Below are 110,779 nucleotides of genomic sequence, written 5' to 3'. Positions count from 1 at the left end.
CAACGGCGGCACTCGCAGCTCGATTATGTGTCGCCGATCGAGTACGAACTATGCTTCGAGAACCCGTCCATCCCCGCCTGATCTTCACACTGCCGGGGGTAACGAACCTTGGGGCAGGTCAACGAGTCAACCGAAGTGGGGGCAGTCCCATACACCCCTACGAACTCCTCGGCGGCCCTTGAACCCCACACGTGACCTGCCGTCCGCCTAGGTCCACCCACAAGAAGGCCCCACACCCGAAACCTGGGGGTGAGGGCGGTGCGCCGCGTCGATCAGGTTCGCTCGGCGCGATCCCGCCTGAACACCAGTGCCGACACCGCAGCAAGTGACACCAAGCACGATCAACATCAGTGCCGCCCAGTCCACAACCACCTCCGAATACGACGACGATCCACCGGTCATTCCCGTCGTGCACCGCGCCACCGGCAAAAACACCACGCGACGAGCCTCGAAATACGCCCCCGGAACGAACGACGGCTCGCTGCCCCCGCATAACATCCCCGGCGACGACACCGCAAAGGCCAACGCACACAACGCAGCCCCCACCAACACACCAACACCCGCCCGACCCCAACGCACACACCCACACTACGGGCCCCTCCCACACCGGGACGATTCGTCCGCCCAGCTCAAGACAGCAAACAGCCCCCACCCCCGGTCCTGTTGCAGGGACCGATCTGTACCGAGCGAACACGATTCACGACGTACTCGACATATCAACGACGACGTCGGTCGGATCCGGCAGCCAGCACAGAGACTGCCGGCGGAACATTGTTCGCCCGGCGCTTGTTACGGTGACGGTCGGGAGTGGACGAGGGGAACGCATGCAGCAACCGACTTGGCGGGGAATGACTTTCACGGAGATCATCCGAACCTGGATCCGCTAGATCGTCGGATGCGCAAAGCGCTCGCACTGCTCGGCATCGCCGTCTATATCGGTGCGTTCTTCCTCAACACCCCCATCGAATGGCGAGGAGCGGGACGCCGGAGAGTGGATCGGGTGAGCCTGCCAGGTGCCCGGCGGGGCCGTTGCAGTCGCTGCGTGGGCGGCGCGGGCCAGTCACTCATCGGTTCCTATACCTCGGCAGACCGATGCTCTTGTGCCTGCTGGACGGCGGCACGCAGGTGGGCGCGGCGCCGAAGGAAGTAGGCAACTGCCGCGCCCAGGATGACCAGGCCGGGACCAGAGTGCACGGCGAGGACGCCCAGCAGGTGTGGGCCGCCCCAGTCCTGCGCATAGCTCTCAGGATCGGAGTAGTCGATGATGAAGAACTCAGCGATTCCGCGAGCAATCAGGTAAATCGCCAGGAGTCCACCGACAAGCATCGCGGCCGCTCTGAGGACCCAGCGCCGGCACCTCGGCGAGACCACACACACCACTGAGCAGACCACAAGCGCGAGAAGGACGCAGATGACGGCGATGAGCACGAGCTCAGTCCTTCCCAATCGGCTTGCGGTGACGGCGATAGGCGAGGACCAGCAGCCCGGCCCAGGGAGCGAGGGTGGCCGACAGCGCCAGCGCTCGGCGCGGTGTAGTGGGGGCCCACAGGATGTTGTCCGTCAGTCCGGCCTGCCGCGCGAGGTGGGTGACACTGGCGGACATCACGATCGCCACGATGACCAGCACCAGTGTCAAGCGTGCCCGCACCTGCTGGGTGGCGGCGTGGGTGACCACGTCGATCAGGGCGCGCAGGGTGAGGTCGGTGTCGTCGAGGAGTGCGCGGAACTCTTCGCCGTAGCGCTCGCGCCACGGCTTCGGGTGCAGTGCCACGAGCAGATCCCTCATGCCCATCCCAGCCGCCTCCCTCCGGTGCTCACTACGCGCGACCAACTCTCCAGGTGCGCCGCCAGCGCCTCCCGCCCGGCCGGGGTGATCTCGTACGGGCGCCGGCGATCTTCGCTGGGCAGTGCGACGATCAGCCCGCGGTCGACGAGCTTGCTCAACGAGCCGTACAGCGTGCCCGGACCCAGTTGCATCCCGGTCTGCTCCTTCACGTCGGCAGTGATGGCGTAGCCGTGTTTTGGCCCATTGCTGAGTGCGAGCAGCACCAGAGCACCCGGTTCGCCGAACCGCGCCAGACCCTCCCGATTACGTCTTTGCTTCGTCATGCGATGCATCGTATGACGTAATAGAGCACCTGCGAAGGGCGCAACGGAGAATTGGCGGCGCCACCCCAGATCGGTGTTCTCAGAAATGAGTAGTTATGAGAGAAGATGACGGACCGTATCTCTATCTATGCAGTTAGGACATGAGCGTTAGGTTGCGAAAGACCCCGGCGACGCTCGCCGTGCTCGCTGAACTGTAGAGCGCCGTAGGTCCGATATGGGGATTGCAGCTAGTGCGCGGGACGGGACGAACTGCAGGAAGCGCGTATCCGATCCTCGCCCGCCTCGAGGAGGCGGGATGGGTGGAGTCCGAACAATCGCCAACTACCGTGACGACCTCGGAACCGAACTTTCGCCAAAGCAGTTGTCAGTGCGCAGGTCAGAAGCCTCCGAGATGACAACCAGTTTGGCGATTCAGACGTGCAGCCCATGCGGCTCCCCGCCGCCCCCGCCCGACCGGGCGCACTCTGCTTACTCGGCGGGCATTGCGACGTAACTGCCCGGCCCGTTGTCGAGAAGTCGACCACGAGTCTGCACCCTCTCGTCTCAGAGTGTGCATCCGTAGATCCGCACCCCATATGGCGGCGCGTCGGCCGCGGTGAATCCGGCGTAGCCCGCGGCCTGTTCGGCATCCCCATGACAACCCGGCCGGGCGTGACGTCCGGCTTCAGAAGTCCTCGTCGAGAAGGTCGCGTTCCGCTCTGCGCCGGCGCTTGCGCCGCACCGACCAGGCAGCCGCGACCAGACCGCCGGCGGCGCCGACCACGACACCGAACCAGGTGCCGATCTCGGTGGCGAGCAGCAGTTCCGAGACGACCCCGAGCGCGCCGATCAGGTACACGACAGCGGCGAGGAAAACCCTTGGACGCAACCAGTTCTCGGTCGCGCCAGGGTCGACGTAGTGCCGCCGGGCATACGTCATCGTGACAGCGGAACCGAACAGCCACGTGATCAGCAGGCCGAGCGCAATCCAGGCCCCGGTCCGTCCCGCCGCCCACGGCAGAACAGCAGAGGTGAGGAGCGCCACCCAGTAAAAGAACTGGAACCCGACCGCGGACGCCTCGTTCCACACGTCCCGTTGCCGCTCGTCGGCGTAGAAATCGTCGTCGAGATCACCGACGAATCTCAAGGCCTTGACCAACCTGCTCATTCCGACTCCTCGCGTAGGGGAAACAGCACCTCGACACTCGAGTCGAGCGCCCGCGCCAACCGCAGGGCCAGATACACACTGGGGGCGTAATCGCCCCGCTCGATGGACACGACACTCTGCCGACTGACTCCGACGAGGGCGGCCACCTGKGCTTGAGTGAAACCGGCAAGTCGCCTGTGCTCTCGTACCTGGTTCGCGCCAGCATGTCCACGCATGACGGCAAGTAAAGCCGCCTTGACACCACTAGTCAAGTTAACTTGTCTTTTCGGGATCGATGCCACCAGTATCCCCACCAGGATTGGCTTCGCCGACAAACCCGTCCCGAGTGCACATCACGGATGCGGATCGTCGCGGTGCGGGGATGGATGACCGCAGCCGTGCGTCGCGTAATCGGTCGACTCTGCGACACGGACGGTGAGACACTTTGCCGGCACCAGCCCGCCGTTCCTTCCGCGGTTGGCCGTTGACGCCGGTCCGGTGATAGTGGCATCTTCGGTCAGTTCCGCCCGCCCGGTTGGCCGTGACGACGCTGCGACAACTCTCTGATCAGTCTGTCTGCCTCATATCCGGCTGCTCTCCGCGACGAACGCATGGAATGCCGCGCGGCTGCCGCCTAGGCGAGGGTCGGTCGCGAACAGCACGCGCAGTGCGCCGGCCCAGATCAGTGCGGCACCGAGCATGTGCACGACCACGAGGGCCTCGGCAGCAACACCGACGGATTGGAGCACACCCACGAACCCCTGCGCGAGCAACAGTGCAATGAACACGCCGGCGCGGGCGGCGACCGAGTCGGCACCGGAACGGCGCGCGATCAGCAGCGATGAGACCGCGACAGCAAACGTGACCACCGCGGCCACCGCGTGAATGATCACCATGGTCGTCCAGTCGAACGGCATCCGATGTACATCCGATGAATCACCGGCATGGACGCCCGATCCGGTCACCGCTGTACCGATCACCACCAGCACTGCGGTCGCGGCGACCAACCACCGTGCCCGCACTGCCAGCGCCGGATCGGCGGTCGCAGTAGCGGTGGATCTGTCCAGCCGCCCGACCAGCTCGAACGTATACACAGCCGCCGTCAGCAAGAGCATTGCGGCAAGGAGGTGCGCCGCAACAACAAACGGGCTCAATCGGGCGAGCACCGTCACGCCGCCGACGAGCGCGTTGAGCACGATGATCCAGAACTGCAGCCACGCCGCCCGCAGTACCGCGCGATCAGGCTCCCGCTGACAGCGCGCAACGATGATCAACGCACCCACCGCGACGCACAGCACCACCGTCAGCAGCCGATTGCCGAACTCGATGGCACCGTGGATCCCCATCTCGGGCGTGGGCGCCAATCCTTCCCCGGTGCAGGACGGCCATGTCGGACAGCCCAAACCGGAGCCGGTCACGCGGACCACACCACCAGTGACGATGATCAACACACTCGTCACAACCGTCGCGGTCGCGGCGACCCGAAGACTCCCCCACCCGAACGACACGCGACGTGCAAGCCACGACAACGGCGTCACCACAACCCCCTCGTATTGCTGGCGATACCGGACCACCGTACCGAGCAGACCTCAGCCTGCTTCGCGGCCGCCACCACCGATGACATCGCGCGGATAGAGGCAAGCTGTACATCAGCCCGATCAAGAACTGCTCCGCCGGGCGGACATGCGTCGGCATTAGCCTGATCTCATGGGGTCGGGGAAGATGCGGGTAGCGGTGCGGTGCATCCCTTTCGCGATCCTTCTCGCCACCATCGCTGCGCTTGTCTACTTCAGCTGGGAGCCTCCGGCCGCTCCGAAGCCGGCCGAAATCACCTGGCGCTCCCCGCTGCCGAGTTGCGGTGATGCGGCGCCTCGCCCAAGAGCTGAGCCGCAGGAGCCACTCACCCCGTCGGTGATCGGCTGCCTGTCGGACGGTCGAGAACGCGACAGCGGCGAGTTCGCGTTCACCCTCTATACGACAGAGGGCGACCCCATCGTGTACCATCTGCGCACCGTGCCCGGAACGAATGACGTTGAAGTGCTGGTCGACTCGTCGCAGGACCAGTTCGGAGGTGGCCCGGCTGGCGCAGAATCTCCTGCACAATCGCCGAACTCTCGCCTGACCTGCTCCGCGACTGCATGGCGAGCTACTGAGTCCCGGCACTCACTGATCAGTGCTCCTTCGGCTCTTCTGCGGACCGAGGTACTGATACAGGGTGGTGCGTCCGACGCCGAGGATCTCGGCGACCTCAGTCTGGGACATGCCGTTCTCGCACATCCTGCGGGCCTGCTTGATCCGACTGTCGGTCATCTTCCGGGGGCGGCCGCCGACCTTGCCCCGGGCACGGGCCGCAGCGAGGCCGGCGTAGGCGCGTTCACGAATGAGGTCCCGCTCGATTATGTGGACAGATCGTCCTGCGACGTTGTTCTCGCGACGCGCCGCTGGAGCTATTGAAGCTCCGGTCCCTGTCGGCAACCGGAGGCGGACTAAGCTGCTGGGCGATGCCTGTCACTGTGCCGCGCGATCTTCCCGCCAGGGCCACCCTGGAGGCGGAGCGAATCTTTGTCATGTCCGACGAGCGGGCTGGACATCAGGATATTCGCCCTATCCGGATCGCCATCTTGAATCTGATGCCGATGAAGGTCAGCACCGAGACGCAGCTGCTGCGGTTGCTCAGCAATAATCCGCTGCAGATCGAGATCACCCTGCTGCACATGGCCAGCCATGTCTCGCGTACCACCTCTGCAGAGCATCTCGAATCGTTCTACTCAACTTTCGATGACGTGGCCCATATGCACTTCGACGGCCTCATCATCACCGGGGCGCCGATCGAGAAACTCGACTTCGAGGACGTCGACTACTGGCCGGAGATGACCAAGATCCTTGACTGGGCCCGCAGCGCCGTGCAGTCGACTCTGCACGTCTGCTGGGGTGCGCAGGCGGCCCTCTACCACCACTACGGTGTCCGCAAACACGAAGTCCCACAGAAAATCTCCGGTGTATTCTCCCATCGGATCACTGGCGCGCGGTCGCCGATCGTCACCGGGTTCGACGACGAGTTCCTAGCGCCGCACTCACGGCACACCGATGTCTACGCCGCCGACATCGAGGCCACCGGTGAGGTCGACGTGTTGGCGGTGAGCGAGGAGGCCGGGGTCTACTTGGCAGCCACCGCGGACGGCCGCCAGATCTTCGTGACCGGTCACCCGGAATATGATGCGGACACCTTGGCACGTGAATACCGCCGCGACAGCGAGCAAGGACTGCCGGTCCCAGCTCCGGCGCACTACTTCCCCGGCGACGATCCCACCGCCATCCCGCTCAACCGATGGCGCGGCCACGGGCACCTGCTGTACTCCAACTGGCTAAACTACTGCGTCTACCAGGAGACACCGTTCATTCCAGGCGAGGTCTGACCGGCTGAGCCAGTTCCCTCAACAATTCCGATATGCGCGTGGCTATCCGCCGGTGGCGTTCGGCTTCACGGTCCCAGCCTCGCCCTTGGGCGTCGGCGATGAGCTGGTGCTCGATCGCGAACAACCCACTTGCTTCCAGTCGAGGCAGATTGAGGAAGTGTCCAGATAACAACGAACCTGGCGAGCGCTCCGAAGATGGAGAAGATGAGCTTCCCGCCGGCAGTGGTGGTGTCGATCGCTGCGGTCAGCGATCAGAAGCCGACGCCCTTCTCCTCGAGGTTGGTGATCGTCTGCCGCAGGTGCGGCAGGTTCCGGCCCAGTCGGTCGAGTCGCCACACAACGAGAGTGTCGCCGAACCCTCCGAGGGCCCGTACTGCTGGAACTGTCGACCGAAACAGCAGCTGACGTGCTCGATCTGCGGCCGTCTAGGGCCGGCCGAGATCTCACGCCTCACCGGCGAGCCCTGGTGCGCGGCATGGCAGCAACGCTGGGCCCGCTGCGTGTGGATGCGACGAAGACCTGGTGCGCCTCGAACGCTGGATCACCGATACCGTCGACGATGTCGCCGATCCGGAAAACCGGAAGCCGGTGCGCCACTATGCAACCTGGCACCTCATGCGGCGACTACGCGCACGAAACCGCGGCAGCCCGGTGACCTACGGGCAGTTCACCGGCATTCGGCAACGTTTGCGCGGGGCGATCGCCATTCTCGACTGGCTCGCCGACCAACAGCTGAGCCTGGCCACCTGCACCCAAGCCGACATCGACCGATGGCTCACCGACTCGAACGCCCGCTACCGCACCGATGGCAGTGGATTCCTGCGCTGGGCCACCACAAACAAGCTGGTGAACACCTCGCTCGTCGGAGTCGGCCGCGGCTGGCAGGGACCGGCCGAACTCATCGCCGGCGAGGATCGATGGGCCACCGCCCGCCGCCTCCTGCACGACCAGACCCTCAAGCCCGAGGGCAGAGTGGCCGGACTGCTGGTCCTGCTCTACGCGCAACGCGCCTCGACGATCGCCGGACTGACCACCGACCACGTCACCACCGGAACGAACGGGGTCCGACTGCGCCTGGGATCCAGCCCCCGTCGAGCTGCCCGAACCACTGTCCACCCTCGTCAAGTCACTGGTCGACACCCGATCCGGGCACGCGGCCATCGGCGAACGCCGAAACTCACCGTGGCTGTTCACCGGCGGACCGATCAGCACCGCCCAAATGGGCAAACGGCTACGTTCATTCGGAATCCGACCCAACCCCGGCCCGCTCGGCCGCCCTGTTCGCCCTCGCCGCCGAGGTCGGCCGCCGCCCGCGACCGACTCGGTGACGGAACGTCTTAGCCTGGAACCTCTGCTTCGACTTCGATTTCCACTTTCCATCGCGGGTCGAGCAGCCCGGCGACGACGACCATTGTCGCCGCCGGACGCACGGCACCGAACAATTCGCCGTGCACGACACCGACCTGCTCGCTGGCGGCGAGGTCGGTGACGAACATGCGAGTGCGGAGTACATCGCTCAGTCCGACGCCGGCTTCGTTCAGCGCCCGACCGATGATCTCGAAGCAGCGGCGGGCCTGGGCACCGGCATCGTCCGGGCACGATCGGTCGGGCCACACGGGCCCGGTGCCGGACACCAGAACGCGCGACCCAGAGCGGATCGCGCGGGAGAAGCCGATCGTCTCCTCGAATGGTGAACCGGAGCTGATCCGTGTCCGCCGGTCACCCACAGGTTGAGAGTACGTTTCCGACCGCGAGGCGAGTTCGAGGTGTTCGAGGTGTTCGAGGTCGAGGAACGCGTCGATCATCACGGAATACACCCTGGCCACCACCTCAGGGGCAGCTCCTTGTGTGACTGCTTGGGCGTGTAGACGGTTCATCATCTCGGCGCGCCAATCGACTGCCAGTGCCTGCCCGGGACGAATCCTGTAGGGAGCAGCACGTCGGACGTGCCGTTGACGTTGGGCGAGTAGCGCAACGATCTGGTCGTCGAGCGCGTCGATATCGTGACGGATGTCCTCCAAAGACACTGTGGTCCTAACTCTCTCGATAATGACGGGGTGAATGCAGCGTCCTTCGGTCGCCATGTAGGTGAGTCACTGCCGGACTTCGGATGGGGTACGACGGCACACCAACATGTGGTGTCCACCGCTCTGGAACTCGTAGTCGACCTTGACGACTCGGCCTGCAATGCTTCGGGCCCTCAGGTCGGCGAGCAGATCGGCGAGTCGCGGATAGGGTTTCGACGATCCCACGGCCACCAGCGGGAAGATTCGTAGCTCGCCGCGGGTGACTCGCATAAGCTCAGTGATCGCGCTGACGTGGAAGGTGTGATCGAGTCCGTCGGAATAGCTGAACAGCAGGTGGGAGCTGAGCACCAGATCGAAGCTGGCATCTGCGAACGGCAACGAGGGCAGCCGCCCGGCGACGTAGTGGTGCGGGTGTTGGCGAATATGGGCAGCGAATTGCTGGGCGGCTTGTTGCCGGGCGCGCTGGTGTTCGTCGGGGTCAGCGAAGAACGTCCACTCGTACTGCTCCGGATGTGCGCGGACGTATCGGTTGCCGCGATCCGTCTCGGTCGCTGCAATGATGGCGAGGTCGTCGGCTCCGCGCCCGAAATAGGCCACGTCGCAAGCGGTCACATCGCCGCCGAGACCGCTCACCTGGCTGGTGAACCCGGCGGCACCGCCGGGGCAGTCCAGGATCCGCAGCGCAAGGTCGCCGTCGGTGAGGTTGAACATGGCTCGGTATTCGTCGAACGAGCGGGAACTGATCAGCATCTCGCCGATGCCGGTGGTGCGAACAGGATCGTCGTTGAAGGTCACAGGGTGGTCCTCTCGATACGAGGCCACCTCAGCGCATCAACCGGGATGAATGCCCGTCATACAGGCGAGGATCGTCGGCCGCACGAGAGGCGGCCGGAAAACACAGTTCAAGGCCGCTGGGAAAGCGGCCACCAGAGCTGCGCGAAGGTCATCACCGGCCAATTAGAGCACATTGATCACCGGTCATGGGGATGGGTCGGGACAGCAACGTGTCGTGATTACCCACTGCCACGTCGAACGGTTCGCAGCAGCGAGCTGCTAACCCGAGCGAATGTGAGTCGGGCATCGAAGATCGATTGTTCTTCGGCAAAATCGGCCGATAATCATTGCCCCGATGTCTCGACGAACCAGTACCGACCCCTATTCGACCTCACCAGTCCGGAACCCCAAGACCCGCTACCGGCCGCATCAGGCGCCGAGTACGCCGACTACCGAGGTGTGGTGACGTCGCGGCTCCAGGTCGCTGGCGCCTTGACATTGGATGGACCTCCGCCATGCGACAGCACATCGAGCAGATGCCAGCGCCTCGTCGTCAACGCTCACCAGACGGCCACCGCTGATCCGGCAGTGGCCACGCTCGAACATCCCGCCCCGCCGCGAAAAACATCGCGCGCCTGCCCGAGCTGCGGGCACGAGCCCGCTACCCGATTGGAAGCGGCTCACCAGCGCGCCGACCTGGCCGTTTCCTGGCTGTATCTCGACTCGGAGGTCCCCGGCGTGATCATCGCCCGACATCATTGCCGCAGTTGCCAACCCGAAGAACCCGCCGTCGACGTCGCCTGCACCGTCTGCGGCGACGGACCCATCCTCGTGGGAGAACTCGCCATCGGTGCCGCTACCAATAGCGCACCGCTCGAACCGGTCCAGCGTTGGCTGACCGAACAGGGGTGGCAAATGGAACCGACGCTGTTGTGCCCCGACCACGCCTGATCGGGCACATCCCGGCTGCCGGAAACGTCCGAGCAGTGCGCCCAGTCTCACGAGATGACCTAGGGATCTCTCCGCCACGACGGGAAGGTGCAAGGTAGTCAAATGAATCCAGTTGCGGAAATGATCCTGGCGGGGCCGCGGGGTCGACGTTTTTGCCTTGAAATTGCCAAGGATCTGGACTCGGACATTTCAACCGCCGTCTTCCAACTCTCGCACGGCGTCGAAGTAGTGAGCGGTTCATCCGGGGGCCGGTTGATCCCGACCACTGAGGGCGGCACCGATCCCTTCCCTGTTTCGTCACTGGAGCAGCTCTCGGCCGCCGTTGTGTCTGTCGATCTCGCCGACCTCGACACCGGCCGGATTCAGGCGGCCTTGGAGCGGTCGGTGGATTCCGCCAGGTATTGGCAGGAGCCCGACGGTGCAGACGTGGTCGCGGGCCACCCGATCATCGGGGCTGCCCTCTCACGCCTCGCGGAACACCTCGCGTCGTCGTCGATCATGGCGTGGTTCGCGGAGCCTCGCCGGACCGAGCAGTGGGCTATCGTTTGGCGATCGGCCAACGCCTGGGCACCACTGCCGAAGGATCCGCAACGAACCCTCAGGCAGTGGGCGGCCGACGTGCGCACGGAGGAAGAACAGGCCGCGCGTGAACGCCCGCGCGATCCCCATGCCGATTGGACCGGAACCTGGTGGTCAATCCCGCTCGGACTCATCAAGACTGTCGGCCGCTTTCCTGCTGAGCTGAGCCTCGTGGAAGACGGGTTCGGGTGGCAGCAAGCGACAGCGATACCGGTCCGCGGGAGAGGCCGGACTTTCGAGGTCCGCTCGGAAGAGGAATGGATGCTGCTGTGCCGTTCCTTTCCACTCGAGGTCACCGCGTCCCGACGGCATGACTGGTTCCGCGCCACGGGCCGCGACGGCCGGTGGGTTATCCCCGATTGGGAGCGTGTCGCAAGTGAGTGGGACGCCGTGCACCTCACTCCTTTGTGCTATCTCCGCAGTGCGACGCGGGCCCTTCAGGTCGATACCGAGACTGCCTCGGTCATCGCCGGCTGGGACCCCGGCAGCACCATCTGGCTAACCGCTGTCGCATGCGAAGGGGACGGACCGCGGCAGGATTGGCACCTCGACAGCAACAGCGACACTTGGATTTTGACGCCATAGAAGCATCCTGTCGCCATTCGCTGCAGGGGTGGTCGGCCAACCCAATACGGCCCTCGAGCACTCATGCCCCGTCAACAGTGATGGTGGCGTTTCGCGGAGACTCAGATATACCGGTGTTCGGAGGGTTTCAATACCTGACTGTCCCATTTTCGCGCAAGTGCGAGAACAGGCTGTCGAGTTCCGGGCGGCGGCTCGCCCGGAACACCTTCGAGGACATACCGCAACCCTGACTCAAGGTCTTGGCCAACCGCCTTTGATGCCGAGCTCACGCAGCCGCCAAACATCCCGGCGGTACTCGGTGTCCCAACTACTCGCCTGACGCGACGTTCGGCGTCGCTCGCGCACCGTCCTCGGTAGCTGTTCGGGTACCAGCGGGCTTTGTGTGCTCACAGTCGTACCTCTCGGCCGGTGAACCAGCCCGCCTCCTCCAGCGCCTTGCGGGCGTCCTCGGCGCTCAGGTGCCCGTAGACGGCGCCGGTGGTGGTGGTGATGTCGGCGTGGCCGTGCAGCTTGGAGACCATCTCGATCGGCACACCGTCACGCAGCATCCGGGTGGCCGCGGTGTGGCGGCACCAATGCGGATCGAAGTCGATCCCGGTACGTCGGCGCAGCCGTTTGACCAGTTCGCAGACGGCCATGTAGGTCAGCGGGTGGCCATGCGGTCGGCCCACAGGTTCACGAAGACGTAGTCGGAGTCCAGATCGCCGTACTCCGAGTGAAGGTAGTCGGCACAGAGCCAGACCAGCTCCGCGCTGACCGGCACCGTCCGCGGGCTGCGTGGCTTGGAGCGGGCACCGTTGTCGTTGACCCGGCGCTGGACCGTGATCTGGGACTCGGGTGCGGCGACGTCCTCATGCCGCAGGCCCAGCGCCTCCCCGATCCGCATCCTGGTGTCGAACAGCACGGCGAAAAGGAACCGGTCCCGCAGATGGTCACAGGCTTCGAGGATGGTCTGCACCTCGGCGACGGTGAGCACGCGAGGGAGCTTGCGCGCTGCGTGCTCAACGCGATGGCCCGCCGCGGCTGCGAATATCCCTTGCTGATGTGGTGCAAGAACGGCTTCCAGCCCGAGCCCCGGCCTCCGGCCGGCTGCCACGTCCTCAGCAGCTCCCCGAGATCGATGCCGTGGCGCGCGGCCTCCTGGTAGAACGCGCTGAGCGCGGAGAGCTTCCGACTGACCGTCGCCTCGGTGCAGTGGTGCTCCACCGACGGCAGAACGGGACTGTCCCGTCGCGCAGCCGCGGCGGGCGGCGCAGCCAGGCGACGAACTCGACGACGTTCTCAATCGCACCTCACGCCAATCCAGGCCGCGGGCACCGAGGAACACGAACCAGTCCTTCAAATCATGGGCATAGGCCTTGACCGTGTTCGGAGACCGCTCGATCTGGGTCAAGTACGCCAGATACCGCTCGATCGGAGCCACCAAGGCACCGTCATCGCCCAGCGTCCACGACGCCACGCCGTCGACCGGGGAGACCACCCGTTGAACAAACATCACAGGTACCTCGTCACGACCACGTCGGCTTGCAGGAAGGGCGTCTAATACGCAACGGTGAAGTGGCGCAACCCCGAATCAGGATTCTCGATCTCATCCATGGCGGCAATGGCGAGGTCTTCGGCCGATATCCGTGATTCTCCGTTGACGTCGATGAGGATTCGGTTTGTTCCTCGGCGGTAGGCGCCTGTGCGTCTGCCGGGCCCGAAGAGCGCAGGCGGGCTCAGGTAGGCCCAGTCCGCGGGATGGGTGGCGCAGGCGCTGAACTGGTCAACGCTGGCCTGCGCAATGGCTCGCCACTGTCGCGGGACGAAGCGCGCGGTCGTCGATGACGAGTTGGTCGGCGTCGGGGCTTTTCAGTGGGCCGGCACCACCGATCACGACGACGCGACGGCCGAAGTAGGCGAAGCTCGGGGGCCAGATCACCCTCGACGGTATCCGCGCAGCGCAGTGGTACGCCCCGCTGGGCCTCGCGGACAGCCCGGTTGGCATGGCTGGCTACTCGGGTGGAGGCATGGCCACAGCGATGGCCGCGGCGATCGCCCCGACGTATGCGCCGGACCTCGAGCTGACCGGCAGCGCCTACGGCGGTGTCCCGATGAACATCAGCGATATGGCCAAGGGGCTCGGAGAGTCGGCCCATCCGGCATTCGGGTTGGCGATGGCCGCCGCGCTCGGTCTCGAACGCGAGTACCCGAACCGGATGCCGCTCACGAGCCAGCTCAACGAGACCRGGTGGCAGCTGCGCGACCAGATCGCGAACGCCTGCACCAACGAGATCCTGCTGTACGGCGCAGGCCGAAGCCTGGGTGACGTCGCCGATCCCGCCATCGGTAGTGCCCTACTCGACAGCCCGACAGTGCAGGCGGTCCTCGCCGACAACAGCGTCGAGAAGGTTCCCTCAGTGCCGAATGCGCCCGTGTACGAATGGCATTCCCCCACCGACGTACTAATCCCGGTCGATGCGATCACCAACACGATGCGCCGCTACTGCGCCGCCGGAGTGACAGTGCAGTCCGAACTGGTCCCGAGCCCTGACCATCTCTCGGCGGCCGTGATCGGTCTTCCCGGCGCCCTGGGCTTCCTCGAAGCGCGTTTCGCGGGCGCCGAACCCATGTCGAACTGCTGATCCATCCCTTCGGCCAGCGCGGCCCGGCACCGGCACGGTGCCGGGCCGCGAACGGGCAGGGTCGGAGACGTTCACCGATCGCCAACGACTCTGGTGCGCATGGACTGCCCCGTCGCTGGCGAACAGGAAGACCTTCGCCGAGTGCACGGTCAGGTCAGGGGACGATCACGTCTGTCGTGACCGGGATGCTCGGGTGGTCGGTCCGCATGGTGAGCCGAACTCGTCCCGGGCCAGTATCGACATTCACGTACATCGGGTGGGTGCTCGTGTTGGCCGCGGGTACGTAGCGACTGACTGTGCCGCTCTGACCGGTGTCGAGGTTCTGCCAATCGATGATCGCAGTCACGTCGCAAGCCAGGGTCGTCGACGCCCATTCGCCCAGTGGTGAGAAGCCCTGCGAAATACGCAGTTCGACGGAGTGGACAGCACCCGGCGCGGAGGAGTACTCCCACAGTGGGCCGTCGAACGCATTGCCGGATGCACTCAGCATGCCAGCGCAGATGCCGTTTCCAAGTGTCCACACCGGCGCCATTCCGACATCTGTCATCGCGCACGTTCGGGGTCCTACGTTCGACCACCCTAGTTGGCAAGGATCGGCGGCGCTGGCCACGCCTGGCGCCGCAACTACCATGGCGGCGCCCATGAGCCCGGCCGCCGCGGCTGAAGCAATTCGATGTGAAGTTCTCATTGCCGCAGCATCGCACGATATGCCGTACTCATCACGGCGGAGGCGCGCAGGGTGGATGCAGCGGCGCACCTCCAATCGACGGCAAGTCGGCGTCGTGAACACCCCGGTGTCCCATACGGTTTCCGCGGTTGACCTGGACGATTCTCATCGCCACTGGTCGGGACGAACCAGGTTCGTAGCGTGACGGGCCAGCCCGACACCTCAGCAGGAGAACCTCACCATGATCGACCACGCTCCCTCGCCTCGAAGCGAGGTTTGGAACGTTGACCCGCCCGGAATCCGGTTCACCGGGCTCCGCTGGAACGCAACCGATGCCGGCCAAGTAGTCGCTGGTCCAGGTCTCGCGCGCATCGTCAGCGACGAGATGCGCGTGCGGAACGCGGCCACCGCGCGATCGGCAACTGACGCCGTGGCGGGGGTGCTCTGATGGCCGGGCCCGTGAAGAAGAAGTCGAAAGACGGGATCGTGTCCCGGATCGTGTTCTTCGTGGTCGTGATCGATGTCCTCCTCGGTGTGATCCAGTACCTGACCGGTGGGATCAAGTTCGGTGAGGACGGCTGGTTCAGCAACTATCGCGACAAGGTGAGCGGCATCGTCGAAGACGGCAGCGGTCAGGTCGCCGACAAGATCGAATCAGTAACCGACGGGGTCGGCGGGCAGATCGGGGACCAGGTCCCCGACAAGTACCGCCCCACGGAGACGCCCGAGACGGGTGGTGGACGGTGAAGATCATCAAGTACGCCGTCATCGGCATCGTCGTCCTCGGCGTGTTCCGCGGCTACGTGAACTGGGCCGACACCGAAGGCGTCGACTCCTCGAATGTCATCAGGGTGTTCGAGACGTCGGTCAACACCATCGCCGACCTCACCTACCGATGGATCCCCGTGGTCATCAACACGGTTACGGGCGGCGGAAGCACCGACGGCGGACAAACACCCGCGGCCGATGCCGCAGCCCTGTTCGGAGGTGGTTCTGCATGGTGATGGGGCCAACGCACGCGATGTCAGGAGCTGCCGTCGGGTTTGCGGCCGCCGCGATCATGCCAACCGATTGGGGTGGACCGACGTCGCTCGCGGAGACACTCGCATGGGCCGGAGTGTGTGCCGGCGCAGCACTGCTCCCGGATCTCGACCATCCACAGTCGACGGTCGCGCGGTCATTCGGTGTGGCCTCCCAGATCGCATCGGAGGGCATCAATGCTGGCTCGTCGGCGTTCTACGGGTTGACCAGGACAGTGAAGGACGGTGCGCGCGACGGCGGCCATCGAACCCTCACGCACACACTCGGGTTCGCGATCCTTCTCGGCGTCGGTGTCTCCGCGCTGGTGGCCGCGTTCGGGAGGCCCGCGATCATCGGGACGCTGTTCTTCACGCTCGGGCTCGCGATCCGCGGGTTGGCCGGGAGCCACCGGATGGAGGCTCCCCTTCTTGCTAGGCGGCGTACCAGCAGCCGACGGTTGCGAAAGTTGGTTCAACACAACAGCAGAGCGAAAAGGGGAGCCTCGCTCGGGGCTGGTGCTCGGCCGGCCGACTCAGCGATGACCGATTCGACGATCTCCTGCACCGCATCGCCGTCGGGTCGTTCACCGTTCTCGGTCGCTTCGATGACGCGGTTTTCGATCTGGGTGAGCATCGTGACGTCGTCGACGCCGTTCTCGCGGGCTGCGCGCAGTGCCTTCTCGGCGACGTCGAGCTCGGTCGCGTCGACACCGGTCCGGGAGGCGACCTCGTGGTCGTCGATGGTGTTGATGGCGGTCACGGGTTTCCTCCTGGATGGCCGATGGTTGGGCGCACGGTATCCAGGAGGTCCTCCGGTAACGCTGCGACGCGTGCTTAGTGCGTGTACCGCCGCCTGAGTGCGCCGCGGGGAACGTAGGGCTTCGTTTCAGCGAAGCTGGTGATGACCGCGGTCAGCCAGGCGGCCACAGCGTCTGGTCCTGTCTCGACTCCCCAACCCTTGTCTTCGGGGGTCACGACCGCACAGCTGCACACCATCCCTTCCTCGAACTCGTCAGGGACGAATCCGTAGATGGTGCCGAATGGGTCGTATGACGTTTCGGCGTACATGAGGTGACCGGGTGTCGGGACCTGGATGATTCCGTCGGCGATCGCTCGCTCGAAGAGCTCAAACTCGACGGATTCACGCCATGGATCGATGCCGAACTCGTCAGCCCACAACCACTCGGTGTCGCGACTGTACGGAGCATGCGCCAGGTCGCCCGTCATCCAGCCTCGCGCCCAGTCTTCGACGCCGTCAGTCAGCGCGAACGTCCACGTTGGGCGCGAGTGGTACTGCCGCCGCGTGACGTCCCAGCGGTGCCGTCGATGAGCCTCGTACACCGCCGCGTGCGACTCAACGTCGGTTACTACAGCGACTGGTTCTGCGGCGACTGGTTCTGCCGCGCGTTGAGCAGCGCGTCGACGCCAGTATCGCAATCCGATTGCTACCAGCCGAATACACAGCCACAGGATCACCATCAAGACCAACAGCGATGCCATCGGCGCCACTCCCTCCCCTGGACCCGTCCACGTCCTCCACGGGCTGACGGGCCCGCCTGGGAATTGTCTCCCACACGCCATCTCCGCTCGCCCAGCCGCTGGCGTGGGCAGCTTGGGACTACCCCTGGCGCCCGGGCCGGGCTACGACGCCGCACGTTCCTGGCTGTGGACCCGGTACCCCGCCGACTCGAACTCACCTGCGACGGTGGGTCGAGCTCCCGGCGCGGCAGTGGAGTTGATGAGGGCGACCCAGTCGCCGTCATCGTCCAGGACGAGGCTGCCGTCCTCGTGGGCCGCCCACACGTCCACGAGGATCCCGAAGGGCGTGACTATCGCCGCACCGTACTCGTGCGCCTTTCCGTCGTCCCCGACGATCGGCGGATCGAGCCGGTACAGCCCCGTATCCGACGCGGTATCGACGACGACGGCGGTCGAGGTCAGCGTTGCGATACCCATGGTGGCCTCCTGGGGCGTTTCAGATGAGGTGAGTTCCCCGTCGTGAATGCATCCAACACTACGGACCGAATCGCATGAATGTTTCAGTGCTAGAACGTGTTACAACTTGCCTGACGCTGCGGATGGACTGATTCGCGGCGCCGTGGTGCGCTCCCCTTCCTGCCTGCAGGATTGTGGACAGCAGCGACGGCGACGAATGGGCACCCAGCAGCGGCCGCCAGCACCTCCCGAATGGCGTCACCTACGCGGTACTACGCAACGGTGTAGTGGGCCGCGCGGACCGGCTGCGGGTTGTCCCCGTATGCGCGGGAGAGCATCTCGTGCCGCCACGACGTGTCCGCCGGGATGTACACACCATCAGCGCGGGCCTGGTGCGCCGGGATCCCGAGACTGTCGACGAGCCGCTGCCGCTCGACGGGCGGAATGGTGCCGTCCCTGCCTCGCCGCGCCTTCGGCACGGTGATCCGCATGCCGCCGTCGCGATCCCGCAGCACCGAGTAGTGGTTGCGAGTCCGAGCGACCAGCGCCGCTCGGAGCCGGTACTGCACGTCCGCGGTGTCGTTCAGGTCCGTGGTGCGGTCAGAGTTCGCGTCGCCCATCCCCGCCCGCTCGAACGTCGTCGGCCACGCCACCCAGTTGCCCTCAGCATCCCGCGGCGGCTTCACCGATGGGGTGCTGATCGGATCCCCACTCCGCGCCTTCTCGAACAGCCCCTGCACGTGGTCACCCTGCCGCTGATTCCGGAGCTTCTGGATCCGCGAGTAGTTCATCCGCTCGAGCGGCACCTTCGATAGGTCGATCGCCGCGTCGGAGGTTCGCTCGCGACGGCGATCGGACAGCGAGACACCCGGCCGGAGCCCGGTATCGCCGGTGTAGGTGACGCCGTACGCGGTGGCCATCGTCTGGAGCGACGATGCGATGTGATCGCACCGGCCGGTACGTGCGTATGTGCTGCAGGTGCAGCGCATCCCGTTGCCGCCCGCTTCCTTGAGCGGCGACGCGACGTCGATACCGGACTCGTCGCGCCAGATCGTTGCCTGACCGGTCACCGTCGCGTCGGGGTAGCGGAAGCTCAGCGACGGGGACGCGATCTTGCCGCCCTCGATGACGGCGCGGACATCCTGAGCGGGTGGCACATTCGCGATTCCCCGGTGCCCGCGAGTCGGTATTCGCGCTGCGTCATCAGGTTCGAGCGGGCCGTCGCGAACCGGGAGGTTCGAGCCCTGCTGCGCGGGCGGCGCGCGCTTCCGCACGCTACATCGCCTGCGTGGCCAGGTCGTTCATCCCTTCGTCGACCGCTTCCGACCCGGGGACGGGGCACCTGTGCGATGAGGTCATCGACGCCCAGCGGCCGCAGGTTGGGCACTGCTGCTGAACCTGCGCGTCGGAGGCGTCAGCATCGTTCTCCCAGTGGTACTCGTCGTTCGTTTCCCCATGCCCGCGGCGCATGACGGTCCGGGAGATCGCGCCTCCGATTTCGGGGCTGGCGAGGATCTGCTCGGCTTCGGTCTTCGACACGGGGTCATCGCTTCGATGCGGGGTTCGAGCCGCTGTTGGCCACGGACCGGTCCCGTGACCGCGACTGGCACGCCTTCCATCGCGCGTTCGGATTCGCCACGCCGATCTTGTCCGGTCGCAGGCTCATCGAGTCGCTGTGATCGGTCGACGTCCAGATCGCGTATTCGACGACCCGCCCCGAGCAGTTCGCCCGCGCCACGTGGAATGGGCTCGACCGCCACCACCGTCCTCTAGGGCCGATCCAGTTCCGGCAATTCATCAAGGACGGGTCGCGCCCCGCTGATCAGGTGAAGGTTCGGCACTGGCGGGGTTGGCATGACACCTACGACCTCGACCACCGGCTCGTCGCGTGGTTCGACGACAGCCAGGCGGCCAGCAATCTGCTGCGCGCGAATGGTTGTCCGGCGTGGAACCCGAAGGAGCCCCTCAAGCGGGTTCGTGCAGCCGATGGCACCCCGGAGGCCGTCGCATCGGTGCTCGAGGAGGGTTCGATCAATTAGGCGGTCCTCGAGGAACGGGAGCTGACCGCGCGGGGCCCGTGGTTAGAGCAGGAAGACCTCTGGCAGGCGAAACGGAAGGTGTGGTTCCAGGAGCACCAGGCGCGGATGCGTGAACGCAATCGCTGGCACCGCTGAACCGAGCCGCGAGCACGGAAGTGGCCCCAGCCCCAATTTCCTGCAGCTGGGAATTGGGGCCGCCCACCGCGCAGGAGCTACAGCCCCCAGGTGTGTCGACCGAGAACTCGGAATTCGTAGTAGAGGGTGTTGGCGCGGGTGGCGATGTACCCGCACAGGCCGAAGGTCAACCCCACGTCTAACGGGTTGGGGAGGTCGAGCAGCAGGCTCACTGCGCCGAGGGCGACTCCCACGACGAACAGGGTCACGGCCTTGCGCCACATCCCCAGGTGCATCATGTAGAACACGCCGAAGAAGAACGCGAACCCATTGAATGTCAAGATATTTCGCTGCCGGTACGACAACGCCTTGAGCGCCTCTCGATATGCGCGATTCGGCTTGAGCAGCCCCTGCCACCCGTGCTCGTGGAAGAACTGGAACCGCAGCCGCCACTTGTCGTCCAGGTCGGTCAGATCACCGAGCTCCACGACTTCCGGATTGACGCCAGACATCGACATCCCCACCCCTTGATTGATTCTCCCCGACAGCGTTCAACTGCCGGCTCATCGTTCCCCAGCCAGCCACCGATAGCCAATCCAGCACCACGCACGGGTCCCTGGGATCCGCAGTTCGATCGCAGCCGACGACGATGCGGCCAACTGTGCCGTTCCACATCCACGCAACACTGCCGAGCCGTGGTCCGACCGAATCGAGCTGATGACGTCCGCGGCATAGCCTTTCACAGCGTCCTCGAACCGATTGAACGTGACCAGCAAGCCTTCGGATCCGCGCTCGTCGCCGGAACATCACCGCGTAGCCCTGGGCGGTCTTGCGAACACCCCGATAGCCGCGGAAATACCCGCCAGCGCTCCTCAGGGATTCGGTGACCACGTACCCGTCACCGGAGAACACAGCATCGGTCCACTGTTCCCCCAATAATGCAGGCAACACCACACGCAAGTGCTCGACCACCTCGGTGAACTCCGCAACCTCCGCATCGGTCAGCGCTCCTTCACCTAACCAGTTGTTTTCCTCTGCTACGGCATGCGGGCGCCTCATAGTGTCCTCTCCCGTGATGTGTGAAACCCGACCGTACTTCGTGGTGCCGGCAGTCGCGGCTGGTGGACGACGACGTAGGTCATGTCGGCGGTAGATCTGCCTGGGGTCGTGACGGGACCCAGTGGGCTACCGCGACAGTCGGGCGTCGTCGATCAGCGTGGTTCGAACGAACCACACGACGCGTTCGGTCACATCGAAGTCGTAGGTTCCGCCGACCTGCAGTCGGTCGGTGACGGTCCGGTTCGGTGATCGCAGTCCACCGCAGGACGTTTTGACCAGCGTGTCCCGTCGCACCCCTGGGGGTTCGTTGATGGCGTCGATCGTGCACCCGGTGCGGGTCGCAGGCTCCTCGGTCGCGGTGGTGCTGAGGGCAGCACCACCGCCGAGAGCGGTCACGGCGATGACCATCGTGGTGAAGAACTGATGCCGGCCGATCCACTGCGCCACGGTCCTCACTTCGGAAGCACCTCCTGCCACTGCTGTTGCCGGTGTTCGAGGGTCGACTGTGGCGTGGACCGGGTGATGATCCGGGTGGTCGAGCCGTTGACGGTGTTGATGAGCAGGTCGAAGTCGTACACGCCGCCGATGGTCAGACTGTCGATGATCGCGCCCTTCTGCGGGGTCGACAGAGTGCCGCAGGTCGTGCCGATCTTCGCCGATTCCTTACCGCGGACCCAACCGGGTTTCCGGATCGAGAGCACTTCGCAGCCTTCGACGTGCCCGGTGCTGGAGCTCCGGTCGGTGGTGAGCACGAGACCGGCGATCAACAGCGGCGCCGGCACAGCGATCATGGCGGCCGCGCAGATCATCGCGATCCGTGAGCCCCCGGCACTCCACATGCCGTGACTTTCGGGCAACTCCCCCACCTGCACTTCCAGATTCTTGACCCCTGGGCACGTCCTCGACCCCGGAGCGCACTCCCCGAGACCAATCGTAGCCGCCAGAATCCGGCAGACCGGACACCTGTGGTGACCTGCGACCGTGCTCGATTGCTGCCGCTGATGGGCCGTCGCGGAGCTGAATTGCTCAGTATGAGAACCGCTTTCCGCGGTTTCGTGTGCCGCGGCTTCGGATCGGGTTCGGCGAACTGACCGCATGCGACGGCCAGCATCAGGGGCGCGCCGACTTCGCGAGGAACGTCACTCGCGCCAGGTGCAGGGGCAGAGGAAGTCGTCGCACGGGTCGCCGACCTCGCTGCCGTACCGGGCCAGGCCCTGGACAGGAGCGAGCACCTCTGCGGCCGCGTGGCCCTCGAGTAGCGGCGCCTCGTCCGCCATGCGGATCCCCCACCCTGTCGGCTCGTCATCGAAGTCGAATCGGCGCCTATCGGCTATGAACAGTGTCCAGAGCGGATGATCCGGGCAGCAGTTGAACCGGAGATCCCACCACCGCCCGTCGACGAACGGCGCGTAGGGAAAGAAGGTGTGCCCGGTCCTGCGCCACTGGGGACGCGCCCCCAACACTTCTGCCGACATCAGTGGACTCCTCCCCTACCGATCGCCGGTCAGGGCGATTCCGATGCAGGCGTCGAGTGTCTCACTCCGGAGCCGGGAGTTTGGATCGCTCCGGCTGTGTGGGAGCTCACTGTCGGGCGAGTTCGTCGGCTTGCCAACGCAGTAGGCGGCGCCGTACGTGCATTGGGTCGGCGAGACCGCCCCTACATATCGGCGTGGAGAACCCCGGCGTTACTGTGGCGCGGCGGCGCAGCCCGACCTCAGGGCAAGCATCCAATATCGGCCTGTCGCAGCCGGTTCCGAGGTTGATAGCCTCGGTCGGAGGTTGATGCAGACCGTGTGGTCTGACTCGGCCACCGCGCTGCGTGTGCAGGTGGACCCTCCCAGCCATTCGTGATGCACCCGTGTCGGGGCGCGGTGCAGCGCGTGCTGGGCCAACGATGAAAGACGAGGAATGCTCCCCCAATCCACGCCCTCCCGTGCCCGACGAATCGGTGTTGCTGCAGCGGCTGCGGCCGCGGTCGCCCTGACGGTCACCCCGCAGGCGGCTGCAAGCCCGGTCGTCTACCCCGCCGCCCTCGCTGACAGCTTCTACAGCAGCCCCGGTGACCTCGAGTCCCGCCATCCGGGTGACGTGCTCGACTCCCGCGTGGTGCCTGCTCCGGCCGGGTTCATCGACACGACCGCGGTGCAGCTGAAGTTCCGGTCGACGAACTCGCAGGGCGACCCCATCACCGCGGTGACCACCGTGCTGTCGCCGCGCGACTCCGCCCCCGGGCGTCCGTTGTTGTCGTTCCAGCACATCGTGAATGCGCTCGGGCTCGAGTGTGCGCCGTCGCAGGCGCTCTACACCTCGGATCCGAACCTGATGATCCGGGAAGCACCGGGCTTGAATGTGGCGCTGCAGAAGGGGTGGTCGGTGGCGATCCCCGACCATCTGGGTCCGACGAGCGCGTACGGCGCCGCCCGCCTCGGTGGCCAGATCACGCTCGACGGGATCCGCGCCGCCCAGAACCACACCGCGCTCGAGCTGAAGGGAAGCCCGGTCGGGATGGCCGGCTACTCCGGCGGCGGGATGGCGACTGCGATGGCCGCGGCGCTCGCCGGGGCGTACGCGCCCGAGTTGAAGCTCGCGGGCAGCGCCTACGGTGGTGCACCGCTGAACATCGGCAAGATGGCCACTGCGCTCGGCGAGAATCCTCATCCGGCGTTCGGGCTCGCGATGGCCGCCGCGCTCGGCCTCGAGCGCGAGTACCCCAACGCGATGCCGGTCACCAGCCAGCTCAACGAGGCGGGGCTCGAGCTGCGGGACCGGATCGTGAACGCCTGCACGAACGACATCATCGCCTCCGGCGCCGGCAAGAGCGTGCGCGAGTTATCCAGCAGCGCGGAACTGCTCGGATCTGCACCCGTGCAGGCGGTCCTCGACCACAACAGTGTCGAACACACCGCATCGGTGCCGAACGCCCCCGTCTTCGAATGGCACGCCGGACAGGACGCACTGATCCCGGTCGACTCGATCACCACCACCATGCGCCGCTACTGCGACGCCGGGGTGCCGGTCCAATCCAAGACGGTGTGGAGCCCAGACCACCTGTCCGCGGCGGTCCTCGGTCTCCCCGACGCCGTGCAGTTCCTCGAAGACCGCTTCGCGGGCACACCGACCACCACCACCTGCTGACCAGATCCTCGGGAGAAACCATGAGCGTGAAGAACATTCGAACTAGATGGCGACCAGCAGCGCTGACTGTCAGCGCAGCAGCCGTCGCGATGGCTTCCCTGCTGGGCGTCTCCGTTCCCGCCGCAACAGCAGTACCCGTCGCCCACCGGGCACCCGCGGGCGGCTACGAAGAGGTCTTCGTGAACTCGAGCATGGGCCCGATCAAGGTGCAGATCCAGTGGGCCGCACGCGGCGGCAACGCAGCCCTGTACCTGCTCGACGGCCTCCGCGCTCGCAACGACCGCAACGGCTGGTCCTTCGAGACCAACGCGCTCGACCAGTTCCGCAACGACAACCTCACCCTGGTGATGCCGGTCGGCGGCGAGTCGAGCTTCTACTCGGACTGGTACGCGCCCAGCAACTTCAACGGCCAGCAGATCACCTACAAGTGGGAGACGTTCCTGACGCGGGAACTGCCCGACTATCTCGCGACCCGAGGCGTGTCGCGGACCAACAACGGCGTCCTTGGGCTGTCGATGGGCGGCTCGGCCGCGCTCACGCTGGCCGGATGGCACCGCGACCAGTTCAAGTTCGCCGGATCGCTCTCGGGATACCTGCACATCTCCGCGCCTGGCATGCGTTCGGCGATCCGCGTCGCGATGCTCGACGCCGGCCGCTACAACGTCGACTCGATGTGGGGACCTCCGTGGAGCCCGGAGTGGATGCGCAACGACCCGTTCGTGTCCGCGGAGCAACTGCGGGGACTGTCGCTGTACATCTCCGCGGCCAGCGGCCTACCGGGCGTGTACGACCATCCCGACACACCGATCTCATCTTTCAACACGGCGACCGCGATGGGCCTCGAGGCGATCTCGCTGATCAACACCCGCGCCTTCCAGGTCCGGTTGAACACCCTCGGCATCCCGGCCACCTACAACTTCCCCGCCAACGGCACCCACTCCTGGGCGTACTGGTCGGCCGAACTGTGGCAGGCCCGCGGCCAGATCCTGAACACCCTGGGCGCCTGGTGACGGCACTCGTTCCTGTCAGAGGTGCGTACTACCGTCGCACACGACGCTGACCAGGCGAGACATTCCCACGAAGGACGGATACATGGCACTGCCCACCCTCACCCCCGAACAGCGCGCCCTGGCGCTCGAGAAGGCCGTCGCCTCCCGCCGCGCACGAGCCGCGCTGCGCGAGGAACTCAAGACCGGCAAGGCAACCTTCGCTGAGGTCCTCGGCCGCGCTGGCACCGACGAGACCGTAAGCCGCGCCAAGGTCTTCTACATCCTCGAATCGCTGCCGAAGATCGGGAAGGCCACCGCCCTCGAGATCATCACCGACCTCGGCATCTCCGAGACCCGCCGGATGGGTGGCCTGGGTGCGAACCAGCGCGCCGGACTCCTCGAACGGCTCAGCTGACCCGACAGCCTGAAGGGGGCCTGCGAGCAAAATTGCTCGCAGGCCCTTCGTGCATCACGATCGGACCTCTCACGAGACGAGCCCTCCGGAAGGTACTGCACCGCACCGGATTCGGTCCGAACAGCTACAACTCCTCGCTCGTGCCCCTGACGTGCACCCGCCAGTTCGGCCGTCAGCTCTGCAGACGGCAAGGCTGCACTGTTCGACGCCACGCGCCCCGATCCGGAAACGTTGCACGACATCGCAATCCGCCCGTCAGATAAGAACTTCATCGCACCGAGTGCCGGTCTCGCCTCCCGCGCCAGCCAAAAAGATACCCAGTATCCGATTTCGCGGATTCCTGTGACGGTGAGTTACGAGATCGGATAGCGTACGCGATGTCGACCAGAATGTGATCTACGGCACGTGCAGATGTGACCAGTCCTTGCTACACGCCCCACTTCGTGGAGGAAATGCAATGAAAAGCAGGTCATCACGCTCAGTTTTGCGGGCAGGTGCGGCTGTCGCCCTTGCTGCCGCGGTGACATTCGCCAGCGGTGGGATAGCGTCGGCCGGAACAGGTTCCACGGGGACGGGAGGTACTGGGCCGTCATTGACGCCCCTAACCTTCGACGGCTGGTCGTCCTGTCCAACCGCAGATCCCGACGTCGGTACCTGCGCGACGATCGTCACTCGCGGAGGCGAGATGAACATCGGCAGCCTATCCGTCCCGATCCCTGACGGCAGCCTCAAGATCGCGGGCGGCGTCAAGTACGAGCTGCTGCCCAGCGGCGACTTCAAGGATGTGTTCGTCCCACAAGCAGGAACGAACTACGGCGTGCTGTCGACACCCATCACCATCCCTGGTGGTGTCTTCGGAGTCGACACTCCGCTCGGCGCGACACAGGTCAAAGCGCAGGTCGAGGCCGTCGGGCTGCCCTCCGTTGACGTCCTTGACGCCAAGGTCAGCCTGCCTGTCCGCATGAAGCTGTCCAACTCGCTTCTCGGCGACAACTGCTACATCGGCTCGGCCAGCAAGCCGATCACCTTCAATCTCACGACCTCGGGAAATCCGCCGTCTCAGCCGATCGGCTCCGTCCCTGGCGCGGTGTTCCCGAACGTCGCGCATACCGACAACAGCTTCTCAGTTCCGGCGGCCAGCGGCTGCGGTTTCCTGGGCAGCTTGAACTGGGTCGTCAATCTTCGGGCCGACACTCCCTCTGCAGCCGGGAAGAACTCACTGACCACGCTCAGTGACATCTACACGGCCGCGGCCTGGATGGTGGCGTAGCCGGACGGCCGTCCCGGTCTGCACGCCATTGAAGGCAGTTCCACTCACGTGGGCTGCCGGATGAAACACATCAACTGTCTCAGAAACATGAAGGGGAAGACCATGACTTCGTCCCGTTTCATCTCTCGCTCCATGGCAGTCGCTGCGTCCACTGCCGCTTTCGCACTCGCATTCACCGGGCTCGCTTCCGCGGCCACCACCATCACGCCCGCTGGCGGCACCGTCACTGCGACCAACGTCGACACCAGCGTCACCCCCAACGTGAACGTTCCCATGGTCTTCACGACCACCGGCGGGGTCGTGCTGCGATGCACCAGCGTCACGGGTACCGGCACAATCCCCACGTCGCCCGGAAACACGAACACGGGCACCGGCGGCGTCAATGTGAGCATCGCTTCGGTCGGGTTGAGTGGCTGCTCCCTGCAAGGCCGCCCGGCAACGGTCGCGACGTCCGGTGCGTGGACCCTGAACGGGAACAACGATTCCGGCTCGCCGAAGGGCACGATCACGATCCCGAACGGTGGGGTCGTGGTCACCTCGGGCGCGTGTTCGATCACGGTCAACGCGACGACCACGCCGCCGCTCCCGTACTCCAACGGCCCCGCCTACAAGGCGACGGCGACGGGTGCGGGCCCGATCAACTTCACGTCCAATGGCGGTACGACGTTCTGCCCCGCCGCTGGTCCGGGCACGGCGACCATGGACGGTGCCCTGTTCTTCCCCGGGGTCAACATCACGTAGGCATTGGCGCGTGAACGTTCGGCGAGCCTTTCGCGTGGAAGGCCCGCCGAACCTCGGTTCCACCAAAGGTATTCGACGCACACCCCTACAAGAAATCCAGGAATGACATGACCATTCGCAAGATCAGATCCAAGGCCCTCCCCGTCGCGGCAATCGCCGCAACCCTCGCGGTCCTCGGGGGTGGAATCGCCTCCGCGCAAGACGGAGGGTCAGCCGCAAGTTCGGGATCGGAGGGAAGCTCGGGCAGCTCCAGCGGTTCGGAGTCGTCGGGAGGGTCCGGGAACTCGAGCAGTTCGGGGTCATCGGGCAGCCCGGTCTCCGGCTCACTGGGCAGCCTCAGCACCAGCTCACTCGGCTCCTCCGGTAACCCAGCGTCAGAACCCCTCACCTTCGACGGGTGGGGAAAATGCCCGGTCGCCGGTGACGACATCGGCACCTGTGTGACCGTCGTCGTCCGCGGCGGCGAAATGCAGATCGGCGGACTGAAAGTACCGGTCCCCGACGGGGGCCTCAAGATCGCGGGCGGCGTGACCTACGTCGAGGACGGAAACGACTGGAAGGATGTCTTCATCCCGGAGCCCGGCACCAATTTCGGTGTCACATCAACCCCCATCACCGTGCCCGGCGGTGCACTCGGCATCGACACGCCGTTGAACCTCACCCAGATTCAATCGACAGTCGAAGCCGTCGGCATGCCGTCCGTCGACGTACTGGACGCCGCCGTGTCCATGCCGGTGCGGCTCAAGCTCGAGAACCCACTCCTCGGCGACAAGTGCTACCTCGGATCGGAATCCAACCCGATCACCCTCAACCTCAAGACCACCGGGAACCCGCCGTCCGAACCGATCGGCGGCGGCACCCCAGGAGCCGTGTTCCGGGCGGTACCGCACACCGACACCACATTCGCGGTGCCCGCAGCGACCGGCTGCGGCCCCCTGGGATCGCTCAACTGGGCGGTGAACCTGCGCGCCAGCACCCCGTCGGCGAGCGGACACAATTCCCTGGCCACCACCAGCGACGTCTACAACGTAGCTGGATTCGAGGTCACACCCCGCCAATAGAAGCACGATTGCCCTGACGGGATCCTGCAGGGGACCGCGCGAGAACCGTCAAGGCGCCGGACCCCCCGAACGACTCGGCTAGCCTCCGCAGCAGGAAGGGGCCTGCGAGCAAAAATTTGAACTGGTCCCCGATTGTTGGACTGGCTAAGTGAAAGCCTAGGCGGCGAGGGCCTGGGCCCGGTATTGCACCGGGCTCAGGCCCTCGAGTCGTGTGGAGATCCGTTCGGTGTTGTACCAGTGGATGTAGTCGTCCAGGGCGGTGGCCAGGGCGTCGATGTCGAGGTATCGGGTGTGGTGGAAGAGTTCTTCTTTGAGGTGGCCGAAGAAGTTCTCCATCACCGCGTTGTCGTAACAGTTCGCCTTGCGGGACATCGATTGTTTCGCACCGGCATCGGCGAGTAGCTGCCGCCATGACGGGTGCTGATATTGGAATCCCTGATCGGAGTGCGCCAGCAGGTTCTTCCCGTCGTCGACGGTCGCGAGGGCCGATCGCAGGGAGCTGTTGGTCAGCTCCAGACTCGGTGACGGCCCGAGCGAGTAGGCGATGATCTGGCGGTCGAACAGATCCATAATCGGCGACAGATACAGCTTCCGGTCACCGACCCGGAACTCGGTCACATCGGTGACCCACTTGCGGTTCGGGGCGTCGGCGGTGAAGTCGCGGTCGAGCAGGTTCGCCGCGATCACGCCGACCCGACCCTGGTAGGAGGTGTATCGGCGCTTGCGGCGGACCCTGCAGACCAGGCCGAGTGTGCGCATCAACGCGAGCACGGTCTTCTTCGCCACCCGCCAGCCGGCCCCGACCAGCACCTGGTGGATGCGGCGGTGCCCGTAGCGGCCGCGGCAGTGTTCGAACGCGTCGGTGATCGCGGCCTTCAGCTCGGCGTTCGGGTCCGGGGCGTGCCGGCGCGCCTGCTGGTAGAAGAACGTCGACCGGGCCAGCCCGGCAACGTCGAGGAGCACATCGAGACGGTGCTCGGCCTTGAGGGAGACGACGGCATCGACCCTCACCGTCGTTGCTGCGCCCTCAAGGCCCGCAATTTTCCCAGGTAGGCGACCTGCGCCCGCAGCACCTCGTTCTCCCGGCGCAGCTGTTCGAGCTCGCTGACCTCACCCGGCTCGGCATCGGCCGGCTTCGGAGGACGACCCAGCTGTCTCGGACGCAGCCCGTCCTCGCCTTCGTTGCGGTACGTGCGCGCCCACGTCTCGATCAGTTTCGGCGAGGACAGGTCGAACTCCCTCGCCAGGGCGACTTTCGTTTCGCCCGCAAGGAACCGGCGCACTACCTCGAGTTTGAACTCGAACGAGTACGACCGTCTGTCCGGACGCTTGGCCACCAGCGCTCCTCTGCCTCGAACCCGCCACCGGTCATACAAGCGATCGATCGCCGAGTGGCTCGCACCCAACATCCTCGCGACCGCCTGACCGGCCCAACCTGACTCGAACAACGCTACCGCTGTGACCCGCTGGTCCTCGGACAGTGAACTCGTCGGCCTCAAAACTGCTCCCCGGAAGTCGGAACTGAATTTCTCAGTCCAACTTCCGGGGAGCAGTTCAATGCTCGCAGGCCCCTTCTCATTTCGTCGCTGCCGCGCCATGGCTTGCGCTGGCGATCTGCAACAAATCCTCGGAATGTGCCTCGAGTCGTGGCACACTGGACAGCCGGAAGTCAGTCAACGATCAGGAAGGAGCAGTCGGATGTACACCAACATGTACTCGCAGTGCATGCAGCACCGGCTGATTCAGCGCCTGGTCCGGATTTCCGAAAACCCCGGCACTGCAGCTGGATTCCGCGTCCTCTGACGCCCCTCTTCTCGGGGCGTGTTCGCCCCCGAGACGACACTCACCTTCCGGTGACCTGTTGGCCGACCCTGGTCGGCACGGGCCACGCACACCTCGAGAACCCGCCACTCCCCCTGCGAGAGAACGCAGGTTGTCGATTGTCATGGCCCGCACATCCCCCACCGCGATCACCGCGATCACCTGGATGAACACCCGCGTACGCGTGCTCAACGCGACGTACGAAGAGTTCGACGTCGTACCCGCCGCACGCGCGGTGGTGCTGGTCGCCGAAGAACTCGCTGTCACGCTCGTCGAGCACACGCCGCGGTTCGTGGTGCGCTCCCAGCACGTCGCGATCCCGCTCCCCCGCACGATCCAACTGCTCGAGTACGTCCACACCCCGCCCCGGCCGATCGTCGACGACGACACCCGGGCCACGTTCCCCGCGATCCTGGCGCGCGACCACTACCGGTGCGCGTACTGCGGCCGCAAGGGCGCGGACACCGTCGACCACGTGTTCCCCAAAAGTCGAGGCGGAGACGAGTCGTACGGCAATCTCGTCGCCGCCTGCGCCCCCTGCAACCAGGTCAAGGCCGACCGCACACCGGAGGAGGCCGGCATGCCGCTGCTGTGGATCCCCCGGGCACCCCGAGCCGACCTCAAGCGCCAGCGCGCGATCTGGCGCGACCTGACCCCCACCCCGTGAATCGCCTTGAAAGGAGGCACAACCGATGACCACCATGATGACCCTCGCTGACCTGCTGCCAGCCACCGACGACACCACCGACTGGGACGTCGCCACCCCGACCGATGGTTCCCGGACCCGAGCGAGCCCTTCGACTACACCGCCAGGGTCTGCGCACGCTGCCCCATCGCGGCCGAGTGCGGCGACTACGCGGCCGCCACCGCTCAGTCCGGTGTGTGGGGTGGACGGGAGTACCGGCGAGGGCGCATCGCGCGGTAGCTGACGCAACGGCTCGCCAACCGCGGGGTGAACCAGGTGCTCCAGGTTCACCCCGCTAGGCGCGTGCTGGTTGCGTACACGCGTCGGCTACGGTCCAGCCATGGGTATCCCCGACAGAGGATCCGGCACTGCTGACGGCGAACGCACACAGCGCCTGTTTGTGCGGGTGGCCTCTGGGCCCACCCTCTACTGGGTGTCCGGGGTTGCCATGGGCTACTACCCGTCCGAACGGGTCAGCTGGGAGTCGGGCGAGAGTTACTGGGAGAACGCGCTCAAGTGGATCAACCTGCCGTTCTTCGCCGTCCTCACCGTCGTGTGCTTACTCGCCGAAGTCCTGTATCGCACAGGCAGACTCCCCGCGCTCCGCGCGCTCGCTCTGGCCCCCTTCATCCTGATCCAACTCCGGTTCGCGCTGTGGTTGCTCTACTACCCGATCGCCGGGCTCCTATGGATCGGTCTTGGCAGCGCAATTGCACTCACCGTCGCGGCAACCAAATTCGGTCACCCCCGCAGGCTGTAGCCGTCGGTGTCGGCCGATCGCCCGCGCAGCTAACCCTCCGTATCCGCGCTTTGGAGGTCTCAGTGGATCGGGCCATCCCCGCGAGCGTCAGCGGCTATCGGGCATCAGAAGCAGCGCCAGGTGGCTCCTTACTCGAGCCCGGCAGCCTGCACTGAATCGAGCACCTCCGCGGCGGTGAGCCCGAGGACAGGTGTCAGAGCACTCAACTCGCGAATGTCGACGGAGTGCGCGAGGTTCTCGATTGCGGTGTACACCTCTCGGGACACGCCCGAGAGTTCGACCATCTCGTCCACGGTCAACCCGCGCGCGATCGGCTCGCGACCGTGACTTTTGTCGTCGTCCGAGACCGTTCCGGTTTCGCGCAGGTCGTGGTGACCGACCCTGCGATCCGTGACGAAGTCGCGAACCTGCCGGACTGACCTGGCGCCACCCCACACGCCAGGCCGTGTGGAAGATCTCAGCGGCCGCCATGGCCGGATTCCGCAAGCACCTCGACGGGGCAGGCTTCACCGAAGTCACGACCCCCAAGATTGTCGACCAGTCTTCGGAGTCCGGAGCCAACGTCTTCACGGTCGACTACTTCGGCTCGCCCGCTTACCTCGCGCAGTCACCCCAGCTCTACAAGCAGATGCTCGTCGGGGTGTTCGAACGCGTCTACGAGATCGGACCGGTCTTTCGGGCGGAGTCACACGACACAGCCCGGCACCTGGCGGAGTACATCTCTCTTGACGTCGAATTCGGCTTCATCGACGACCACCGCGACGTCCTCGCGTTACTGCGGGACACCCTCGCTGCCGTCATCGACCACATCGACCACATCGGCGACACCGCTGGCGACGACGTGGGTGCTCTGAGCATTGACTTGCCGGTGGTCCCCGAGCAAATGCCGGTCCTGCACTTCACCGACGCGCTCGAACTTGTCGGAGCCCCCCTGGGCGAACCTGACCTGTCGCCGGAGGATGAGCGCACCCTGGGGAAGTGGGCCAAGGCGGAGTTCGACTCGGATTTCCTTGCAGTGGAGGGCTACCCGTCCGCGAAGCGGCCGTTCTACACCCACCCGCAACCCGACGACCCCCGTTGGACCAACTCGTTCGATCTGCTCTTCTGCGGACTCGAACTCGTCACGGGCGGACAGCGTCTGCACAACCATTCCGACTACGTCTCAGCACTCGAAAACAGGGGCGAGGATCCCGCGAACTACTCCTCCTACCTGGAAGCAATGGCACACGGAATGCCCCCACACTGCGGCTTCGCCATCGGCCTCGAGCGACTTGTCTCACGACTACTCGAAGCCGACAACATCCGCTACGCCACCCTGTTCCCCCGGGACATCCACCGCGTCCAACCCTGACAGTACCGGCGGTGCGGGCGGGACTTGCCCGCACCGCCCCAAGCTCGACACGGTGCCAACTACTTGACGCAAGATATCATTCTTCGACATACCCGGCGATACCCACGCAAGACGGAACGGACGACGCCTGATGGCACCACTATTTTCGGGTAAACTCGTGCGAGTCCAATCGATCATTCGAGATGCTGCCCCGACTCCGTGTCCATCCGTGAATGACCCTCCGGTGCGCGAGTTGGTGATATGCCCTCGGTTGGGTGGGCGATCTTGCTGTCTCGGCGTCCACCGGTCCGGGGGAACCTCACTGGTTCGACGGAGCGATAGCCGATCACCGCAGCTGCGGCTGCGACCACGACGGCGCCCACGCTGACCACCCAGGTCCAGCCACTGAGCCGCAGTGTGGCCACACCCTCTCCGAGCACCGCGGTGGGGAAGAGCGTCAGCAGGCTGGCAAGGATCGCGATCACGGCAGCTGCGGCGACCCCCGCAGTAACTTCGACGATCAACCGCGTCGTCCGCTGCGCACGTGTCGTGCCCTGCCTACGCAGTGCGTGCAGCGCGCTCTTGCGGCCATAGACGCCAAGGACGATGGATCCGGACAGCGCAGCGGCGCAGTAGACCACGAGGACCGCAATGACCAGTGCGGAGCTGGGATCAACCTCGACCCGCCCCTGAGCGCTCAAGCCGCCAAGCGATGCCGTGCTTCCGGCGTTGTTGGCACCGGTGACGAGGCGCGCGGCCGAGTACGGCGCATAGCTGGCCGCGGCGACCGTCGTATTCGGCATCAGCATCTGGCCGAAGATCAGGTCCCGGTCGTAGGTGAACCGCATCGTCAACGTCTGTGTCGACCCGTCCGGTAGCGGGACGGGGTACTGCTGGCCCACGTCCCAACCACGTTTGCCTGCCAGAGACGTCGACGCTGCGAACTCATCGGCCTCGAGGCCCATCGCGGCCCCGGTGGTGCAGCCGGGATCGAGCAGACCACTTGCGAGCATGGCGGAGGGCACGCCCACCACCGTCCAATCGGCGTCGTCTGGGGTGTCAGCGCCGGGGATCTGCTCACGAATGAGCGCATCCCCGAAATCGGTGGCGGGCTCTCCCGACGCCTCCACGCCCACGGTGCTTTCGCTCGCCTGATACTCGTATGCCGCGCCGAGGGTCGGCTGCAACCCGAACAAGGTCGAGACAAGGGCTACGGCAACCAGGACCGGTGTACCCACCGAGACGATGAACCCGTCGTAAAACTTGATGTCGTCGGCAACGAGTCTGCCCAGCCGACGATCGACAACCGCCCATCCGGCGCCCATCAGGCTGGCCAGCGGCAGCACGATCCACGGCGCGAGCAACGCTGCGATGGGCGCGAGCAACATCACCATCGAGAACCCGATCATGGCCCCGGACACTCGGTCCAACAGAACCATCGGCAYGATCATCGTCGCGCTGGCCGCGATCAGAATCAGCCCGCCGATGAGTCGTCCCTTCGTCCGCGAGGAGCGTTGCCGGCGAGGAGGCCGCAACGCATCCGACGGCGCACACTTCCAGACCCGACGCATCGAGACGCTGCCGGACAGGACCGCAACCGCGAGCACCGCCAGTCCCGACAACAGCACCCCGGCCAACAGCCCGAATCCGAGACGCCACGTCACGCGCGGGTCGACGACTCCGGTGCGATGCAAGAACGTGAGCAGGCCCCAACTCGCCGGGAAGCCGCACACGAGACCAACGATGGTCGGAATCACGGCGGCACCCAGAAACGTCTGCAGGTGCAGCCGAACCGTCTGCACCCGGCTGGCGCCGACGGCGCGCACCACCGCCAACGCCGGCAGCATGTGCACGGTCACGAGCGCCATCAGAGATGACAACACAACCACAGCGAGGAGTACGACGAACCCCGTGATTGTCAAAACTGCCTCCAATGCCCCTGCGAGATCAGGTGTCTCGACAATCCCCAGGTCGCGCGCCGCCGTGTCGATGTTCGATGCCAACCAACCACAGCCCGCGGCCACACCGGCGGTGTCCGCAGCCGCCGAGCCTGCCCCTGCCACCGCGATCGCAGCCGCGCGGTCGCTCCCGGCGATTCGTTGAAGAACGTCATCGTCGACGACTACGGCCGCGAGAAGGTCGCTGCGAGCAACCTCGGTGTCGGCCGAATACGCCAACCCCTCGACGCGTCGCACGTCCGCCGTGTGTGGCTGTGCTTCGACGGTCATCGTCTCGGTGAGCGAGCGGCCGACCAGCAACGTGGGAACCCCATCGACGGTCGCGCGGCGAATCGTGATCGGTGTCGCGCGAAGCGCGGAGTCCACGTTCTGCAGCCGAGTCTCGACCTCTGCTGCCGAGCACGACGACGAAGGAGTCGACACCAAGGCCGCGGTGTCGGCACGAAAGGCTCCATCGGTGCTCGGCTTCGTGGACGCGAACAGTCCGAGCAACGCCCCGAGGGCCGAACACACGAACGCGGTCGTGAAGACGACGAACGCGACCGCCCGCCAGGCCGCGGAATCGTTGCGCCGCAGTGACTGACCGATGATCGACGCGCCGGTCATAGCTGCGCTCGGGCAGTCAACTCGCCGTCGACCAGTTCCAGCACATCGTCCGCGGCTCGGGCCGCCCGTGGATCGTGGGTCACCACGATCACGGTCGCCTGATGAACGACGCACAAGTCGCGTAGGAGCGCCATCACCTCGGCCGCACTGTGGTCATCCAACGCCGAGGTCGGCTCGTCGGCGAACACCACGGACGGACGCATCACCAGCGCCCGCGCGATCCCGACGCGCTGCTTCTGGCCGCCCGAAAGTTCACCCGGCAGCCGCGAGGAGAGGTCTCCGAGGCCGACGCTCCCCAGTAGATCCTGCGCTCTGGCGGTAATCTCCCGCATCGGCGCACCCGACAGTCGAGCCGGCAGAAGGACGTTCTCGATCACCGGCAGCGACTCGATCAGCGAGTGCTGTTGGAAGACGAACCCGACCTCCGATCTGCGGAGCTTGGCGAGCTTCCGGTCCGGCAGGAGCGTCAGGTCGATGCCGGCGAGCCGCACACTGCCCGAGGACGGTTGAGCCAACCCCGACGCGCACTCGAGAAACGTGGTCTTACCGCTGCCGGACGCACCGAGCACGCAGTACAGCCGGGACACATCGAAATTCGCATTGACACCGTCGAGGACCAACGGGCCCACCGGATCGTACTGCTTGGACACGTTGCAGAGCATCAACCGCTTGATGTTCCCCACCCCCGCTTCATTGATTTCAAGCTCGCTATTGGCAACGAAGCCCGAGACACCCACTAGCCCAACAACATGCGTTCGGATCACGAGGGCGTAAACCGCAACCACCGACCATACCGGCCGTCCGGCTTTTGTGGAAGCTCGTTGGGCTCGCGTAATGACCGCAAACATGAGACAGGAAGACTGCGCCGCGCAGATCGATGACCAGGGCATCACCATCAAGCGCTAGTCGGCGTCCTGCGTACCCGGCCGGCACGTGTGACCGAGTCTGGTGACCTTACTTGCCGGGCTGTTGGTATCACTCGCACGTCGCGAACCGCTGCCGCGTCCGGGCAGCCTGAACAAATTGCCAACTACATTGGCCATAAAGGCGCCGCACGGTCGTCATCTCAGTTGTCACTCCGCAGGTCAGAACTCCGAGAAATGGCAACTACGGTGGCGATTCACCCGGATGTGAATCGCCACGCTGGTCGGCAAATCGCCACCACAGTTGGCAGAGCTGTCACCGCGCTCGGCAAATGGACGGTGCAGTCGGTCCGGCCGAGTGCGCCGGTGCCCGCTCGACTCGAACGTTCGGTGCCTGCGGAGTTCGGATCTCGGCGCCTTCTCCTTCCATCCAGCTGGCAGTGGGTCGACGGCGAGCGCGGTGTCATCGTCAACACCGAATCTGTCGCGGCGTTCGAGGGTCAGATCGGGCAGGCCGCATACTCGGCATCCAAAGGCGGGATAGTCGGTGCCACGCTGCCGATCGCGCGAGATCTGGCGTCGCTTCAGATCCGGGTGAACACGATCGCCCCGGGCCTGTTCAAAACTCCGCTGCTCGGCACTCTCCAGTCGTAGGACACCGCCACGTCGACGGTCTCCGTGTGCAGGATCGAGCTGTACGAGGCCATAACGTCGGTGTGGAGTTGGGTCGCCGGTGGCGGTTCCCCGGGAAGGCAGCTGCAGTGCCAGCCTGCGGTGGACTGACGACCACACCTGCTGCGTCGGCCCCYCGGGCGCTCTCCCCCTCCCCGGGGCTCCCACCCGTCTATTCGTCACAGTGGCGTAATGATCGGTTCCCGCGTACCACGCGAATGACGCTGGTTGTCCGAATCGTTCGAGGTCACGGCCCGGACCGCGCGCTCATGGGACAATGGCGGTGTGTCTCGCCGTGCGAGTCCGGGTGCAGACCCGGGCGCTGGTACTCAACTCGGGCAACACGAGTTGAGCCTCGATGCATGCCGGACACGAGATCAGCTCGAGAAGCTCGTGCACGCGATACTCGATGTCACGACCGGACTGGATCTCGACGACACCTTGGGCCGCGTGGTCGAGTCGGGCATGCGGCTGACCGGTGCTCGATACGGGGCGCTCGGTGTCCGAGAATGTGGACAGACCCGCTTGGCGCAGTTCATCCACCGTGGGATCGACCCGGCGACCGTCACCGCTATCGGTGAACTCCCCCAGGGCCGCGGCGTTCTCGGCCTGGGATTCGAGGAGCAGGCGGTACTGCGCCTCGACGACGTCGAGCGGCATCCGTCCGCGGTGGGGTTCCCGCCCGGTCATCCTCGGATGCGCACCTACCTGGGTGTACCGATCCGGGTGCGCGGAACTGTGTTCGGGAATCTGTACCTGACCGAGAAGCGGGATCGGGCCTGCTTCACCGAGGACGACGAGAACACCGTGCGGGCATTGGCGTCGGCGGCCGGCATCGCGATCGACAACGCGAGGCTTTACGAGCAGTCCGAGTCGAGACGCAGTCGGCTCGAGGCGCTGCGGGACGTCAGCACCGAGTTGCTCGCCGGCGGCGATCCCGCGTATGCGGTGCAGGTGGTGGCCGATCGTGCGCGTGAACTGACCGATGCCGACCAGAGTTTCGTGGCGGTGCCGTCCGATCCGGATCTACCGGCGGACGATGTGGACCACCTTGTGATCACCGTGGCGTCGGGTCCCGAGTCGACGAGGGCCGTCGGCCAACGGATCCCGGTGGGCCGGTCCAGTTCCGGCGCGGCCTTCCGGACCCGGACGCCGAACAGTACCGACCATCTCGAGTACGACGCATTCGGCAGCGCGGTAAGGGATTTCGGTCCCACGTTGATCGTGCCGTTGCGGGCGTCCGACCTTGTCGTCGGCGTTCTGGTGACGCTGCGGCGTCGGGGACGTTCGTCGTTCGATGCGGACCAGTTGGCGCTGATGACGTCGTTCGCGGATCAGGCGGCCCTGGCGATGCGACTGGCCGCCGCACAACGTGAACAGCAGGAGCTGTCGTTGCTGGCCGATCGTGACCGGATTGCACGGGACCTGCACGACCACGTGATCCAGCGCCTTTTCGCGGCGGGGCTGTCTCTGCACGGCACGCTCAGGTTGATCGACTCCCCCGCGGCGCGTTCACGTCTCGACGCGACCATCGACGAACTGCAGGCCACCGTCGGCGACATCCGGACCGCTATCTTCGACCTCCACGGCGGCGATGCGGCGGCCGAGTCGTTGCCTGCCCGGTTGCGCCGGGCGGTGGCCGATCTGACCACGGAGAGTCGCATCGGTACGGAGGTGCACATCGGCGGAGGCCTCGACACGGTCGGCCCGGTGTTGGCCGATCATGCCGAAGCCGTGGTCCGGGAGGCGGTGAGCAACGCGGTCCGGCATTCGGGGGCCGACCGGATCTCCGTCGACGTGCGGGGCGGGGACCGACTGTCGGTGGAGGTCGGGGACGACGGCCGTGGTGTCGCCGATCCCCCGGATCCGAGCGGCCTGGTCAATCTCGCCGCGCGGGCGGACGAGGTGGACGGGGAGTTTCGGTTCGATTCGACTGTGGGCGTCGGCACGCGGGTCCGCTGGTCGGCGCCGTTGCCGCGGTGAGCGGGTGACCGTGGCGGCCGAGGGCCAGTAGTGGAAGAGTCCGCTGCACGGGCAGTTCCTCGGCGACGTGGAGGTCGGCATGGACACGGGCACGGATTCCGACGCGGGTGAGGACACGACGGACGACGCCGGCCGGGGTGCGATCGTGGTCGGCGTCGACGAATCCGAGGCGGCGTTCGACGCGTTGCACTGGGCGGCGGGCGTCGCGCGGCGGCGACGGATGCCACTGCACGTCGCACACGTGCTGCCGACTCCCGGGGTCTACCTGAGTGAGGCCGCGGTGCTCATCCAGGCCCAGTTCACCGAGCAGTTGGACGAGGCGGCCCACCGCGTGTTGGCGCGTGCCCGGCAGGAACTCGGCGCCGTTCATCCCGGCGTCGAGTTCACGACCGGGATCTATCCGGGGCCGCCGTCGGCGGCGCTGCTCGACGTCGCGGACGAGGCCGAGCTTCTCGTGCTGGGAGCCACCGGGGCGGGCACGATCGGTGCGGCGCTGGTCGGTTCGACGGGGCAGCGTGTCGCGAACCATGCACGGTGCCCCGTCGTGGTGTGCCGGGGCGGGCGCACCGGACGCGGGGACGCCCGCCCGGTGGTGGTGGGCGTGGACGGGAGCGAGGCGAGCACCCGCGCGGTCCGCGCCGCGTTCGCGTTCGCTGCCCTGTTCGGGGTTCCGCTCGTGGCGGTGCACGCGTGGGGCCCGGACCGGCCGATAGATCGCTACAGCGCGTTTCGGTTGGTGGACTGGCCGCGGGTGGCGGCCGAGGAACGAGCGGTCCTGTCCGAGTCGCTGGCGGGGTTCGCGACCGACCATCCCGAGGTGGAGGTCGTCAGTCACCTCGAGCGACGCAGTCCGGGGAAGCTGCTGCTCGAACACTCCGAGCAGGCCCAGTTGGTGGTGGTCGGTAGCCGGGGGCGGAGCCGGCTCACCGGTGTCGTGCTCGGGTCGACGAGCCAGAACCTGCTGCATCACGCGAGTTGTCCGATCATGATCTGCCGGGTCTCACCTCGGTAACGCTGCGAGGCACCACCTCGGTGACATAGGACCCTGCCTTCCTCGCACCGAACGGAGTCGAATGGAGTGGCGACCGATTGCGCGGTCTCCACGACAGCGAGGAGTGATCATGTCCAGTGTTCCGGCCCGGCGCCGTTCGGTGTTTCCGGACCTGTCCGAACTGTTCGACGCCTTCCCGGTGACAGGGTTCCGACCGCCGTTCGGCGGCAATCTGATTCGTGTCGAGGATCGGGTCGAGAACGACCGCTACATTCTGCGGGCCGAGCTTCCGGGGTTGGATCCGGAGAATGACATCAAGGTCAGTGTCGCCGACGGTCAACTGACGATCGAAGCGGAACGGTCCGAGGAGAAGTCCGAGGGCGGTCGGTCCGAGTTCAGCTACGGATCCTTCAGTCGCACGGTGGCGTTGCCTGCCGGTGCCGACGAGGAGAAGGTGGACGCGAGTTACTCGAAGGGCATCCTCGAGGTGACGGTGGGGCTGACGGCGAAGACGTCGGGTGCCAAGCAGATCCAGGTCAAGCCGGTCGACTGACCCCGGGCGACCGATCGCCGGGGGCGGAGCGGACGACCAACAGCGGACACGTCACGGTGTGCAGCAGCGCGGTGCTGGTGGATCCGAGTGTCATGCTCTCGAAGCCGCCCCGCCCGCGGTTTCCGACGACGATCAGCCGGGCACCGTTTCCGCGCATCAGGAGATTGCGTACGGGCCGGTCCTGCACGACGATCGGACGGACGGCCACGTCCGGGTACTTTTCCTGCCACCCGGCCAGGCTTTCCGCGAGCACGGCCCGCTCGGCGGCCTCGGTGGTCAGCCACGGGAGACGGCTGGTGCCGGCGGACGGATCGAACGGGGAGCCGATCGACAGGTCGCGGTCTGACCACGCGTGTACCGCCACCAGTTCCGCACCGTGCAGCGAGGCTTCCTCGAACGCGGCGGCGACCGCCGGTTCACTGGCGGCAGTGCCGTCGACCCCGACGAGGACGGGGCCGTCCACCGGGGGCTCACCGGGGTGGGGCCATCCCGGGATCACCGCGACCGGGCAGTGGGCGTGCCGCACGAGCGCCGAGGTGACGGATCCGACGAGCCCGCCGGTGAACTCCCCCAACCCGCGGGTCCCGAGGACGATGGTGCGCGCGGTCCGTGAGTGCTCGAGCAGCGCGTTGACGGGGGTGGACTGCGACAACTCGGTGCGGGTGTCGACGGTGCCGCCGGGGATCTCGGCGGCCGCGAGCGCCACCGCGTCCTCGACGGCCCGCTCACCGGAGATCCGGAGGTCGTCGGTGAACGGCGACGACATACCGATGCCGCCGGGGCTGACACTCGACACGAGGAGCAGGGGCGCACCGTGGGCGTCGGCCTCGTGCGCCGCCCAGCGAACGGCGTCACGCGAGGTGGGCGAGCCGTCGACACCGACGACGATCGGGCCGTTCGGCAGGCCGTTGGTCATGGGGTTCTCCTCGGTGGTGCGGGCCCGGTCTCGCGGTGTGCGAGCGCCCGCACCAGTTCGAGGCGGGTGATCATCCCGATCGGCGTGAACCCGCGGACGACGGGCACCGCGCAGGTGCCGGGTTCGCCGAGGGCGGCTGCGACGTGCTCGATATCGGTGTCGGCGGTCATGGCGAGGACGGGTGTGGCCATTGCATCGGTGACGCTACCTCCGACGGCCTCCCCGATGTCGGACGATTCGAGAAGGTTCCGGATCCGTTCGAGCACATCGGTGGCGGTGACGAGGCCGACGAGGTGCCCGGAGGCGTCGACGACCGGCAGCGAGGTGTCCGGGGTGCCGGCCAGCAGTCGCACCGCCTGCGCGAGCGTGGAGTGCTCGCCGACGACGACGATCCGGCTGGTCATGATGTCGCCGGCGCGCATCGGTCAGGCCTCCCCGCGGGAGGGCCCGCGGGCGTGTTCGAGCAGGACGCGCTGTTCGGCGGACGCGATCACGTGACGGGTGTGTGCCGCCGAGTCGGCGGTGACCGAGACGGAGGTGATGCCGCGCCGCACGAGATGCTCGGCGAGTCGCGGATCGGTGGAGACGGCCTGTCCGCACAGCGACGTGGTCAGGCCGGCGCGGCGGGCGGTGTCGATGATGCGGTCGATGGCGTCGAGGACGGCCGGGTCCATCGTGTCGAACAGGTCCTTGCAGATCTCGGAGTCCCGGTCGACGCCGAGCATCAGCTGGGTCAGGTCGTTGCTGCCGATGGAGACGCCGTGGATCCCGAGCCGGGCGTACGCGGGAATCCAGTACGCGACGGACGGCACCTCGGCCATGATCCAGCGGAGCATGCCGTGGTCGGTGCCGAGCGGATGGGCGTCGAGTTGGGCGAGGCAGCGGGCGAGTTCCCAACGGGTCCGCACGAACGGGATCATCAGGTGCACGTTCGGTAGGTGCCGCCGGACCCGGTGCAGCACGTCGAGGTCGAGTGCGAACAGTTCCGGTTCGCGGACGTACCGGAAGCAGCCGCGGTATCCGATCATCGGGTTGTCCTCGTCGGGTTCGACGTCGCCGCCCTCGAGTTCGGCGAATTCGTTGGAGCGCAGGTCCACCGCCCGGTAGACGACGGGGCGGGGCGCGAAGGCCGCGGCGATGTGTTCGACCCCGGCGGCCATCTCGTCGATGTACTCCTGGCGCCGCCCGTCGGCGATCATCGCCGCGGGGTGGGCGCCGCCGAGCGCCCCGGTGATCATGAACTCGGCGCGCAGCAGCCCCACCCCGTCGACGTCGGTCGCGGCGACGCGCTCGGCGGCGTCGGGTGTGGCGAGGTTGACGTACACGGCAGTGGCCGTCGTTGCCGCGGGGGCCGCGCGCACCGGTTCGGCTGTGCGGCCGGGTTCGGGCTCCGTGGTCGCAGGGCGCGCGCCGGCGTGGACGGTGCCGCGGTCCCCGTCAACGGTGACGAGGGTGCCGTCGGCGATCGTGGTGGTCGCGTCGTGGGTTCCGACGACGACGGGACGGCCGAGTTCGCGGCCGACGATCGCGGCATGACAGGTCACTCCCCCGCCGTCGGTGACGATCGCTGCGGCGCGGCGCAGGACCGGCAACCAGTCGGGGCGGGTCATGGGTGCGACGAGGATGTCGCCGTCGGCGAGGCGGGCCGCGTCGGCGAGTTCGGTGAGGACCCGGGCGGTTCCCGTGGCGGTGCCGGGGCCGGCGCCGAGTCCGTGTGCCAGTGGGGTTGCCCGGTCCGCTGTTCGTGCCGCGGGTGCGGACTGCCCGCTGTCGCCGAGGGTGGTGATCGGGCGGGTCTGCACGAGCCACAGCTGTGGTCCCTCGAACGCGAACTCGAGGTCCTGCGGTTTGCCGTAGTGGGCTTCCACCGACGCGGCCAGCTTCGCGACCTGCACCACCTGGGTGTCGGCGAGCACCTGGCCGGTGGCGTCATCGGTCGAGAGTTCGACGCGGCGGTCGCCGGTGTCGGAGGGTTCGATCGCGAAGGCTTGGGTGCCGAGGTGTCGGTCGAGGACGGTGAAGCCGTCCTTCGCGACCACGTAGGTGTCGGGTTCGACCTGTCCGCCGACGATCACCTCGCCGAGGCCGAGGGCCGACTCGATGACGATCCGGTCCCGCGCGCCGGTGCGGGGGTCTGCGGTGAACGCGACGCCGGAGCGATCGGAGCGGACCATGCGCTGCACCACGACCGCGATCGACGGCTCGTCGTCGTAGTTGCGCAGAATCCGATAGGTCAGTGCCCGTGGGGACCACAGCGACGCCCAGCACTTGCGGAGCGCGTCGATCAGGGCGTCGACGCCGACGACGTCGGTGTAGCTCTCGTGGATTCCGGCGAACGAGGTGTCGGCGGCGTCCTCGGCGGGCGCGGAGGAGCGCACCGCGACCGACACGTCGTCGCCGAGGTCCCGGTACGCCCGCTGGATCTGGTCCTGCATGTTCTCCGGGAGAACGACGTCCCGGACGAGGCGCTGCAGTTCCTCGGCGGCGCGGGTGATCCGGGCGTCGTCGGCGGTGCGGGATGCGACGCCGCGCGCGGCGAGGTCGGCGCGGATACCGGCCGCGTCCATCGCCGCGAGGTACGCGTACTCGGGAACCGCGAAGCCCGGCGGCACCGGGAAGTGGTTGCGGGTGAGTTCGCCGAGGTTGGCGGCCTTGCCGCCGACCAACGGTGCGTCCGCGAGACCGAGTCGGTCGATGGACGCGGTCCAGCGCTGTTGTGTCCGGGCAGGCTGAGCGGTCATGGTCCGAGCTCCTCGGTCGGGACGCGGTGGTCGGTCACCGTCTGCTCTTCAGCAAACACCCGGCCGGGTGCGCTCGACAGGGCCCAAGGTCATCGGACGTGCCTGGCCCCGCGTGGTCGGTGCGTGGTCGGTGCGGAAAGGGCCCTTGGGCCCTTCCCCGGTCCGTGGCGCCGCGACGAGACTCGGTTGATAATGGCAGCCGGTGTGGCACTCCAGTCCATTCGAGAGGCAGTCGAGACGGCCTGCCGGGCGCCGTCGTTGCACAACAGTCAGCCGTGGCGGTGGACCATGTCCGGCGGCCGACTCCAGTTGCACGCCGACGGCTCCCGTTCGGTTCCTGTCGCCGATCCGATCGGCCGGCAGATGGTGATCAGTTGCGGTGCCGTGCTGCACCATTTCGCGGTCGTGATCTCCCGGTACGGGTGGGGCGCGGCGGTCGAGCGACTCCCCGACTCGCGGAACCCGATGCACCTGGCGACGGTGGCGTTCGAGCCCTTGCCCCGGTCGCGGGCCGCGGACACCGAGAACCGGTCGGATGCGTTGCGCACCGCGATCGCCCACCGGCGCACCGATCGCCGTCCGTTCGCCGCCCCGCGCCCCGCGGATCTCGTCGGCGTGGACGAGGATCTGGTCCCCCGGTTCGGGGCGTCCTTGACGATGCTCGGCGAGGACGGCCCGTCTCGGATGGCGGAGGCGGCGCGGAACAGCGCCTCGATCCGCCGCTACGATCCGGCCTACCACGCCGAACTGTATTGGTGGGCGGGCCATCGGCTGCCCGACCAGGGTATTCCCGGCGCGGCGCTGCCGGCCGAGGGCGCCGTCCCGGTCGGTCGCGAATTCCCGGTGGGTACGCTCGCGTCCCCGGAATCGGGCCCGGACCGGGCCGCGCTGGCCGTGATCAGCACCGAGGCCGACACCCGACTGGACTGCTGCGCAGCGGTGAGGCGCTGTCGCACGTCCTGCTCACGGCCACGTCGCGAGGCCTGGCCACGTGCCCCCTGACGCATCTCACCGAGGTGTCGGCGAGCCGGGCGCTGGTCGGTGATGCGGGCGCCGACGCGGGTGAGCGATTCCCGTTCCCTCAGATCGTGGTCCGTATCGGCGCCCGGCCCGGTGGTGATGCGCCGCCGATGACGGGTCGCCGTCCGGTCGACGAGGTGTGGCGGGCGTGAGGATCGAGAGGGTACGCGGCGGTCAGGAGTGGGTCTGTCGATCGATCTCGACTGCGATGTCGTCGGCCCATGCCTCGACTGCGCTCCATTCCCGGTAGTCGCCGTAGTGGCCGCCCATGGCGCGGAAGACCATTCGCCCGGCCCGACCGGTGTCGGCCGCGTCCGTGGCGCAGAAGCGGCCGCTGAAGCGGTGGTGCCCGCGGAGGTGGGTCCGGGCCCGTAGCTGCTGGACCGCGGTCGGCTCGCGGGTGCGCAGCATCCGTCGGAGCAGCGCCGTGACGGGGCGGGCGAGCGCGCTTCCCTCGTCGCCTACCATCCCGACCGAGAACGCCCAGACGGGGAGTTCCTCGGCGCCCGCGGCGAGATGGTCCACGAACCGCGCCGCCGTCGGTAGCCATTCGCTCTCGTGTACCGCACTGCCGATGACCAGGGTGCTCGGTCGCGTGCCGGCAGGTATCTCGGCGCAGTCGCGGACCTCTACGTCCAGGCCGCGGTGGGTCAGCCGCCGGCCGAGGCTGCGGGCGATCCCCGCGGTCGACCCGTGAGCCGACGCGTATGCGATCAGGGTCGGCATTGTCCGCCGTCCTCGTCTGCCGGAAGGCGGTCGAGGTCGGGGTGGGGGTGGGGGTCCGGGCCGCTCGGCCCGCTGACGACGCACGGTCGGCGCCGTTCGAACGCCCGCGCGATCGCATCGCCGACATCCACGGCGGAACCGGCCATCAGGTAGATCTGCGCGTCGAGCCTGCCCACAGCGTTCCCTCCGGTCGGTGGCCGGTCATGTTCGAACGATCATCAGCGGGCATGTCGCCGTGTGCAGGAGCGTCGTGCTGGTGGAACCGAGCAGCATGCCCGCGAAGCCGCCGCGCCCGTGGCTGCCGACCACGAGCAGTTCCATGTCCGCGGACTGCTCACGCAGCTCGTCCGCCGCCTGCCCCCGCACCACCATCGGTGACACGGCGGTCTCGGGGTAGCGCTCCTGCGAGCCGGCGAGGCTCTCGGACAGGACCGCCCGCTCGGCGACCTCCACCTGGTCCCACGGCAGGTCGAGTTGGTCGTCGAATGCCGTGGACAGCGCGAACGGCGACCAGGTGTGGATCGCGACGATGTCGGTGCCGCGCAGCGCCGCCTCCTCGAACGCCACGACCAGGGCCGATCGGCTGTTCTCGGAGCCGTCGATACCCACGACGACGGCGCCGGTTCCCGAAGTCTGACCTGCCTGTCCCCGGATCACGACAACCGGGCAGTGCGCGTGGGTGGCGAGGGCGGTGGTCACCGAACCGGCGAGCACCGCGGTGAGTCGGGTGAGCCCGCGGCTGCCGAGGACCATCATCCGTGCCGACTTCGAGACCTCGATCAGGACCGGCCGCGCCGAGCCCTCGAGAACCTCGGTCGTGACTTCGGTGGCGTCCGGGTCGGTCAGTGCGGTGCGGGCGATCGCGGTGGCCTCCGTGAGGTGCGCGTGTACGGCGCGGTCGCGGTCCGTGAAGTAGCTCGGCGGCAAGCGGATTCCGTCGCCGTACGGGGTGGGCGCACCCAGCGCGGTCACGATGTGCAATCTGCGACGGTGGTACCAGGCCTCCCGCGCCGCCCAGCTCACCGCGGCATACGACGTCGCGGATCCGTCGACTCCCACGACGATCGGCGATTCGGACTGGGCACCGTCCACGGTCGCTCCTCCAAACACGTTCGCGTCCCCCCATCGTTTCGGTGTCCGTCGCACGCGGGTAGGGCCGGAAGTCCCGGTGTCCGCGACCCGGTCCTGGCTGGGCCGAGTCCGCAAGGTCGTAGGAGTCCGCAGGTCGTAGGATCGGATCGAATGCACCTGGAGGTGCTCGGATGTTGACCGTCTTTCTGGTGGACGACCACGAGGTCGTGCGGCGTGGCCTGGCCGAACTCATCGACGCGGACTCCGAGATGGAGGTGATCGGGCAGGCGGAGAACCGCTCGCAGGCGCTGGCGCGGATTCCGGCGCTGCGGCCGGACGTCGTACTCCTCGACGTCCGGTTGCCCGACGGGAGCGGTATCGATGTGTGTCGCCAACTCCGCACGCGTCTGCCGGAGCTCCGCTGCTTGGTGGTCACCTCGTTCCGGGACGAGCGCGCGATGCGGGAGGCCACCGCTGCCGGCGCGAAAGGCTATGTGGTCAAGGATATTCGGGGAATGCAGCTGGTGGAGGCCGTGCGGGAGGTTGGGGCCGGTCGCACCCTCCTCGACAGCCGTGTGGGGCGGCCCACGCCGGCGAAGGTGCGCGGGGATGGTCTGCCGAGCGATCTGACCGAGCAGGAGCGGCGACTGCTGGTGTTGCTCGGTGAAGGACTGACCAACCGGCAGATCGCGGCACGGATGTTCCTTGCGGAGAAAACGGTGAAGAACTACGTGTCGCGGCTGCTGGCGAAGCTCGGGGTGGAGCGCCGTACCCAGGCCGCGGTCCTGGCGACGAAGTTGCAGGTGACCGACGGTATCGACTGACGTGCCGCCTACAGCGTGTCTTCTGATCGATCGCGCCCGGTCAACCCATGGGTTGACGGAGGATAACCGTTCGCACCTCCAACGGCTCGCGACACGGATGCCTTGCGTTCACCGATTCGTCGCCGAGTGATGGCATCGTTCGGCTGCCCATCGAGGACGAGAGAAGGCGACAGAGATGCGCGAATCTATGCGACGCAGGCGTTTTACCTATCCAGGCGCACTCGCGCTGTGCGTGATCGCGGCATTCGCGATCGCGCAGCCGGTGGCCGCGGCACCGCGGCAAGCATCCCCACAAGATCTCTGGACCGTGCCGACCCGACCAGCTACCGACTTCACAATCCTGGTGGCCTACAGTTTCGGCAACCGGATCCCTGCCGGAGTGGATCCGACGCGGACGGTGGGTCAGCCGGGGCCGGTCAACGAGGCGCTGGCGGACGCCGTCGTCGCGACTCGCGGAACTCGGACGGTACCGATCTACGCGCAGACCGAAATCGCATCGGTCCTGCACGGCAAGTATGGATTGACCGACGTCATTGAAATCGGCCCGGATCAGACACCCGACGGCACGCTCGTCTATCTGTCGACCGACGGAGTCGCGAAGAAGGTCGCGTCGTTGCGCGGCCCACGCGCTGGCGATGATGTTGTCGGCGTCATCGCGTTCAGCGACCACCAGTGGCGTTCGGTCTACACGACTGTCGCGGCGGGGTTCCACGCTTACGGCCCAGCCGGTATAGCGATGCCCGCGACCTACGACCCGTTTTCCGGACAAGACTGGACCCGCAGCCGGGAGAGCTATCTGCCCCGCGACATCGCAGGGCGGGTCTCGTTGCTACCGCAGTTGGTCTCCGCCAGCTAGCTAGTGCGTGTCTCGTGGATAGCGGCGGCTGGATCGGCGACACTGCTCGTTGTGTCGCGCGCCGACTACCCTACCGATGACCAGTGGTCGTCGATCGAACCGCCGGTTCCCTTCCCCGACGGATTACGGGGGGTGCCAGGGCGGGGTGCCTGTGGACCAGTGTCGTTCACCGACGGATCGTTCTTCGACGACCGGCTCATGAGCCGCGCCGGACAGGACTTCCGGAGGCATTCCGGGCGTGGTAACGGACCAGAAGAACGACGACATCCGCACGAGGAAGTGGCCATGACGTTCGCCATCATCATCTCCGTCGTCCTCATCGCCGGCAGCATTGGCTACATCGCGTACCTCTTCATCCGTGACCACCGAATTCGATCACAAGGGCGCGACATCCGGGCCCTGGTGGAGGACGTCCGCCATATCAGCACAAACGACAGTGGTGCGGTGACGATCCGATACCGACTCTCCTGGCGCGAGAACGGTGAGACGAAACACCTGGAAGGTGAGGAGACCATCCCCGGGTTCTACTCGCCGAACGTGCAGAAGGGATGTGAGGTCAACATCCGATACCTGGATGACCACCACATCCTGTTCGTCTTCGACCAGTAGGGCGGCCGCCCAACCCCGGCAGCGGGGGCCTCTGACTCGACCGGATGCAGTACTCCAGGAGACACGCCCTAGTCCTGCCGGTGACGGCCGCGCAACCGCTTGTAGGCGTAGTCGGCGGTGAGCAGCGTGGGCATCCCCGCGATCGCCACGACCCATCCGGCGATCGACGGCGGAGACTGCCCGAGGACTTTTGCGATCGGCCCGACCGTCAGGAACAGCAGCAGGATGGCGAACTCGGCCGCGACCGCCCACAACAGCATCCGATTACTCGTCCACCCGAGCCGCCAGACCGGCCGGGTCGCGCTGCGGCAGGCAAACGCATTGGCGATCTGGCCCAACACGACCGCCGTGAACGCCGCGCCGGACGCGGTCACCAGGACGGTACCTGCGGGCGGCTCTCCGCCCAGGTGCCAGCCCGCCAGCGACAGCACGACTATGAACGCGAGCATCTCCACGATCGATTCGACGGGTCCGAGCACCGCGAACACGCGAGTGAGCAACTTGCGGTCCATCAGGTGCCGGCGCTCCGGCGACTGGGTCATCACCCGCTTGCTGGGTGCCTCACTGCCGAGCGCCAGTGCCGGCAGCAGATCGGTACCGATGTCCAGGCACAGGATCTGGAGGACACCGAGCGCGAGCGGCACGTGGCCCCCGGACAGGGCCCAGATCACGAACGGCGTCAGCTCGGCGACATTGGCGGTCAGGTGGTAGGTGAGGAACCTGCGAATGTTGGCATACGTCGCGCGGCCCTGCTCGACGGCGGCGACGATGGTGGAGAAGTCGTCGTCGAGAAGTACCAGGTCGGCAGCCTCGCGTGCGACGTCGGTGCCTCCCGCACCCATCGCCACCCCGATGTCGGCCTCTCGCAGCGCGGGGCCGTCGTTTACACCGTCACCGGTCATCGCGACCACCTGGCCGCGGGCCTGCAATGCCTTCGCGACACGCAGCTTCTGCTCGGGCGAGACGCGGCTGACGACGACGCCGTCGTGATCGAGCATTTCACCGAGTGTCGTCTCGTCCGCCGGCAGATCGGCTCCTTCCATCACCGTCGCGTCGGCGCCGACCAGTCCGATCTCACGTGCGACGGCCACGGCGGTCGCGGGGTGATCACCCGTCAACATGACGACCTTGATGTGCGCGCGACGGGCGTCGGCCAACGCGTTCGGCACGGTCGACCGGGGCGGATCCTCGATCCCGAACAGGCCGAGCAGAGTCAGGTCGCATTCGATGACGTCGACCGCGTCCCCGGCGACGTCGGGCGTTCCTGGGGGCAGGTCCCGGTTCGCGACGGCCAGGACCCGTAACCCCCGGGCCGCCATCTCGTCGACGGTCTCGTGCGCCGCAGCGACGGTTGCGTCGTCCGGTCCGGTGCAACGCGGCAGGACCGAATCCGGCGCCCCCTTGAGCATCAGGGTCCGGCCGACGACGACCGACTCACGTCGGCGCACCGGGTCGAACGCGTACCGTCGGTCGGCCGTGGCCCGCACCGAATCGGTACGGCCGACGATCCGCCGGGAGAAGGCGTCGATAGCCGCCTCCATCGGGTCTCCGACGACGGCCCATTCGCCATCCCCGGTCGGGGTGTCGGTGTCGCGGACGATGCCGCCCTGTGACGCCGTGATCGCGGTCCGGCCCAGGCGCTCCGCCGCTGCGCGTGCCGTAGCCGGGCCGGTGATCTCGGCGGTCGGTTCGTATCCGACGCCGGCGACGGTGAGGGATCCGTTCGGGGTCCACGCCTCGGTGACCGTCATCCGGTTCTGGGTGAGTGTGCCGGTCTTGTCGGTGCAGATCACGGTGGTGGAGCCGAGGGTCTCGACGGCCTCGAGGTGCCGCACCAGGGCGTTCCGGTGCACCATTCGCTGGGCACCCATCGCGAGCGAGAGCGTGACGGTGGGTAGCAGGCCCTCGGGGACCAGAGCGACGGTGACTCCAACTGCGAACAGGAAACCGTTGTGCGCGGGCGCGCCGAGTGTCAGCGACAGGGCGAAGAATGCGGAGCCGACCCCGAGCGACAGCGCCGCGATCGTGCGGACGACGCGTCGCAACTCAGTGGCTAGAGGACTCGGCGGGCGTCGCACGCCGGCGGTCATGGACGCGATATCGGCGAGTCGGGTGTCGGCCGCGGTCGCCGTCACGACGCCGTCACCCTGGCCGCCGACAGCGAAGGTGCCGGCCCACGCCTCGCTGTCGGCGGACTTGTGGACGGGTTCGCTCTCCCCGGTGAGGGTGGATTCGTCCACCGCGAGATCGTGCGATACGAGCACTCGGACGTCGGCGGGAACCCGGTCCCCACCGGCGAGGGCGACGGCATCCCCGACCACGATCTCGCTCGCGTCGATGGTGCGCAGTTGGCCGTCGCGTCGCACGACGACCGCGGCCGGAAGGAGGTCGCGGAGTCGTTCGGCGGCCTTCTCCGCCCGCTGTTCCTGCACGTACGCGAAGATCCCGTTGACGAGGATCACGACGATGATGGCGATCGCCAACTGTGGCATGCCCGCGATCGCGGCCAGAGTGGCGGCGATCCACAGCATGATCGCGAAGAAGTGCGTCAGCTCGGCAACGAGTTTCCGCCACCGCGGCACGGGACGGGCGGCCGGCAGACGGTTGGGGCCGTCGGCGCGAAGGCACGCGGCCGCGTCCGGGGAGGACAATCCGATTGTTGCGGCGGCGGACAGCTCGTCCGTCGAGACTCGCGCCATACTCCGCTCCATCCGCCCGGATCGACCGCCCGGACTCGACACTGCCCCTGTCCGGTCTGATCAGCTAGGGGCCTTCGTCATCGGTTGCCGGACGGCGCGGCCCAGTGGCGCACGGCGGCGTGCAGCGAGTCCTGCAGCGGCCCGGATGTGTCGATATCGGTCGCCCCGGGCCAGGCGTCGGCCCGCTGCGCCATGGCGCGGGCAATGTCGGGCGTGGCCTCCGAGTCGTGGTCGCGTTCGGTGGCGGCGCGGGCCCGCAGTCGCGACTCGGTGACCGCCGGCGGGGCGACGCATCGCAGCGCGACCAGGTCGGCGACGGCGTCCGACGCCATCGCCTCGGCCCGCCGGCGCAGCCGGGCGTCCGTCCACGACGCGTCGAGGACGACGGAGATGCCCCGCCCCAGGGCCTCGCGGGCCCGGCCCAGGATCGTCGCGTATACCCGGTCCGTGGATTCGGTGGAGTACCGGCCGCCGCGGAATCCGGGGGCCGGGTCGCGGCCGCGTTCGTCGGCGAACAGGTCACGGCGGATCGCGTCGCTCGACAGCAGCAGCGCGCCCACCGATTCCGCCAGGCGCGCCGCGACCGTGGACTTACCGGACGCGGGCAGCCCTCCCACCAGGGCGAGGCGAACCGCCCCGCGGCGCAGGTGTTCCGCGGCCAGTGCGGTGTGGCGAAGTGCGTCCTGCGCGGACTCGGACCGGCCCTGCAGGTGCCGGACACAGTCGACCTTGGCCCGCATGAAGGCGCGGTAGGCGATGTAGTGGTGGCGCAGCGCGTCGGGCGCAGCGTCGTCGGCCTGACCGGTGTACCGGTCCAGGAAACGGGTCGCCAGGTCGGCGCGGCCCTGGAACTCGAGATCCATCGCGAGGCAGGCGGCGTCGTCGAGGCCGTCGACGTACCGGAGTCGGTCGTCGAACTCGAGACAGTCCAGGACGCGTGGACCGTCGCGGAGGCAGAAGATGTCGTCCGCCAGCAGGTCGCCGTGGCCGTCGACGATCCGGGCTTGCGTGATGCGGTCCGCGAACAACTGCCCGCGCCCGTCGAGGAACCTGTTCACGGTGCGCTCGAGCGCGTCCAGGCGGTCGTCGCAGACGACGTCCTGCGGCATCGTCCGAGTCTCGCGAAAGTTGTTGCGCCACCGCCGGCGGACCGCCTCGATGGTCCCCTCGTGATCGACGTGCGGGCCGCGGTGCGCGCTTCGATGGAATCTTGCGATCAGGTCGGCGATCTCATCGACCCGATCCTGGACCGGCACCTCCGAACGCAGCAGGGCCGACAGCCGCGCCTTCTCGGGCATCCGGGTCATCACGACGAGGGGTTCGCCGTCGCGGCCGTCCGGGTCACGGAGTTCCGTCATGCCGAGATAGACGTCGGGCGCGAGACGACGGTTCAGTTCGACCTCCCGGGCGCACACCGCGACGCGGGCCGCGCGCGTGCTGAAGTCGAGGAAGTCGGTGCGTATCGGCTTCTTCGCCTTGTAGACGCGATCGCCGAGGAGGAACACGACGCCGGAATGGGTCTCGTGCAGGGCCGCGAACGGCTGCTCGGCGGAATCGTCCGCGGAACCTCCGGTGCGAGTGTCCAACGACGGTCAGCCGACCTCGCCGTGCTCGTCGTAGTGGCCCTCGTGTTCGGCGTGCCGGTGCCCGTCGTGGATGTAGTCGACGTGGTCGCCGTGCTGGACCTTCTCATGACCGCAATTGTCGCCGTGGACGTGGGGATGGTCGGATGGATCGTGCGGATGGTGTTCGGGACCGGTCATGACCCCTGCCTTTCGGTCGTCTCCGCGCTGTCGACTTCCACGGTAGTGGCGTCTCGGGTGCGGCGGTACAGATTCTCGATCTCCTCGCGCCGGCACACACGGGTACCCGCGGTGGTGAGCATCGCGGCGCCGGCCGCGATGCCGAGGCGGACGGCGTCGTGCAGGCACCAATTCCGGGCGAGACCGACGGTGATGCCGGCAACCATCGCGTCTCCGGCGCCGACCCCGCTGCGGAAACGGACCGGGAGCGCTGCGAATCGCTCGGCAGATTCGGCGGTGACCGCGATGGCGCCGCGCGCCCCCAGCGAGATCACCACCGCCTCGCATCGACCCTCCGTCACGAGTTCGCGTGCGGCCCGGACCTGGTCGGGTTCGTCGACCAGATCGCGACCGGCCAGTTCCCGGAGCTCGCGGATGCTCGGCTTCAGTAGGTACACCCCGGCGTCGATGTGGCGTAGCGGTTCGCCGGACGTGTCCACGATGCAGCGGGCGCCGAGATTGCGTGTCATTGCGACGACCCGCGCGTAGAAGTCCGGTGGGGCGCCCGGGGGCAGGCTCCCGCTGGCCACCACGAGCTGGGCGTCCCGGGCCACCTCCGCGAGTAGGGCGAGGCAGCGTTCCTGGTCGGCCAGGCTCATGTGCGGGCCCGGCAGCACGAACCGGAACTGGTCCCCGGTGCTCAGTTCGTCGACAGTGAGACTCTCCCGGGTGGCGCCGTCGATGGGAACCCGACGGTTCCACACACCCTCGCGATCCAACAGCGCACCCAGGACCGTTCCGGTCGCCGAGCCGACCGGGAACACCGCGACCACGGACTCCCCCAACACGCGCGCGATCCGTGCGACGTTGATCCCTCCACCACCGGGGTCGTAGCGGGGCTCCGCGCAACGAATCTTGTCGGTCGGCCCCACGACCCCGGCGCTCGTCGAGATATCGAGCGCCGGATTCATGGTCAGCGTGACGATCGCCGGCATCGCAGGCCGCCTCCCTCTGGCCCGGGCGATGGCCGCCCCCGCCTCCTGAGTCCGATCGTCATCGGCGCGGCCGACGCGGTCCAGGGCCGAACGGCCCTTTACTCCGGCCGAGTGAGCTGTCCCAATGGACGAGAGGGGGTGCCATGAACGCAGTCATCGATCGGCGCGCACTCGACGATCTGATCCGAGTGTTGCGCGGCGACGGTCGCCGAGTCGTGGGACCGACGGTCCGCGACAGCGCGATTGTGCTCGCCGAGCTCGAGTCGGGCACACAACTGCCCGACGGGTGGGGTGTGTTCACAGCCCCCGGCGAGTATCGGTTGCGCCGCCGCGACGACCAGGCCGTATTTGCGCACTCGTCGGGCCCGATGTCGTTCAAGCAGTACCTGCATCCCGCGCACCGGGTGCTGTGGTCGTGCGACGACGGCGAATTCTCGGCGCCGGTGGACCCGCCGCCGGCATATGTGTTCCTCGGTGTCCGCGGCTGCGACCTCGCCGCGATCCGGACGCTGCACCGGGTCCTGTCAGCGGAATCCGACAGTTACTCCGCCCGCGTGCTGAGGAATCTGATCGTGATCGCAGTCAACTGCACCGAGCCGGGCGGAGTGTGCTTCTGTGCCTCGATGGGCACCGGTCCCGACGTCGCCGCCGACTACGACCTCTCCCTGACCGAGCACGTGGACGACGACGGGCACTGGTTCCTCGTCGACGTCGGCACCGAGACCGGGCAGCACCTGCTCGACCGGATCCCGCACCGCGCCGCGGCCGACGCCGAGACCGAGGACTGCCGCGCCGCGGTGACGGCGGCCGCCGGCGCGATGGGCCGGGAGATGCCCGACGTCGATCTGCGCGCGCTGCTGCGCGCCGCGCGCGACGAACCGGTGTGGGAGGAGGTCGCGGCCCGCTGCCTGACCTGCGGGAACTGCACCATGGTGTGCCCGACGTGCTTCTGCACCACCACCGAGGACGTCAGCGAACTCACCGGCGACCACACCGAGCGCCGGCAGCACTGGTCGTCGTGCTTCGAGCTCGATTACTCGCACCTGCACGGCGGCAACGTCCGCACCAGCGGCGAGAGCCGCTACCGCCAGTGGATGACGCACAAACTGGGTACCTGGTTCGATCAGTTCGGCAGCTCGGGGTGCGTCGGCTGCGGCCGGTGCATCGACTGGTGTCCCGTCGGCATCGACATCACCGAGGAGGCGGCGCGGCTGACCGGTGCGTTGCCCGGAGCCGGGCAGTCGCCGTGACGACCGGTGCGGGTGCCTCCGCGTCGCGACTCCTGTTGCCGGGGCTGGACGAGGCGGGACGCGACCGGCTCGAGGCGCTGTCGACGCCGACGCTGTGGCTGCCCGGCGAGTTCGTGTTCCGGGAAGGCGAGCCGGCCCGTCGATGCTGGCTGCTGCGGCGCGGCAGGGTGTCGTTGAGCACGTCGGTGCCCGGCCGGGGGGATGTCGTGATCGAGACGCTCGCCGCCGGGGACGTGCTGGGCTGGTCGTGGTTGCGGCCCCCGCGGGTGTGGGACTTCGCTGCCGTCGCGGCCGACACCACCGAGGCGTGGGAGGTCGACGCCGTGGCCCTGCGCGACGCGGCCGAGGCCGATCCGGCGTTCGGCTATGCGGTGTCGCAGGCGCTGTCCGCCGTCCTCCTCGACCGACTCCAGGCCACCCGCGCGCGCCTGTTGGATCTCTATGCGAACCCCGGTGGCTCGCCGTGACCGCGACGGTCGTGCCGACCGCGCACCGGGTGCTGCGGCGCACGGTGGAGACGCACGACTCGGTGACACTGGAACTGTGCCCGGTCCACGCGCCCCTGCCGGGCTTCCGGCCGGGCCAGTTCATGATGCTGTGTGCGCCGGGAGTCGGCGAGATCCCGATCTCGTCGTGCGGCGATCCGACCGCACGACACGGGGTCTCGGTGCACACGATCCGGCGTGTGGGCGCGGTCAGCGCGGCTCTGCACGACGCGGACGTCGGACGCATGATCGGGGTGCGTGGACCGTTCGGCACTGGTTGGAACCTCGCGGCGGCCACCGGACGGGACCTGCTGATCATCGCCGGCGGGGTCGGTTTCGCCGCGGTCCGGGCGCCCGTGCTCGCGGTCCGCGCCGACCGGGCCGCATACCGCGCGGTCACCGTCGTCGTCGGTGCCCGCAGCCCCGAGGAGATCCTCTATCGGGGCGAACTCGACGACTGGCGAGCGGCGGGCATCGACGTCCTCGTCACTGTCGACCGGCCGGCTCCCGGCTGGTCGGGGCCGATCGGGTTCGTCACCGAAGTTCTCGGACGCCTCGACCTCGACCCCGCCCGAACCCGGGCGATTCTGTGTGGACCGGAGGCGATGATGCGGTTCTCGGTGCGGGTCCTCCTGGGTCAGGGCGTCGCACCGGACGCCGTCGAGGTCTCGCTGGAACGCAACATGCAGTGCGGCATCGGGGTGTGTGGGCACTGCCAACTCGGCGAGCTGTTGCTGTGCCGCGACGGTCCCGTCGTCGACTACGCATCCGCCGCACCGCTCATGCATACCCGGGAGCTGTGATGAGTGCCCCGACACCCGCAACCCGGCCGTCTCTCGCGGTGTGGAAGTTCGCGTCCTGCGACGGTTGTCAACTCTCGCTGCTCGACTGCGAGGACGAACTGCTCGGCGTCGCCACGCAACTGCAGATCGCCCACTTCCTCGAGATGTCCAGCGCGGTGATCGAGGGTCCGTACGACCTGTCGCTCGTGGAGGGTTCGGTCACCACCGCCACGGACGTGGACCGCATCCACGCGATCCGGGACAACTCCAAGCGGCTGGTCACGATCGGTGCCTGCGCGACCGCCGGCGGAGTGCAGGCGCTGCGCAACTTCGCGGATGTCGTCGAGTTCGCCGACGCGGTGTATGCGAGCCCGGAGTACATCGAAACGCTCGCGACGTCGACACCGATCTCCGCCCATGTGCAGGTGGACTTCGAGCTGCGCGGTTGCCCCATCGACCGGCGACAACTGATCGAGGTGATCACCGCGTTCCTGGCGGGCCGGACCCCGAACGTCCCGAACACCAGCGTGTGCACCGAGTGCAAGCGTCGCGGCCTGACGTGTGTCATGGTCGCCGACGGAACCCCGTGCCTGGGGCCGGTCACCCATGCCGGGTGCGGTGCCCTGTGTCCCGCGCACGCCCGGGGCTGCTACGGCTGTTTCGGTCCCACTCCGAACCCCAACATCGCGTCACTGGCAGGCTGGCTGCGCCGGTGCGGCATGGACGATGCCGGCATCGGCCGCGTGTTCTCGACGTTCAACGTCGCGGACCCCGACTTCGACGAGGGCCGCAGGTATGGGCACTGACGGTTCCGGGACTCCCGACCCGCCCGGCCGCGACGCGGCAACAGTGCGCCGGCTGACGGTGCGGGCGCTGGCCCGGGTCGAGGGCGAGGGCCGCCTCGACGTGACGGTCCGCGGCGACACGGTCGAGGACGCGCGACTGGACATCTACGAGCCGCCGCGCTTCTTCGAGGCGTTCCTGCGGGGCCGGGACTTCCAGGAGCCGCCGGACATCACGTCCCGCATCTGCGGGATCTGCCCGGTCGCCTACCAAGTCAGTGCCTGCAACGCGCTCGAGCAGGCGTGCGGGGTGACCCCCGGACCGCGGCTGCTCGCGTTGCGCCGGCTGCTGTACTGCGGTGAGTGGATCGCCAGCCACACGCTGCACATCTACTTCCTGCACGCACCGGACTTTCTGGGCGTCCCGGATTCGATCGCACTGGCCCGGATCGACCGCGCGGCCGTCGAGCGCGGTCTGGCGCTCAAGAAGGCCGGGAACGCGATCCTCGAGACCATCGGCGGGCGACCCATCCACCCGGTGAACGTGCGCGTCGGCGGGTTCTATCGCGCACCGACCGTCGAGGAACTGGCGACCCTCACCGGGACCCTCCGGGCCGCCCTGGACGCCGCCGCGGAGACCGTCGAGTGGGTCGCGGGTTTCGACTTCCCGGACGTCGAACTGGATCCGGTGCTGGTGGCACTCCACGACGAACACCGGTACGCGATCGAGGACGGTGTGGTGCGCACCAGCGGTGGGGCACAGTTCCCCGCCGCCGAGTTCGATCGGCACGTCGTCGAGCGGCAGGTGCCGACCTCGACGGCCCTGCACGCGCGGCTCGACGGCGAGCGGTATCTGACCGGCCCTCTGGCGCGGTTCACCCTCAACTCCGACCACCTCTCTCCCCTGGCCCGGCGGGCGGCGACCGCGGCCGGGCTCGGTGACGAGTGTCGAAACCCCTACCGCAGCATCGTTGTTCGCGCGGTCGAGGTCCTGTACGCCGTCGAGGAGGCGCTGCGCCTGATCGAGGAGTACGAGCGGCCCGAGCCCGCGGTCGCGATGGAGGCTCGGCCCGGGGTGGGCCACGGCGTCAGCGAGGCGCCGCGTGGGCTGCTCTACCACCGTTACCGCATCGGCGACGACGCCCTGATCGACGACGCGGTCATCGTGCCGCCGACGGCGCAGAACCAGGATGCGATCGAGGCCGATCTCGTCGCGCGGATCGGTGAGCACCTCGACCTCGACGACGACGCACTGACCGGTCTGTGCGAGCGGACGATCCGCAATCACGATCCGTGCATCTCGTGTGCGACCCACTTCCTCGACCTTCGGATGACCCGGTCGTGAGGGCCGCGGTGATCGGCATCGGCAACGAGTTCCGCCGCGACGACGGGGTGGGTCCGGCGGTGGTGCGAGCTCTGAGCGGTCGCCTGGCTGCGGAGATCCCGGTGTGTATCCCCGCAGATACCGTGGATCTGGTCACCGCCTGGTCGGGCACCGACATCGCCATCGTCGTCGACCTGCTGCAGTGTGCGCGGCCCCGTCCTGGACGGGTGCGGCGAGTCGCCACCGACGGCTTCGCCGGCGCGGGCGAGGTCGGCGGGCACCGGGTGGACGTGGCCGCCGCACTCGCACTGTCCCGGGTATTGGGCACGGCGCCGCGCCGGTTGGTGACGTTCACCGTCGAGGGCACCGACGTCCGGTCGGGAGTGGGACTGTCGACACCGGTGCGGCGCGCGGTCCCGCGGGTGGCCGCCGCGGTCGAGGCCGAGCTCGTCAGCGGAAGCGTTCCGCGGCCCGGGCCATCGCGACCAACCGGTCGGCGAGTTCGGTGAGTTCGGCATGGTCGGCGTCCTCGGCGACGGCGGTGGCGACGTCCTCCGCCGCGCACCGCAGCTCGAACATCCGATCGGAGAGGGCCGAGGACTCCTCGGCGGTGAGCACCAGGGCGTCGACCGGGATGGATGTGCCCTTGACCGCGATGCGCTGCTCGTAGGCGCGCTGGCGGCACGACTGACGGCAGTACCGGCGGCGGCGCCCGATCCCGGCGGGAGCCACCTCGCGGCCGCACCACACGCACGATTCGGGTCTCCGGGAAGCTGCAGCCATGGACGCACACCTTACTGCGGGCTGACCCTCGTGCAGGGCGACGTACCCGGTAACATGGGGCGGCCGCATCCACGTGAGTCTCGGGAACGTTCCGGGATTCCGGGACGTTGTAGAGGGTTGTGAACGCTCGGTGCGCCGCCCACGGCGAACTGGCGCGGCGGAAGAACGAGGAGAGGACACCCCCATGGCAGATCGCGTACTTCGAGGTAGCCGGCTCGGAGCGGTGAGCTACGAGACCGACCGCGACCACGACCTGGCGCCCCGTCGCATGGCTCGCTACCGGTGCGACAACGGCGAGGAGTTCGACGTCCCGTTCGCCGACGACGCCGAGATCCCCGGCACCTGGCTGTGCAAGAACGGTCTCGAGGGCACCCTCCTGGAGGGCACCGCCCCCGAGGCGAAGAAGGTCAAGCCCCCGCGCACCCACTGGGACATGCTGCTGGAGCGTCGCTCGGTCGAGGAGCTCGAGGAGCTGCTCAAGGAGCGTCTGGACCTGCTCAAGGCGAAGCGGCGCGGCGCATAGCCCGCTCGCTCGCACACGAACGCTTCGGCGCCGCCACGGAACTCCGTGGCGGCGCCGCTGTCTGTCCCGGCCGGGTGGCCTCGATCACGACCGCGCCCCGTGTTTCCCGACGGAAACGGGCGGTCAGCAGTTGCTGGGCGCAGGCTCCCCGCGGAACCGGGCGTCGAGGTAGTCCAGGGCGCGCGGCGCCCCGAGAACCGCGGTGGTGAGATGGTCGGGGCTCGGGAACAACTCCAACTCCACCGTCGCGCCGGCCCGGCAGTAGCGCTGCACGGTCGCGACGATCGAGTCCACGGGGATCAGCGCATCGGTGGGGCTGTGCCACTCGTACAGCGGGGCCGTCGGCACGCCCGGATACCGTTCGATGCTGTTGTCGTCGAGCACCGCCTCCGCGGCCGGACTGGCGAGCAGGTCGGTCGTGCGGGAAATCTCTGCCGCACTGTGACCCGCGCCGGTGGCGAGGATGTCGTTGGTGCATGCGTTGGCCAGCGCGTTGCGCATGGCGATCCCTTTGTCGTTCAGTTGCTCGCTGATGGGCAGCAGGTCGGGATACTCCCGTTCGAGTCCGATCGCGGCCGCGAGCGCCAGCCCGAACGCGGGGTGGGGCGCGGTGCCCAGCGCCTGCGCCATCTTGCCGATGTTCATCGGCGCACCACCGGAGGCCACGCCCACGATGTTCAGTTCGGGCGCGTAGGACGGGGCGAGGGCCGCCGCGAACGAGGTGGCCATGCCTCCGCCGGAGTATCCCGCCAGCGCGACGGGGCTCGCGGCCAGGCCCAGGTCGGGGACGCGCTGCACCGCGCGGATGCCGTCGAGGGTGATCTGTCCGCCGAGCCGCGCGGCGCCGTACGCGCTGGTGGGTCCCAGATGGTCGGGCAGGGCCACGGTCCATCCGCGGGCGAGCGCGACGTTCAGGGCCGGGGACTCGCGAATCATCAGGTTCGGGTCGTTGGTGTACAGCGCGCGCGACGGGGCGCATGTGGCACCGAGGGCATTGATGATGTGCTGGAGCGACAGCAGCGGGCCGTTCTGCTGCCGGTTGTCGGGCACGAGAACCGTGGTGACGGCGGCGATCGGGTGGTTCTCGGAGTTCGTGGACCGGAACTTGAGCTGCCACACCGACGTGTTCGGGAACTGCGGCAGCGGCGGCATACGGCGGGTCGCGAGGACGTCCCCGGGTGCCGCGCCGGCCGCCGCGTCCTGCTGGCTGTAGAACGGATCGGGATCGGCGACCGGATAGATCGGTGACGCCGAGACGGCCGACGGCGCGAGGACCGTCGCGCACACGATCACTGCGGCCGTGACGAGCGCTCCCCCCACGCCGCCACGGCTCGTGTCCGGCAGCAACCGCGACCACCGTGGTCGCGGCGCTCGCACCAGGAACTGCATGGACATCCCCCCTCGAAGTCCTCGGATTTCTCCGTGGAATTGTGTGTTTTCACCGAATTGCGCATTTGGATGAATATCGGAATGCGCGCGAGTCGAGGACCTTTGACCGGTCGGCGACTCAGCTTATGCGACTCCTTCGGAGAATCCCTCCAATCCGGTGAACGACTTTGCGCGACGGACATATTGGAGGCCGAATACCGCACGATCGCGTGCGATGCAATCGAATCCGGACACATCGACACGGGTCGTGACCGCACTGTCACCGAACCGATCGAGGCGCTCGCGGGACCTCCACCCGAAATGCGGCAAGGATTCGCCTCGCCTAGTCGCCCGTGACATCATGAAGAGAACGCACGCAGCTAGCGGATTCAGCTGACGCGATGGCTCGCAGAACTACCGCGCCGGTCCAGCAGACGTAAGGCGAGGTGGCGCATGGACGACACCAACGGCCCCGCGAGGGCCTGCACCTCAGAACCCCCCGTGGATGCGATCTCGGCCGAGCAGCCGGGGTTGGCTCGTCTGCGGGCGGAACTCGACGCGATCGATGACCGGCTACTCGAGGCCATTCGAGCCCGCATCGATGTGTGTGTCCGGATAGCGGAGGTGAAGCGACATCAGCGAATCCCGATGATGCAGCCCGGTCGCGTGAACCTCGTTCAGGCACGCGCCGAGGAATTCGCTCGCGCGAACGGGCTGTCTCCCGATTTCCTCCGCAGCCTGTACGAATTGATGATCGGCGAGACGTGTCGCGTCGAGGACGTCGTCATCGGGTCCAACGGCGACACGAATCGTGCTACGGGCTGATGGCGCCATGTCGACCCGCACACTCCTGATCGACAACTACGACTCGTTCACCTACAACCTCTACAGCCTGTTGTCGGAGGTGAACGGCGAACCGCCGTGTGTGGTGAAGAACGATGTGGACTGGGCGTCGGTGGATATCGGCACCTTCGACAACATCGTCATCTCCCCCGGTCCGGGACGCCCGGACCGCAAGCGGGACTTCGGTGTCAGCGCGCGGGCGATCGCGAATCGGGAGATTCCGGTGCTCGGGGTGTGCCTGGGCCACCAGGGCCTGTGCCACCTGTTCGGGAGCAACGTCGGGCTGGCGCCGGTCCCGATGCACGGTCGGCTGTCGCCGATCCGGCACAGCGGTGCCGGGATCTTCGCCGGCATCCCGTCGCCGTTCCAGGCCGTCCGCTACCACTCGCTCATCGTGGAGAGTCTGCCACCGGAACTCGAGCAGCACGCCTGGACGGACGAAGGCCTGATCATGGCGGCGAAGCACCGCCGACATCCCCTGTGGGGGGTGCAGTTCCATCCGGAGTCGATCTGCACGCAGTACGGGCGCGAACTGATGGGCAACTTCCGTGATCTGACACCGACGCACTCGGGCAGGTCGTCGACGCGGACCGTGTCCGTGTCCCCGCCGCCGCGCGCCGACTCCGGTGCAAGGTCCGGGGGCCCGGCGGAGGCGAAGCCCAGGTACGTCGTGCACACCCGGCGGGTGGATCGCGCTGTCGATCCGCAGGACGTCTACGGCCGATTGTTCGCGGACGGACCGAACAGCTTCTGGCTGGACGGCAGCGCCGCGATCGAGCCGGAGTCGAAATTCTCGGTCATGGGCGACTGCTCCGGTCCGCTCGCCGAGTACGTCACGTATCGAGTGGCCGAGACGACCGTCTGTGTCCACCGCGACGGTCGCCCCGTCGAATCGGTGCACCAACGCTTCTTCGACTACATCGACGAGCAGTTGCGGGAGCGAGCGGTGCCGGCGGTCCCGGACCTGCCGTTCGCGTTCGGCCTCGGATACGTCGGGTACCTCGGCTACGAGCTGAAGGCGGACGCCGGCAGCCAGTTGGTGCACACGTCGCCGACGGCCGACGCGGCCTTCGTCTTCGCCGACCGCGCGGTGGTGATCGACCATCTCGGCGGCCGCTGCTATCTGCTCGCCCTCAGCGAGGACCCCGACGATCCGCGAGTGGCGGAGTGGTTCGCGGCCACCGAGGCCGAGATCCGCGCACTGGACGAGGCCGTCGAGGCGCCTCCCCCGCATCCGCTCGTCAAACTCGAGGCCGACACCCAGCCGCGATTGCGGCACGCCCGAGACGAGTACCTGGCGCTGGTCGGCCAGTGCCTCGACGAGATCCGGTCCGGTGAGTCGTACGAGGTGTGTCTGACCAACGCGGCGACGGTGGACCGGGTGATCGATCCGCTGCAGAGCTACGAGACGCTCCGCGAGATCAGTCCCACCCCGTACAGCGCGCTGCTCCAGTTCACGGGGGTGTCGGTGCTCAGCGCGTCGCCGGAGAGGTTCCTGCGCATCGGGGTGGACCGGGTCGTCGAATCCAAGCCGATCAAGGGCACCCGGCCCCGCCACGCGCGGCCCGAGTACGACGCGGCCCTGCGTAAGGACCTGCTCGACAGCGAGAAGGACCGTGCCGAGAACCTGATGATCGTCGACCTGGTCCGCAACGACCTGTCGCGGGTGTGCACTCCAGGATCGGTGCACGTCCCGAAACTGTTCGACGTCGAGACGTATGCCCCTGTCCACCAATTGGTCTCGACGGTCCGCGGGACACTCCGCGACGACGTGTCGACGGTGGACTGTGTGCGTGCCGCGTTCCCGGGCGGCTCGATGACCGGGGCCCCGAAACTGCGGACGATGGAGATCATCGACAAGCTCGAGGAGGGCCCCCGCGGCGTCTATTCCGGTGCCATCGGGTACTTCTCGATCAACGGGACGGCCGATTTCTCGATCGTCATCCGCACGATGGTCGCGACGGACGACCGGGTCACGTTCGGTGTGGGCGGCGCGATCGTGGCGTTGTCCGATCCGGAGGAGGAACTCGAGGAGACGATGGTCAAGGCCGTGACCATGCGGCGGTGCCTGTCGGTGACCTCGGACCCCGGAGACGCCGGAGACGCCGGAGACGCCGGGACCAGCGGCGGGGACCGATGACCGCGCGGGCGGACCCGGTGACCGCCCGGCTCGCGGTGGTGGGCGGCGCGGGTGCGGTCGGTTCGATGCTCGTGGAACTGCTGCGCCTCGACGGGGACGACGTCACGGTCGTCGACCAGGCCGACGGGATGGACGCGGTCGCACCCGACGCGGGGGTGCGCGCGGTCCTCGCCGAGGCCGACACGGTGGTGCTGGCGGTGCCCGAATCCGTCGCGATCGCAGCGGTGCCCACGCTGCACCGGATCCTGAGACCCGATGCGCTGCTGGTCGAGACGCTGTCGGTGAAGACCGGGATCCACGGCGCGCTGCGGGACGGGGCGCCGGGTCGACCGGCGGTGGGGATCAATCCGATGTTCGCACCGGCGCTGGGGATGCCGGGGCGGCCGGTGGCCGCGGTGATCCACCAGTCGGCGCCGGCGGTGGACCGGTTCCTCGCCTCGGTCGTCGGCTGGGGTGCTCGCGTGGTCCGGGTCGGGGCCGACGAGCACGACCGGATCGCTGCGGCGACGCAGGCACTGACCCACGCGACTGTCCTGTCGTTCGGCCTGGCGTTGGCCGAGCTCGGTGTGGACCCGGGCACGTCGGCCGCACTCGCTCCCCCGCCGCACACCACGTTGCTGGCGTTGCTGGCGCGCGTCGGGTCCGGCGTCCCCGAGGTCTACCACGACGTCCAGGCGGGCAACCCGGCCGCGGACCGGGCCCGGTCGGCGCTGGCGGCCTCGCTGTCCCGGTTGTCCAACGCGGTCGCGCACGGCGACGAGCGTGTCTTCGGCGACCTGATGGCGGAGGCCGTCGAGCCTCTCGGGGATCGGCTGGGTGATTATCGCCGGTTGTGCGCCGACCTCTTCGGGGGCCTGCACGCACCGCCGCACGGGGACGGGGGGACGCGGTGACCGACAACCCGTTCCGCGAGGAGGCCGCCGCGCACGAGCAGTTGCTGCGGCTGCCGTCGCTGCCGCCGTTCGATCCGTCCGACCCGGTCGAGAGCGCGATCATCGACAGTCTGGCCGGTAGTTGGCCGCGTCGGGCGACGGTGAAGCGACCCGAACCGGACCTGGACGAACTGTTCGACCCGGCCAAGGCGGACTACCCGGAGACGTTGATCCCGTTCCACGACCACGACCGGTTCCGCGGTCTGGACGAGCCCACCCGCAACCGGATCCTCGCGTGGGCGTGGATCGCCTACAACAAGAACGTGATGGACGTCGAGCAGTACGTCGTCAATCCCGGGTTCCGGTTGCTGTCGCAGGACGCGTTCGGCACCGGACTGGGCGACACCCTCACCGTCGCGACGCTGCAGGCGATGGTCGACGAGCAGTACCACACGCTGATGCACCTCAACGCGAGCGCGCTGACCCGGCGGCGGCGCGGCTGGAACCTGACCGAGAGCCGACTGCCCTACGGTCCCACCGTCCGACGGCACCACGCGGCCGTCGCGGCGGCGGACACTCCCCGCGAGTCGGCACTGGTGAGCCTGGCGTTCACCACCGTCGCGGAGACCTCGATCAGCGCCTATCTGGGGCTGATGACCGACGACGACAACGTGCAACCGGTCAACCGGGCGACGGTGGTGCTGCACCGGCGGGACGAGTACTGCCACTCGTCGATCGCCGGGGAGCTGCTGAAGATCGTGTTCGAGCGCCTCGACGGCGACGACCGCAGGATGCTGCTGGCCGGGCTGGCCGACGGGCTCGAGGCGTTCCGTGCCAACGACTTCGCGACGTGGACCGCGGTGATGGAGGCGGAGAACGTGCGGGGCGGGGCGGCGATGGTGGCCGACGCCGCCCACGAGGCCGACCGACAGCAACTGGTGCAGGACTGCAGCGCGATCCGGCGCCTGTGCGACGACCTCGGGGTGAGCGACGACGTCCCCTACGAGTGGTGACCACTCGTAGGGGACGTCCGCTCGATCACGGTGTCGCGTTGAGCCACTCGTAGAACGCCGGCTGCACGTTCGGATTGGCGCCGGTGATGCCGTTGTAGGCGCCGACGGCGGCACCGATCCCCGTGCCCACGATGCAGCCGGCGACGAAGTTCGGGAAGATCGAGACGCAGCCGATCGCGAGGCCGACACCGGCGCCGATCGCCATGCCTGCGGGACCGCCTGTCTCCCACCCGATCGTGATCTCGCGAATAAGGTTGTCCTGCGCCGTCTGCTTGTCGACGACAGGCACAGCCAGCGGGACGGCCACGTCGCCGGGGGCGGCGGCGGGTGCCGCGTATGCGGTGCCGACTCCCGTCCCGAGTGCGACGAGGACGAGACCCGATGCGACGGTGGCTTTCGTGGCCTTCGTGGCGTTCGAAAGATTCATGGCGCTCTCCAAACTGTGTGGACGGAAGGCGGTCCAGTGGGTTCGACGCTAGTCCCCGTACGCCTCCTCCGCTACGAATCGGCGGTGTTGGGGATGTATGCGAAGTTTGTTGTGGCAGGACCGATTTCAGTGCTCCACGAGGTAGTCCTCGAGCAGCGGGCCGATCTCGGCGAGCGCGGTCGGCTCGATCATCTGGTTGTGTTCGCAGTCGATCGTGAACTCGCGGATCCGGCCGGTGACCGCGGACTCCCAGACCTGCGGTGAATGCTCCGGCGCGTCGTGGTCGCTGCCGTCGCCGCGGCCGGCGGTGAAGAACAGCAGGTCCCCGTCGAACACCCCCGGCCGGTAGCGGTTCATGATCCGTGCCGACGTGGTGAAACCGTCGTTGATCCGCTTCAGGTGGGCAGGCGTCAAACCCGTTTCCTGCCCGAGTGATTCGTTGAGCAGGTYGACGGCCTGCGCGTACGTGAGGTCGCGCACGTCGCTGTACGGCGTCAGGTCCAGCCCGAGGCCCTCGAGCAGTTCGATCACCGTCAGGTGCTCGGGTTCCTCCTCGTCCTCGGTCAGGTAGCTGTCCATGATCGCCAGCGTCGCGACTTCCTCTCCGGCGTGGCGGAGTTCGACGGCCATCGCGTGCGCGATCACGCCGCCGAGCGACCACCCGAGCAGGTGGTACGGGCCGTGCGGCTGCACGATGCGGATCTCCTCGACGTACCGGTGCGCGAGCTGCTGGACCGACTCGAAGTCCGGCCCCCCGCTCAGCAGCGGCAACTGCAGCCCGTACGCGGGCCGGTCCTTGGCCAGGTACTGCACCAGACCGGCGTATCCCCACGACAGCCCGATTCCCGGGTGGACGCAGAACAGCGGCGGGCGTTCCCCGCTGGGGCGCAGCGGAATCACCACGCCCAGCGCGTCGTCGACCGGCGACTCGCTGTGTCCGAGGTAGCCGACGGGCAGGTCGATCCGCTTCGCGAGCCCGGACGGTGTCGGGTCGAGGAACATCGTCTGCAGCGGGATCTGGCGGCCGAGCCGGGACTGCAGTTCGGACATGATGCGGGTCGCGATGATGGAGTTGCCGCCGAGATCGAAGAAGCTGTCGTCGATTCCGACGTGCTCGATGCCGAGGACCTCGGCGAACACCTCGGTGACGGCCCGCTCCGTCGCGGTGGTCGGCGGCCGGAACTCGGTGGTCAACGACGTGAATTCCGGGGCGGGCAGGGCCCGCCGGTCGAGCTTGCCCACCGGGGTCAGGGGAATCTCGTCCAGCACCACCACCGCGGACGGGACCATGTGCGCGGGCAGCTGCGCCGCGACGTGCGCGCGCAGTTCGCGCGATTCCACCGAATGCCCCTCGACGGGACGCACGTACGACGCGAGCAGGGTGTCGCCGGACGGCCCGGTGTGCCCGAGCGTCGCGGCGAACGTGACCGCCGGGTGCCGGGTGAGGACGGCGTCGATCTCGCCGAGTTCGATGCGGAAGCCGCGCACCTTGACCTGGAAGTCGGAGCGGCCGATGTACTCGATGGTGTGGTCGGGCCGCCACCGGACGACGTCGCCGGTGCGGTACATCCGGGTGCCGGGCTCGCCGAAGGGGCTGGCGACGAACCGTTCGGCGGTGAGACCGGGCCGGTTGTGATAGCCGCGCGCCAGTCCCGGGCCGGAGATGTACAGCTCGCCGGGCACCCCGATCGGGACCGGACGCAGGCGGCCGTCGAGGACGGCCTCGCGGAATCCGATCGCCGGGCCGCCGATGTTGACCACCTCGCCGGGCTGCATCGGTGCGCTGACGCTGGCCTGGATCGTGGTCTCGGTGGGGCCGTAGCCGTTGAACATCCGGCGTCCGGGGGCCCACTTGGCGACGAGCTCCGGCGGGCAGGCTTCGCCGGCGACGGCGAGGACCCGCAGCGATTCGAGACCCTCGTCCTCGATCGACGCGAGCGCGGTCGGGGTGATGAACCCGTGTGTGACGCCCTCGCGGGAGAGGAGTTCGGTCAGTTCGGTGCCGCCGTAGACGGTGGGCGGCACGATCACCAGGCGGGCGCCGGCACTGAACGCCATCATCATCTCGAACACCGAGGCGTCGAAGCTCGGCGAGGCGAGGTGCGAGACCCGCGACTGCGGGGTGACGGTGAACCGGTTCCGTTCCTCCGCGGTGAGGTTCGCGATCCCCAGGTGCGTGACGATGACGCCCTTGGGTAGACCCGTCGACCCCGACGTGTAGATCAGGTACGCCGGATGGGCGAGGTGCAGCGGGGAGGTCCGGTCGTCGTCGGTGACCGGCGCCGCCGAGGCGGCCGCCATCTGCGCGTCGAGTTCGCCGTCGTCGACGACCAGCCACGGTACGGTGTCGGGCAGTCGTTCCCGCAGCGCCGACGTGGTCAGGCCGACCCTGCTGGCGGAGTCGGTGAGCATGTGCGCGATGCGTTCGGCCGGGTAGTTGGGATCGACCGGGACGAACGCGGCACCGGCCTTGGCGATCGCCCAGATCGACAGGATCTCCTCGGTCGAGCGGGGCATCCCGAGAGCCACGAAGGTCTCCGGGCCCACACCGCGACTGCTGAGCACCCGCGCCAGCCGGTTGGACTGCTCGTCGAGCTCGCGGTACGCGACGGTGCGGCCGAGGTAGGACAGCGCGACCGCGTCGGGCTCCACGGCGGCGGCACCGGACAGGAGTTCGGGCCACACGTGCGGCGAGACCGCGGTCTCCCCCGCCGCCGGCGCGAGCTCGTCGAGCTCCGCGGCATCGAGGATTTCGATGTCACCGACCGGGCGGGTCGGATCGGCGGTGACGGCCTCGAGGACCCGTACGAAGCGTTCCGTGAACCCGCGGACGGTGTGCTCGTCGAACAGGTCGGTCGCGAAGTCGAGCGAGGCCTGGATCCCGGCGGGCGAGCCGTCGTCGGTGAAATCCTCCGCGAGAACGAGTTCGAGGTCCTCCTTGGCGACCTGGGCGTCGATGCCGACACCCTCGACGACGAGTCCGGGCAGCTCGAGCCGCGGCCGTTCGTTGTTCTGGAACTCGATGGAGACCTGGAACAGCGGCGAATAGGACGTGGACCGGGGCGGGTTGAGTTCCTCGACGAGGCGCTCGAACGGGACCTCCGCGTGTCCGAACGCAGCGAGGTCGGATTCGCGGATCTGCCGCAGGATGTGGTCGAACGATTCGCCGTGGCCGACCCGGGTGCGCAACACCAGGGTGTTGACGAACATGCCGACCAACTCGTCGAGCGCGACCTCGCCGCGGCCGGCGATGGGGGTGCCGATCGCGATGTCGTCGGTGTCGGCGAGCCGGGCGAGCAGCGTCGCCAGCGCCGCGTGCATCGCCATGAACATGCTCGCGCCGTGCCGGTGCGCGATCTCGGTGATCCGGGTGTGGAGTTCGGCGGGGACCTGGAACTCGATGCGCCCGCCGCGGAAGCTCTGCTGCACCGGCCGGGGGCGGTCGGTGGGCAGCTGGATGACGTCCGGCAGCCCGGCGAGTTCGCCGGTCCAGAACTCCAGCTGGCGGCGCAGCAGCGACTCGGGGTCGCTGTCCGAGCCGAGCAGTTCGTGCTGCCACAGCGTGAAGTCGGCGTACTGGACGGGCAGCGGCGTCCACTGCGGCACCGCACCGGCGGCGCGGGCGGTGTAGGCGGCCATCAGATCCCGGCCGAGCGGGGCCATCGAGTAGCCGTCGGCGCAGATGTGGTGGACGACGATCACCAACGCGTGGTCGGTCGGCCCGAGCCGCAACAGTTCCGCCCGCACCGGGGGCGCCACGGTGACGTCGAAACCGGCGGAGGCGAACGCGATGATCCGCTCGCGCAGCTCGGTCCCGTCGGACACCTCGATCGGGGTGAGATCGGTGAGCACCTCGCCGACCGGCACGACGCGCTGCGACGGGGCGCGGTCGACCACCGGGTAGGCGGTGCGGAGCGACTCGTGGCGTTCGAGGACGTCCCCCACCGCGGCGCGCAGCGCTTCGGCGTCGAGGTGTCCGCTCAGGTTGATCGCCATCGGAATGTTGTAGGCCGCCGACGCGGTGTCGAACTGGTTGATGAACCACATCCGCTGCTGGGCGAGCGACAGCGGGATCCGGTCGGGCCGCTCGCGCCGGGTCAGTTCCGGGCGCCCGTACGCCGCGGTCGTCTCGCGTTCGCGCGAGATCCACTGCGCGAGGCTGTGGATGGTGGGCGCCTCGAACAGCGCTCGAACCGGGATGTCGGCGTCCAGGACGCCGCTGAGCCGGGCGGTGACCCGGGTCGCGATCAGCGAGTTGCCGCCCAGGTCGAAGAAGCTGTCCTCGATGCCGATCCGGTCGACCCCGAGGACCTCGGAGAAGATGTCGGACAGCGTGTACTCGAGCGGGTTGGTCGGCGCCCGGAACTCGCCGGTGGTGAACGCGAACTCCGGTTCGGGCAGCGCGGCGCGATCGAGCTTGCCGACGGGGGTGAGCGGGATCTCGTCGAGCACCGTGATCGAGGCCGGCACCATGTGCGACGGCAAGCGCGACGAGAGTCGGTCGGTCAGTGCGGACGTCACCACCGTCGCGTCGGCGCGGGGTACCACGTACGACACCAGCACCGTGTCACCGGCCGGTCCGGGCACCCCGACGGTGATCGCGACGCTCACGGTGGGATCGGCCATCAGTTCGGTGTCGATCTCGCCGAGTTCGATGCGGAATCCGCGGACCTTGACCTGGAAGTCGGAGCGGCCGACGTATTCGATCGTGTGGTCCGGACGCCAGCGCACGATGTCGCCGGTGCGGTACATCCGCTCCCCCGGCTTGCCGAACGGGTTCGCGACGAAGCGTTCGGCGGACAGCCCGGGCCGACGGTGGTAGCCGCGGGCCAGCCCGAGGCCGGTGATGTACAGCTCGCCGGGGACGCCGACCGGGACCGGTTGCAGGCGTCCGTCGAGGACGAGTTCGCCGACACCGCGGATCGGCCCGCCGATCGTGATCGGGTCGCCGGGGGTCATCGGCGCGCTGATGTTCGACATGATCGTCGTCTCGGTGGGGCCGTACGCGTTGTGCAGGTCCCGTCCGGGCGCCCACCGGGCGACCAGGTCCGGCGGGCAGGCCTCGCCGCCGAAGACGACGTGGGCGAAGTGGTCCAGGCCGGTGGGGTCGACCGTGCCGAGGGCCGCGGTGGTGATGAACGCGTGCGTGACACGCTCGGATGCGAGCAGGTGCGCGAGGTCGGCGCCGCCGAACACTGTGGGTTCGGCGATCACCATCGTCGCGCCCACCCCGAAGGCCTGCAGGTACTCGAACACCGCGCCGTCGAAGCTGGGGGTCGAGAAGTGCAACGTCCGGGACTGCGCGGTCGCCCCGAGTCGTTCCTGCTGGTCGAGCGCGAAGTTGTCGAGTCCCTGATGGGTCACGACCACGCCCTTGGGCCGGCCCGTCGACCCGGAGGTGTAGACGACGTAGGCGGCGTGGTGCAGGCCGAGCGGGGCGGTGCGCTCGGCGGCGGTGACGGGTGCGTCGGAGTGCTGGTCGCACGCGGCCACGAACTCGGGATCCTCGAGCGTCAACCAGGTGACGGTGTCGGGCAACTCGTGCCGGTGCGCGGCGACGGTGAGCCCGAGCCCGGCCCCGGAGTCGGCCAGCATGTGCTCGATCCGTTCGAGCGGATAGTTCGGGTCGACCGGGACGAACGCGCCACCGGCCTTGGCGACCGCCCACACCGCGAGTACCGACTCGACGGACCGCGGAATGCCGAGCGCCACATACGATTCCGGTCCGACGCCCTGGTCGATGAGGAACCGGGCGATGCGCGACGAACGCGTGTCGAGTTCGCGGTAGGTGACCTCGCGGCCGGAGAACGACAGCGCGATCGCGTCGGGGTCCAGGGCCGCGGCGTCGGCGAAGATCTCCGGCAGGGTCCGGGTGGACCCGCCGACGGCGCCGAGTACCGGTGCCAGCTCGCGCCGTTCGGGCTCGGTCAGCAGATCCAGCCGCGACAGCGGCTGGTCGGGGTCGGCGACGAGGCGGTCGAGCACCACCGCGACGCGGGTCGCGATCGACTCCACCGTGTCGCTGTCGAAGAACGCCGGGAAGTACTCGAACTTGAGGTTGAGGCTGCCGTTCACCGACGCGACCAGCGACAGCGGGTAGTGCGCGGCGTCGCGGCCGTCGATGCCGGTGACCCTCATGCCCGCGATGTCGGTGTCGGCGGTGAGCGCCTGCCGGTCCACGGGGTACGACTCGAACACCGTCAGCGTGTCGAAGGTGGTGGCCGGCCCGGTGGCCTTCTGGATGTCGGCGAGACCGAGGTAGTGGTGGTCGAGCAGCGTGGCCTGCTCCCGCTGCACGCGGTCGAGGAGATCACTGAGCGTCTCCCCGGCGTCGAGGGTGACCCGGACGGGCAGCGTGTTGATGAACAGGCCGACCATGGACTCGATGCCGGGGATCTGCGGCGGCCGGCCCGAGACGGTGCCACCGAACAGGACGTCGCTGCGCCCGGTCATCGCGCCCAGGACGATGCCCCACGCGACCTGGACGACGGTGTTCAGGGTCAGGCCCCGCTCCCGGACGAGGGAGCGCAGCGTGTCGGTCTGCGCCGGTGACAGCGCGAGTTCGAACTCCTCGGTGCCCGTCGTCGCCCCGTCGCCGGGGGCGGTCGGCGCCAGCAGGCTCGGCTCCTCGAGTCCGGCGAGCGCGCGCCGCCACGCGTCGGTCGATTCGGTGGTGTCCTGTCGCGCCATCCACGCGAGGTAGTCGCGGTACGGGTGCACGCGGGGCAGCGCCGAGGCGTCGCCGTCGGTGGCGTACAGCGTCAGCAGGTCCCGCAGCACCAGCGGCGTGGACCAGCCGTCGAGCAGGATGTGGTGGTTGGTGATGACCAGGCGGTGGTCCCCGTCACCCAGGTCGACCAGCGTCATCCGGATCGCCGGGGCCGTCGTCAGGTCGAACTTGGTGAGGCGGTCGGCGAGGGTGAGCTCGGCGAACCGGCGGGCGCGCGCCGCGGGGTCGAGCCGCGAGAGGTCCACCTCGGTCCACGGCAGCTCCACCCGTTCCGGGATCACCTGGACCGTGCCGACGGCCTCCGCGGCCCGGTGATCGGGCTGGACGAAGGCGGCCCGCAGGTTCGGGTGCCGGTCCAGCAGCGCCTGTCCGGCCCGCCACAGCCGGTCGGTGTCGACCGTTCCGCCCAGCGAGAGGGTCAACTGGACGAGGTACGCGTCGACGGACGCGTCGGAGTACGCGGCGTGGAAGTGCAGGCCGGACTGCAGCGGCGACAACGACCACACGTCGGCGAGGTTCGGGAAACGGCTCTCGAGTGCGTCGATGGACCCCTGGTCGAGCGGCACCAGATCCAGGTCCGACGGTGTCAGTCCGCCCGCACCCGGATGCTCGGCGTGCCGCGCCAGCGCGGACAGTGCCCGGACCCACAGGTCCGCCAGTTCGCCGACGTCGACCGACGCGAGGACACCGCGTGGGAACGCCCACGTCGCCCGCAGGCGCGGTCCGTCCGGTGTCTCGGTGACCACCGCATTGACGTCGAGGACGCTCGCGACGGGCAGCGACCCGTCGGGGGCGTCGTCGAGTTCGGTGTCGCCCACCGGCAGCCACCCGACGTCACCGGCGCCGGCCGTGCCGCCGAGCCTGCCCAGGTAGTTGAAGCTGACCTGCGGAACCGGCAACGCGGCGAGCACGGGGGCGGTCTGCGGGTTGAGGTAGCGCAGCATGCCGAACCCGATGCCGTGATCCGGGATCGCCAGCAGCTGCTCCTTGACCGCCTTCATCGCCGCACCGGCGGCCGGGCCGGCCGCGAACGCGTCGTCGACGTCGATGCCGCCGAGATCGAGCCGGACCGGGAAGATCGTCGTGAACCAGCCGACGGTGCGGCCCAGGTCGGCGCCGGCCACCACCTGGTCCTCGCGGCCGTGTCCCTCGAGATTCACCAGTGCGGTGCCGGTGTCGTGGCCGCGGGTGCGGCGCCACCGGGTGAGCGCCATCGCGAGCGCCGCCAGCAGGCCGTCGTTGACGTTGCCGTGGTACGCGTTCGGCACGGTGGTCAGCAGCGCCTCGGTCACCGCGGCGGGCAACTCGACGGACACCTTGTCGACGGTCCCGGTGACATCGACGGACGGATCGAGCGGCCGCGCGCCGATCACCGGGTCGTCGGTGGACAGGGCGGACCGCCACAGCTCGAGCTCGCGGTCGCGGCCCGGGGTGCCGCCGACCGCGGCGTCGGCCAGCGCGTGCGCCCACCGCCGCAGGGAGGTTCCGGTGGCCGGCAGGTCGGGGACCTCCCCGGCCGCGACGGCCGACCACGCGGCCGCCAGATCGGGCACGAGGATCCGCCACGAGACACCGTCGACGGCGAGATGGTGGACCACCAGCAGCAGCCGCCCGCCGCGCGGGCCGGCGTCGAACCAGACCGCCTGCAGCAGGACACCGGTCGCCGGATCGAGGCGGCCCGCCGCCCCGTCCAGTGCCGCGGCGGCCGCGGCGGTGAAGGCCGGGCCGGTCAGCTCGTCGACCGGCACCCGCGTGAGGAGGTCGGCGGCGGACACCGAGCCGACGGGCCGGACCTGCATGCTGGGCTCGCCGTGGTCGAGCGACTGCAGCAGCGCCCGCAGCATGTCGTGCCGGTCCACCACGGCCTGCAGGGTCCGCTCGAGCCGATCCCGGTCGACGGCGGCCGGCAGGGCCAGCAGCGCGGTCTGTGTGTACCGGCGGATGGCGTCGCCCGGCCCGCGGCCCAGCAGCCAGCGCATGATCGGGGTGAGCGGGAACTCGCCGACACCGCCGCCGGGCAGCTCCTCGAGGTGCACCGGTGTCTCGCCGCCGGCGGCGACCGACACGGCGGCAAGGCCGGCGACGGATCGGTGTTCGAACACGTCCCGCGGCGAGAACGCGATTCCCGCGGCCTTGGCCCGCGAGACCAGCTGGATCGACATGATGCTGTCGCCGCCGAGCGCGAAGAACGAATCGTCCACGCCCACCGAATCGAGCCCGAGGACCTCGGCGAACAGGTCGGCGAGCACCCGTTCCGCCTCGGTCTGCGGGGCGCGGCCGATCGTGGTGCGGGCCCCGAAGTCCGGTTCCGGCAGGGCCTTGCGGTCGAGCTTGCCGTTCGCAGTGAGCGGGAGTTCGTCGAGCACCACGAGGGCGGCCGGCACCATGTACGAGGTCAGCTCGGCGCCGACCTGGTCGAGCACGTCCTGTGGGTCGAGGTCGAATCCCTGTTCGCGGACCGTGTAGCCGACCAGCCGGGCGCCACCGTGATCGCCCTCGTGGACGGTCACCACCGCCTGCGCCACCCCCGGGTACCGCAGCAGCGCCGACTCGATCTCGCCGAGCTCGATGCGGAACCCGCGGATCTTGACCTGGAAGTCGCTGCGGCCCAGGTATTCGAGGCGGCCGTCGCGGTTCCAGCGGGCCAGGTCGCCGGTGCGGTACATGCGCTCGCCGGGCGCCCCGAACGGGTCGGCGACGAACCGCCCCGACGTGAGGGCGGCGCGGCCGAGGTAGCCGCGGGTGAGCTGGTCGCCGGCGACGTACATCTCGCCGGTCACCCCGGCCGGGACCGGGTGCAGGCGTTCGTCGAGGACCACCACCCGCAGGCCGGGGATCGCGCGTCCGATCACGCTCGCGTTCGCCTCCGCCGCGTAGTCGCGGTCGAGGTCGAGCCGGGTGACGTGCACGGTGGTCTCGGTGATGCCGTACATGTTGACCAGGCGCGGCGCGGTGTCCGGGTGCCGCGCGTACCACCGTCCGAGCTGGCCCAGATCCAGCGCCTCGCCGCCGAAGATGACGTAGCGCAGTGCCAGTTCCGCAGTGTCCGTCGAGGTTTCGCCGGCCAGCCGGTCGGCCTCGGCGACCTGGTAGAAGGCGGTCGGGGTCTGGTTGAGCACCGTCACCCGCTCGGCGCGCAGCAGGTCGAGGAACATCTCCGGCGAGCGCGCGGTGTAGAAGTCGACCACGACGAGGCGGCCACCGTGCAGCAGCGGCCCCCACAGCTCCCACACCGAGAAGTCGAACGCGTACGAGTGGAACATCGTCCACACGTCGGTCTCGTCGAACCCGAACGTCGCGGCGGTGTTCTCGAAGAGGGTCAGCACGTTGCGGTGGGTGACCTGCACTCCCTTGGGCCGCCCCGTCGATCCGGAGGTGTAGATGACGTACGCGACGTCGTCGGGGCGCAGCGGGACCCGGCGGTCGGCGTCGGTGACCGGACGGTCTGGCAGCGCAGCGAGCGCGTCGATCACCGCGGCGTCGTCGAGGCGTACCAGCGGCACGTCGGTGGGCGGGATCGCGTCGGCGTCGGCGTCGGTGGTCAACACGCACACCGGCGCGGAGTCCTCGAGCATGAACGCGAGCCGATCCGCCGGGTAGGTGACATCGATCGGCAGGTAGCCGGCCCCCGCCTTGATCACGGCGAGCAGCGCGACCACCAGATCCAGCGACCGGGGCAGCGCCACCGCCACGAGCGACTCGGGGGCCGCCCCGAGCGCGACGAGGTGCCGGGCGAGGCGGTTGGCCCGCCCGTCGAGCTCGGCGTAGCTGAGGGTCACCCCGTCGAAGGTGAGCGCCTCGGCGTCCGCGAACCGGGCCGTGGTCACCGCCAGCCGGTCGGCGAGCGTGGCCTCCGGCGCGCGGGACCCCGCGGCGTTCCAGTCCCGCAGCAGCACGGCGAACTCGGCGTCGGTGGCGATGCCGACGTCGCCGGTCGGACGGCCCGGGTCGGCGGTCAGGGCCTCGACCAGGCGGACGAACCGCTGCGCCAGTTCGGCGACCGTRTCGGCGTCGAACAGATCCGTCGCGTACGTGAAGGCCGCGGTGATACCGGCCGGGACGCCCCGCTCGTCGTGGCGTTCGGCGAGCGTCAGCTGGAGGTCGAACTTGGCGACTTCGAGCTCCGCGTCCACCGGTTCGGCGGTCAGGCCGGGCAGCTCCAGGCGGGGCAGCTCGTTGTTCTGGAACTCGAGCATCACCTGGAACAGCGGCGAGTGCGCCGTCGACCGCTCGGGGGCCAGGACGTCGACGAGCCGCTCGAACGGCAGATCCGCGTGCCCGAACGCCGCCAGGTCGAACTCCTTGGTCCGGGCCAGCAGTTCCTCGAACCCGTCGGCGGGGGCGGCACGGCTGCGCAGCACCAGCGTGCCCACGAACATGCCCACCAGGTTGTCGAGTTCGGCCTCGCCGCGGCCCGCGATCGGGGTGCCGATCGCGATGTCGTCGCTGCCGCTCAGCTTGGCGAGCAGCACCGCCAGCGCGGCGTGCGCGGCCATGAACATCGTCGCGCCGCCCCGGCGGGCGAGGTCGGCGAGCGCGCGGTGCACGTCGGCGGGAATCTCGAAGTGCACGCGGGCACCGTCGAAGCTCTGCTGCACCGGCCGGGGTCGGTCGGTGGGCAGGGCGATCGCCTCGGGCAGACCGGCCAGCGCGTCGGTCCAGAACGCCAGCTGGCGGTGGACCAGCGATTCCGGGTCGTCCTCCGAACCGAGCACGTCGCGCTGCCACAGCGCGAAGTCCGCGTACTGCACCGGCAGCGGCGCCCACTGCGGAAGGTGCCCGCCGGTGCGGGCCATGTACGCGGTCATGACGTCACGGGCCAGTGGGGCCATCGAGAACCCGTCGGCGCAGATGTGGTGCACCACGATCGCCAGCACGTGCTCGGTGGGGCCGAGCCGGAGCAGTTCGGCCCGCACCGGCACCGCGGCGGTGACGTCGAAGCCGCGGGAGATCAGCGCCGCCACCCGTGCCGGCACCTCGTCCGGCGGAACGTCGATCACGGTCAGATCGGGGGCCGCCTCGGCGGCCGGGACGATCTGCTGCACCGGCCCCCCGTCGCGGGACGGGAAGAACGTCCGCAACGACTCGTGCCGGTCGAGGACGTCGCGGACCGCGACTCGCAGCGCGGCCGCGTCGAGGTCCCCGGACAGCCGCACCGCCAGCGGGATGTTGTAGGCGGCCGAGTCGGTGTCGAACTGGTTGATGAACCACATCCGCTGCTGCGCCAGCGACAGCGGCACCCGGTGCGGTCGCGCCATCGGCACCAGCGCCGGCCGGGAGACCGCCGTCCCCTGGTTCCGCTCGATCCAGCGGGCGAGTTCGTGCGCGGTCGGCGCCTCGAACAACGAGCGCACCCCGACGTCCACGCCGAGTGCGGCGGCGAGCCGGGCGGTGACCCGGGTCGCGATCAGCGAGTTGCCGCCGAGCTCGAAGAAGCTGTCGTCGACACCGATCCGCTCCAGGCCGAGGACCTCGCCGAACACCTCGGTGACGGTCTGCTCGGTGGGGGTGGTCGGCGCCCGGAACGTCGTCGCGGCCGGCAGGAACTCGGGTTCCGGCAGCGCCGCGCGGTCGAGCTTGCCGATCGGGGTCAGCGGGAGCTCGTCGAGGACCATGATGCTCGACGGCACCATGTGGACGGGCAGTCGTGCCGCGGCGTAGTCCCGCAGCTCGCCGGGCTCGGGTCGCGCGTCCGCGTTGGGCAGCACGTACGTCACCAGCGCGGTGTCGCCGCCGGGGCCGGGACGGCCGAGCGTGACCGCGAAGCGGATCGCCGGATGGTCGCCGAACGCGGTGTCGATGTCGCCGAGTTCGATGCGGAAGCCGCGCACCTTCACCTGGAAATCGGAGCGACCGATGTACTCGACGGTGTGATCGGGTCGCACCCGCACCACGTCGCCGGTGCGGTACATGCGCTCGCCCGGCACGCCGTGCGGGTTGGCGACGAACCGTTCGGCGGTCAGACCCGGCCGACGGTGGTAGCCGCGCGCCAGTCCGCACCCGGCGATGTACAGCTCGCCCGGCACGCCGACCGGGACCGGCCGCAGGCTCGGGTCGAGGACGAGTTCGGTCACACCCCGCAGCGGGGCGCCGATCGTGACGGTCTCCCCCGTCACCAGCGGTGCGCTGGCGTTCGCGATCACCGTCGTCTCGGTGGGTCCGTAGCCGTTGTAGAAGCGTCGACCGTGCGCCCAGCGGGCCACCAGTTCCGGCGGGACCGCCTCCCCGCCGACCATGACCTCGACCAGCTCGTCGAGGTCTGAGGGCTCCACGGTGGCGGCGGCGGCCGTGGTGAGCCACGTATGCGTGACGTGCTGCTCGCGGATCAGCTCGGCGAGCTCGCTGCCGCCGTACACGGTGGTCGGTGCGATCACCATGGTCGCGCCCGCGCCGAACGCCACCAGGTAATCCAGGACCGCCGCGTCGAAGCTCGGCGTCGAGAAGTGCAGGGTCCGCGACGACGGCCGCGTCGCGAAGCGCGCCAGGTAGTCCTCGGACAGGTTGTCCAGGCCCTCGTGCGAGAGGACGACGCCCTTCGGGATGCCGGTGGTGCCGGACGTGTAGATCACGTAGGCGGGATGGGCCAGTCGCAGTGGCACCGTCCGGTCCGCATCGGTGACCGGCGCCGCCGGTGTCGCGTCGCAGCGCGCGCCGAACCCGGCGTCGTCGAGCACGTGCCACGGCACGGTGCCCGGTAGCCGGTCGCGGGACCCGGTCACCGTCAGACCGACGTCGGCGCCGGAATCGTCGAGCATGAAGGCGATGCGTTCGGACGGGTAGTTCGGGTCGACGGGGACGAACGCGGCCCCGGTCTTGGTGACCGCCCACACCGCGACGATCGACTCGATCGACCGGGGGATTCCCAGGGCGACGAACGATTCCGGCCCGATTCCCTCCTCGACGAGCAGGCGCGCCAACCGGTTCGACCGTTCGTCGAGCTCGCGGTAGGACACCTCGGTGGCGCCGGAGACCAGCGCGACCGCGTCGGGGTCCGCGGCGGCGGCGGCGGTGAACAGCGCGGGCAGGGTCCGCACGGATCGGCCGGGACGTCCCCGCAGCGGCACCAGATCGGCCCACTCCTCGTCGGAGAGCAACCGCAGCCGGGCCAGCGTGCACTGCGGATCCTCGGAGATGTCGGCGAGGATCCGGGCGACGCGGTCCGCGAGGGCCTGCGCGGTGGCGCGGTCGAACAGGTCCGGCAGGTATTCGAGCTTCATCCGCAGCCGGTCGTCGGCGTTCGCGACCAGCGTCAACGGGTAGTGGGCGGCGTCGGTCCCCTCGTGGATGTGGACCAGCCGCAGGCCGGCGATGTCCGCGTCGGTGACCGCGGACCGGTCGACCGGGTACGACTCGAACACGGTGAGGGTGTCGAACGCGAGCGCCGGTCCGGCCGCGTTCTGGATCTCGGTCAACCCCACGTGGTGGTGGTCGAGCAGCCCGGCCTGCTCGGCCTGCACCCGGCGCAGCAACTCGCCCACGGACTCGCGCGGATCGAGGCGCACCCGCACCGGGAGCGTGTTGATGAACAGGCCGATCATCGACTCGATGCCGGGGATGTGCGGCGGCCGGCCCGACACCGTGCCGCCGAAGACGACGTCGTCGCGGTCGGTGAGCGCGCCGAGCACGATCGCCCACGCGGCCTGCACCATCGTGTTGAGCGTGACACCCAGCTGGCGGCCGATCGCGGCGAGCCGGCCGGTGCCGGCCGCGTCCAGCACCGTCTCCACCGCGTCCGGCATCGTGGACTGCTCGCGGGCGCGGTCGAGCGGCGCGAGCAGGGTCGGCTCCTCGATCCCGGTGAGGGCGTCCGCCCACGCCCGCACCGAGTGTGCGGAGTCCTGGGCGGCGATCCATGCCAGGTAGTCGCGGTACGGATGCACCCGGGGCAGCGCGGAGGCGTCGCCGTCGGTGGCGTACAAAGTCAGCAACTCCTGCATCATCAGCGGCGTCGACCAGCCGTCGAGCAGGATGTGGTGGTTGGTGAGCACCAGCCGGTGCTCGTCGGGTCCGGTGCGCGCCAGCAGGAACCGGATCAGGGGCGCGGCGGCCATGTCGAACCGCTGCGCCCGGTCGGCGGCCAGCAGCCGGGACAGCTCCGTCGCCCGCACCGGCTCGTCGAGTTCGGAGAGATCCACCTCGGTCCACGGCAGCTCGGCGCCGTCGACGATCACCTGGACCGGCGTCCCGTCGGTGGCGTGCACGAACGCGGCCCGCAGGTTGGGATGCCGGTCGAGCATCGCCTGACCCGCGCGCCGCAGGCGCTGCGGATCGGCGCCCCGCACGTCGAGCATCATCTGCACCATGTAGGCGTCGACGGACTGTTCCGCGATCTGCGCGTGGAACAGCAGGCCGGACTGCAGCGGGGAGAGCGACCACACGTCGGCGAGTGCGGGGAAGCGCTGTTCGAGACGCTCGATCTCGACCTGGTCGAGCGCGACCAGATCCAGGTCAGAGGGTGTCGCGCCGCCCGCGCCCGGCCGGGACACGTGCCGGGCGAGCGCGATCAGTGCCTCGGTCCACAGGTCCGCCAACTCCCCCACCTCGGCGGCCGTCAGCACACCGGCCGGGAACGCCCACGTGGCCCGGATCCGGGAGCCGTCCCGGCCGTCGGTGGTGACGGCGTTGATGTCGAGCGCCGACGCGACGGGCAGATCGGCGTCCTGCAGGATCCCCAGGTCGGCGTCGTCGGTCGGCACCCAGCCCGCGTCGCGTTGATCGTCGGGCACGCTCGCGGTGAGCCGGCCCAGATAGTTGAAGCTGACCTGGGGTGCGCGCAGGCCGCCGAGGTCCTGCTCACCGTCCGGATCGAGGTAGCGCAGCATCCCGTAGCCGATGCCGTGGTCCGGAACGGCGAGGAGCTGTTCCTTGACCGCCTTTACCGCCGCGCCAGCGCCGCGACCGCCGGTGAACGCGTCGTCGACGTCCACCCCGGTGAGGTCCAGCCGCACCGGGAACAGGGTGGTGAACCAGCCGACGGTCCGGCCCAGGTCGGCGCCCGGCAGCACGTGGTCCTCGCGCCCGTGCCCCTCGAGGGTGACCAGCGCGTCGTCGCTGTCGACCCCGCGACCGCGGCGCCACCGGACCAGCGCGAGCGCCAGCGCGGTCAGCAGGCCGTCGTTGACGCTGCCGCGGAACGCGTCCGGCACGGTCGTCAGCAGTGCCTCGGTGACGTCCGGGGACACCTCCACGGTGACACTCTCGACCGTCGCCGCGACATCGACCGCGGGGTCGAGAGGACGCGACCCCAGGACCGGGTCGGGGCCGGCGAGCATCCCCCGCCACAGATCCAGCTCGCCGCGGCGCTCCGGTGCGGCGTCGACGAGGCCGTGCGCCCACCGGCGCATCGACGTCCCCACCGGCGCGGGGGCCGGCTGCTCACCCGCGACGATCCGCGCCCACGCGATCGCCAGGTCCGGAACCAGGATCCGCCAGGACACCCCGTCCACGACCAGGTGATGAACGACGACGAGCAGGCGTCCGCGGTCGGTGCGGGAGTCCAGCCACACCACCTGGACCATCTCACCGGCCGCGGGATCGAGCCGGTCCTCGGCGGCATCGAGTTCGGCGCGCACGATCTCCGCGAACGCGTCGGTGCCGGGAGTCGCCCCGTCGACGTCCACGCGGCGGATCAGCCACTCCGCGTACACCGATCCCGGCGGCGGCACCGTCATGCGGTGCTCGCCGGGACGGGTGAGGGCGCGGAGCATGTCGTGCCGGTCCAGGACCGCCTGCACCGCGCCCGCGAGGCCGGCCTCGTCGAGGCCGTCGGGCGCGGTGAGCAACGCCGCCTGCGAGAACCGGTCGTGGTGGCCGCCGCGGCCGAGCAACCAGTGCGCCACCGGCAGCAGCGGCACGTCACCGAGCCCGCCACCGTCGAGTTCGGTCAGCACCGTCTCGCCGGGGCCCGACTGGGCGACGGCGGCCAGCGCCGCGATCGTCTTGTGCTCGAAGACGTCCCGTGGCGAGAAGTGCAGGCCCAGCGCCTTCGCCCGCGAGACCAGCTGGATCGACATGATGCTGTCGCCGCCGAGCGCGAAGAACGAATCGTCCACGCCGACCGCGTCGAGACCCAGGACATCCGCGAACAGCCCGGCCAGATCCTGCTCGCGTGCAGACCGCGGCGCCCGGCCGGTCGTGACGCGCGTCCCGAAGTCCGGTGCCGGCAGCGCCTTGCGGTCCACTTTGCCCGCCGGGCCCAGCGGCAGCCGGTCGAGCACGGTCACCGCGGACGGCACCATGTACGACGGCAGCAGCGTCCCGACGAACTCGGTGATCTCGCCGGCATCGAGTTCGGCGCCGGGTTCGGGCACGACGTAGCCCGCCAGCCGGCTCGCGGGACCGGACCCGTCGACGGTGACGACGGCCGTCGCGACCCCGTCGTGGCGGCGCAGCGCGGACTCGATCTCGCCCAGCTCGATGCGGAACCCGCGGATCTTGACCTGGAAGTCGGTGCGGCCCAGATACTCGAGCTGCCCCGACCCGTTCCAGCGGACCAGGTCGCCGGTGCGGTACATCCGTTCACCGGGCCCGCCGAACGGGTTCGCGACGAAGCGCTCCCCGGTGATGCCGGGGCGGTCGTGGTAGCCGCGGGCCAGCCCGGTCCCGAGCACGTACAGTTCGCCGGGCACCCCGCCGGGCACCGGGTGCAGGCGCGAGTCGAGAACCACCGCCCCGACGCCCATCGGTGGCCGGCCGATCGTGACCGGCACCCCGACGGCGAGCGGTTCGCTGACGGCGGCGACGACGGTGGCCTCGGTGGGCCCGTACGCGTTGAACATCCGCCGCCCCGGCGCCCACTGCGCGACCAGTTCCGGCGGGCACGCCTCGCCGCCGGTGACCACGCATTCGATCCGGTCCAGCCCGGTCGGGTCCACCGATCCGAGCGCGGCCGGGGTCACGAACGCGTGGGTCACGGCGCCGTCGCGCAGCACGTCCCGCAGTTCGCCGCCGCCGAGCACCGTCGGCGGCGCGACCACCATCGTCGCGCCCGCACCGATCGCCAGCAGCAGTTCCAGGATCGAGGCGTCGAAGCTCGGTGACGAGAAGTGCAGGGTCCGTGACGCCGGCGTCACCCCGAACCGGGTCCGTTCCTCGGCCGCGAAGTTCGCCAGGCCGCGGTGCGAGACGACGACGCCCTTCGGGGTGCCGGTCGATCCGGACGTGTAGATCAGGTAAGCGGGATGGTCGAGGAGCAGCGGCCGGATCCGGTCCGCGTCGGTGATCGACCCGGCCGGCTGACGGCGCACCTCCTGCCGGACGTCCCTGTCGTCGAGCACGATCCAGTCGGTGGCCTGCGGCAGCGTGTCGCGGTGCGCGGTGGTGGTGAGGCCGACGGCGGCTCCGGAATCGGCGAGCATGTGCGCGATCCGGTCCGGCGGGTAGTTCGGGTCCACCGGCACGAACGCCGCCCCGGCCTTGGCCACCGCCCACGTCGCGGTCACCGACTCGAGCGACCGGGCCAGGGCGAGGGCCACCACCGATTCCGGGCCCACCCCGTGCTCGATCAGCAGCCGGGACAGTCGATCCGACCGGGTGTCGAGTTCGCGGTACGACAGCTCGCGCCCTTCGAACACCACCGCGGTGGACTCGGGATCGATGACGGTCGCGGCCGCCAACAGTTCGGGCAGGGTGCGGGCGGGCACGCCGGCGCCGCCGCTCACCGGGGCGAGGGCCGCCCGCTCGTCGCTGGTGAGCAGGTCGACGTCGCCGACCCGGGTGGTCGGATCGGCCGTGACCGCGCGCAGCACCGCCGTGAACCGTTCGGCGAGCCGGGCGACGGTCGCGGGATCGAAGAGATCGGTCGCGAACGTGAATCCGGCGGTGATCCCTTCCGGTTCCCCGGACTCGGCGAAATCCTCGGTCAGCGTGAGCTGCAGATCGAAGTTCGCGATCTCGGCCGCGGCGTCCACGGTCGTGACGGTCAGCCCGGGCAGTTCGAGTCGCGGCCGGTCGGTGTTGCGGAACTCGAGCATCACCTGGAACAGCGGCGTGTGCGCGGTGGAGCGTTCCGGGGCGAGCGCGTCGACCAGCCGCTCGAACGGCAGGTCGGCGTGGTGGAAGGCGTCGAGGTCGGAGTCGCGGACACCGGCGAGCAGCGCCGAGTAGGTGGCGTCGGGATCGAACCGGCTGCGCAGCACGAGGGTGTTGACGAACATGCCGACGAGGTCGTCGAGCGCCGCCTCCCCGCGACCGGCGATCGGGGTGCCGACCGCGACGTCGTCGGTGTCGCCCAGCCGGGCCAGCAGCGCGGCCAGGGCGGCGTGCACCGCCATGAACACCGTCGAATTGTGGCCGCGGGCGATCGCGACCAGGCGCCGGTGCGTGTCGTCGTCGATGCGGAAGTCGTGGACCGCGCCCCTCATCGAGCGTTCCGCGGGCCGCGGTCGGTCGGTCGGCAGCTCCAGCACCTCCGGGAGCCCGTCGAGGGTGCGGGCCCAGTAGTCGAGCTGGGTCGAGAGCAGGCTGTCGGGGTCGTCGGTGCTGCCGAGCACGCGGTGCTGCCACAGCGCGAAGTCGGCGTACTGCACCGGCAACGGCTCCCAGCCCGGCATCTCCCCTGCGGCGCGGGCCACGTAGGCGGTCATGAGATCCCGCGCGAGCGGGGCCATCGAGAAGCCGTCCGCGCAGATGTGGTGGACGACGATGACGAGCACATGACTGTGCGGGGCCAGCCGCAACAGCATCGACCGGACGGGCGGGGCGAGCGTGACGTCGAATCCGGTGCCCCCGAACTCCGCGATCCGCTCCGGCGCCTCGGTCTCGGACACCGTGACCGGCTCCAGTTCGGGGACGACGGCCGCGGTGGGCAGCACCACCTGGGTGGGCTCGCCGTCGACCATCGGGAACCGGGTGCGCAGCGATTCGTGCCGGTCCAGGACGTCGGCGATCGCGGCCCGCAACCCGTGCCGGTCGAGGTCGCCGTCGAGGCGCACCGGCAGCACGACGTTGTAGGACGGCGAGGTGGTGTCGAACTGGTTGATGAACCACATTCGCTTCTGCGCCAGCGACACCGGCACCGGGGTGGGCCGCTCCCCCGCCGACAGCGGTGGCCGGTCGGCGCCGCGGGTACCCGCGGACGCGATCCGCAGCGCCAGCGCGGACACGGTGGGGGCGTCGAAGACCTCGCGCACCCCGACCCGGGTGTCGAGGGCGGTGTTGACGCGCGCGACCAGCCGGGTCGCGGTGAGCGAGTTGCCGCCCAGGTCGAAGAAGCTGTCGTACACCCCGACCCGGGGCGCGCCGACCAGTTCGGCGAAGATCGACGCCAGGATCTCCTCGACCGGGGTGCGCGGCGCAACGAATTCGGTTTCCGCGGAACGGAACTCGGGGGCGGGCAGGGCGCCGCGGTCGAGCTTGCCGGTGGCACCGAGCGGGAACTCGTCGACGACGAGGATCTGGGTCGGCACCATGTACGCGGGCAGCGACTCGGCGACCGCGTCCCGCAGGGCGGCGGGGTCGACCGTCGCGTCCGGATCGGCGATGACGTAGCCGATGAGCGCCTCGCCGATGATCTCGTCGCGGCGCACCACGACGACGGCCTGCGCCACCCCCGGCTGCGCGAGCAGCGCCGACTCGACCTCGCCCAGTTCGATCCGCAGGCCGCGGAGCTTGACCTGGAAGTCGGTCCGGCCGAGGTAATCGAGTGAGTAGTCGAGTCGCCCCGATCTCTTCCAGCGCACCACGTCGCCGGTGCGGTACATCCGCGAGCCGGGCGGCCCGAACGGGTCGGGGACGAACCGCTCCGCGGTCAGGTCGGGGCGGCCGACGTACCCGCGGGCCAGCTGGACACCCGCGAGGTACAGCTCGCCGGGCACGCCCACCGGGACCGGATGCAGCCGCGAATCCAGCACGAACACCTGCGTGTTCCACACCGGCGCACCGATCGGCACGCTCACCCGATCGGCGTCGGTGTACTGCCGGTACGTGACGTCGACCGCCGCCTCGGTGGGGCCGTACAGGTTGTGCAGGTCGGCACCGGACGCGGCGGCGAACTCCGCGAATGCGGCCGCCGTCGCGGGCGGCAGCGCCTCGCCGCTGCAGAACACCATCCGCAGCGACCGGCACTGCGCCGGCCGGCCGCCGACGACGAACGCCGCGAGCATCGACGGCACGAAGTGCGCGACGGTGACCTGACGATCCTCGATCAGCTGGGACAGGTAGGCGGGATCGCGGTGCCCGTCGGGGATCGCGATCGCCAGGCTCGCGCCGGTCTGCAACGGCCAGAAGAACTCCCACACCGAGACGTCGAAGGTCGCGGGTGTCTTCTGCACCACCACGTCGGACGCGGTGAGCCGGTACTGCCCCTGCATCCACGACAGCCGGTTCACGATCGCGCGGTGGCTCACCGCCACACCCTTGGGTCGTCCGGTGGAGCCCGACGTGTAGATGACGTACGCGACGTCGTCCGGGCACAGCGGGGCGCGGCGTTCCTCGGGGCGGATCGGGCTGTCGTCGCGGTCGCCGAGGTCGAGCCCGTCGATCTCCACGACGTCCACACCGGCGGGCATCCGCCCGCGGTCCCGTCGGGTGCCGAGCACGCACACCGGTTGCGAGCTGTCGAGCACGTACTCGGTGCGGGCGAAGGGATGGTCCGGGTCGAGCGGAACGTAGGCGCCGCCCGCCTCGACGACCGCGTACATCGCGACGAGCAGGTCGAACGAGCGCCGGATCGACAGGGCGACCCGGGTGTCCGGTCCCACCCCGCGCTCGATCAGTTCGCGGGCGAGCCGGTGCACGCGGGAGGCGAACTGCGCGTACGTCAGTTCCTCGTCGCCGAACGTGAGCGCGACCGCGTGCGGAGTGCGGCGCACCTGCGCGTCGAACAGGCCCGCGAGGGTGCTCACGGGCACCGCGTGGCCGGTGGCGTTCCATTCGCCGAGCACCAGTTCGCGTTCCCCGTCGACGAGGACGTCGATGTCGCCGACCCGGATCGCGGTGTCGACGGTGATCGACTCGAGGATCCGCACGAAGCGGTCCGCGAACCCTGCCACCGTCGACGGATCGAACAGATCGGTCGCGTACGACACCGTCGCGTCGATGCTGCCGGGCCGGCCCTCCTCGTCGGTGCTCTCGGTGAGGATCCACTGCATGTCGAACTTGGCTGTGCCGGTATGAACCTCGGAGACCTCGACCGCGAGACCGGGCAGTTCCAGTCGGTTCTGGTCGGCGTTGTCCGAGCCCTGCAGCACCAGCATCACCTGGAACAGCGGCGAGTACGCGCCCGACCGTGTCGGATCGAGCACCTCGACCAGTCGCTCGAACGGCACGTCGGTGTTGCCGAGGGCGGCCAGGTCGGTGGCGCGGGTGCGGGCCAGCAGATCGCTGAACGTGGACGCGGGTTCCACCTGGGTGCGCAGCACCAGCGTGCCGGCGAACATGCCGATCAGGTCGTCGAGTTCGGCCTCGCCGCGGCCCGACACCGGGGAGCCGATCGAGATGTCGGAGGTGCCGCTCGATCGGGCGAGCAGCACCGCGAGGGCGGCGTGCAGCACCATGAACAGGCTCGCCTCGTACTCGCCGGCCACCTCGAGCAGGCGCCGGTGCAGATGCGGCGCGATCGTGAAGTCGGCTTCGGCGCCCCGCATCGACTGCTGCGGCGGCCGGGGCCGGTCGGTGGGCAACTCGAGCAGGTCGGGCGCACCGGCCAGTTCGCCACGCCAGTGGTCCAGTTGACGCGAGACCAGACTGTGCGGGTCGTCCTCCGCGCCCAGCAGGTCGCGCTGCCACAGCGAGTAGTCGGTGTACTGGACCGCGAGCGGCGACCATTCGGGGGGTGTGCCCGCGGCGCGGGCGCCGTAGGCGACCATCACGTCCCGCGCCAGCGGCGCCATCGACAGCCCATCCGCGGCGATGTGGTGCACCACGAGCGTCAGGACGTGCTCGGTCGGTCCGAGCCGCCACAGGTTCGCCCGCACCGGCGGCGCCGACGTCACGTCGAACGCCGCCGTCGCGGCGGCTGTCATCCGCTGCGGCAGTTCGTCCTCCGTCACGGTGACCGGTTCGAGGTCGGGTGCGACCTGCGCGGTCGGGCGCACCGACTGGACCGGGCCGTCCGGGGTGTTGGGGAACACCGTCCGCAACGCCTCGTGCCGCTCGAACACGTCCGTGAGCGCGGTGCGCAGGGCCCGGACGTCGAGATCGCCCGTCATCTTCACCGCGATCGGAATGTTGTACGCCGCGGAGGTGGGGTCGAACTGGTTGACGAACCACATTCGCTGCTGCGCCGCCGAGACCGGCACCGGCCCGTCGTGGTCGCGTGGCACCAGCGGCGGCCGCGCCCCGTGGCCGGGGCCGGCGGCCTCGACGCGGGCGGCGAGTTCACCGACGGTGGGGGCCTCGAACAGATCGAGGACGCCCAGTTCGGTGCCGAGGGTCGCGTTGATGCGGGCCACGATGCGGGTCGCGGTGAGCGAGTTGCCGCCCAGGTCGAAGAAGCTGTCGGTGGTGCCGATCCGTTCGATGCCCAGCAGTTCGGAGAACACGCCGGCGATCTTCTTCTCGTCGAGCGTGCTCGGCGCCCGGAATTCGCCGGTGCCCGTGTCGAATCGGGGTTCCGGCAGGGCGCGCCGATCCAGCTTGCCTGCCGGGGTCAGCGGCAGCGACTCGAGCACGACGACGCTGGCGGGCACCATGTGCGGGGGCAGCACGTCCGCGACGTGGGTGATGACGTCGCCGCCGAGCCGATTGCCTGCACCGCCGGCGTGGAGGTCCTGGTTGCTGTCGGGCTGGACATAGGCCACCAGGAGGGTGTCCCCGGCCGGCCCCACGAAACCGGTTGCGAGCGCGAACCCGACCTCGGGGTGCGATCGCAGCGCGGCCTCGACCTCGCCGAGTTCGATGCGGTAGCCGCGGATCTTGATCTGGAAGTCGGTGCGGCCGAGATACTCGAGCGTGTACTCGCGTCCGCCCGATCGCTTCCAGCGCACCAGGTCGCCGGTCCGGTACATGCGGTCGCCTGCGGGGCCGAACGGGTTCGCGACGAAACGCTCGCCGGTGATACCGGGGCGGTCGTGGTAGCCGCGGGCCAGCCCGTCGCCGTACACGTAGAGTTCGCCCGCCACGCCGACCGGCACCGGGCGCAGCCGACCGTCGAGCACCAGCGCCCCGGTCCCGAGCGGTGGACTGCCGATCGCGACGTCGCGGCCCACCTCGAGCGGTCCGGACACGCTCGACACCACCGTCGCCTCGGTGGGGCCGTACGCGTTGAACATCCGGTGCCGGGGCGCCCACTGTTCGACCAGGTACGGCGGGCAGGCCTCGCCGCCGGTCACGACGCACTCCAGATCGGTGAGCGCCACCGGATCGACCGACCCGAGCGCGGCGGGTGTCACGAACGCGTGGGTGACGTGCTCCTGCCGCAACAGCCGGGTCAGTTCGGCGCCACCGTAGATCGTCGGCGGCGCGATCACCATGGTCGCGCCCGCGCCGACCGCGAGCATCAGTTCCAGCACCGACGCGTCGAAGCTCGGTGACGAGAAGTGCAGGGTCCGCGACTCGGGCCGCACCCCGTACCGGACCCGTTCGTCCTCGGCGAAGTTCGCCAGGCCCCGATGGGTCACCGCGACGCCCTTCGGGGTGCCGGTCGATCCCGACGTGTAGATCAGATAGGCGGGATGGTCGATGCGGATGCCGGCGATCCGGTCGGCGTCGGTGACCGGATCGGTCGGCCACTGGCGGACCTGCTCGGCGAAGCCCGGCGCATCGAGCACCAGCGTCGCGACGGTGTCGGCGACCGCGTCGGTGTGCGCCGCGACCGTCAGCGCCAGGACCGCACCGGAGTCGGTGAGCATGTGCTCGATCCGGTCGGCCGGATAGTTCGGGTCCACGGGAACGAACGCCGCGCCGGTCTTCGCGGCCGCCCACACCGAGGTCACCGACTCGATCGACCGCGGCATCGACAGCGCCACCACCGTCTCGGGGCCCACCCCTCGCGCGATCAGCATGCGCGCCAACCGATTCGACTGCTCGTCGAGTTCGCGGTAGGTGACGTCCCGGCCCTCGTACGTCAGCGCGACCCGATCCGGGTCCCGGCGTGCGGCGCCGTCGAGCAGGTCGGCCAGGGTGCGCGGTGTGACGCCGTCGCCTCCCCACACCCCGGACAACGCCAGGCGTTCGTCGTCGCCGAGCAGGTCGATGTCGGCGACGGGGGTGGACGGATCGTCGAGCACCGCGTCGAGTACCCGGACGAAACGTGACGCGAGCGCCTCGATGGTCTCGCGGTCGAACATGTCCGTCGCATACGCGAACGAGGCGTCCATCCCGTCGTGCACACGGTCTGCGCCGTCGGCATCGAACCGCTGCTCGACGGTCAGGCGCAGGTCGAGCGCGGACAGGTCGGGCCCCGCGTCCGCGCCCCGGACGAGCAGGTCGTCGAGCTCGAGGTGGGGGGTGCGTCCGTCGCGGAACTCGAGCATCACCTGGAACAGCGGAGAGTGCGCGTTCTCCCGCGTCCGGTCCAGCGCCTCCACCAGCTGCGCGAACGGGGTCTCGGCGTGCCGGAACGCGGCCAGGTCGGATCTGCACACGGCGGTGAGCAGTTCGTCGAACGTGATCCCCGGCGGCAGTGTGGTGCGCAGGGCGAGCGTGTTGACGAATTCGCCGCCCGCGGCGCGGCCGGCGACCGGGGTCCCGATCGCGATGTCGTCCACGTCGGCCAGACGCGACAGCAACACCGCCAGTGCCGCGTGCACGGCACCGAACACCGTGCACCCGCGCTCGGCGGCCAGCTCTGTCAGGGCCCGGTGGGCGTGCGGCGCGATCGCGAAGTCCACCCGGTCGCCGTCCAGCGCGCGGCGCGACGGGCGCGGGCGATCGGACGGCAGCGACAGGATGTCGGGCAGCCCCGCCAGCTCGCGGGACCAGAACTCGAGCTGCGCCGCGGTCCGCAGCAGCTGCGCTCCCACCGCCGAGCTCTCCGTGTGGATGTCGGCGACGCGGGTCTCGGGGGCCGCGAGGACGAACTCGTCGATCAGCTCGAGGAACCGCCGGTGGTGGGTGCGCAGCGCATCCTCGGTGTAGCGCCCGGGGTTCGCCCGGAATTCGACGAATGTCCTTGTCGGGGTTCCACTCTGGACGAAGTTGACCAGCAGGTCCTCGACCGGGCCGGACGTGACGATGTGATACTCGCCGACGATCGGCCCCAGTGTCATCTGTTGATGGAACAGCATCACGTTGACCATCGGGCCGGCCAGTCCTCGCGCGGTGCCGGTCAACCCGGCGTCGCGGCGGATGTCCTCGATGCTGCACCGCTGGTGCCGCAGCGCGCCCATCAACTCCAGTTGGATCCGTCCGACGACGTCGGCGACGGTGTCGTTGGGCAGCACCGTCGCCCGCAGCGGCGCGACGTTGACGAGCATGCCGCCCGACCGCTGCAACGGGGCGGTGGTCCGCGCCGACACCGGCATGTTGACCAGCACGTCCGTGCGGCCGGTCATCCGGCTCAGGTAGCACGCGAAGGCCGCGATCAGCACCGCCGCCGGGGTGGCCTCGAGGCGCCGGTCGGTGGTGTCGAGGGCCTCGATCACCGCCGCGGGCAGCGGGGCGCTCGCGACCCGGCTGACGGCCTCGACGGGCGCGTCGTTCTCGGCGAGCGTCGACCCGGACTCGATGCCCGCGATGYGGTCGGCCCAATACTCGCGATCGGCCTGGAATCGGCTCGACGCCCGGTACTTCTGGTCGATCGCGAGGAGTTCGCGAAGATCGAGGGCGCGAGGCGGCTCGAGGTCACGCTGTTCCACGGCCGCGGTGTAGAGCGCGGCGATGCGGTTCGCCATGGTCATTCCGCTGTAGCCGTCGAGGGCTACGTGGTGAATTCTGGTGTACCACAGATAGTCTCGATCGCCGATCTGCAGGATCGTCATGTCGACAAGAGGATCCCGGGTCAGGTCGATCGGGACCGAGTGGTCGTGGTCCATCCACGCGTGCGCCGCGGCCATCGGGTCGGGCTGTTCGCGCAGGTCCACCTGCCCGATCGACGTGTCGATGTCGGGATCGAGCAGCTGCCACGGCTCGCCGTCGACGTCGACCAGTCGCAGGTACGGCGACTGGAACTCCTCCCCCGTAATCAGCGCGCACCGGCGGAGCAGCTCGATGTCGAGGTCGCCGTGTAGCGCCACATACTGTGCGATGAAAATCGGAACGCTCGGCCGGAGCTGCTGGGCGAACCACATACTCCGCTGCACCGAGGACAGCGGAAAAGCCTCGGTGGGTAGATCCGGATGATCGGAACCGCGTGAGCCGGGTTCCCGAGATCCTGACAACGTCATTTACTCGCCCCCTGAGAGCAGAATGCCCCGGTTGCATCGGGACCACACCATATCAAGATCCTTTCGCCGCCCGGACGGTTTCCGGCCGCACGAAAGACCGACATATGGCCTGGTAGATAGGCAAAAATGCCCCTTCGGTCCGGTTCGTCCGTGCGCCCCTGTCGGGGGTCGGATCGAGGGGCTCGCAGGCGCCTTTCGGGACGCCTAATCGAGCGACGAATCATGCTCCCGCGCGGCGAGCAGAGTGCCCGGCCGAAGGTCGGTCCAGTTGGTGTCGATGTAGTCGACACAGGCGCGGCGGGTGTCCTTCCCGTGCGCTACGGCCCAGCCGGCGGGAACATCCGCGAACGCGGGCCAGAGCGAATGCTGGTTGTCCTCGTTGACCAGCACCAGGAAGTTCGCATCGTGGTCGTCAAACGGGTTGGTCACCACTACACCTCTCGATCGTTCCGACGAAGAGTGATGCACACCATTATTTAGATCGAGCGACACACCGGGGCTGTTACACCATGCTAGTCCCAAAACGTGATATCCCACCCGCGCGGCGAGGGCGCGGGTGGGCTCGGGTCGAGACGAAGAATCGGGATCAGATGGCGGTGGCGACCTTCCACGCCGAGTGCATCGCGCCCTCGATGTAGTCGACCTCGCCGGCGTCACCGACGACGCGGACGTCGACGCCGTCGCGGGCCAGCACATCGGCCAGCGGCGCCGCCGCCGAGACCCCCGACGCCACCACGACCATGGTCGCCGGCACGGACAGCGTCTTGCCCCCGACCGTGAACTCGACCGACTTCTTGGTGATGCGCTCGACCGTCGCGTTGCGCTGGATGTTCACGCCCAGCTCCTTGGCGTGCTTGATCGCGGTCCAGCGGCGCGGCATCGCCATCGGGATGCCCAGCTGCTGGCCCTCCTCGATCAGCGTCACCCGGCTGCCACGCTCGGCGAGGAACTCCGCGAGCTCGAGACCGACGAGCGACCCGCCGATGACGACGACGTTCTTGCTCATCGGCAGGAACTTGAGGAACTTGCGGCTCAGGACGCGGATCTTCTCGGGGCTCTTGGTGATGCCGACGAGCCCACCGAGCCTGCCCGCGACCCGCAGGAACAGCGATTGGTCGGAGACGTCGCCGGTGCCGGTCATCAGGCCACGCAGGCTGTCACCGGTGTGCACGTGCGGCAGGTTGCCGCCGGGGACGCTCGGCCGCGCGCGCACCGCACCGGTCGCGACCACGACGGCGTCGGGCGCGAGGGCCTTGATGGTCGCGGCCGTGGCGTCGGTGTTCAGCCGGACGTCGACGCCCAGACGCCGGACCTCGTTGCTGAGCCAGTTCAGCAGGCGTTCGTTGTCGGGGGTGGTGAGGGTGGAGAACCACAGCGTTCCGCCGAGGCGGTCGGTCTTGTCCAGCAGCGTGACACGGTGACCACGCTCGGTGGCGACCCGGGCGGTCTCCAGTCCACCCGGACCGGCACCGACCACCACGACATGCTTGCGGGTCGTGCTCGCCGGGAACGGCAGCAGCGTCTCGTTGCCGAGTGCCGGGTTCACCGCGCACAGCGGGGTGTCGTCCCAGAAGTTCTCCTGCACGCACACGTAGCAGTTGATGCATGGACGGACCTGCTCRCTGCGGCCGGCCTCGAGCTTGTTGACCAGGCCGGGATCGGCCAGCAGCTGGCGGCCCATGGCGACGAAGTCGGTCCGGCCCTCGGAGATCATCTGCTCGCCGACCTCGGGCAGCATGCGACCGACGGTGATGACCGGGATCGACACCCCACGCTTCACGAGCGCGGCGTTGTCGGTGTAGTAGCCGACCTTGTCGGGCAGCGGGCCGTCGGTGAAGTTCGCGAATGCGTTCAGTGCGGTGCCCGTGACGTGGATGGCGTCCGCGCCGGCCTTCTCGAACATGGCGGCCGCGCCCGCGGCCTCCTCGGGGGTCAGGCCCTCGGACTCGCCGTACTCCTGCCCCGCCAGACGGACGATGACCGCGAGGCTGTCGCCGACCTCGGCCTTGACCGCGCGGATCACCTCGCACGACAGCCGTGCCCGATTCTCCAGCGATCCGCCGTACTCGTCGGTGCGCTGGTTCGAGTAGCGGCTCAGGAAGCCGCCGAGCACATAGTTGTGGGCGCAGTGGATCTCGACCGCGTCGCCGCCGGCGGCCTTCACGCGGCCCGCAGCCTCCGCGAACATGCGGACCAGCCAGTCGAGATCGTCCTGGGTGGCCTCGTGGTAGGTGGCCTTCTTGCCCTCCTGGATGGCGGCCATCTTCCCGAGTTCCGCGGGGGTGCAGTCGGCCATCGCGCTCATGTCACCGGGCGGCTTCGGAATGGACGGCACCAGCTGCGGGCGGCCGTCGAGGGTGTCGATCCGGGCGACCTTGCCGTGGTGCGTCATCTGCACGCACAGCTTGCTGCCCGCCTCGTGGACCGCGTCGGCGAGCGCCTTCAGGCCGGGGATGAACCGGTCCTCGGACAGGCCCGGCTCCTTGCGGCTGGTGCAGCCCGCCGGGTACGCGACGGCGCAGCAACCCGTGATGATCAGACCGGTACCGCCCTCGGCGCGGGCGGCGAAGTGGTCGATGTCGCCCTGGTGGATCTCGCCGTCCTCGCAGAGGTTCATGTCCATGGCGGGGAGAACGACCCGGTTCTCCAACGTGATGGGCCCGATCGTGCCGGGAGCGAGCAGGTGCGGGAACGTCTGGTTTCGGATCGTCACGAGCAGAAGGTATTTCGCGACGGCAACCTCTTGTGACGGCTTCCCGCTCAGCGGGACTCGGTGGGGCTCCCCCGCCGGCCCCACGCTCGCGCCCGCGCTACCGCCCGAGCAGTGCCTTCACCTGGCCGGCACGCTTGGCCAGCCCCCATCGGGTGACCTTGAGCAGCGCCTCCCGGACGATGTTGCCGCTCATCTTCGACTCGCCGATCTCCCGCTCGGTGAACGTGATCGGCACCTCGGTTACGGTGAATCCCTGGTTGATCGCCCGCCACGCGAGATCGACCTGGAAGCAGTAGCCGTGCGATTCGACGGCCGCCAGATCCAGCGCCTCGAGCACCTCGCGCCGGTACGCGCGGTAGCCACCGGTGATGTCCTGGATCCGCACCCCGAGCGCAAGGCGGGAGTAGATGTTGCCGCCGCGGGAGAGCCATTCGCGGTGCTTGGRCCAGTTCACGACGGTCCCGCCGGGCACGTACCGCGACCCGAGCACGAGGTCGGCGCCCGCGTCCACCTGGTCGAGCAGCCGGTGCAACTGCTCGGGCGCGTGACTGCCGTCGGCGTCCATCTCGACCAGCACCGTGTAGTCGCGCTCCAGGCCCCATCGGAAGCCGGCGATGTACGCGGCACCGAGGCCGTTCTTCTCGGTGCGGTGCATCACGTGGATGCGGCGGGCGTCGTCGGCCGCGGCGAGCTCGTCGGCGAGACCGCCGGTGCCGTCCGGGCTGCCGTCGTCGACGACGAGGACGTCGGTGGCCGGCAGCGCAGCGTGCAGCCGGCCGACGATCAGCGGCAGGTTCTCGCGTTCGTTATACGTCGGAATGATCACCAGGGTCCGTGCGCTCGGTCGCGCGTTGCCCCCGTTCGGCGTCCCCGCTGACATCGAGATCCTCCCTGCCGGCCGAGGCCGGTGCCTTCTGTGTGTCCTGTACGTCGCAGTCGGTCTGCGTCGTCTTGCCGGCCGATCCGTCGCCCCGCCGGCTGCGCACGGCAGCGAACACGAGGGCGGCGGCGGCACCGAGACACAGGAGAACCTCCGGAATCGGGCCGAGCCGAGTTGCCAGCGTAGTACCGGTACGTAGTGAGACCTCCGACACCAGGGCCGCGGGCACGAAAAGGTCCGATTCCTGCCCCACCGAACCGTCCGCCGCGATGATCGCGCTGACCCCGCTGGTCGCGGCGACCACCACGTCGCGCCGGTGCTCGACGGCGCGCACCCGGGACATCGCCAACTGCTGGTAGGTCATCTCGGTGTCGCCGAACGTGGCGTTGTTGGTCGGCACCGCGATCAGCTCCGCGCCGTTGCGGACCGATTCGGTGAGTGCCCGGTCGAACGCGACCTCGTAGCAGGTCGCGACACCGACCTCGATGGCGTCGGCGGTGACGACGCCGTTGCCGTGACCGGGGACGAAATTGCCGGCCTGGTCGGCGTACGACGAGAACAGCCGGAAGAAGTCCCGGTACGGCAGGTACTCCCCGAACGGTTGGATGATCCGCTTGTCGTGCCGCTCGCCGGGCCCCTGCGCGCCGTCCCAGACGATCACGGAGTTGGTGGTGGTGCCGTCGGCGTTGACGAGGACGGCTCCGACCAGGATCGGGGCGCCGACCGCCGCCGACGCGGCGGTGATCTCCTCGGCGGCGTCCGCGTTGCGGAGCGGGTCGATGTCCGACGCGTTCTCGGGCCAGATCACCAGGTCGGGCTGCGACGCGCGGCCGGCGGCGACGTCGTCGGCGAGTTGGAAGGTGCGGCGGACATGGTTGTCGAGGACCGCCCGGCGCTGCGCGTTGAACTCCAGGCCGAGCCGGGGCACGCTGCCCTGGATCGCGGCCACGGTGACGGTGCGGTCCCTGTCGCTGTCCGCGTGCACGTACGGCACGGCCGCGAGGGCGACCGCCGACGCGGACACGGCGACCACGAGCGGTCCCGCGAATGCCCGGGGGCTGYGGTTGCGGGCGGCCACGAGTCCCACCGCCGCGAGGCCGGTGCCGGTGAGCGCGACGCCGAAACTGAGCAGCGGCGCCCCGCCGAGCGCGGCCAGGGGCAGCAGCCAGCCGTCGGGCTGACCGAACGCGAGCTTGCCCCACGGGAATCCGCCGAACGGCACCGACGAGCGCAGCCATTCGGTGAGACTCCACACCGCCGCGACCGCCAGTGCGACCACCCACACCGGCGCGCGCAGCCGGTGGACGAGCACGGTCCCGAGCCCGAACAGCCCGATGAACACCGACTCCGCGGCGGACAGCGCCAGCCAGGGCAGCGGTCCCACGTACTCGCCGATCCACGGCAGCAACGGCACCAGGAACCCGAGCCCGGCGAGGTAGCCGTAGCCGAATCCGGCGCGCAGTGTGCGCCCCCCGCGGCCGTAGCCGGTGAGGACCGCCACCAGCAGCGCGACTCCGACCGGGGCCAGGAACCACAGTGGGCGCGGCGGAAAGCTCGCGAACAGCAGCAGGCCGGACACGACCGCGAGCACGCAGTCGCGCAGTGTCGCGGTCAGGGCGCTCCGGTCACGCCCCATGGACGGTGACCCCGCGGTGCACCGAGCGCACGCACACGGGGGTGCGTGCGCCGTCCTCGAGCCGCGGCAGCGCCGGCACACGCGAACGCGGATCGGTCGACCAGCGCTGCACCGAGTCCTTGGGCGCCGAGACGACGAGTTCGTCGGCGTCCCACACCACGTACGACGCCGGCGCGCCCGGGGTGAGCGTGCCGGCCATGCCGTCGCGGACGCCGCCGGCCCGCCACGCGCCCCGCGTCGCCGCGGAGAAGGCCGCGCGTGGCGACACCCCGCTGCCCGGCGTGCGGTGGTGGACCGCGGCCCGGAGCATCGCCCACGGATCGACAGGGGTCACCGGGGCATCCGAGCCGAACGCCAGCGACATCCCGGTCGAGGCGATGGGCGCGAACGGGTTCATCCGCAGCGCGCGCTCGGCGCCGAGCCGCTGCGCGTACATGCCGTCGGCGCCGCCCCAGAGGGCGTCGAACATCGGCTGCATGCTGGCGATCACACCCCACCCACCCAACAGGGCCGCCTGCTCGGGGGTGACCATCTCGAGGTGCTCGAGGCGATGTCCGCGGGCGGCGAGCGCGGGCCCGCCCAGTTCGGTGGCGACGTTCTCGAACGCCGCGACCGCGGTGGCGACGGCACCGTCCCCGATCACGTGGAAGCCGGCCTGGATGCCGGCGAGCGTGCAGGCCCGGACGTGCGCGGCCACCGCGTCGACGTCGAGATAGCTGTTGCCCCGCGGGTTCGTCGTGTGGCCCGCGCAGTCGTGGTACGGCTCGAGCAGGGCCGCGGTGTGGGAACCCAGCGCGCCGTCGATGAACAGGTCGCCGCCGAGCGCGTGCGCGCCGGTGCGAGCGAGCAGGTCGGCCGCGGCCTCGGGGGAATCGACCGCCTCGCCCCAGTAGCCGCGCACCTCCACCCCGTGCGACAGCGCGAGCAGTTCCCGGAAGTCGTCGAGACCACCGACGTCGGGGCCGCCGCACTCGTGGACGGCGACGACGCCCTGCGCCGCGGAGTGGTCGAGCGCCGCGACGCGCGCGGCTACCCGCTGCGCCGCGGTGAGCAGGGTGCGGGCCCGGGCGCGGACCAGGTGGTGCGCTTCGCCGCTGACGGCGCCGTCGGGGGTGAAGCCGCCGGCCGACGCGAGGTCGGGCACCGCGGCGCGCAACGCGGTCGAACACAGCGCGGAGTGCGCGTCGATCCGGGTGAGGTACACCGACCGGCCCAAGGCGGCGGCGTCGAGTTCGGCGGTCGTGGGCGCGGCGTCGGCCCAGCGGCTGTCGTCCCAGCCGTGTCCCCAGATCACCGCGCCGTCGTGCGTCTGCGCGAACCGGCGCACCAGGTCGAGGCATTCGGCCTTGCTGCGGGCCCCGCCGAGATCGAGGCCCGTCAGCTGCAGACCGAGGGCGGTGACGTGGACGTGGGTGTCGACGAATCCGGGGGTGACGAAGGCGCCGTCGAGTTCGATCACTTCCGCGTCGGGATGCAGGGCGCGGCMCGGACGGTCCTCGCCGATCCAGACGACGATGCCGTCGGTGACCGCCATCGCGGTCGCGTCGGGGGCGCTGGGACTGTAGATGCGGCCGTCGACCAACAGTTGGGTACTCACGGGCATCCAGTCTGCCTGTTACGGCAGCGCGCGGGGCCCCTGGGTCGGGGTGTCGGGGTACACGTCGACGACTTCGCCGTCGATCACCGTTCCCCCACCACTTCCGCGGCCTCCCCGGGCGCGGGACGCGAACTCGACGCCCGCCAGTGTCACGTTGGCCCGCTTGCCCGCCAGCAGGACCGCCGCCGGTCGCAGCGCCCACCGCGTCGGMGGCAGCAGCATCAGCAGGCCGAGGACCGACGTCACCAGTCCCGGCACGAACATCAGCACCGAACCGGCGGCGACCATCGCGCCGTCGGCGACCGCGCCGGTCGGGGATGCCTCGCCGCGGGTCGCCCGGCGGAAACCGTCCATCACCACGCGCCACTGCGACCTGACCAGCACCATGCCCACCGCGGATCCGGCGATCAGCAACAGCACCGTCCACAGCACGCCGATCGTGCTGCCGACCCAGATCAGGACACCGACCTCCACCAGGGCGTAGAGGAGGAACAGGGGCGCGATCATGGTGGATCCTCTCGGTGGGTCGCCCGCCGGGTGTGTGGCGGGATGCTCTGTCTGCTCAACGATCGGGGGTACCGAAATGCTCCCACGCGCCCGGATTCGATCCCGTAACGGTCTAACCCTAAAGTTGACGTAGAGACTTCTCGCGTGGTCGAGTACCGGTATCGATCGGCTGGGAGGGCCGATCCCCAGGGAGGAGTTCACATGTCTCGTCGCTTCGGCCGCAGCACCACACGCCGATTGTTGACCCGCCTGTCCGTCGCGGTCGCGGGTGCGGCCGCCGGTGCGGTCGTGTTCTCGGGCGTCGCGACCGCGGCCCCGGCGGCACCCGCGCCCCCGCCGCTGCAGGGCCTGCTCGAGCAGTTCACCAAGAACGCTCCCCAGGCATCCGATTTCCTCGGCGGCCTGCTCGGCACGCCCGGGGTCACCGAACTCATCGAAGGCGCGACCGGCCAGGAGGTCGGCGCCACCACGGCGAAGGACTTCATGTTCCCGGCGCCCACGTTCGGATGCGGGGCCGCGGGCAATCCGATGACGGTGACCGTCGCGAGCGCGCAGGCCGGGCCGAACTTCCCGCTGCCGCCGTGGATCGAGCGCGGCAACCTGCGCTTCCAGGCGGTGCCGGCACATCTGGCCATTCCCAAGGAATCGGGTCTGCAGGTGGCGTGGTTCAACGTGACGACGCTCGAGGGTGGGGTCGTGCCGCTCGACGACACGCTCCTGAACGTGCCGACGCTGTCGAAGACGGTGGAGACCGGCGAGGGCACGGTCCTCGCGGCGCTGTTCGGTCAGGTGAAGTACGACTCCGGCACCACCTGCACCGCACTCGGCACCGTCGGACAGTTCACGGCGTAGCCCGGACGGATCGATCGTGAAGGGTCTCCGGCGGTCGCCGTCGGAGACCCTTCACGATCGGTGAAGCCGATCTCACGAGGTGCGACCGTTCGCGATCTCCTCGATCGAGTCGCACCGAATCGATCCGGCGGCCGCGGTCCAGACCGGATCGCGATCGATACTGGTGGCCAGGCCGTTGATCGTGAACGTCAGGGCCGTGTGGTCCTCGCCGGCCGCGACCCGCAGGCCCTCGCTGGTGGTGCCGCCGAGTCGGTAGTGCTCGCCGTCCGGGCCGGAGAAGGCGATCGACACCGCGTTCGTCCGCTCGTCGCCGTCCCCGAACAGGATGTTCAGACTCGCCTGGATCGAGAAGTCCTGGCCCGGCGACTCGCCGCCACCGTCGTAGTCGGTGAAGTCGCTGGTGGTCACCTCGTACCCCCAGCTCTCGCCGCCCGCCAGCGGGTCCGTGTAGTGGTGGCAGGCCGTGAATCCGTTCTGCGGCAACGACACCCGGCCGGTCCACGACACCCCCAGCTCCAGCCACGAGTCATCCGCCGCGCCGACGTCCGGCAGGTGAAGGGCGCGGCCACCCTCGGCAGGAGTGAACCTGTCAGCGGCCGTAGGCTGTTCGTCGTTCACTGTGCACCCGAGCAGGGCACCGATCGCCACGGCCGCCGGCAACAACGACGCTCCCCAGCGCCTCTCCCCCATCATGCCCGCCACCCTAGCCGCGGGTGCGAGCACAAGGCGTCGTGCCGTGCGGATCGAACGGATGCATCGCTCCATGAAAGACGGAGACGAGGGGATTACCCGCTCCTCGCCACTCTCGACATACCGCGCACCCGGGGCCTTGCGGCAAGACCCCGGTAGTGCTGCAGAATCTCCGGCCGAGGCCAGAACCTGCGGAAATCAGTGACACGCGGTGCCGGTGTGCGCACCTCCGGCCCACGCGGAGCAGCTGGCCGAAATGCAACCTTCTCGAACGGGGTTCCGATGATCGACGTGATCGTTGCCGGCGGCGGACCGACCGGCCTGATGCTCGCCGCCGAGTTGCGGCTGCACGGGGTGCACGTGCTCGTACTGGAGAAGGAGACGACGCCCACCGAAGTGGTCCGCTCCCTCGGCCTGCACGCGCGCAGCATCGAGGTGCTGGACCAGCGTGATCTCCTCGACCGGTTCCTCGCGCACGGACGGCGGCACCCGGTCGGCGGCTTCTTCGCCGGCATCCCCAAGCCGCAACCCGAACGGCTCGACACCGCGCACCCATACGTCCTCGGCATCCCGCAGCCTGTAACCGACCGTCTCCTGGCCGAGCATGCCGCCGAACTCGGAGTCGAGATCCGGCGCGGCTGCGAACTGGTAGGGCTGAATCAGGACGACCACGGGGTGACCGCCCTGCTGGCCGACGGCACCCGGTTGCATTCGAACTACCTCGTCGGCTGCGACGGCGGCCGCAGCACGGTGCGCAAACTGCTCGGCATCGACTTTCCCGGCGAGCCGAGCCGGGTGGAGACGCTGCTCGGGGAGGTAGCTCTGACGGCATCGACCGAGACCCTCGACGCCGTGATGGCCGAGGTCCGCAAGACCCAGTTGCGGTTCGGCGCCATGCCCCTCGGGGACGGGGTGTACCGCGTCATCGTGCCCGCGGCGGGAGTGGCCGAGGACCGCACGGTCCCGCCCACCCTGGATGAGCTGAAGCAGCAACTGCGCGCCATCGCCGGCACCGACTTCGGTGTGCACTCACCGCGTTGGCTGTCCCGCTTCGGCGACGCGACCCGGCTGGCCGAGCGCTACCGGACCGGACGGGTGTTGCTGGCCGGCGACGCGGCGCACATCCACCCACCGAGCGGCGGGCAGGGACTCAACCTGGGCATCCAGGACGCGTTCAACCTGGGCTGGAAACTGGCTGCCGAGGTGGGGGGCTGGGCGCCGGAGGGGCTTCTGGACAGCTATCACACCGAACGGCACCCGGTGGCCGCCGACGTGCTGGACACCACCCGCGTGCTGATGGAGCTGATGTCCCTCGAGCCCGGCGCCCAGGCAGTGCGCCGGCTGGTGGCGGAACTGATGGACTTCGAGGACGTGAACCGGTACCTGATCGAGAAGATCACCGCCATCGGGATCCGCTACGACTTCGGCGCGGGGCACGAACTGCTCGGCCGGCGGCTGCGGGACGTCAGGCTCGAGCGGGGGCACCTCTACGGGCAGATGCACGCCGATCGTGGACTGCTGCTGGACCAGACCGGCCGGCTCTCGGTGTCGGGATGGGCGGATCGGATCGACCACGTCGTCGACGTCAGCGAGGAACTGGACGTGCCCGCCGCACTGCTGCGGCCGGACGGCCACGTCGCGTGGGTCGGTGAGGATCAGCAGGATCTGGTCAGTCAGCTGCCCACGTGGTTCGGCGCCGCCGCGGGAGAGACATCGGGGTCACGACCATCGCCCGGGCCTTTACGGCCGCCCGGTACCACTGAGATCGTTCCCTGGCAGACGGCGTTCTGCGGATTGATGAACCGCCATCCCGCGCCGGTCTCGACGGTGACGGTGAAGTCCACCGTCCCAGTCCCGGTCCAGGTTCGGTTGACCGGGATTCCGGGATTCTGCTGCCAGGCGGCCTCGTCGCTGACGCTGCGGCCGGACTCTCCGGTCGTGGTGTTGTGCCAGTCGACCAACACCCGTGTGCCGTACCAGTTGACGCCGAAGCTCGGCAGCAGGCCGGCGGGAGGCGCGGGCAGTTCGTTGCCGCCGCTGAGCAGGATCGACGGCTCCAGCGCGGCCCCACCGGGACGGAGCGACTCTCCCGACGCGGCATTGATGGTCCACGTGAACGCCGGGGCCCAAAAGAGAGGATTCGCGCTTCCGCACGTCATGGTCGTCGACGTGGGCGGGGCAGGCTGGGCGTTCGCGACTGCGCCTCCGCCGGCCGCCACCGCAGTGCTGAGTCCGACTGCTGCGAGCGCCGCTGCACCGCCGCGACGAATCAAATGTCCGCTCATGATCACTCCCCTGGATCCGAGACCGCGGGAACCGAGACGTCGCCGCGCTCTGGACATATCGCGAACCGTCTCCCTTCGTTACCGGACGTACGACCTGAACTGTGCTCACACAATCACATTCGGAGCCGTGCAGCTCGCCGGGATGTGCAGACTGCCACGAACGTCCCGAGCATTCTCCAGAATGGATTCATTCTGCGATTCGGGCGTCTACGCCTCAGGCCGTAAGCCGTTCGCATCCTGTGAGCGGAGCCCACGTCGGGAGTGTGAGCGGGTTCCGGAACGGACTGCGGTGGACGGCGCGACGTCGGACCGGTTCTGCGACAACGGCCGTCAGCAATGTCGAAGGTTCTGTAGTGTCGGGCACCGAAATCGAAGCAGAGGTCACAAATCAGGCGGGGGACAATGCCGAGGATTGCAGTTCGACTGACCACTTTTACTGCGGGGCTTGCGGCCGGGCTTGTCGGCCTGACCTTGGCGGGAGTGCCCGCTCAGGCGCAGGAGAGCGGGGAATCCGCCCCGCAATACGCGCCGACCATGCTCGTTCTGGATGCGTCCGGCTCCATGCAGCGGCCCGATCCGGCGGGCACGATGATGGATGCCGCCAAGAACGCCGTCCACGCCTTCGTCGACGGCGCGCCCACAGATTCGAAGGTGGGACTGACGGTGTACGGCACCGGCACGGGAAGTGATGACGCCGAGAGGGCTGCCGGCTGTCGTGACGTCCGAGTGTTGCACCAGCCGGAGACTCTCGACAGGGCCGCTCTGAACAGTGCGGTCGACGGTATCGCAGCGAGCGGTTGGACGCCGATGGGTAACGCATTGCGCCAGGCCGCCGCGGAACTGCCGAACTCGGGTCCGCGTTCGATCGTGCTGGTTTCCGACGGCGAGGACACCTGTGCGCCGCCCGAACCATGCGAGGTCGCCAGGGAGTTGAAGACACAGGGTGTCGATCTGGTGATGCACGCGATCGGCTTCGGAGTCGATGACAAGGCCCGTGCTCAGCTGACATGCATGGCACAGGCCACCGGCGGCACCTACACCGATGTCGCGGACGGGCCGGCGCTGGAGCGGACCTTGCCACGGGTCACTGCCGCAGCACTGCGCAACTACAAGGCCGCCGGCACGTCGATCACTGGCGCGCCCACCTACGAGACCGCGCCGCTCGCGGAACCGGGCCAGTACCTGGACACCCTCGGGCAGAAGGAATCGCGCTACTACGCCGTCGATATCCCGGACGGTGCCACCGCCTACGTCAGCGGAACCATGTCGTATCCCCGCGTACCCGGCATCCCAGGAGTCGAGGACACGAACGTCCTGAGCATGCGCGTGTACGGCGAGGACGGCCGCGACTGCAACAAGTACGAATTCGAACAGCTCGTCTACTCCAGTGACGGTGCGGCGCTGACGGTTACCGAGACGTTCGACGGCGCGACCGAGAAGCGCGCGGGCGACGGCACCGGTGCCGACAAGTGCCGAGGTGGTGGGCGCTACTACTTCGCGCTCAGCTGGGACAAGACCTCCAAGGGGGCGCCGGAACGGCTGCCGATCGAACTGCTCGTCGGGATCGAGCCCGCCGCAACCGACTCCGACCCAGCGGCGGTAGGGTCGCCGACCACGTTCGTCGAACCCGTCGGATCGGGCACCCCGGCGGCCGGAGGCGGATCCTTCAACGTCGCGACCGAACTCGACGGCAGCGGCCGGTACACCGACACTCTCCAGCCGGGCGAGTTCGTGTTCTACCGGGTGAAGCTGGACTGGGGCCAGGGGCTGGCGTACCGCGTGCACTACGACGCGAACGGTGGCCGCGGTGTGGAGAACGTCTCCAATGTCCGGACCACCATGTACTCCCCCACCCGCGAGGAGATCGACTCGGACTTCGGGTCCTACACCGGCACCGAGTACGTACTGCCGGCGAATGACTCAGCGTTCGCGACGGTGCCGATCCGATACGGCAATCGCACATCCGAGGACCTCGCCATCCGCAAGGAGGCTGTGCCGGGCTGGTACTACATCGCGGTGAAAGTGGGTTCGACGCCGTCCGGCGACGCAGGCCTTCCGGTGCCGATTCGACTCGACCTGACCGTCAGTGGGGACACCGAGACCGGCCCGTCGTACTCGACCGCGATCACGGACGGGATCTTCGGGGAGGGCTCGGCCGCCACCGGCGCGTCGGCCGGTGGCACGGTCGCCGAGGAAGCCACCGCGGACGGCGATGCCGCGGCAGAGGCAGCCGCGGCCGACTCGGATTCGACGACCAGCGGACTCGCATTCTCCGGAGTCTGGATCGCGGTCGCTGCCGCTGTGGTCGCCGTCGGCGGTATCGGCGGCTGGCTCGCTGTGCGATCACGCCGAAGGTAGTTCGCACGGCGAACGCGAGCTGGGCCCGATCACGGTCGGGCCCAGCTACTTCGCGCCCTGACGCCGCACCATCTCGGTGATCCAGATTGGCGCGAACGGAGATGTGCAGTACGGCGGCGTCGGGTAGTCCTCGAGCACCCGCAGGCGCTCGCCGATGTCGATGGCGCGGTCGCGGTACTCGGCGTGCTCGATCCCGATCTGAGCGAGACAGTGGTTCATTGCCCACTGCAGGCGGTCCGGGGCGTCCTTCATCTCCGCCTCGATGACGTCGAGCAGTCCGGCGAGGTCCAGGCCCTCCGGCTTCTTCGCCACGCGTTCGGTGGTCAGCGCCCAGCCGGCACTCGCGACCACTGGATCGGGGTCGGCCGACCAGGTCGCGCGTAGCTCCTCGGCGTGCGGATTCTTCTCGACGACATAGTTCACGAGCCAGTCGTGCACCTTGGGGGTGCGCGCCTCGCGGAGCATGACGTCCAACTCGTCACGCTCGAAGGCCTTCGGGCGGCAGATCAGGATCGCCAGCAACCTCGCCGCGGTGTCATCGGTCCCCCAGAGCCGGCGCGCGAGTTCCTGCTGCTTCTTCAGCCGCTTGGCGAGCGCGCGTAGTTTGCCGAGGTTCACCCCGTGATCGTCACCGTGCTTCTCGTTCACCTTGCGGATCTTCGGGTCCTCGAGCGCGGCCAGCTCGGCCATCACCTCGGCCACCGTCGTCTCTGCCACCTCAGCCTCCTGTCCGTCATGTGCGAGGTTCAACCTACGACGGAAGTCGCGATCCGGTGGTCGGCGATCGTCAGGGTCCGGGGACTTCGTCGTTCGCCCGCGCCTCGATCCAGTCGATTGCCTCATCGGTCAGCTCCGACTGCCCGTCGACGGACTCCCCCGACCACCAGCTCGGATCGAGGTCGCCGTCGTTCACGGCGACCACTTCGGCTCTGACCGACGGCGTCAGCGGCTCCCCGTTGTGCTCGACCAACCAGTCCCGCGTCTCACCGCTCAGCTGCGTCCACCACCCGGCAATGTTCATCGCCCGATCATCGCGCCCACAGCAGGCGGACGCATCGGGGAACACCCTGAACTTCCGATCCGCCGGCCGGGACATGCCGTCAACACGGTTCACAACCGACCGCGTTCCCGACGGCGGGGCACCCCCGAGATCAGCGAGCCGAGTCGTTCGTGGGCCAGTTGGCCAGCAGGGAGTCCAGGGCGTCCAGGATTCGTGACCAGGACTCCTGAGAGTCGGGAGCGCTGTGACTGAACCCTCCGCTCAACTCCAAGCTGGTGTCGCCGAACGGGCGGCCGGGAAGCTGACACTCGGCGCCATTCGGAGCGAGTTGGTTCGCATCGTTGCGCAGCGGTCCGAGGACGACCCCCATCTGCACTACCTCGATGGGTGCGAGCTCTACGGTGACGCCGACTACGCGGAGCTGCCGCTGCCCGATCAACTCCACCCGGATGCCGCCACCCACCGCCTCATCGGGGAACGCTTCGCCAAACCAGCCTTCACCGCTGACGGAGCCTGGCCCCGGTAACGGCCGCCGTATGTCGATGGGTCGATGTGGCGGGACCGGATCGGATGCCCTTCGGGTCAGCCGCCCGACCTCGAGCGGAGTGCCCGGATGACACCCGGAAGAGTGCTCTGCCTGTCCGAGAAGTCGTAGCTGGGCACCCGACCGTTCCCCAGATTGAAGTAGACCCCGGCATGACCGAATTCCGGGGGCACCGGAGCCGCGGCACAGACGTCGCTGACGATGCACGGGTATCGGGCGAACATCGTGACCATCCGTTTGCGGTTCGACGCCGAGATCCGGAACCCGGCATCGACCAAGGAGTTGATCTCCAGCTGGAAGTAGGCGACGCCCGCGTCGACGAGCCGGTCCAGATGCTCGAGACCGTCGATCAGGGACACGTCGTCCTTCAGGATGAAGAAGCCGTTCGCGATCTTCGGCACCGTCAGCCGCTGCAACAGATCCAGTTGCTCGTCGACTTTCGAGATCTTGGCCGAATCCACCGCAGTGAACTCGAAGTAGGTGGGCCGCAGCGAATCGACGGCATCGACGACGCTGTCCGGGGCGTAGCCCGCCGACGCGTCGACGTACAGCGACGTTCGAGGACCGACCGTCTCCTGCAGGGCTACGAACGTGCCCGCGTCGACCACCCGCGTGTCGGTCGTCCCCGGATCGCCCAGGCAGATCCCCACGAGATCGACGTCGCGTAGTTTCGCCGCCTCTGCGAGCGAGACGACCTGGTTCACCTTGATCACAGCAACCTCCTGCGTGGGTACCGACCTCCGCGGATCGTAGGCGGACCGAGTTCCCGATCCCGAACAGCACGTCGGGGTATCCGGTTGCGGTTCTACCTGCGTGATCGGCGGGCCGTCGATCGTTCGCGGGGTCGCTGGTCGTCGGCACGGTCCCGCGCCCGGGCCCCGGACTGGGCCTGTGCCTGGGACGGCCGGCGTGTGGTCCGGCCGGAGTCGGTGGGCGTCCGTGGGGCGCGGGCACGTCGAGCGGGCCGCGCCTTCGGCGGTTCGACGGGGCGACCGAACACGGTTCGCATCCAGCGGCTACCGCCGCCGTTCAGGGAGACGAGTGCTTCCGGTTCGCGCAGCGCGGCGTGCGCGAT

General features: G+C 68.8%; 88 protein-coding genes and 9 pseudogenes. 43 read left to right on the top strand and 54 right to left on the bottom strand.

Annotated elements, in window-relative coordinates; translation table 11 throughout:
- Window positions 1–1,074: 1,074 nt before the first annotated feature.
- The 7 genes from AB4Z09_RS09450 to AB4Z09_RS09420 form a co-directional block, all read right to left on the bottom strand.
- A complete protein-coding gene (locus AB4Z09_RS09450; protein WP_442239625.1) occupies window positions 1,075–1,428 on the bottom strand; it encodes a hypothetical protein in 354 nt (117 codons plus the stop codon).
- Window positions 1,429–1,432: 4 nt separating this feature from the next.
- The gene (locus AB4Z09_RS09445; RefSeq protein WP_217487166.1) at window positions 1,433–1,771 is read right to left on the bottom strand and encodes a hypothetical protein; all 339 of its coding nucleotides are present in this window, start codon (window positions 1,769–1,771) and stop codon (window positions 1,433–1,435) included.
- Between the two features lie 11 nt (window positions 1,772–1,782).
- Window positions 1,783–2,109, bottom strand: a complete 327-nt coding sequence (locus tag AB4Z09_RS09440; protein ID WP_442239624.1) for a PadR family transcriptional regulator — start codon at window positions 2,107–2,109, stop codon at window positions 1,783–1,785.
- 664 nt (window positions 2,110–2,773) lie between these two features.
- Window positions 2,774–3,256, bottom strand: a complete 483-nt coding sequence (locus tag AB4Z09_RS09435) for a hypothetical protein (RefSeq protein ID WP_442239623.1) — start codon at window positions 3,254–3,256, stop codon at window positions 2,774–2,776.
- Complete coding sequence (locus AB4Z09_RS09430) at window positions 3,253–3,471, bottom strand: helix-turn-helix transcriptional regulator (protein ID WP_442239622.1); 219 nt, start codon at window positions 3,469–3,471, stop codon at window positions 3,253–3,255. Before AB4Z09_RS09430 ends, AB4Z09_RS09435 begins: the two co-directional genes overlap by 4 nt.
- Window positions 3,472–3,816: 345 nt before the next feature.
- Window positions 3,817–4,743 (bottom strand): COX15/CtaA family protein, encoded by a 927-nt coding sequence (locus AB4Z09_RS09425; RefSeq protein WP_442239628.1) that lies wholly within the window; start codon window positions 4,741–4,743, stop codon window positions 3,817–3,819.
- 655 nt (window positions 4,744–5,398) lie between these two features.
- Window positions 5,399–5,512 carry a helix-turn-helix domain-containing protein gene (locus tag AB4Z09_RS09420; protein WP_254622992.1) on the bottom strand — a complete coding sequence of 38 codons (114 nt, stop codon included), beginning with the start codon at window positions 5,510–5,512 and terminating at the stop codon, window positions 5,399–5,401.
- 224 nt (window positions 5,513–5,736) lie between these two features.
- Here AB4Z09_RS09420 and metA point away from each other — a divergent pair, with 224 nt between their 5' ends.
- Window positions 5,737–6,651 (top strand): homoserine O-acetyltransferase MetA, encoded by a 915-nt coding sequence (gene metA, locus AB4Z09_RS09415; RefSeq protein WP_174910353.1) that lies wholly within the window; start codon window positions 5,737–5,739, stop codon window positions 6,649–6,651.
- A 173-nt stretch (window positions 6,652–6,824) separates the two neighbouring features.
- Here metA and AB4Z09_RS09410 read toward each other — a convergent pair.
- Window positions 6,825–7,052, bottom strand: a pseudogene (locus AB4Z09_RS09410) (recombinase family protein); the annotation flags it as partial.
- A gap of 121 nt (window positions 7,053–7,173) precedes the next feature.
- On the opposite strand from AB4Z09_RS09410, the gene AB4Z09_RS09405 reads away from it, so the two are divergent.
- The gene (locus tag AB4Z09_RS09405) at window positions 7,174–7,992 is read left to right on the top strand and encodes a hypothetical protein (RefSeq protein WP_174910351.1); all 819 of its coding nucleotides are present in this window, start codon (window positions 7,174–7,176) and stop codon (window positions 7,990–7,992) included.
- On the opposite strand, the gene AB4Z09_RS09400 is transcribed toward AB4Z09_RS09405, so the two are convergent.
- Both AB4Z09_RS09400 and AB4Z09_RS09395 read right to left on the bottom strand, forming a co-directional pair.
- On the bottom strand, window positions 7,989–8,735 hold the full coding sequence (locus AB4Z09_RS09400; RefSeq protein WP_114722427.1) for a Rid family hydrolase: 747 nt from the start codon (window positions 8,733–8,735) through the stop codon (window positions 7,989–7,991). The two genes, AB4Z09_RS09405 and AB4Z09_RS09400, sit on opposite strands and share 4 nt — an antisense overlap.
- A 9-nt stretch (window positions 8,736–8,744) precedes the next feature.
- Window positions 8,745–9,473 carry a methyltransferase domain-containing protein gene (locus AB4Z09_RS09395; protein WP_397484722.1) on the bottom strand — a complete coding sequence of 243 codons (729 nt, stop codon included), beginning with the start codon at window positions 9,471–9,473 and terminating at the stop codon, window positions 8,745–8,747.
- Window positions 9,474–10,040: 567 nt separating this feature from the next.
- Between AB4Z09_RS09395 and AB4Z09_RS09390 the strand changes: the two genes are divergently transcribed.
- Together AB4Z09_RS09390 and AB4Z09_RS09385 are read left to right on the top strand one after the other, a co-directional pair.
- Complete coding sequence (locus AB4Z09_RS09390) at window positions 10,041–10,403, top strand: Hin recombinase (RefSeq protein WP_174910349.1); 363 nt, start codon at window positions 10,041–10,043, stop codon at window positions 10,401–10,403.
- A gap of 102 nt (window positions 10,404–10,505) precedes the next feature.
- Window positions 10,506–11,567 (top strand): hypothetical protein, encoded by a 1,062-nt coding sequence (locus tag AB4Z09_RS09385; RefSeq protein ID WP_442239621.1) that lies wholly within the window; start codon window positions 10,506–10,508, stop codon window positions 11,565–11,567.
- Window positions 11,568–11,953: 386 nt separating this feature from the next.
- Here AB4Z09_RS09385 and AB4Z09_RS09380 read toward each other — a convergent pair.
- Window positions 11,954–13,062, bottom strand: a pseudogene (locus AB4Z09_RS09380) (site-specific integrase).
- Between the two features lie 403 nt (window positions 13,063–13,465).
- Here AB4Z09_RS09380 and AB4Z09_RS09375 point away from each other — a divergent pair.
- Window positions 13,466–14,191, top strand: a pseudogene (locus AB4Z09_RS09375) (lipase family protein); the annotation flags it as partial.
- Between the two features lie 154 nt (window positions 14,192–14,345).
- Here the strand turns inward: AB4Z09_RS09375 and AB4Z09_RS09370 are convergent.
- Entirely contained in the window at window positions 14,346–14,723 is a 378-nt protein-coding gene (locus tag AB4Z09_RS09370) for a hypothetical protein (protein WP_254622504.1), read from the bottom strand.
- Between the two features lie 582 nt (window positions 14,724–15,305).
- On the opposite strand from AB4Z09_RS09370, the gene AB4Z09_RS09365 reads away from it, so the two are divergent.
- From AB4Z09_RS09365 to AB4Z09_RS09355, 3 genes and pseudogenes are all read left to right on the top strand, one after another.
- Window positions 15,306–15,605, top strand: a complete 300-nt coding sequence (locus AB4Z09_RS09365; protein WP_174910344.1) for a hypothetical protein — start codon at window positions 15,306–15,308, stop codon at window positions 15,603–15,605.
- Window positions 15,602–15,862, top strand: a complete 261-nt coding sequence (locus AB4Z09_RS09360; RefSeq protein ID WP_114722419.1) for a hypothetical protein — start codon at window positions 15,602–15,604, stop codon at window positions 15,860–15,862. The genes AB4Z09_RS09365 and AB4Z09_RS09360 overlap by 4 nt, the downstream gene beginning before the upstream one ends.
- Window positions 15,856–16,311, top strand: a pseudogene (locus tag AB4Z09_RS09355) (metal-dependent hydrolase); the annotation flags it as partial. The gene AB4Z09_RS09360 and the pseudogene AB4Z09_RS09355, both read left to right, overlap by 7 nt.
- A 38-nt stretch (window positions 16,312–16,349) precedes the next feature.
- Here AB4Z09_RS09355 and AB4Z09_RS09350 read toward each other — a convergent pair.
- The 5 genes from AB4Z09_RS09350 to AB4Z09_RS09330 all read right to left on the bottom strand — a co-directional run bounded on the left by AB4Z09_RS09350 (window position 16,350) and on the right by AB4Z09_RS09330 (window position 19,351).
- Entirely contained in the window at window positions 16,350–16,637 is a 288-nt protein-coding gene (locus AB4Z09_RS09350; RefSeq protein WP_254623061.1) for a hypothetical protein, read from the bottom strand.
- 74 nt (window positions 16,638–16,711) lie between these two features.
- Entirely contained in the window at window positions 16,712–17,104 is a 393-nt protein-coding gene (locus AB4Z09_RS09345) for a hypothetical protein (protein ID WP_442239620.1), read from the bottom strand.
- A gap of 414 nt (window positions 17,105–17,518) precedes the next feature.
- Complete coding sequence (locus tag AB4Z09_RS09340) at window positions 17,519–17,833, bottom strand: hypothetical protein (protein ID WP_114722416.1); 315 nt, start codon at window positions 17,831–17,833, stop codon at window positions 17,519–17,521.
- 251 nt (window positions 17,834–18,084) lie between these two features.
- On the bottom strand, window positions 18,085–18,969 hold the full coding sequence (locus AB4Z09_RS09335) for a hypothetical protein (RefSeq protein ID WP_174910338.1): 885 nt from the start codon (window positions 18,967–18,969) through the stop codon (window positions 18,085–18,087).
- 118 nt (window positions 18,970–19,087) lie between these two features.
- On the bottom strand, window positions 19,088–19,351 hold the full coding sequence (locus AB4Z09_RS09330; RefSeq protein ID WP_114722414.1) for a hypothetical protein: 264 nt from the start codon (window positions 19,349–19,351) through the stop codon (window positions 19,088–19,090).
- Window positions 19,352–19,638: 287 nt separating this feature from the next.
- Here AB4Z09_RS09330 and AB4Z09_RS09325 point away from each other — a divergent pair, with 287 nt between their 5' ends.
- A complete protein-coding gene (locus AB4Z09_RS09325) occupies window positions 19,639–19,851 on the top strand; it encodes a hypothetical protein (RefSeq protein ID WP_174910336.1) in 213 nt (70 codons plus the stop codon).
- A gap of 212 nt (window positions 19,852–20,063) precedes the next feature.
- Here AB4Z09_RS09325 and AB4Z09_RS09320 read toward each other — a convergent pair whose 3' ends face one another.
- The 4 genes from AB4Z09_RS09320 to AB4Z09_RS09305 form a co-directional block, all read right to left on the bottom strand.
- A complete protein-coding gene (locus tag AB4Z09_RS09320) occupies window positions 20,064–20,483 on the bottom strand; it encodes a DUF2628 domain-containing protein (protein ID WP_174910334.1) in 420 nt (139 codons plus the stop codon).
- Window positions 20,484–21,150: 667 nt separating this feature from the next.
- On the bottom strand, window positions 21,151–21,480 hold the full coding sequence (locus AB4Z09_RS09315) for a hypothetical protein (RefSeq protein ID WP_174910330.1): 330 nt from the start codon (window positions 21,478–21,480) through the stop codon (window positions 21,151–21,153).
- Complete coding sequence (locus tag AB4Z09_RS09310) at window positions 21,477–21,863, bottom strand: hypothetical protein (RefSeq protein ID WP_442239619.1); 387 nt, start codon at window positions 21,861–21,863, stop codon at window positions 21,477–21,479. Before AB4Z09_RS09310 ends, AB4Z09_RS09315 begins: the two co-directional genes overlap by 4 nt.
- 300 nt (window positions 21,864–22,163) lie before the next feature.
- Window positions 22,164–22,499, bottom strand: coding sequence for a hypothetical protein (locus tag AB4Z09_RS09305; RefSeq protein WP_442239618.1), 336 nt, complete (start codon window positions 22,497–22,499; stop codon window positions 22,164–22,166).
- A 433-nt stretch (window positions 22,500–22,932) separates the two neighbouring features.
- Between AB4Z09_RS09305 and AB4Z09_RS09300 the strand changes: the two genes are divergently transcribed.
- The 4 genes from AB4Z09_RS09300 (at window position 22,933) to AB4Z09_RS09285 (ending at window position 26,833) form a co-directional block, all read left to right on the top strand.
- Window positions 22,933–24,159: a lipase family protein gene (locus AB4Z09_RS09300; protein ID WP_442239617.1), complete on the top strand. Its 1,227-nt coding sequence runs from the start codon at window positions 22,933–22,935 to the stop codon at window positions 24,157–24,159.
- Window positions 24,160–24,248: 89 nt separating this feature from the next.
- On the top strand, window positions 24,249–25,169 hold the full coding sequence (locus AB4Z09_RS09295; protein ID WP_442239627.1) for an alpha/beta hydrolase: 921 nt from the start codon (window positions 24,249–24,251) through the stop codon (window positions 25,167–25,169).
- 82 nt (window positions 25,170–25,251) lie between these two features.
- Window positions 25,252–25,563, top strand: a complete 312-nt coding sequence (gene mihF, locus AB4Z09_RS09290; protein WP_174910322.1) for an integration host factor, actinobacterial type — start codon at window positions 25,252–25,254, stop codon at window positions 25,561–25,563.
- Window positions 25,564–26,248: 685 nt separating this feature from the next.
- Window positions 26,249–26,833: a hypothetical protein gene (locus tag AB4Z09_RS09285; protein WP_254622503.1), complete on the top strand. Its 585-nt coding sequence runs from the start codon at window positions 26,249–26,251 to the stop codon at window positions 26,831–26,833.
- A 44-nt stretch (window positions 26,834–26,877) separates the two neighbouring features.
- Here the strand turns inward: AB4Z09_RS09285 and AB4Z09_RS09280 are convergent, their stop codons facing one another.
- Window positions 26,878–27,369: a hypothetical protein gene (locus AB4Z09_RS09280; RefSeq protein ID WP_442239616.1), complete on the bottom strand. Its 492-nt coding sequence runs from the start codon at window positions 27,367–27,369 to the stop codon at window positions 26,878–26,880.
- On the opposite strand from AB4Z09_RS09280, the gene AB4Z09_RS09275 reads away from it, so the two are divergent.
- Window positions 27,362–27,574 (top strand): hypothetical protein, encoded by a 213-nt coding sequence (locus tag AB4Z09_RS09275; RefSeq protein WP_442239615.1) that lies wholly within the window; start codon window positions 27,362–27,364, stop codon window positions 27,572–27,574. The genes AB4Z09_RS09280 and AB4Z09_RS09275 overlap by 8 nt on opposite strands.
- Before the next feature lie 440 nt (window positions 27,575–28,014).
- Window positions 28,015–28,635 carry a hypothetical protein gene (locus AB4Z09_RS09270; protein WP_442239614.1) on the top strand — a complete coding sequence of 207 codons (621 nt, stop codon included), beginning with the start codon at window positions 28,015–28,017 and terminating at the stop codon, window positions 28,633–28,635.
- Window positions 28,636–28,791: 156 nt separating this feature from the next.
- Here AB4Z09_RS09270 and AB4Z09_RS09265 read toward each other — a convergent pair whose 3' ends face one another.
- The 3 genes and pseudogenes from AB4Z09_RS09265 to AB4Z09_RS09255 form a co-directional block, all read right to left on the bottom strand.
- Entirely contained in the window at window positions 28,792–29,646 is an 855-nt protein-coding gene (locus AB4Z09_RS09265; RefSeq protein WP_442239613.1) for an IS3 family transposase, read from the bottom strand.
- Window positions 29,643–29,972, bottom strand: a complete 330-nt coding sequence (locus AB4Z09_RS09260; RefSeq protein ID WP_258557683.1) for a helix-turn-helix domain-containing protein — start codon at window positions 29,970–29,972, stop codon at window positions 29,643–29,645. Before AB4Z09_RS09260 ends, AB4Z09_RS09265 begins: the two co-directional genes overlap by 4 nt.
- Before the next feature lie 72 nt (window positions 29,973–30,044).
- A pseudogene (locus AB4Z09_RS09255) lies at window positions 30,045–30,233 on the bottom strand (hypothetical protein); the annotation flags it as partial.
- Window positions 30,234–30,580: 347 nt separating this feature from the next.
- Here AB4Z09_RS09255 and AB4Z09_RS09250 point away from each other — a divergent pair.
- The 3 genes from AB4Z09_RS09250 (at window position 30,581) to AB4Z09_RS09240 (ending at window position 31,901) form a co-directional block, all read left to right on the top strand.
- Complete coding sequence (locus tag AB4Z09_RS09250) at window positions 30,581–31,123, top strand: HNH endonuclease (RefSeq protein WP_442239612.1); 543 nt, start codon at window positions 30,581–30,583, stop codon at window positions 31,121–31,123.
- 81 nt (window positions 31,124–31,204) lie between these two features.
- Entirely contained in the window at window positions 31,205–31,381 is a 177-nt protein-coding gene (locus AB4Z09_RS09245; RefSeq protein ID WP_442239626.1) for a WhiB family transcriptional regulator, read from the top strand.
- A gap of 193 nt (window positions 31,382–31,574) precedes the next feature.
- Entirely contained in the window at window positions 31,575–31,901 is a 327-nt protein-coding gene (locus tag AB4Z09_RS09240) for a hypothetical protein (RefSeq protein ID WP_442239611.1), read from the top strand.
- Between the two features lie 128 nt (window positions 31,902–32,029).
- Here AB4Z09_RS09240 and AB4Z09_RS09235 read toward each other — a convergent pair whose 3' ends face one another.
- Window positions 32,030–32,185, bottom strand: a complete 156-nt coding sequence (locus AB4Z09_RS09235) for a hypothetical protein (RefSeq protein ID WP_442239610.1) — start codon at window positions 32,183–32,185, stop codon at window positions 32,030–32,032.
- Window positions 32,186–32,346: 161 nt separating this feature from the next.
- Between AB4Z09_RS09235 and aspS the strand changes: the two genes are divergently transcribed.
- Window positions 32,347–33,252, top strand: coding sequence for an aspartate--tRNA(Asn) ligase (gene aspS / locus AB4Z09_RS09230; protein WP_442239609.1), 906 nt, complete (start codon window positions 32,347–32,349; stop codon window positions 33,250–33,252).
- A gap of 173 nt (window positions 33,253–33,425) precedes the next feature.
- Here the strand turns inward: aspS and AB4Z09_RS09225 are convergent, their stop codons facing one another.
- Both AB4Z09_RS09225 and AB4Z09_RS09220 read right to left on the bottom strand, forming a co-directional pair.
- Entirely contained in the window at window positions 33,426–35,795 is a 2,370-nt protein-coding gene (locus AB4Z09_RS09225; RefSeq protein ID WP_442239608.1) for an ABC transporter permease, read from the bottom strand.
- Window positions 35,792–36,691 carry an ABC transporter ATP-binding protein gene (locus tag AB4Z09_RS09220; RefSeq protein WP_442239607.1) on the bottom strand — a complete coding sequence of 300 codons (900 nt, stop codon included), beginning with the start codon at window positions 36,689–36,691 and terminating at the stop codon, window positions 35,792–35,794. The genes AB4Z09_RS09225 and AB4Z09_RS09220 overlap by 4 nt, the downstream gene beginning before the upstream one ends.
- A gap of 411 nt (window positions 36,692–37,102) precedes the next feature.
- Here AB4Z09_RS09220 and AB4Z09_RS09215 point away from each other — a divergent pair.
- The 4 genes and pseudogenes from AB4Z09_RS09215 to AB4Z09_RS09200 all read left to right on the top strand — a co-directional run.
- Window positions 37,103–37,303 (top strand): annotated as a pseudogene (locus tag AB4Z09_RS09215) (SDR family NAD(P)-dependent oxidoreductase); the annotation flags it as partial.
- A gap of 375 nt (window positions 37,304–37,678) precedes the next feature.
- Window positions 37,679–39,313 (top strand): GAF domain-containing protein, encoded by a 1,635-nt coding sequence (locus AB4Z09_RS09210; protein WP_442239606.1) that lies wholly within the window; start codon window positions 37,679–37,681, stop codon window positions 39,311–39,313.
- Window positions 39,314–39,392: 79 nt separating this feature from the next.
- Window positions 39,393–40,325: a universal stress protein gene (locus AB4Z09_RS09205; RefSeq protein ID WP_174910308.1), complete on the top strand. Its 933-nt coding sequence runs from the start codon at window positions 39,393–39,395 to the stop codon at window positions 40,323–40,325.
- Window positions 40,326–40,434: 109 nt separating this feature from the next.
- Complete coding sequence (locus AB4Z09_RS09200; RefSeq protein WP_114722467.1) at window positions 40,435–40,857, top strand: Hsp20/alpha crystallin family protein; 423 nt, start codon at window positions 40,435–40,437, stop codon at window positions 40,855–40,857.
- Here AB4Z09_RS09200 and AB4Z09_RS09195 read toward each other — a convergent pair.
- Genes AB4Z09_RS09195 through ppsA form a run of 3 tightly spaced genes read right to left on the bottom strand, consistent with a single transcriptional unit; the run spans window position 40,841 to window position 44,514 of the window.
- Window positions 40,841–41,773: a universal stress protein gene (locus AB4Z09_RS09195; protein WP_217487126.1), complete on the bottom strand. Its 933-nt coding sequence runs from the start codon at window positions 41,771–41,773 to the stop codon at window positions 40,841–40,843. The genes AB4Z09_RS09200 and AB4Z09_RS09195 overlap by 17 nt on opposite strands.
- On the bottom strand, window positions 41,770–42,195 hold the full coding sequence (locus tag AB4Z09_RS09190) for a CBS domain-containing protein (RefSeq protein ID WP_174910306.1): 426 nt from the start codon (window positions 42,193–42,195) through the stop codon (window positions 41,770–41,772). Before AB4Z09_RS09190 ends, AB4Z09_RS09195 begins: the two co-directional genes overlap by 4 nt.
- Before the next feature lie 3 nt (window positions 42,196–42,198).
- Window positions 42,199–44,514 carry a phosphoenolpyruvate synthase gene (ppsA, locus tag AB4Z09_RS09185; protein WP_442239605.1) on the bottom strand — a complete coding sequence of 772 codons (2,316 nt, stop codon included), beginning with the start codon at window positions 44,512–44,514 and terminating at the stop codon, window positions 42,199–42,201.
- A 192-nt stretch (window positions 44,515–44,706) separates the two neighbouring features.
- Between ppsA and AB4Z09_RS09180 the strand changes: the two genes are divergently transcribed.
- On the top strand, window positions 44,707–45,516 hold the full coding sequence (locus AB4Z09_RS09180; protein ID WP_442239604.1) for an Acg family FMN-binding oxidoreductase: 810 nt from the start codon (window positions 44,707–44,709) through the stop codon (window positions 45,514–45,516).
- Window positions 45,517–45,530: 14 nt separating this feature from the next.
- A complete protein-coding gene (locus AB4Z09_RS09175; protein ID WP_442239603.1) occupies window positions 45,531–45,686 on the top strand; it encodes a hypothetical protein in 156 nt (51 codons plus the stop codon).
- Window positions 45,687–45,708: 22 nt separating this feature from the next.
- Here the strand turns inward: AB4Z09_RS09175 and AB4Z09_RS09170 are convergent, their stop codons facing one another.
- The 3 genes from AB4Z09_RS09170 to AB4Z09_RS09160 are packed head-to-tail and all read right to left on the bottom strand — an operon-like array spanning window position 45,709 to window position 47,352.
- Window positions 45,709–46,260: a flavodoxin domain-containing protein gene (locus AB4Z09_RS09170; RefSeq protein WP_114722394.1), complete on the bottom strand. Its 552-nt coding sequence runs from the start codon at window positions 46,258–46,260 to the stop codon at window positions 45,709–45,711.
- Window positions 46,248–46,436 (bottom strand): hypothetical protein, encoded by a 189-nt coding sequence (locus AB4Z09_RS09165; RefSeq protein ID WP_429516264.1) that lies wholly within the window; start codon window positions 46,434–46,436, stop codon window positions 46,248–46,250. Before AB4Z09_RS09165 ends, AB4Z09_RS09170 begins: the two co-directional genes overlap by 13 nt.
- A gap of 25 nt (window positions 46,437–46,461) precedes the next feature.
- The gene (locus tag AB4Z09_RS09160; RefSeq protein WP_442239602.1) at window positions 46,462–47,352 is read right to left on the bottom strand and encodes a universal stress protein; all 891 of its coding nucleotides are present in this window, start codon (window positions 47,350–47,352) and stop codon (window positions 46,462–46,464) included.
- 170 nt (window positions 47,353–47,522) lie between these two features.
- Between AB4Z09_RS09160 and AB4Z09_RS09155 the strand changes: the two genes are divergently transcribed.
- The 3 genes from AB4Z09_RS09155 (at window position 47,523) to AB4Z09_RS09145 (ending at window position 49,620) form a co-directional block, all read left to right on the top strand.
- Complete coding sequence (locus tag AB4Z09_RS09155; protein WP_174910296.1) at window positions 47,523–48,155, top strand: response regulator; 633 nt, start codon at window positions 47,523–47,525, stop codon at window positions 48,153–48,155.
- Between the two features lie 175 nt (window positions 48,156–48,330).
- The gene (locus tag AB4Z09_RS09150) at window positions 48,331–49,011 is read left to right on the top strand and encodes a hypothetical protein (protein WP_442239601.1); all 681 of its coding nucleotides are present in this window, start codon (window positions 48,331–48,333) and stop codon (window positions 49,009–49,011) included.
- Between the two features lie 51 nt (window positions 49,012–49,062).
- The gene (locus AB4Z09_RS09145; protein WP_442239600.1) at window positions 49,063–49,620 is read left to right on the top strand and encodes a hypothetical protein; all 558 of its coding nucleotides are present in this window, start codon (window positions 49,063–49,065) and stop codon (window positions 49,618–49,620) included.
- A 68-nt stretch (window positions 49,621–49,688) separates the two neighbouring features.
- Here AB4Z09_RS09145 and AB4Z09_RS09140 read toward each other — a convergent pair whose 3' ends face one another.
- From AB4Z09_RS09140 to AB4Z09_RS09125, 4 genes are all read right to left on the bottom strand, one after another.
- Window positions 49,689–52,319, bottom strand: coding sequence for a cation-translocating P-type ATPase (locus tag AB4Z09_RS09140; RefSeq protein WP_442239599.1), 2,631 nt, complete (start codon window positions 52,317–52,319; stop codon window positions 49,689–49,691).
- A 77-nt stretch (window positions 52,320–52,396) separates the two neighbouring features.
- Window positions 52,397–53,905: a bifunctional aminoglycoside phosphotransferase/ATP-binding protein gene (locus AB4Z09_RS09135; protein ID WP_174910288.1), complete on the bottom strand. Its 1,509-nt coding sequence runs from the start codon at window positions 53,903–53,905 to the stop codon at window positions 52,397–52,399.
- Window positions 53,906–53,911: 6 nt separating this feature from the next.
- Window positions 53,912–54,178, bottom strand: coding sequence for a hypothetical protein (locus tag AB4Z09_RS09130; protein WP_397484721.1), 267 nt, complete (start codon window positions 54,176–54,178; stop codon window positions 53,912–53,914).
- A complete protein-coding gene (locus AB4Z09_RS09125; RefSeq protein ID WP_442239598.1) occupies window positions 54,079–55,056 on the bottom strand; it encodes a 1-phosphofructokinase family hexose kinase in 978 nt (325 codons plus the stop codon). Before AB4Z09_RS09125 ends, AB4Z09_RS09130 begins: the two co-directional genes overlap by 100 nt.
- 143 nt (window positions 55,057–55,199) lie before the next feature.
- Between AB4Z09_RS09125 and AB4Z09_RS09120 the strand changes: the two genes are divergently transcribed.
- Genes AB4Z09_RS09120 through AB4Z09_RS09095 form a run of 6 tightly spaced genes read left to right on the top strand, consistent with a single transcriptional unit; the run spans window position 55,200 to window position 60,188 of the window.
- The gene (locus AB4Z09_RS09120; protein ID WP_442239597.1) at window positions 55,200–56,306 is read left to right on the top strand and encodes a 4Fe-4S dicluster domain-containing protein; all 1,107 of its coding nucleotides are present in this window, start codon (window positions 55,200–55,202) and stop codon (window positions 56,304–56,306) included.
- Window positions 56,303–56,773, top strand: coding sequence for a Crp/Fnr family transcriptional regulator (locus AB4Z09_RS09115; RefSeq protein ID WP_442239596.1), 471 nt, complete (start codon window positions 56,303–56,305; stop codon window positions 56,771–56,773). The genes AB4Z09_RS09120 and AB4Z09_RS09115 overlap by 4 nt, the downstream gene beginning before the upstream one ends.
- Entirely contained in the window at window positions 56,770–57,594 is an 825-nt protein-coding gene (locus AB4Z09_RS09110; RefSeq protein WP_442239595.1) for an FAD/NAD(P)-binding protein, read from the top strand. The genes AB4Z09_RS09115 and AB4Z09_RS09110 overlap by 4 nt, the downstream gene beginning before the upstream one ends.
- The gene (locus tag AB4Z09_RS09105) at window positions 57,594–58,379 is read left to right on the top strand and encodes an oxidoreductase (RefSeq protein ID WP_442239594.1); all 786 of its coding nucleotides are present in this window, start codon (window positions 57,594–57,596) and stop codon (window positions 58,377–58,379) included. Before AB4Z09_RS09110 ends, AB4Z09_RS09105 begins: the two co-directional genes overlap by 1 nt.
- Window positions 58,369–59,700, top strand: coding sequence for a Ni/Fe hydrogenase subunit alpha (locus AB4Z09_RS09100; protein WP_442239593.1), 1,332 nt, complete (start codon window positions 58,369–58,371; stop codon window positions 59,698–59,700). The genes AB4Z09_RS09105 and AB4Z09_RS09100 overlap by 11 nt, the downstream gene beginning before the upstream one ends.
- Window positions 59,697–60,188, top strand: coding sequence for a hydrogenase maturation protease (locus tag AB4Z09_RS09095; RefSeq protein WP_442239592.1), 492 nt, complete (start codon window positions 59,697–59,699; stop codon window positions 60,186–60,188). Before AB4Z09_RS09100 ends, AB4Z09_RS09095 begins: the two co-directional genes overlap by 4 nt.
- Here the strand turns inward: AB4Z09_RS09095 and AB4Z09_RS09090 are convergent.
- Window positions 60,130–60,462, bottom strand: coding sequence for a hypothetical protein (locus AB4Z09_RS09090; RefSeq protein WP_114722368.1), 333 nt, complete (start codon window positions 60,460–60,462; stop codon window positions 60,130–60,132). The genes AB4Z09_RS09095 and AB4Z09_RS09090 overlap by 59 nt on opposite strands.
- Window positions 60,463–60,646: 184 nt before the next feature.
- On the opposite strand from AB4Z09_RS09090, the gene AB4Z09_RS09085 reads away from it, so the two are divergent.
- Complete coding sequence (locus AB4Z09_RS09085) at window positions 60,647–60,985, top strand: RNA polymerase-binding protein RbpA (RefSeq protein WP_114722367.1); 339 nt, start codon at window positions 60,647–60,649, stop codon at window positions 60,983–60,985.
- A gap of 123 nt (window positions 60,986–61,108) precedes the next feature.
- On the opposite strand, the gene AB4Z09_RS09080 is transcribed toward AB4Z09_RS09085, so the two are convergent.
- Complete coding sequence (locus tag AB4Z09_RS09080; protein ID WP_442239591.1) at window positions 61,109–62,380, bottom strand: lipase family protein; 1,272 nt, start codon at window positions 62,378–62,380, stop codon at window positions 61,109–61,111.
- Window positions 62,381–62,806: 426 nt separating this feature from the next.
- On the opposite strand from AB4Z09_RS09080, the gene AB4Z09_RS09075 reads away from it, so the two are divergent.
- From AB4Z09_RS09075 to AB4Z09_RS09060, 4 genes are read left to right on the top strand one after another with little or no spacing between them, the layout of a single operon-like run.
- Entirely contained in the window at window positions 62,807–63,178 is a 372-nt protein-coding gene (locus AB4Z09_RS09075) for a chorismate mutase family protein (RefSeq protein WP_174910275.1), read from the top strand.
- Window positions 63,179–63,185: 7 nt separating this feature from the next.
- Entirely contained in the window at window positions 63,186–65,336 is a 2,151-nt protein-coding gene (gene pabB, locus AB4Z09_RS09070) for an aminodeoxychorismate synthase component I (RefSeq protein ID WP_442239590.1), read from the top strand.
- Window positions 65,333–66,229, top strand: a complete 897-nt coding sequence (locus AB4Z09_RS09065) for a prephenate dehydrogenase/arogenate dehydrogenase family protein (RefSeq protein ID WP_442239589.1) — start codon at window positions 65,333–65,335, stop codon at window positions 66,227–66,229. The genes pabB and AB4Z09_RS09065 overlap by 4 nt, the downstream gene beginning before the upstream one ends.
- Window positions 66,226–67,221, top strand: coding sequence for an AurF N-oxygenase family protein (locus AB4Z09_RS09060; RefSeq protein ID WP_442239588.1), 996 nt, complete (start codon window positions 66,226–66,228; stop codon window positions 67,219–67,221). Before AB4Z09_RS09065 ends, AB4Z09_RS09060 begins: the two co-directional genes overlap by 4 nt.
- Before the next feature lie 25 nt (window positions 67,222–67,246).
- Here the strand turns inward: AB4Z09_RS09060 and AB4Z09_RS09055 are convergent, their stop codons facing one another.
- The 8 genes from AB4Z09_RS09055 to AB4Z09_RS09020 all read right to left on the bottom strand — a co-directional run bounded on the left by AB4Z09_RS09055 (window position 67,247) and on the right by AB4Z09_RS09020 (window position 101,975).
- Window positions 67,247–67,648 (bottom strand): hypothetical protein, encoded by a 402-nt coding sequence (locus AB4Z09_RS09055; RefSeq protein WP_174910267.1) that lies wholly within the window; start codon window positions 67,646–67,648, stop codon window positions 67,247–67,249.
- A gap of 126 nt (window positions 67,649–67,774) precedes the next feature.
- The gene (locus AB4Z09_RS09050; RefSeq protein WP_442239587.1) at window positions 67,775–94,642 is read right to left on the bottom strand and encodes a non-ribosomal peptide synthase/polyketide synthase; all 26,868 of its coding nucleotides are present in this window, start codon (window positions 94,640–94,642) and stop codon (window positions 67,775–67,777) included.
- Between the two features lie 204 nt (window positions 94,643–94,846).
- Window positions 94,847–95,071: an MbtH family protein gene (locus AB4Z09_RS09045; protein WP_114722461.1), complete on the bottom strand. Its 225-nt coding sequence runs from the start codon at window positions 95,069–95,071 to the stop codon at window positions 94,847–94,849.
- A gap of 157 nt (window positions 95,072–95,228) precedes the next feature.
- Window positions 95,229–97,355 carry an oxidoreductase gene (locus tag AB4Z09_RS09040; RefSeq protein ID WP_174910264.1) on the bottom strand — a complete coding sequence of 709 codons (2,127 nt, stop codon included), beginning with the start codon at window positions 97,353–97,355 and terminating at the stop codon, window positions 95,229–95,231.
- Between the two features lie 97 nt (window positions 97,356–97,452).
- On the bottom strand, window positions 97,453–98,235 hold the full coding sequence (locus AB4Z09_RS09035) for a polyprenol monophosphomannose synthase (protein WP_442239586.1): 783 nt from the start codon (window positions 98,233–98,235) through the stop codon (window positions 97,453–97,455).
- Window positions 98,162–99,871, bottom strand: a complete 1,710-nt coding sequence (gene lnt / locus AB4Z09_RS09030) for an apolipoprotein N-acyltransferase (protein WP_442239585.1) — start codon at window positions 99,869–99,871, stop codon at window positions 98,162–98,164. Before lnt ends, AB4Z09_RS09035 begins: the two co-directional genes overlap by 74 nt.
- Complete coding sequence (locus AB4Z09_RS09025; protein WP_442239584.1) at window positions 99,861–101,474, bottom strand: amidohydrolase; 1,614 nt, start codon at window positions 101,472–101,474, stop codon at window positions 99,861–99,863. The genes lnt and AB4Z09_RS09025 overlap by 11 nt, the downstream gene beginning before the upstream one ends.
- A 12-nt stretch (window positions 101,475–101,486) precedes the next feature.
- The gene (locus AB4Z09_RS09020) at window positions 101,487–101,975 is read right to left on the bottom strand and encodes an FxsA family protein (RefSeq protein WP_174910258.1); all 489 of its coding nucleotides are present in this window, start codon (window positions 101,973–101,975) and stop codon (window positions 101,487–101,489) included.
- Window positions 101,976–102,176: 201 nt separating this feature from the next.
- On the opposite strand from AB4Z09_RS09020, the gene AB4Z09_RS09015 reads away from it, so the two are divergent.
- On the top strand, window positions 102,177–102,827 hold the full coding sequence (locus tag AB4Z09_RS09015) for a hypothetical protein (protein WP_442239583.1): 651 nt from the start codon (window positions 102,177–102,179) through the stop codon (window positions 102,825–102,827).
- Window positions 102,828–102,899: 72 nt separating this feature from the next.
- Here AB4Z09_RS09015 and AB4Z09_RS09010 read toward each other — a convergent pair whose 3' ends face one another.
- Window positions 102,900–103,520 carry a hypothetical protein gene (locus tag AB4Z09_RS09010; protein WP_254622495.1) on the bottom strand — a complete coding sequence of 207 codons (621 nt, stop codon included), beginning with the start codon at window positions 103,518–103,520 and terminating at the stop codon, window positions 102,900–102,902.
- 279 nt (window positions 103,521–103,799) lie between these two features.
- On the opposite strand from AB4Z09_RS09010, the pseudogene rox reads away from it, so the two are divergent.
- Window positions 103,800–105,224 (top strand): annotated as a pseudogene (gene rox, locus AB4Z09_RS09005) (rifampin monooxygenase); the annotation flags it as partial.
- A gap of 41 nt (window positions 105,225–105,265) precedes the next feature.
- On the opposite strand, the pseudogene AB4Z09_RS09000 reads toward rox, so the two are convergent.
- Window positions 105,266–105,802: pseudogene (locus AB4Z09_RS09000) on the bottom strand (hypothetical protein); the annotation flags it as partial.
- 534 nt (window positions 105,803–106,336) lie between these two features.
- Between AB4Z09_RS09000 and AB4Z09_RS08995 the strand changes: the two are divergent.
- Window positions 106,337–108,160 carry a vWA domain-containing protein gene (locus tag AB4Z09_RS08995; protein WP_254622494.1) on the top strand — a complete coding sequence of 608 codons (1,824 nt, stop codon included), beginning with the start codon at window positions 106,337–106,339 and terminating at the stop codon, window positions 108,158–108,160.
- A 45-nt stretch (window positions 108,161–108,205) separates the two neighbouring features.
- Here AB4Z09_RS08995 and AB4Z09_RS08990 read toward each other — a convergent pair whose 3' ends face one another.
- Together AB4Z09_RS08990 and AB4Z09_RS08985 are read right to left on the bottom strand one after the other, a co-directional pair.
- Window positions 108,206–108,877 (bottom strand): DNA alkylation repair protein, encoded by a 672-nt coding sequence (locus AB4Z09_RS08990; protein ID WP_254622493.1) that lies wholly within the window; start codon window positions 108,875–108,877, stop codon window positions 108,206–108,208.
- Between the two features lie 70 nt (window positions 108,878–108,947).
- Window positions 108,948–109,181 (bottom strand): hypothetical protein, encoded by a 234-nt coding sequence (locus AB4Z09_RS08985; RefSeq protein ID WP_429516291.1) that lies wholly within the window; start codon window positions 109,179–109,181, stop codon window positions 108,948–108,950.
- A 223-nt stretch (window positions 109,182–109,404) separates the two neighbouring features.
- On the opposite strand from AB4Z09_RS08985, the gene AB4Z09_RS08980 reads away from it, so the two are divergent.
- Window positions 109,405–109,686, top strand: coding sequence for a hypothetical protein (locus tag AB4Z09_RS08980; RefSeq protein ID WP_441346765.1), 282 nt, complete (start codon window positions 109,405–109,407; stop codon window positions 109,684–109,686).
- A gap of 56 nt (window positions 109,687–109,742) precedes the next feature.
- Here the strand turns inward: AB4Z09_RS08980 and AB4Z09_RS08975 are convergent, their stop codons facing one another.
- Both AB4Z09_RS08975 and AB4Z09_RS08970 read right to left on the bottom strand, forming a co-directional pair.
- Window positions 109,743–110,417 (bottom strand): hypothetical protein, encoded by a 675-nt coding sequence (locus AB4Z09_RS08975; protein ID WP_174910251.1) that lies wholly within the window; start codon window positions 110,415–110,417, stop codon window positions 109,743–109,745.
- A 92-nt stretch (window positions 110,418–110,509) separates the two neighbouring features.
- Window positions 110,510–110,779: pseudogene (locus AB4Z09_RS08970) on the bottom strand (putative lipid II flippase FtsW); the annotation flags it as partial.

Source organism: Rhodococcus sp. TAF43, from assembly GCF_052113525.1.
Classification (GTDB): Bacteria; Actinomycetota; Actinomycetes; order Mycobacteriales; family Mycobacteriaceae; genus Prescottella.
Note: the sequence above shows the minus strand (reverse complement) of the source record. Positions and strands in the feature narration are given on the sequence as shown.

What these genes read in the sequence shown, in the direction of transcription:
- AB4Z09_RS09440 (WP_442239624.1), bottom strand. Translation starts at nt 2,109, where the DNA reads ATGACGAAGCAAAGACGTAATCGGGAGGGTCTGGCGCGGTTCGGCGAA.
- AB4Z09_RS09435 (WP_442239623.1), bottom strand. Translation starts at nt 3,256, where the DNA reads ATGAGCAGGTTGGTCAAGGCCTTGAGATTCGTCGGTGATCTCGACGAC.
- AB4Z09_RS09420 (WP_254622992.1), bottom strand. Translation starts at nt 5,512, where the DNA reads ATGTGCGAGAACGGCATGTCCCAGACTGAGGTCGCCGAGATCCTCGGC.
- metA (WP_174910353.1), top strand. Translation starts at nt 5,737, where the DNA reads ATGCCTGTCACTGTGCCGCGCGATCTTCCCGCCAGGGCCACCCTGGAG.
- AB4Z09_RS09400 (WP_114722427.1), bottom strand. Translation starts at nt 8,735, where the DNA reads ATGGCGACCGAAGGACGCTGCATTCACCCCGTCATTATCGAGAGAGTT.
- AB4Z09_RS09385 (WP_442239621.1), top strand. Translation starts at nt 10,506, where the DNA reads ATGAATCCAGTTGCGGAAATGATCCTGGCGGGGCCGCGGGGTCGACGT.
- AB4Z09_RS09370 (WP_254622504.1), bottom strand. Translation starts at nt 14,723, where the DNA reads ATGGCGCCGGTGTGGACACTTGGAAACGGCATCTGCGCTGGCATGCTG.
- AB4Z09_RS09365 (WP_174910344.1), top strand. Translation starts at nt 15,306, where the DNA reads ATGGCCGGGCCCGTGAAGAAGAAGTCGAAAGACGGGATCGTGTCCCGG.
- AB4Z09_RS09345 (WP_442239620.1), bottom strand. Translation starts at nt 17,104, where the DNA reads ATGACGGGCGACCTGGCGCATGCTCCGTACAGTCGCGACACCGAGTGG.
- AB4Z09_RS09340 (WP_114722416.1), bottom strand. Translation starts at nt 17,833, where the DNA reads ATGGGTATCGCAACGCTGACCTCGACCGCCGTCGTCGTCGATACCGCG.
- AB4Z09_RS09320 (WP_174910334.1), bottom strand. Translation starts at nt 20,483, where the DNA reads ATGTCGATGTCTGGCGTCAATCCGGAAGTCGTGGAGCTCGGTGATCTG.
- AB4Z09_RS09310 (WP_442239619.1), bottom strand. Translation starts at nt 21,863, where the DNA reads ATGTGGAGTGCCGGGGGCTCACGGATCGCGATGATCTGCGCGGCCGCC.
- AB4Z09_RS09305 (WP_442239618.1), bottom strand. Translation starts at nt 22,499, where the DNA reads ATGTCGGCAGAAGTGTTGGGGGCGCGTCCCCAGTGGCGCAGGACCGGG.
- AB4Z09_RS09300 (WP_442239617.1), top strand. Translation starts at nt 22,933, where the DNA reads ATGCTCCCCCAATCCACGCCCTCCCGTGCCCGACGAATCGGTGTTGCT.
- AB4Z09_RS09295 (WP_442239627.1), top strand. Translation starts at nt 24,249, where the DNA reads ATGGCTTCCCTGCTGGGCGTCTCCGTTCCCGCCGCAACAGCAGTACCC.
- mihF (WP_174910322.1), top strand. Translation starts at nt 25,252, where the DNA reads ATGGCACTGCCCACCCTCACCCCCGAACAGCGCGCCCTGGCGCTCGAG.
- AB4Z09_RS09285 (WP_254622503.1), top strand. Translation starts at nt 26,249, where the DNA reads ATGAACATCGGCAGCCTATCCGTCCCGATCCCTGACGGCAGCCTCAAG.
- AB4Z09_RS09250 (WP_442239612.1), top strand. Translation starts at nt 30,581, where the DNA reads ATGGCCCGCACATCCCCCACCGCGATCACCGCGATCACCTGGATGAAC.
- AB4Z09_RS09235 (WP_442239610.1), bottom strand. Translation starts at nt 32,185, where the DNA reads ATGGTCGAACTCTCGGGCGTGTCCCGAGAGGTGTACACCGCAATCGAG.
- AB4Z09_RS09220 (WP_442239607.1), bottom strand. Translation starts at nt 36,691, where the DNA reads ATGGTGATGCCCTGGTCATCGATCTGCGCGGCGCAGTCTTCCTGTCTC.
- AB4Z09_RS09205 (WP_174910308.1), top strand. Translation starts at nt 39,393, where the DNA reads ATGGACACGGGCACGGATTCCGACGCGGGTGAGGACACGACGGACGAC.
- AB4Z09_RS09200 (WP_114722467.1), top strand. Translation starts at nt 40,435, where the DNA reads ATGTCCAGTGTTCCGGCCCGGCGCCGTTCGGTGTTTCCGGACCTGTCC.
- AB4Z09_RS09195 (WP_217487126.1), bottom strand. Translation starts at nt 41,773, where the DNA reads ATGACCAACGGCCTGCCGAACGGCCCGATCGTCGTCGGTGTCGACGGC.
- AB4Z09_RS09190 (WP_174910306.1), bottom strand. Translation starts at nt 42,195, where the DNA reads ATGCGCGCCGGCGACATCATGACCAGCCGGATCGTCGTCGTCGGCGAG.
- ppsA (WP_442239605.1), bottom strand. Translation starts at nt 44,514, where the DNA reads ATGACCGCTCAGCCTGCCCGGACACAACAGCGCTGGACCGCGTCCATC.
- AB4Z09_RS09180 (WP_442239604.1), top strand. Translation starts at nt 44,707, where the DNA reads ATGGCAGCCGGTGTGGCACTCCAGTCCATTCGAGAGGCAGTCGAGACG.
- AB4Z09_RS09170 (WP_114722394.1), bottom strand. Translation starts at nt 46,260, where the DNA reads ATGCCGACCCTGATCGCATACGCGTCGGCTCACGGGTCGACCGCGGGG.
- AB4Z09_RS09155 (WP_174910296.1), top strand. Translation starts at nt 47,523, where the DNA reads ATGTTGACCGTCTTTCTGGTGGACGACCACGAGGTCGTGCGGCGTGGC.
- AB4Z09_RS09150 (WP_442239601.1), top strand. Translation starts at nt 48,331, where the DNA reads ATGCGCGAATCTATGCGACGCAGGCGTTTTACCTATCCAGGCGCACTC.
- AB4Z09_RS09140 (WP_442239599.1), bottom strand. Translation starts at nt 52,319, where the DNA reads ATGGCGCGAGTCTCGACGGACGAGCTGTCCGCCGCCGCAACAATCGGA.
- AB4Z09_RS09125 (WP_442239598.1), bottom strand. Translation starts at nt 55,056, where the DNA reads ATGCCGGCGATCGTCACGCTGACCATGAATCCGGCGCTCGATATCTCG.
- AB4Z09_RS09120 (WP_442239597.1), top strand. Translation starts at nt 55,200, where the DNA reads ATGAACGCAGTCATCGATCGGCGCGCACTCGACGATCTGATCCGAGTG.
- AB4Z09_RS09105 (WP_442239594.1), top strand. Translation starts at nt 57,594, where the DNA reads ATGAGTGCCCCGACACCCGCAACCCGGCCGTCTCTCGCGGTGTGGAAG.
- AB4Z09_RS09100 (WP_442239593.1), top strand. Translation starts at nt 58,369, where the DNA reads ATGGGCACTGACGGTTCCGGGACTCCCGACCCGCCCGGCCGCGACGCG.
- AB4Z09_RS09090 (WP_114722368.1), bottom strand. Translation starts at nt 60,462, where the DNA reads ATGGCTGCAGCTTCCCGGAGACCCGAATCGTGCGTGTGGTGCGGCCGC.
- AB4Z09_RS09085 (WP_114722367.1), top strand. Translation starts at nt 60,647, where the DNA reads ATGGCAGATCGCGTACTTCGAGGTAGCCGGCTCGGAGCGGTGAGCTAC.
- AB4Z09_RS09080 (WP_442239591.1), bottom strand. Translation starts at nt 62,380, where the DNA reads ATGTCCATGCAGTTCCTGGTGCGAGCGCCGCGACCACGGTGGTCGCGG.
- AB4Z09_RS09075 (WP_174910275.1), top strand. Translation starts at nt 62,807, where the DNA reads ATGGACGACACCAACGGCCCCGCGAGGGCCTGCACCTCAGAACCCCCC.
- pabB (WP_442239590.1), top strand. Translation starts at nt 63,186, where the DNA reads ATGTCGACCCGCACACTCCTGATCGACAACTACGACTCGTTCACCTAC.
- AB4Z09_RS09065 (WP_442239589.1), top strand. Translation starts at nt 65,333, where the DNA reads ATGACCGCGCGGGCGGACCCGGTGACCGCCCGGCTCGCGGTGGTGGGC.
- AB4Z09_RS09055 (WP_174910267.1), bottom strand. Translation starts at nt 67,648, where the DNA reads ATGAATCTTTCGAACGCCACGAAGGCCACGAAAGCCACCGTCGCATCG.
- AB4Z09_RS09015 (WP_442239583.1), top strand. Translation starts at nt 102,177, where the DNA reads ATGTCTCGTCGCTTCGGCCGCAGCACCACACGCCGATTGTTGACCCGC.
- AB4Z09_RS09010 (WP_254622495.1), bottom strand. Translation starts at nt 103,520, where the DNA reads ATGATGGGGGAGAGGCGCTGGGGAGCGTCGTTGTTGCCGGCGGCCGTG.
- AB4Z09_RS08995 (WP_254622494.1), top strand. Translation starts at nt 106,337, where the DNA reads ATGCTCGTTCTGGATGCGTCCGGCTCCATGCAGCGGCCCGATCCGGCG.
- AB4Z09_RS08985 (WP_429516291.1), bottom strand. Translation starts at nt 109,181, where the DNA reads ATGAACATTGCCGGGTGGTGGACGCAGCTGAGCGGTGAGACGCGGGAC.